Source organism: Paraburkholderia terricola (assembly GCF_003330825.1).
Classification (GTDB): Bacteria; Pseudomonadota; Gammaproteobacteria; order Burkholderiales; family Burkholderiaceae; genus Paraburkholderia; species Paraburkholderia terricola.
In genome coordinates, this window is record NZ_CP024942.1 from 342293 (window position 1) to 456569 (window position 114277).

Here is a 114277-nt window from a genome sequence, read left to right on the forward strand (position 1 = left end):
GAAAACACGATGGGCCGATTCTTCCGCCGCCGGGTCGTAAACGGCGAAGATCTCTGGTGGCTGGACGTGCTGGGCAAAGGCGGCAAGGGAGCCGCTGGCGCCAGCCACCTTGGAGATGATGGCGGACCTCTCGACATACCGTCGCGAACGGGGACTACCGGCACTTCCATCTCAGGACGAAGACACGCCCCTGTTACTGCCGATCGGGCAGTCGCTCAAACCGTTGACGCGCGCCGCACTGCACCGCATCGTCAAGCAGGTTTTCGGCGGCACAGCCGACGCACTGCGTGCCCGTGGCGAAACGCATGCGCCACGAGCCGATCAACTGGAGCAGGCGTCAGCGCATTAGCTGAGGCACAGCGCAGGGTCGCATATCGCGGGCCAACAGGTCGACTTGCGGCTCGTGCGTGACAATCTCGGCCATGCGTCGCTCACGACCACCGGTCAGTATCTTCACGTGGACGGCGATCGTCGTCATCGTGAAACCGATGAAAAGCACCGCTTTGACTAGTAGTCCAGACGGCTGAAGTTCGGCATTTGCCGACGTTCGTTGTTACCTGGATTGCGGATGAATGTCCGCTTGCGGCCTGTTCCGCGTCAGGCAACAACCGTTAAGACACTATGACTTTCCGTGAGGCAGAGGCTGGCCCGCCGTGAGGAATCAGACGCGGGTTAGCATTTCTGCCAGAGCCGCATGGTGTGGACAGCGCCACACCTGGCGATTTCCGGCACGGAGGCCAGCATGGAAAACGATAGCACGGTGTATGTGGGACTGGATGTTCACGTGCGACCTGAAAGTCGCTTGAGTTTCTGTTTCACTGGAGAAGGTATGACCTGATGAAACCGGTTGTTCCATCAACCGTTCCCTACCCGGACATGCTGAGCCGGCAACAGCTTGGTGTGAAGCTCTGGGGACAACGTAGCCGCCGGATAACCGGTACGTCGAACCGCGAGGTGAGGCGGAATCTGCCAGCACGAAGGCGGAGAGGAGCAAGGGATGAGCGGGTACGACCAACATATGTGAACTTCCGATAAACGTCGTCACCAGTAGCAAGCCAAACGTGCTGACAGGCTTGGACCAAAACGGTACGCGGTGTGGAGTGGTCCTCGTGAACTGGGCCACCATGGACGACAAGCCGCCGGCGAATAGGAAGGGTCCGCCCCGCTCGGAAATTTATGCGGAACAGGGTAAGCCCATCGCGCTGCCGGCAACGGCAGGCGAACCGCAAGGAACGCTGTTGGCGCGGTGGGTAGAGGAGCGCGGAGAAAGCGAACGCCCGGCTGTAATGGACGGGATACGGGCTGAGACATTGCCCGACGCGAAAGCGGGCAAACTTCCGCGTGGTCATTCATGGCGAGATAACCTTGACAAATCGTTATACGGGGGGAAGCAGATGACGGCAATGGACGCGAAAGCGTTTGACGCTGGTGCGCCCTCGCGCGCTGCGCAGATGTGGGACCATGCAAACTGGTCGCACATCGAAGCAGAGGTGAAACGACTTCAGTTGCGTATTGCCAAGGCAGTTCGGGACGGCAGATGGGGCAAGGTGAAAGCACTGCAGCGTCTGCTAACCCGCTCGCATGGCGGCAAGATGCTCGCTGTCAAGCGTGTGACGGAGAATCGCGGCAAGAGAACGCCGGGGGTGGACGGCAGGATCTGGTCATCACCGGCGGCCAGATGGAAAGGAATGTTGTCGCTACGACATCGAGGCTATCGAGCGATGCCGCTGCGGCGTGTCTACATTCCCAAGAGTAACGGAAAGAAGCGTCCGTTAGGAATCCCATGTATGCGGTGCCGGGCGATGCAGGCCTTATGGAAGCTCGCTCTGGAACCCATCGCGGAGACCTTGGCAGACGCCAATTCCTACGGCTTTCGGCCCGAACGTTCGACCGCCGATGCCATCGAACAGTGCTTCAACGTTCTGGCCAAGCGTGCTTCGCCAGAATGGATTCTGGAGGGTGACATTCGAGGCTGTTTCGACAACTTCAGTCACTCCTGGTTACTGGAGAACATACCGATGGATAAGGAGGTTCTGCGCAAGTGGCTTCAGGCCGGATATATCGATGAGGGAACCCTGTTCGAGTCGCAGGCGGGTACACCCCAAGGGGGTGTCATCTCGCCTGTGATCGCGAATATGGCGTTGGATGGACTTGAAGCAGCAGTTCATACAAGTGTGGGAACATCCACACTTGTCCGCAGAAAGGCTCAGCTCAACGTCGTCCGCTATGCCGATGACTTTGTGGTGACTGGCGTGTCGAAAGATGTGCTGGAATCCCGGGTGCTTCCGGCAGTCAGGCAGTTCATGGCGGCTCGGGGTCTGGAGCTCTCGGAAGAGAAAACCCGGATCACGGACATAGCGGCGGGTTTCGATTTCCTCGGCCAGAACGTGCGCAAGTACGACGGCAAGCTGCTGATCAAGCCAGCGAGCAAGAGCATCAAGTCGCTGCTTGATAAGGTCAGGGGAATCATCAAGGACAACGCGAGCGCCACGCAGGAGGCGTTGATACGCCAGCTAAACCCTGTGATCCGGGGATGGGCCCAGTATCACCGTCACGTCGTGTCGAAAGTGACCTTCTCCTCAATCGACTCACACATCTGGCAACGGCTCTGGAAATGGGCGAAGCGTCGACACCCCATGAAAGGAGCCCGGTGGGTCAGACAACGGTACTTCCAGCGTGATGGATACCGGTTCTGGGATTTTGCGACAAAGGGTTCAACCGAGGGTGACACCTGCGGTCTGCAACTCTTCCGCGCAGCGACGGTTGTGATTCAGCGGCACGTCAAAATCCGGGGGCTGGCCAATCCGTTTGATCCGGCATGGGATACCTACTTTGTCCGCCGTCGAACCGCAAAACGCTCCGCCAGATTGCCCGGTGCCACACCATGGTGCTGAAGCAATGGCTTGAGCCGGATGCGGGGCGACCTGCACGTCCGGTTCTAAGGGGGCGGCGGCGCAGTGATGCGTCGCTGCTACCCGACAAGGAGTCGATCACGGTCGCCTATGCGCTCGGCGCGGGCGAGGTCGAACTGCCCGGCAAGACCGGTACGACGAAGACGGATATCGATCGCCTGTGCAAGCGTCTTCAATCGAAAGCGCGACACGTACGCGTCGTCTATGAGGCAGGGCCATGTGGCTACGGGCTTTACCGCCAACTGGTCCAGAAGGGATTCGACTGCATGGTGTGCGCACCGTCACTGATTCCAAGGAAACCCGGCGAGCGCGTCAAGACGGACCGGCGCGATGCGGTCAAGCTTGTGCGCTGCCTGCGGGCTGGGGACCTGTCAGCGGTGTGCGTGCCGACCGTCGAGGACGAGGCATTTCGCGACCTCGCCCGTGCATGGATGACGGCCAAAGACGATCTGAGGCAGGCGCGGCAGCGGCTCAAGTCGTTCCTGCTAGCACACGGTGTGCGCTATGCCGGTCACGCCGACTGGGGACCTGCTCACCGACGCTGGGTAAGCCAGTATGCGTTCGGCAGCGAATGGCAACAATTCGCGTTTGAGGAACTTCGGCGCACGATTGACGACCGGCTCGCACAATGCCAGCGTGTTGAAGGTGCCTTGCGTGAGGCAGTGACAAACTGGCGGTTCTATCCGGCAGTCCTGGGCCTGCAGGCCATGCGCGGTGTGCAGTTCACCACGGCCGTTGGAATGCTTGCCGAACTCGGAGATCTGTCGCGCTTTGAACATCCGCGTCAATTGATGGCGTGGCTCGGCGTCACCCCGTCAGAGCACTCATCGGGTGACAAGCGACGGCAGGGAAGCATCACCAAGACCGGCAATGGCTATGCGAGAAAGTTGCTCGTCGAGGCTGCCTGGAGTTACCGGCACCCGGCACGCGTAAGTCCCGACATTCAGCGTCGGCATGAAGGCATTCCGAAGGCCATCATCGATCGTGCCTGGGACGCGCAGGTTCGACTGTGTCGCCGATACCGGAGGCTCGCCGCGCGTGGTAAGCATGCCAACACCACGGTCGTGGCCGTCGCCCGTGAACTGTCAGGTTTCATCTGGGACATCGGGCGCCTGGCGATGTCGCTCGCGTTACCCAGTAACAGACCGACAACCTGATTACACCATGGCGATCACCCCATAGATCCACGAGTTTCCTGAAGGCGGCGTAGCCCGGCTACTCGAGTAACCCGCGGCACAACCCCCGCAACGGATATCACCCGGACTTGCGACTTAAGAATGCGGCAGGCTCATGAGACGGTCCACTGTAATGCGGTAACCAACCCGCGGATATCAGCATGATCCACCGTCGAGATTTACTGCTACGCCGCCCTCAGGAAATTCATTCGGGTAGGAGAGCGCTGGACACCTTACATTCCGATTGACATGGAAAGTCATATCGGGTTATTCGATGCCTGCCATCGGCTACAGGAATGTGACGGCGCCTCCGTGCGTGTTGGCGGGCGTCGAATAAGCCTCGATGGAGGAAACCGCGGAGTGCCCCGATGCGGTTGGAGCTTGGCGGCTATGGCGATTGATCGGTCAGGATGCCCAGTGGTGTTGATGGGTGGGCGGCCAGGCGGGATGCTGGATGCGCGCTGACGCGGTGATGAAGCGGTGCAGTGGCGCAATTGTGGTGGCGAAGCGGAGGTGCGAGGGACTGCGCGAAGCGACACGCGCAAACGTCCGCTCGTGGGCCGCGTTGCCGCAGAGCCGACGTTCGACAGGCAGATCGAGCAAGTGTTGCGCTCATGTCTGACTCCGGCGCATCGGCGGAGCGTGGATCGGGGCGCTGCGCGCGAGGATGTCGATGACGATCATCGGTGCGCCGCAGTGCCGGCAGATGAAGACGGGCCGGGTCTGGATGACGGTGTCATCGGGTGGCGGGCTGACCTCGGGTGCGACGTGCAGGAGGTCCCGCACCTTCGCGAGACTGGCGCGGCGCACGGGGTTGGCGAGCAGTCCGTAGTGACGGATGCGATGGAAGCCACCGGGCAGCACGTGGAGCAGGAAGCGGCGCATGAATTCGCCGGTTTCGAGGATCATGGTCTTGTAGCGGGTGCGTCCCTTTGCACGGTAGTCCTTCCAGCGGAACGTCACGCCGCGCTCATCGAAGGCGACCAGGCGCTGGTTGGAGATGGCGACGCGGTGCGTGTAGCGTGAGAGGTACTCAAGCACCGCTTGCGGTCCGGCGAACGGGCGCTTGGCGTAGACCACCCATTCGCAGGTACGTAGCGGCGCAAGCCATTGGGCAAAGGTGGCGGGATCAGCGAGCCCGGTGTACTCGCCGAAGAACTGCAACTGGCCGCGCCGGTGTGCGTCTGCGAGTGCTTCGAGGAAGCGGCGCCGGAACAGGCGCGAGAGCACGCGCACCGGCAGGAAGAAGCCAGGCCGGCACGCAATCCATCGCTCGCCATCGGGTGAGAGTCCGCCGCCGGGCACGATGCCATGCACGTGCGGGTGATGCGTGAGCGCCGAGCCCCAGGTATGCAGTACAAGCGTGGCACCGATCTGGGCGCCGAGGTGTTTGCGATCTGCGGCGATCGTGCGCAGTGTGTCGACGGCGATGTCGAACAGCAGTCCGTAGACAAGCCGCTTGTTGTACCAGGCGATCGCGCTGATTGGCGCGGGCAGCGTGAAGACGACGTGGAAGTACTCGACGGGTAGCAGATCGGCCTGGCGTGCCTCCAGCCAGCGGTGCGCGGCACTGGCCTGGCACTTCGGGCAGTGCCGGTCGCGACAGGAGTTGAAGGACACCTCTGTCGTTGCGCAGCCTGAACAGCGCAGCACATGTCCGCCCAGTGCCGCCGTGCGGCACCGTTCGATGGCCGACATGACCTTCAGCTGCCCCAGGCTCAGGCGTGTCGTGGCCCGCCACGCTGGCCCGTGACTGCGGAAGAAGTCCGCAACCTCCAGCATGAGACGCTACAGCGCGCGGGCCTACGCGGAGGGCAGACGGTCCAGCGGACTCGTGACCTCGTGCAGCAGGTCGGTGGCCACCTGGACGTAGAGCGCGGTGTTCTCGAGCTTCGCATGGCCGAGCAGCACCTGGATTGCGTATTTCGGACGAACGTGACCGGCCGTTTCGGGATGGTGACCGGCGATTTCGGCAACGTGACCGGTCATTTCGGGAACGTGACCGAGCGGACTGGAAGGCAGGATTGGCGTTGCGCATGACATCAACTACGCGGGCTATGCTCGCCGGCTTTTGCCGGAGAGAGCATGCCCGCGCACCGGATGAACATGCGCATGATCAAGGACGTTTTACGACTTAAATTCGACGGCGGCTTCTCACACGATCGGATCGCCGCGTCACTGGGTATATCCAAGGGCGTGGTCACGAAGTACATAGGACTGGCCGGTGCCGCCGGGCTGGACTGGGCAAGCGCCTGCGATATGGATGAAGGCGACCTTGAGCGGCGGCTCCTCGGCAAGCCCACGGGGCCAGCAGGCTACGCCCAGCCCGACTACGGACGCATCCACCAGGAGCTGCGTCGCAAGGGCATGACGCTGACGTTGCTGTGGGAGGAGTACCAGGCCGAGTTCGCGGACCGGCAGACCTACCGCTATACGCAGTTCTGCGAGCACTACAAGGCGTTCACGAAACGCCTGAAGCGCTCGATGCGTCAGATTCACCGCGCCGGCGAGAAACTGTTTGTCGACTTCGCCGGCCCCACGTTGCCGCTGACGACTGGACGCCGCGCGCACATCTTCGTGGCAGCCATGGGCGCATCGAGTTACACGTTCGCATGCGCGACGCCAGCCGAAACGATGGAGGACTGGCTGGGCGGCATCGCACGTGCGCTGACCTTCTATGGCGGCGTGCCGCAGCTGATCGTGCCGGATAACCCGCGCGCGATGATTGCCGATCCCGATCGCTATGAACCTCGCGCCGGCGACACCGTGCTGGACTTTGCGCGTCACTACGGCACGTCATTCCTTCCTGCACGTGTATATCGTCCGCAGGACAAACCGAAGGTAGAGGTTGCGGTCCAGGTCGTCGAACGCTGGATCATGGCGCGCCTGCGTCATCACCGGTTTGAGTCGGTCCACTCGGTCAATGAGGCGATCCGCCCGCTGCTCAAGAACCTGAATGAGAGGCCGTTCCAGAAGCTGCCGGGATGTCGCGCCAGCGCATTCGCCCAGCTGGACGCGCCGGCACTGCAGCCGCTGCCGGCACAGCCCTATGAGCTCGCGCGCTTCAAGACAGTGACGGTTCACATCGACTATCACGTCGAGATCAACAAACACCGCTACAGCGTGCCGCACGCGCTGGTCGGTCTCAAGCTCGATGCGCGCATCACGGCGGGCGCTGTCGAACTGCTGCATCGCGGTCGCCGTGTCGCCAGCCACGCACGCAACGAGCGCGCAGGCGGCTACACCACCGTCGTCGAGCACATGCCGGCGGCGCACCGCGCTCATCTGGAATGGACGCCGCAGCGGCTGATTCATTGGGGACAGCAGGTCGGCGCGGCAACCGGCGTGCTTGTTACCCGGCTGCTGCAGGAGCAACGCCATCCGGAACACGGCTATCGGGCGTGCCTCGGATTGCTCTCGCTCTCACGTCGCTATGGCCGCGAACGTCTCGAAGCCGCCTGTGCGCTAGCACTGGAGCTGGGCGTGCACCGTTACCGCCACGTGCGCGACATCCTGATCAACAACCGCGACCGCGCAGCAGTGGCAACGCCTGCCGACTGGATCAGCCCGAACCACGCGCATGTACGCGGCCCCGGCTACTACCAATAAAGGATACCCACCATGATGATGCAACAGACACTGACGCAACTGCGCACCCTGAAGCTGGACGGCTTCGCTGACGGCCTGGAAGAACAACTGACGCAGCCCGGTGCGGCCAGCCTGAGCTTCGAGGAACGCCTGTCACTGCTGGTCGACCGGGAAGCCAGCTGGCGTGATGATCGCCGTCGTACCCGACTGCTCAAGCAGGCGCGCCTCAAGTATCCGCAAGCCGCCATTGAAGATCTCGACACGCGCGCTGGCCGTGGCGTTGATCCGCGCTCACTCACGAGTCTCGCGCTCGGTGACTGGGTCCAAGCCGGCTACAGCCTGCTCATCAGCGGTCCAACCGGCGCTGGGAAATCGTGGCTCGCTTGCGCCCTAGCCCAATACGCTTGCCGGCGCGGGCATTCGGCCTTGTATCTGCGCGTGCCGCGACTTGGCGAGGAGCTTCGCGTTCTGCACGGCAATGGGGGCTTCACAAAATGGCTGCTGCAGGTCGCCCGCGTTGACGTGCTTCTACTCGACGATTGGGGAATGGCGCCCCTCGATGCGATGGTTCGAAACGATCTGCTCGAGATGATCGATGACCGCTCGGCGGGAAAGGCGACCATCATCACCAGCCAGTTACCGATTGAGCACTGGCATGGATGGATCGGCGACGAGACCATCGCCGACGCAATGCTCGACCGTCTCATGCAGCGTCATCACCGGATCACGCTCACCGGTGAATCCCTCAGAAAGGCATCCCTAAAACCCAACGTCCTGGAGCCCGAACTCGACCAGAACTAACAAGAAAATCTACAATCAACACCGCGCAACGCCCAACCCCGCCGGATCGGTCACGTTCCCGAAATCGGCGGTCACGTTCGCCGAAATACGCATGGATCACGCGGATGTCCACCTTCTGTTCAAGGAGGTGTGTCGCGAAGCTATGCCGCCGCGTGTGCATGGACACGCGCTTGTCGATGTTCGCAGCCTCGGCGGCGGCATGAATGGCACGGTTCAACTGTCGCGTGCTTAACTGATCGAGCGGATCGAGCCCCGGAAACAGCCACCCACCATCGGGCATCCTGCCCTGCGCACGGGCCACGCGCCACCACACACGCAGACGCTCGAGCAGCACCGGCGAGAGCATCGCGTAGCGGTCACGGCGACCCTTGCTCTGCTCGATGCGCAGCGTCATGCGTTCGCTGTCGACGTCGGTGACCTTCAGCGCGACCACTTCGCGGCGCGTAGCCCCGCCCCGTACGCGACCGACAGCGCGGTCTGGTGCTTCAGGTTGGCGGCCGCCTCGATGAGTCGCCGCACTTCATCGGGACTGAGCACGACGGGCAATATGCGGGGCACACGCACCGGTTGCATCCTGACCATCAGCTCGGGCCGGTCGAGCGTGACCGTGAAGAAGAACTTCAGGCCGGTGATCGCGTGGTTCAGCGACACGGCCGATGTGCCGTGGTCCACCAGATAGAGCTGGTAGCGGCGCAGGTCCTCGACGGTGGCCGTGTCAGGTGAGCGCCCGAGAAACCGGGCGAACTCAGGCACGATGTGCAGATAAATGTCCTGCGTCTTGGGGGCAAGCTGGCGCATACGCATGTCGTCGATCATGCGCTGGCGCAGTGGGCTGGCGTTTGCCGGTAAGGAGGTCATGATCCGGCTCCTGCTGAAGAACGAGGCGGATTGCCTCATTCGCCAACATAAAGCCGCGTGACCGGCCTCTGCCTGACCTCCAGCGCCGGACCGTAGCCCCTACCGCGCGAGCGGTTTAGTCCAACGGCCATCTGCGGTCGTTCGCTTGCACGTTGATTTGGACATCCCAGCGGCGGTTTCGCGCAGAGAGCGGCCCTTGGAGCAACGTGCGGCTCGAAAAACTGACCGGAGCCCCGGCATGGTAAATTCCGGCCACTTCGTCCATCCGGGGATGATTAACGCCAACATCTCCCGGCCTGGGTGTTGAGCGCTGCAACTGCGGTGAGTTAGATGGCGAGCGACTCAGGCGGCCGGGAAGACCTACGAGCGCGCGCCGCAAGGCCGCCATTCGAGGGGCCCGCACTCGTCTACGACGAGGCGCGCGTATGTATATCCAGAAATCCGTTCTTATGGTTCATTCATTCTGCACCCAACGCCTCGTTCGCGCCATTTCGCCGATTACCCGTTGCAGATCAATACGTGACGGTTACCGCTAACACATCGCGATAGGTGTTGTAAGGGGTTTTCCCCGGATTGGCGTTACAGGCCGGGAGCGATTCCGCTGGCCGGCGGTCTATCTGCAACGGGCACTTCCGCGTTCCCCCTGGGCGCGCCGGCAGAATCGCCAGCAACATCAGACATACCGAATAAGCCTCCAGGTAACTACCTTTCCATCATGACGAGGCATGCTATTGCCTTCGACAATAGGGGTTTTAGTTGAAGGCATGTCGATTGATCTCCAGACACCGCTTTCCGGGCACTTCCCCCCCGTTTTTGCAGTGATTCCAATAGGTTTTTTACTCATTAGTGTTCCTTGGTACGTGGTCGAATGAACCAACTACATGGAAGCGACTCCGCGTTGTTGCTCGACATCCATCATTGCGGAAACAACACAACCTGGTTATGGAAATGACCGGTGTACCCTGAACGCCACCGATTAGGTCGCGTCTCATCCAGGGTCTGGACAGGGTCGATCTGCGGCCCTTCCCGCCTGTTCGTGTTTCTCAGCCACCATCGCGCTCATCAGCAACGCCCGGGGCAATGATCTGAAGCGCCAGGCGGCGCTGCTCTGCTTCTGCACCGGGAAATACCTCGCTCACCAGGCTGAGAAGATCGGTTGCGTTTTGTGACATGGTTTGCTCCCCCTGTTCGTGTTAGCCGCCGAATCCGGCTGGGCCGGGTTCCCGTCACGCGATCAGCCTTGAGCATTCCGTCGGCCAACACTACAGCGCGAAATAATGTTCCCTGCGGAAAGCCGCAGGGTATTGCTGCATAGAACCTCGCACACGGCACGGCTCTGCTCTGTGCGCGGCTGCACACTTGGGCTCTTTTAAACGAAGAAATTGATTTTCACGGCCGGAGGCATTCCGGCTGGCTACCGCCCGAATCCCGTTGTTGCCCTGACTCGCGGCTGGTCGTGCAAACCGCGGTTTTCACGACCAGCATGCTGCAGACCATTAGAACGCGTCGTGGTGCCCGACACCTTCGCGTTGCCGCCCCCCGGGCAGCGCGCGCTCGAACTTCTATGTCTCTAAGCGAACGGAAGAATCCGCTCCTATCATACGAGACGTCCATCGCGACCGGCTCAGTTCGTTCACCGGCCATGAGCAAGGCCGCCGTACCAGGCAAGTCAATGAAGACGCCAGTCTTGACTGGCAGCTTTCCGAGGTGAGACTGCCCTTGCGTCGTTAGTGGAACTGGTAGCAGCGCGGCACCTTGACGACCGTAAGCGAATTGCCGCAAAGCCTGGCGCCGTCAAAAATTGATGTTGCGCTGCAGCGAAAACCGGCCTATAACCATCCTATTGGATGGTCGTAGGATGGAGATATGGAAAAAACCGCCGCACGCAGCACGAGTCGTCCGAAAGGCGGCGAATCGGAAAAGATCACAATCAACCTCGGTCCCGTCGACCTTGGCCAAATCGATCTGCTCGTGGAAGAAGGCTTCTATTCGAACCGGACTGACCTGATCCGAACCGCTATTCGCAATCAACTTGCGCTTCACGCACAGGTCGTTCAGGAAACGGTGACGCGCCGTGCGCTTGTACTCGGGCTGCAGCATTTTTCGCGGCAGGATCTCGAGGCGGTTCGTGCCGCCCATCAGCGTCTCACCATTCAGGTGCTGGGACTGGCCAGCATTGCTGGCGACGTCACCCCGGAACTCGCGCTCGCGACCATCGAAAGCGTCGTGGTGCTGGGAGCCTTGCACGCATCGGCTGCCGTCAAGGCGGCGCTCGCTGACAGAATCCGCTAGCTGCGCGACGCCCGATACCCGACCTGCTAACGGACAAATACGATGAAACTCGATGAAGGTTTTCTGAACTCGATACGCGAAGCAATGAGGTTGTTGCGCACCCGCGGCCCCGCCGAAGCTACAGAAGCGATACAACGTACCCTGCGAGGGGAGACCGATGGCGTAGTCAACAGAACGACGTCCTGGGACGCAACGCCGGAAGCCGCCACCGTTCTATTCGAGGCGCCGACGATACGGGAAGCCGAAACGCTCGACGCGCGAGAAGCCCGCATTGACGTCGAGGACCGGGGACATTTCAGCACGCATGCGCATTCGAATGCCGCGGGTCGCCGCCAATATCGACTGTATGTGCCCGCAGGGGACCACGGCGAGCCGCTGCCATTAATCGTGATGCTGCACGGCTGCACACAGAACGCCGATGATTTCGCGGCAGGCACAAATATGAATGTACTGGCTGAGCGGCATCGATTTCTTATCGCATATCCGGAGCAGTCGCAGCAGGCCAATCCGTCGAAGTGCTGGAACTGGTTCAAACCAGACGATCAGCGTTGCGAACGCGGTGAGCCGTCATTGATCGCAGGCATAACACGCGAAATTGTCGCAGCCTATAACGTCGATCCCGCGCGCGTGTACGTTGCGGGCCTGTCCGCCGGTGGCGCAATGGCGGCGATCATGATCAGCTCGTATCCCGAACTCTATGCGGCGGCGGGTGTGCATTCTGGCATTCCGGCAGGATGCGCACACGATCTTCCCTCTGCGCTCGCGGCGATGAAGGGCGGCAGGCGTCCCAGACAGGCACGGTATGCCATGCACGATACCGCTTCATTACCGAAACGGCCCGTCATCGTCTTTCATGGCGACGCGGACGCCACAGTTCACATACGGAATGCCACGCAGCTTGTTCAGGGCTTCGACGCACGACCGCCTGAAGGCCGCGAACAGCGCCGGACCCATGAGGGCCGACGTGCCTATACCGTCTCCCGGCTGGTTTCCGCGGACGGTGTCGATGCCGAACTGTGGACTATTCACGGGGCACCGCACGCGTGGGCAGGCGGCAATCCGCGGGGCAGCTTCACCGACCCCACCGGTCCGGACGCGAGTGCCGAAATGCTGCGATTCTTTCTTGAGCATCCGCAGAGGCGATAACGCGGTCTGCGTGATGGCCCCGTCTGTGATTGCTACCGCCTGGAATGCCGGGCAAGCCTGTTCGTGAAAGGGTAACGTTGCAGCCTGATCGATGACTCACTGCGGGGACGCAGGTCAGCATGTGGGCGATGTCTCGCTTGGGCGCCCGTTCGCGGTTCGCGTTGAGACATTCAAGTCGGTCCGCTGAACGTCACAACGGGTCGGGTCGGGAAGTTCGAAGTTCGACCACGTCCACCGCCGTTCGGACTGACGGCGTTCTTCCGGGTTCGTCGATTAACGGCTCTTCCAAAATCCGGCGACGTGGCGTTTTACCCGCGCAGTACCGCGGCTGTGACAGATACAGGCGAAGACCTGCATAACCAATAGGACGCGACAGCCCCCTTTTTCGCTCGGACGCTGCCTTTAACGCGATACGCCCTGCAATCGGCTGGGTGATGCAGGCTCAGGGCATGACGCAGGAAGCCGTCAAGCTCGCGCCGGCACTCGGACGCCGGGTACCGCGGTACCCGACATTGCGTAGGTGATAGCGATGCGCGGCTCGCGCGCAAGCACGGAAACGATGCCCTGCATGAGCAGGTCGTCCCGGCGATGCCCGCACGACGCAAGCTTTCCCTTTCACCACGTCAAGATTTAGTTTGCTTTTCGACGGCCTTGAGCGCATGGTGAAAAGATCCAGATGTACCTGACCGCCCTTTTTCGCATCCGGACAGATATCGGTTCATGACGGTCAGTATCGCTTAGGGAGCGCGCCATCATGACCATCCCCACCATCGAATACAGAGGGTACGAGCTGCGTGCGTACTCTCACCAGGTATTCCCCCTGCATCGTGATCCGTATGCCAAAGGAGCAAGGCAGTTCTCATCGTTCGTACGGATCGACACCATTCCGTCCAGCGAAGTCAAGGCTCGGCGCTATGCAACGTTGTTCGACGCGGTAAGTCCCGCCACCGTGGGCGCCGCCATCGACCTCGCGATGCAATACGGCAAAGACATCGTCGATGGCAAGGTTGAGGCGACCGAACTATGACATACCGAATGCGAGTCAGCCCGGAACCGAGGGGAGCAGGTCATGCAATATCCGCTTTATGTGCACCGTGATGGAGTTGCCGGCTTCCGCGCCAGTTTTCCCGATCTTCCCCGAGCAGTTGCGCGCGGCCATTCGTTCGATGAACTGAAACGCAACGCGCAAGCCGTTGTCGAACTGATGTATGACCGCAGCGAGCAACTCATACCCGCTCCCACCTGCAGTACATCGGAATTGCAATCGCTCGACATGGACGATGGGCAAGGAATCTGGATGTTCATCGAGATCAATCTGACGCGGGTTACCTCGAAAGCCGTGAGCGTTCAATTCAGTCTGCCCGAGAGTCTGCTGCAGAGAGTAGATGCTGCAACAAAAGAGCGACACTCGACGCGCTCTACGTTCTTTACGCTGGCTGCTGTACACGAACTTGGAAACCGGGGTGAAGGGCAGTTGTCCTAGACGCCGGTTTTCCGGTGGGTGTTCGCGGACGGCTTACATCGCGCGCCACGACCGCGTCAGCATTCGAAACCCGACCTTACGATGTGTCGCGTCGTCCCGGTTATCGGGGGCGACGCCAACCGCCCGTTGGCGAACCAGTTTTTTCCATAGCAGGAGTGCATCATGATTGATGACCAGGTAAATGCCGAAGAACTGGCAGAAAGCAGGAAACAGAGAGAGGCCGCGGCGAATGCGACGGATGATGGCATGCCGGTGGCCCCCGAAGATGAAAAGCGGGTCGTCGACGGGACTCAATACAGAGGGCCGAAGCAATGGGTCAGGCACGCAAGGAAATTGCTGGATGCTGGAAGCGGCTTTATGCGACCTTGAACGTCGGCGACTCATTAGGAAAATACTGTTCCGCCGTGAGCGGCGGAAGTGGAAGAACCGGCGAAGCGTCGGTTTTTTTGCGGTGGCGCGGCATCGTCCCGGTAGGAGGACCATAACGGGGCTCTGACGTCAGATCTGCTGGCGCAGGGATGACAAGAACGGGTACGGTGCCATACCGCGATCCAGGCGAGGCAGCATGGATTTCGACGTGAAGCCGCGCGCGTGAAGCGATCAATGGCTCGTGTGACAAGGTCGGGTCGCCCCACACCCTGTACGGTAGCGCGCAGACATGTCTGCCCGGCCGATACAGAGCTGATCCGTGACACCGAATCACCTTTGCAAGGATCCTGATGGCGCGCTACCAATTCGAAGGAGATCTGACGCATCTCGAACGGATCATTCCGTTACTTGTGCACGGAAATCCCATCGCGCTAGCGTACTGGCGGCGTCGCGTTTCGTCGCTATCGCCGCAGCAGAGTCTGCTTCCCGACGGAACCAGGCGCGTAACCCGACTGCTTAACGTATTCGATGAAGTCGAGCGCGCATTGATATCAGGCAAGGCCACCGCGCGACGGTCACCGGGATGAACCGCGACGAGTTTACGTCTCAGTCACAGGGTCTTCAAATCCGGCAACAGGCGCTCGACTTCCCGCTTCATTACGGTGCAGCACACAGACATGCCTGGGGTAGCGGGAGGCTGCGGTGACGCCTCTCAAGACCGCGTAGACGGGTGGGTCCAATGGTGCCGGAGTGGCGGGAATGGGGCCTGCTCACGATGGCGGGCGAAGAGAATTTCCGCCTGCATCGCATCGACGAGGCCCTATCACTCCTTTCCCCCACCGTTGATCCCGCTTCCACTTCGCCATACCTGCTTTCCCCGCTCGGAGAGCTCGCCGCAACTATGCTCCGCGTCGGCCTCCGTTCCTTCTATCGCCATTTCACCGCCGGCCTGTTCCTGTGCCTTTTGCTTCTGCCTGTGCCGCGCTGCCATGGCTTCATCGTGCGACCTGCCTGCGTAATTCATGGTCATTTCGCCAACACCTCCAAAAAGTAGTCTTTGCAACCTGCCAATCTGCCCAGCGCGTGTCATTTCTGGAGCGACAATCCCAATTGCTTGCGTAGCCTGTCCAATACATGGTGTTCACCCATCCAACGGATCTCCCGCTTGCGCAGAAGGCTGCGCCTGTACCGCTGCAGCGACACGCCGAACATCAGCGCCAGCCCGACCGCGATTCCCCACATTGCGTACGTCATATCATCCTTTTCAATCTGTTCTCGCTTTACATCAGGCGACAGACCGCACGATAGAGAAATAGCACGCGCGCGCCCCAGCGTTTCCAAAAATAATGTTGAATCACTCAGTGCTTATGGCGCAGCCAGTCCTTGATCGGATGCGCGTCTAGCCAACGGGTAACCGGCTCGTCCTTGTGTTCTCGCCTGTATCGTGCCGCTGCGAATATCGCGACGCATAGCAGCACCACGATCCCCACTACAAAACTGATCATTGACTGACTCATGGCAACCCCCTTTGAGGTCAAACGCATGCTTATATTTTAGGTGACCAGAGAAATAGCAGGAGCCATCTTCATTCAACGCTCCTTGTTTCGCGCGAACCTCGCAGCTGCATAGTGCGAGACAGGCTTTCTCGACCGTCGCCGTCAGGCGAACTCGCCCGCATCTCTTGTGGCGGCCGCTGGCGCGAGATCCACGTCAGAAACAATCTGGAGACGGTGGCGAGCCGGCACATGCCCGGGCGCTGCACCATCCGGGCCAGCGCGGATCTTCGGTACGAGTCTTATTGCAGGCGGGACGTTGGCCAACTACGACGTCGAATCCATGCTCGCTTCGCAATCCCGCCGGAACGATGGCACGAACGACCGCTGCGCCTCGGACGCTGCCGTTGAGCTGGCGCCTGGACGAAAGGCCGTTCGGGCCACCTTGCTCTTAAATGCAGCACAGGCGATGGTGGCACCCCTGATCGCCGTCACAAGCCAAGCGGCGTCGCCCCCTTTAAAGGTGTATAGGGCGCTCCACGAAGCCGGGAATTGACAGATCAGGAAACATTCTCGCGACAGGGCTGTAGCTCATGAAATCAAATACCGGTTCTGTGGCCCGGCGACATACTGCTTGTTTGCGATTTCGAGAACCTTTTCACGAAGCTCGTCAAAGGCGCCAAGCACCGAGCGCTCGTCGGATCCAACGCCAGGCTGCAGATTTCTGAGCATCGCGTCGTCGACCATGAAGGTGATTTCCCGCGAATTGTCGTACCCCCAGAAACACACGCAATGTCGGGAGGCATCGTAGCTACGGCTGGGGTTGGGAAATTGAAGCAACGCGATCAGTTTTTCTCGTGCACGGCCGAGTAGCGCCACTTAGTGGCGTTGGAGTCGATCGTGGCGTAACTGGCGCGTCTTTTCTCTGCTCTCAGAGCATCCGCTGCGTCGAGTATATGAGCACGCGTCCTGCATTCGACGGCGTACTCGCTCTCCCTGCCAATTGCAGCCGAAGCGGGTTTGAGTTGCGATCGCATGTGGGGCCCCTAAGCTGGAGGTCGCTCATGGGTGACCCCCACTGTATACCCTTTGGCTGGCACCGACGTCTTTATTTACCTGAAATCCTTGCAGTTCAGTTTTCCGAAACGTTATTGGGCGGCGACAATGACTACGTCCGGTGTAGCGACATTCATCTTGGCCGGTAGTGAGGAGTCGGAGGCGGCGTAGCCGCCGGAGACGACGAACTGCCGGCGGCGCCGGATCGGCGAGGCTTAGGATGGCTGACTGAACCTAAATTGAGGCGGTCAGCCCATGTCTGGAAGCCGCATCACCGACCAGCAGGTCCGCCTCTACATGAACCATCGCAAACTCCATCCGCAGAAGCTCGCTGCCGCGAAGTCCGGCATGAGCGAGCGCACGGCGCGGCGTGTCGAACACGAAGCCGGACTACCGTCACAGCAGCCGCGGCGCTACTGGCGCTCGCGCCCAGATCCGTTCGCCGATGTCTGGGAGAGCGAAGTGGTCCCGTTGCTACGCGCTGCGCCAAAGCTGAAGGCGATCACTCTGCTGCGTAAATTGCAGGAGGACCATCCCGAGCGCTTCCCGGACAGCATGCGGCGCACGTTTGAGCGACATGTCAGCCAGTGGCGCGCGCTCGAAGGCCCGAACCAGGAAGTGTTCTTCCCTCAAACATATCAGCCCGGCGCACGAGGCCTGTCAGACTTCACGCACATGGACAAATTGTGCGTAACGATTGGCGGCGTCGCGTTTAGCCACCTGTTGTATCACTTCGTGCTGGCGTTCTCGCGCTGGGAGTACGCCAGCGTGGTCGATGGCGGGGAGAGCTTCCAGGCGCTCGCGACGGGATTGCAGAACGCGCTGTGGCAGGCTGGCGGCTGCCCACGCGAACATCGCTCCGACAGCCTGTCGGCGGCCTTCAGGAACCTGCAGGAAGAGGAAGACTTCACAGTTCGCTATGCGGCGCTACTCGAGCACTACGGGATGGAAGGCACACGCAACAACCGTGGCATGGATCACGAGAATGGCAGCGTCGAATCCTCGCTATCTGAAGGATCAGGTCGATCAGGCCCTGGAGTTGCGCGGTCACCGAGACTTCGCGGACCGGGCCGCTTACGACGAGTTCGTGCGCGGGGTGGTGATGCGCCGCAACCGGCGTAATGCTGCCGCGTTCCAGATCGAGCGCGAGCACCTGCTGGATTTGCCTGAGCACCGTACCAGCGACTTTGCCGAGGAAGAGGCACGCGTGACACGCTGCGGCACGTTCACCGTGCGGTGTGTCCTGTACAGCGCGCCCTCGCGGCTGATCGGTCATCGCCTGAAGGTACGCCTCTACAGTGACCGGCTCGATTGCTATCTGTCTGGCGCGCTCGTGCACAGCGCGGCGAGAGCCACGCACACGAGCAAGCGGCGCGGTCGCGGCATCGACTACCGGCACTTCATCGATTCGCTCAAACGCAAGCCGCAGGCCTTCAGGGGTCTCGCGTTCCGTGACGATCTGTTTCCGCGTGAAGCCTATCGTCGCACCTGGGAACGACTGGATCAGGCACTGACGCCGCGTAGCGCCTGCAAGGCCATGGTGGGCTTGCTTGAGCTCGCCGGGCACCACGGCGTCGAGGCGCAACTGGCCGAGCGGCTCGATGCATTGCTCGAACTCGGTGAACTGCCCGATCTGATGGCGTTGTTCGATGAGTTCGCGCCGCGCCAGGCCGAGTGTCCAGTGGTTGTCGTCGAGATGCCGTCCGCCGCGCTCTATGACACGTTGCTCGATGAGGAGGTGCTCGCATGAACGCCGCCTACGATTCTGGCCGTATCGCACTTATGCTCAACGAACTACGCCTGCCAACGATCGGCCGGTTGTGGCCGGACTTCGCTGAACGCTCGGACAAGGAAAGCTGGCAGGCGTCCCGGCTACTCGGTGCATTGCTTGAACATGAACTCGCCGAGCGCGCTAAACGAAGAATCGAACGTCATCGTGCCGAGTCGCATCTGGATCCGACCAAGACGCTTGCCACCTTCCACTTCGGTGTTGTGCCTATGGTCTCGAAGGCGCATGTGATGGCGCTGGCCACCGGCGATTCGTGGCTTGAGAAAGGCGCCACGATTCTCCTGTTCGGGCCGCCTGGAGGCGGCAAAAGTCATCTTGGAAGCGCAATCGGACATGCCCTGATCGATGCCGGGTATCGCGTGTTGTTCACCCGGACCGGTGAAATCGTGCAGAAGCTCCAGGTAGCACGTCAGAGTCTGCAACTGCCTTCGGCGCTTGCCAAACTCGACCGGTTCGACCTGATCATCCTGGACGATCTGTCGTACGTGAGGAAGGACCAGGCCGAAACCAGCGTGCTGTTCGAACTGATCGCCGAAAGATACGAGCGGAAAAGTCTTCTGATAACCGCCAACCAGCCATTCTCCGGCTGGAATGACGTCTTCCCGGACCCCGGCATGACGGTGGCCGCCATCGACCGGCTCGTCCATCACTCGACGATCTTCGAGCTGAATGTCGAAAGCTATCGGCGCCGCACAGCCAGCGACAAACAGAAAGAGCGCCGCCGTCAATTACCCACTGACAACCCGAACGGAGCGACAACCATGACCCCCTGACACAGCGACAATCACCTCGGCCGAGCGGCCAAGATGTTTGTCGGTAAACCGGCGCATTGACTCAGGTTTTTTGTTACCGAGCCAGGGTCGTTGCCTCATGTAATTTGCTACCCGTCAGAATGCTGGCGGGAGCGACTTATGGCGAGGCAGCTCAGCATGACAACACGACGGGAATTGACCGAGGCAGTCGGTGAGCGGTACCGCCGTTCGGACCGGAATGAGAAGCGCGAGATACTGGACGAGTTTGTTCAGGTAACCGGCTATCACCGCAAGCACGCGATCCGCGTTCTGTGCCGGGAGCCTCAACCTCCGAGCGCGAGGCCCGGCCCGCAACGGCGGTATGACGATGAGGTGCGGGATGCCCTGATCACGCTATGGGAAGCCGCCGACCGGATCTGCGGCAAGCGCCTGAAGGCGCTCATCCCTACGCTGATCGACTCGATGACCCGGCATGGTCACCTGACCCTATCGAAGCAACTGCGCCAACGCATGGACCAGATCAGCGCCGCGACCATTGACCGGCTGCTGCGTGACGTCCGCGAACAGGCCTTCGCCGGTCAGCGCCGGCGCGCTGGTGGAGTCGGCAACGCAATTCGCCGCGCGGTGCCGATCCGCACGTTCGCCGACTGGAGAGATCCGCTACCCGGCTATCTCGAGGTGGATTTCGTCGAGCATTGCGGTGGCACCAAGATCGACGGCGACTTCGTGCACAGCTTCGTGATGACAGACATCGCGACCGGATGGACCGAGTGCCTGGCCATGCCCTATCGCAGCGGTGCATTCGTTCTTGAGCACATCGAGCGCGTTAGCCGTGCCTTGCCGTTTCCGCTGCGCGGTATCGATTGCGATAACGATAGCGCCTTCATGAACGAGGCCATATTCGATTTCTGCAAAGCGACGGGTATCGAACTGACCCGCTCGCGACCCTACAAGAAGAACGACCAGGCCTGGGTTGAGCAGAAGAATGGCTCAATCGTGCGCCGCCTCGTGGGGTATGGCCAGTTGCGTGGACTTGATGCTACCGAAACCCTCGCTTCCCTCTATGAGGTGTCGCGGCTGTACATCAACTTCTTCCAGCCGTCATTCAAGCTGAAATCGAAAACACGCCATGGTGCACGGGTGACCAAGCGCTACGAAGCGCCTCTGACTCCCCTTGAGCGGGTCTTGCGATCGGCGTCGATACCCGAGTCAACCAAGCGCAGGTTGCGTACGCGGTTTCGGGCGCTAGATCCATTGGACTTATTGCGCCGCATGCGCGAAGCACAGCAGCGCGTCGCACGATGCAGCGCATCGGGTACGGCGCCGATGGAAACACAAACGGCCGATCAAATCCCCCTCGCTAACTTCCTGGCGAGTCTTGGAACAGCATGGCACGAAGGAGAGGTTCGAGCGACGCATCGCCGAAAGGCGCACGTCGCACACACCTGGCGCAGCCGTGAAGATCCGTTCGAGCATACGTGGCCGACCATACAGCAATGGCTTGAGAGCGAGCCCGGGATTACGGCGAAGAAGCTGCATGAACGCCTCGTCGCGATGGCTCCGGCGATGTATTCCAGTGCCCAGCTTCGGACCCTGCAGCGCCGTGTGAAGGCATGGCGATCGAACCGTGCGAGAGAACTGGTCACAAGGATACTTGGTCATGCGGATGCGGATGCGGATGCGGTGAAGGCTGGCGCCGCTACGCAGCGCCAGCCTTCACCGCAAAACAACGGGTCCGTGACAACTACCCGGGAGTAACATCATCCCGTGAGGCAACACGACCGGACGTCCTGCTTGACGCTATCCAGGCAGTGGCAGAAGATGCGGTCGCTCCTCGAGCAACACCTCGGCCGGAACCCGTTTGGTAGTGCCATGCACACGGACGTTGGCGACGTCGCGCAACCACAGCCTGCAGCGCTCATTGCACAGGCCGCAGTCGGCTGTGAGCCCGCCAGGCGCTCGGTGCACATGCAGCACAGGCAAGACGGACCCGCATTCACTGCCACGCGAGGCAGAACGTCGACGAGTTGACCGTCACTTTGGCGTCGATATCACTTTCGGAACTGACGGGCATGGCGAAGCGGCTGAACGGCCTGCCGTGGGTTGTCGCGGCCTCCTTTCATCTCGCCGATGTAAGGAGGCCCAGTGTGCATGGTGGAACAGTCGCACAGCGGAAATGACGGCCGAGCGCCGGTCGGCGTCTGCGCGATGCCACAGGCAAAACGGGGCACGCGCGACCGGACGGCACGCCTTCAGTGATTTTCTGACGGGCACTGCTGACAACCGTCCGAAGCGATACGCCTGGGAAAATGCTGGCGAAAAACAGTCGGGAAACGCCACAACTGCTTATATCTCTTGTCACTACGTCCGCCGATTAGCGCCTTTGCTGACCGGTGTACTGAAGTTAAACGTCGCCCGATGCGAGGGGCGGACAAGACCCTGCCTATCTGCCGCTCATTGACGGATTTCCTGGAGCGACAGTTGCAAATGTCACGACTTCGACCTCGGCTCGGGCCAGGGCCAACCTCTCTTTTCGCTGCGCACGTCCGCCGCCACGGGAGACACGGCCGTATCCGGCGCCTCGACCGGACTCGCCTTATCGGTGGCATCGTGCGACGGTTCGGCCAGAACGCCCTCTTTAATATTCGAAAGCCCGGTCCCAAACCACTTCACTTTTTTCTGGACGTGGCTGACATACGCCTTCCAGCCGTGAGGGTTACCGTCAAAAAGGTTGTGCTGGACCGTTGACGCCAGTGCGTCCCGGTTGAGCTCGGCCTCAAGCAGCTCCCTTGGCCACAGGAAGAATGCACTGGTCACGCGTTTGGTAAATTTGGCCACCGTCATTTCTGGCGCCAGCGCCCTGAGGAACTCTCAGTCCTGCAACGAATCCTCTTCCTGCGCAAGCTGCACCACCAGTGCGTCGGGGCGACCCGTCCGGGCTAAACAGTTCAATGCCTCAAGAATATCGCCAAGATGAAGCAGCAGTTCCCGTCTATCAAATCGGTCATCCATTGCAATTGTCCGTTCATTTCGTCGCTGGCGAGACACGCCGTGTTTCGGCGCGACGCCTCGTGCGCCAGCGCGTCAACGCCTGGGACCTGTCGCATCTCGGTCAATATGTGCTCGCGGAGCATGGCACTCCGCTACCGAAATCCTACCCAGCATTCGTCGCTTCGCGATACGCCTGTCGCAAAGCAGAAATGCGAACCGAAGTTCGCATTTATCGACGCAAAAGGTCCAGAAGAGACGAGGAGGCTTACTGAACGGCGGAAACTTTCGACACGAACTGCTTTGCCGCCTTGCTGGCCGATTCATAGACGGTATTAGCTGTGGAGAAGGCCGAGTTCCATGCTGCAACGGCCGGTTCACTTCCTGCCGGGGCATTCTTCGTGAGGTTTTCGACAAACCCTTGTGCGTCCCGTTGGAACTGCTGGCCCTGCGCTGTCGCGGCGGCCGAGATTTCGCTCTGAACTCCGGACACGATTTCGTGAACCCGACGACCGTATGCGACTGCCTTTTCCACCACAGGCTGGGAAAGGCTCGCTTGCAGTGCGAGCAGCTCACCCGGGTTGCCGCCCGAGAGAGCTTTAGTGAGATTTTCGTGGTTTTCGACGAGAGCCGCTTTGCTAACTTGCAGATTCAACGCGACCAGCTTTTCGAAACCTTCGAACACCTTGTTCGTCAGACCAAAAAGTGTTTCCAGGCTGGACTGCTGGGCGGCAACCAGTTGTTGGGGAATAAGAGTGCTCATCACTGCTCCGTAAGGGTAAGGCAGGCGGCAGGAAGGCGAGAGGCTCTGAATAGAAACTAGAAACAGAACCGCACGCCACGAGGAATAAAAGCAAATGCTGCGCCGCAACAAAATTCATTGTACGGGGCAATGCCGCGAAGTCAATGAATTTCGCGATACCGCGGGCCCGGAGGGCGCGCAGTCGGGCAAACGTCTGGGTCGCGGGAGCCAGGGGCGGGACGATAACGCAGAAGTCACCTCCCTTCTGACGGCGGGTAGCTGCGGGCGGTGGATGACTGCTGCGGCTTTCCGTGTGCTGGTTAACCGATAGGTCCTGTTGATTGCCGTGCCAACACGTGCGGTGACATCGAAACGGGAAAGTCGGCTACCGGGACTCGAGGGCATCGAGGCGCGCCTGCTCCGTCTCATTCGGGTACTGACGCTGATACGCTTCGAACAGGTGCGAGCAGAGTTGCGCCAGTGTCGCAAGGTTTACCGCCTGGTCCGCATGCTCTATCTCGCCTGCGTTCAGCACATCGTCGAGCACCGGAGCGAGATGGCGCAGTTCCCAAACACGAGCGCCGCTTTACAGGCTTCGATGAACGCATCATCGCGATGTACGCCCGGGGCATGAGCGTGCGCGAAATCCAGGCGTTCCTGGCCGAGAGCTACGGCACCGAGGTCTCCCCCGACTTCATCAGTTCGGTCACCGACAAGGTGATGGCCGAAACGCTCTCCGGTGAAGAACGCGGCTCGGGCGCAACGAGCGCTCGTTGCCGATGCTAATGCGCCGAGTCATGAAAGTGCCAAAGTCGTCTCGCTGGAGATGCGCGAGCCAGCAAAAGAGGCCGCCATGGCAACGCCGCGATCCGGTCGCTCGATGACCTCCGCGTTGCGGCGGAATCGGGGGATGAACGAGGTAAGCGCACCGGGTATCACCGGCACGCCGACGTTGTGCATCCAGAATTGTGCAAGGCGACGCGCCCTATGCTGACCGACGGGTAGGTCGTGGTGATCTGCCCGAACAAAGCGCCATCAAGACCAGCCCAGCAGGTTGATGTGGGCGTGCACCGGAATAGCGAATGGTCGCCCGAGGCGCCCATCAGCACGCTGAGAGTCATCCCGACGGCGAAATTGCCCATCTTAGGCGGTCTGCGGCGCGTTGAGCTGCTGCAGAATCGACGCGAAATCGAGCCACACGTTTTCGCGCCTGATCTGCCCGTCGGGCGCCATCTCGAACACGTGCAGCAGGCGGAAACTCAGGTTGCGCCCATGGCCGGGAATGCCAAACGGCGCACCGGGTGCGGTCCCTTCCCACAGGCTCTCATCGACCACGAAGTCCGGCCCGTAGTAACGACGCAGCGTGGTCACTTTCTCGCCCGACAGGTCGGCGAACAAGCTGTCGTAGAAGCCACGAGCGGCCGTCTTGCCGCGCAGCGGGCCGGGCGGATAGCCGACAACGTCGTGCTCGACATCGTCGACCATTGTGCTCAAAACGCCATCGACGTCGTCTTCGGCCTCGAAACGGAAGTGGCGGTCGATCATGCGATCGAAAGTCTGCTGCGATGTGGCGTCCATAGGTTCCCCTTGGGTGGACAAGCGTCTATAATGAGAATTAAGTTACGTCATAAGACACCTGTCTCATTATTTTTCATGCCCAACAGAAAGTCAAGCCGCCGCGCGGATGACGTCGAGAACGACGGCCGCGCGAACCAGAAGCGCCGCACACGCCAGGCACTGATCGACGCCGCGCTGGCGCTTCGTGACGAAGGGCGCAATCCTACGTTCGCCGAGGTCGCCGAGCGCGCGCTGGTGTCACGCGCCACCGCCTATCGCTACTTCTCGTCGGTCGAGGCGCTGGTTAGCGAGACAGCAACCGAACGTGGGATGCAGCCGTTGGAGCGCTTCTGGCGCTCTGGCGACAACCCGGCGGAAGGTATCTCGCGCGCCGCACGCGAAATGATGAAGCTGTTGCTCGATGACGAAGTCGGCCTGCACATGATGGAGCGCTCGTTCATGGCCGTATGGCTCGAAAACGACCCAGGCGCGCGGCCGGCGCGGCCCGGCCGGCGAATGAAATACATCGAGCCAATCGTCGAGTCGCTGAAAGACGAGCTGGCACCGTCGGCGCGCAGGCGCCTCGCGCACGCGCTGTCGATAGTGATGGGGACCGAGGCCGCGCTGGCGGTGCGCGACATCGGTGGCGCGAGCGTCGACGAGGCGCTCACCGCCACTGCGTGGGCAGCGCAGGCGCTGGTGAGCCAGGCACGCGCCGAAACTGCGGAGGCGCGTCGCAAGCGAGCCGCGGTGCGGACGGCGTGACCGACATGCACGAACTGCACCTCGCAGTCGACCTGGCCAGCCCAGCATACGGAACGGATGTCGACAATGATGCGGGCACGGTCGCTCGCGATCGCACCTGATACGCGTCGCTGTTGTGCACGCGGCAGGCGGGTCAGCTGACTCATGTTCTTCGCGTATGGGTCCCGACCAGCCTTGCAGGCTTCGCTACGACGCTTCTGCACCCTATCACTCCGACCTGCGTCCGTTCGCCAGCGCGCGCTGAAGCGCCCCAAGTCCTTTGCGTATGTCCTGAGCGCCGTCGAATAAAAGAGCTTCTAGATGGTCGCTCAAGGTTTGCGTCATATCACGATAGTTCGCGAGAGCCGGCGACGGGATCGTCTGGATCTGCCGGTCACTCGCGAGTCGATCGATGACTGCAATGACACGGTTGCGTTGCTTGACGTAACGGTCTTCCGCAACGCTTTGGCGGGCACTTCCCGCAGCACCGTGTAGCACGAAATATTTCGTGAGCTCGGACGAGGTCAGCGTCTCGATAGCACGCCATGCCCACCTCGCAGCTAGTTCCGGATTGCTCGCCGGAATCGCGAGCAATGCGCCGCCAAGCGGCGACAGGGGCATCATGTCAAGTGCGTAAGTCGGATGAAGCTGCAGTCCCACGCGCCCACCCTGTTGCAGCAACGCGTGGCTATCGAGCACGCCGTAGCGGTTCGACCAGTGGTAGCACATAGCCGCCTTCCCTGCACCGAACAGCCGTGCATTGCGCGCCCAGTCCAGACTGCTCACACGAGAAGGAGAAAATGGAACCAACGCGCGGAGGTATTCAATGACGTGCCGGCCCATCTCCGTATCGACCTGCAGGACGCCATCATCGAATTCTGCTGCGCCTTGCGCGCCGAGAATTTGCAGGAACGTTTCCGCGATCGGCAAACCCGGCGCGGCATTCCACGTAATGCCTGCACGCCCGAGGCGCGGCCGATGCATGCGCTCTGCAACACGAAGCACATCGTCGAAACAGCGAGGCGGGTCGAGTCCTTCCATCTCCAGCAAATCCTGCCTGTACCACAGGAAATCCACAGTGGGCTGTAGTGGAATGGCGTATAGCTTTCTGTCGAACCAGCTTGCCGCCCAACTAGCCTCGTAGAAATCCGCTCCCGAAAAATTGCTTTCGGCCTGCAGGTTCCCGAGTTCAAGCAGATGTCCGTCCCTCGACAATTCTGCGAGCCAGGGAAACGGAATCGCGATGAGCAAGGGCGACGTCTCATTCCGCGCGGATTTGCCCGTGAGCACCTGATCCAGCCTTGCGCGGTAGTCGATCTGCGGAAACGTCAGTATCCGCACGTGATGGCCGACGAAGCGTTCGATATCCGGCCGGTTGCGTTTGAGGATGTCGAACACGGGGTCTTCGTATGCGACGAGCGTCAACTCCACGATATCGTTGAACCCGGCACTCGCAGGATGCGGCCATGCAACGCCGGCGTCGCCTGCACGACTGAGGTTGACGGCGTCAAACCGGTCAAGCGTGCCATCGGCCGTCGCGCCAACGATCATCTGCACCGTCTGCTCGGTGATTCTGTCCACGCGATCGAGCAACCATGCAGACGGGACGATGGTCGCCCGGCTACCCGAGCCCGATGTCGCGCGAAACTCGAGCCAGCCTTTCGCTTTCAACGCATATATGATCCGACGCGCGCTGGTCCGCGGCAGTCCGGACTGATCGGCAAGTACGGTGATGCTCATGGGCTGATCGTGCAGATGGCTCTGCAAGAGCGCGGACAGAACGGGCCAGATGGCCTGCGCCTCATCGCCGAGTTCGATGTTCAATATCTCTCCAGCCCGGTCGAGCACAGCGATGGCTGCGAGCCGGTCATGGGCATGCATAAGACGTCCTCTGCTGTAGAAAATGGCCGTAAGCTCATGATAAACATAGAAATAACCATTTTGGCGATTTTATTGCGGCGTTCGCGTGCTGCTCCTGCCCTACGATTCATCACAGACCGAAACCAGCGATGGACGAATCAAACAGGAGACGAGCATGAAACGAACAGCAAAGCTGATCGCCGCGTTCGCGGCGGTGGCATTCAGTGCTAGCGCAGTCGCGGCGGGCGCGAGGTTTGTCGTCGTGTCCCACGCGCCCGATTCAGACCCGTTCTGGAACGTGGTCAAGAATGGCATTGCCGACGCCGGAAAGGATTTCGACGTTTCGGTCGACTATCGCAACCCGCCGAACGGCGACCTCGCCGACATGGTTCATCTGCTCGACCAGGCGGCCGCACGCAACTACGACGGCGTCGCCATCACAATCGCCGACTTCGATGTCGTGCGTGGCCCGGTGAAGACGATCGTGGCGAAAGGCATACCCGTCGTCACATTCAACTCCGGCACCGCGAAACAGAACGAGGAACTAGGCGGACTGCTGCACGTGGGCCAGCCGGAGTATCTCGCGGGAAAGGAGGCCGGGGAACGCGCGAAAGCCGCCGGTATCGAGCGCTTCCTGTGTGTCAATAACAACGCGACCAATCCCGATTCATTCGAGCGCTGCCGTGGTTTCGCAGAAGCAATCGGCGCCGATTTCCAAACGTCGACGCTCGACTCCGGGAACGATCCCATTGAAGTCGAAAACAAGGTATTTGCTGCGCTGCACAAGCGGCCAGATACGCAGGCGGTGTTGGCGCTCGGTCCGACATCGGCGGTGCCCGCGATGCGCGCCATTCAGAAGCTTGGTCTCACCGGCAAGATCTGGTTCGCCACGTTCGACATGACGTCGGAAGTCGATAAAGGGATCAAGGCGGGCGCGGTGAAATTCGCGATCGACCAGCAACCTTACCTTCAGGGCTACATCCCGATTGCCTTGCTCGCGCTGATGAAGCAGGACCATACGCGCGATGTCCATAAGGCAATCGCCACCCTGCGGGCCAATCCGAAATTCCAGCAACGTATCCGGACGTATGGACTCACTCCGCGCTTCCAGCCGGGCGGTATTGATACGGGACCCGGCTTCGTCACGCTAGACAACGTCGGTCTCGTCGACAGGTACGCGGGACAGTTCCGTTGAACACGTCAATGCCGTGCGGGTCGGCGTCTCACGGATAGATCCCGGTCCACAGCTTCAATCATCGAGAGGATCACCATGTTTCAACTGGCCGTATGCGCGGAAATGGTTTTTCGCGGTCTCCCCTTCGCTCAGCGTGTGAGAAAGATTGCGGAACTCGGGTTCCATGTGGAGATCTGGGACTGGACCCGACATGATCTTGCCGAATTACAGCAGACAGGCGCAACGTTCTCTTCGATGACGGGATATATCGAAGGCGACCTGATCACGGAAAGCGGGGCTCAGCGGCTAGTCGAAACGGCTGAGCAATCGATCGAGGCTGCGAGGCGCCTGCGTTGTCCTCGTTTGAATCTGCATGGTACGGGATTAGATAGTCAAGGGTTGCCCGTGAAGCCGGCTTCATCCGTGACGGGACCGATGTGGCTCGCCGCCGTGCATACGCTGACTCGCATGGCTGAACTCGGGCGCCGCGCAGAAGTGGTGTTCTGCCTTGAGAACCTTAATACGGCCGTCGATCATCCGGGCGTACCGTTCGCCAGAGCCGCCGATGCGCTCGCTCTCGTGAAGACAGTCGACAGTCCGCATCTTCGCCTTAACCTCGATCTTTATCACGCGCAGATTGGCGAGGGTAATCTCATCGAGCTCGTCCGAAGTGCACTGCCTTTTATTGGCGAAATCCAGGTCGCCGATGTTCCAGGACGGTGTGAGCCGGGCACGGGAGAAATCAATTACCCCGCAATTGCTCGCGCGCTGTCACAGGCCGGATATCGGGGCACGGTCGCGATGGAGGCGTGGGCCAGTGGTGACGATGAACTTGCATTGCAACGGTTCCGGGACGCCTTCTCGATCTGACATTGCGAAGTCAATAGACGTGAAACCGGATCTCCCGAAACATGGTGGTCCATCGCTAACCTTCCTTGAACGGAACGATCTCAAATGCTAAACGTTGCCCTCCTCGGCGCCGGCCGTATCGGCCAGGTGCATGCCAAATCCATCTTTGGGAATCGCGACTGCAAGCTCGTCGCGGTATCCGACGTCGTCGCCGACGCGGCACACACGCTTGCCAATCGATATGGCGCAGAAGCGCGTTCTGTCGACGCTATCCTTCGCGATTCAGCGATTGACGCCGTGCTCATTGCGACATCGACGGACACCCATTCCGACCTCATCGAGCGAGCCACGGCCGCGGGTAAGTGGGTCCTGTGTGAGAAACCCGTCGATCTCTCGCTTGAGCGCGCGCTCCAATGCGAGGTCAAGGTCGCGAACACAGGCAAGCGCGTCATGATCGGCTTCAATCGACGTTTCGATCCGAATTTCGCGGCGCTCAAAAATGCGCTCCATGCTGGTGAGATTGGTAAGGCCGAACTGCTGTCCATCACCTCTTTTGATCCGGCTCCGCCGCCCATTTCCTATTTCAAAGGATCAGGTGGGTTATTCCGCGACATGATGATTCACGATTTCGATATCGCCTGCTGGATGATGGGTGGAGCGCCGACGAAAGTCATGGCGGCAGGCTCATCGCTCGTGGATCCGGAAATCGGCGCGGCCGGCGATGTGGATACAGCCGTGGTTACACTGACGTGGAACGATGGCCGCATTGCCGTCATTAAAAACTCTCGCCGCGCCGGATACGGATACGATCAGCGCATTGAGCTGCTGGGCTCGCAGGGTCTGTTGTCTGCCGGGAACGTGCTCGAAAATACCGTCGAAAAAATCACGAGCGAAGGCGCGCTAACTGCGAAGCCGGTTTACTTCTTTCTGGAGCGGTACATGCGGGCTTACGAAGCGGAATGGGCCGCCTTTGTCCAGGCAGTCAAAGACGACTCCGCTATGCCCGTCACCCTTGCCGATGGCATCGCGTCACTCGCCTGCGCCGAGGCCGCGGCGCGCTCTGCGCAGACCGGGGAGACCGCGACGATCCCGCCGGACATGCTTTCGGCACGATGAACCCGTCTGGCAAGCTTGATGGACAGTGCCTGTCTCGCTGCAAAAAAGATCCGGAAGGAAACGGAACGCGTTCACAAACCTCACGACGTCGAGCTATCTGACAACTTGATCGCCCAGCGATGTTTGCTTGAATGGTCGACCTCGAACCCACGTTCGGCCATCATTTCCTCGAGGTCGCGCAGACTCAGCGAATACGCCACGTACCAGCGCACACACAGCAGGATCACGTCCAAGGAATAATGCAGCCGTTTCAGCACCCGGGCGATGCCCGGCGGCAGTGTCGTGCGTGGCGTCTTTGTCATCCGGGAAATCGTGTTCGTCAACCAAGTGCCTGTCCTGCGCCTTGATTGTTACGTCGGGCTGCAGCCGTGCGGACGAAAGCGGCGCGCCATTGACATATCCGATTTCACGGTCGAAAGGCTGCGGGCCGTCACTCGGAGAGATAGTCACTTTGGGCGTGGCAAACGTCAGGCGGACGCCCGGACAGGCAATGTCGTCCGCGCGGCGGGGTGGTTATCGTCGAGGAGAATCGTTGTGCTGTGGTGATCACCGCCTAGTGAGCATGCGGAGGATCTTCTGCACGATGATCTCGTGCTGCTCCAGCGCCTCATCGAGCGTACGTGCCCCGTAGCTCGTGTTGTCTCGCGCTTCCATTCCGGCGACGCGCGTCACGAACAGCGGACCCTCCCCGGTTTTCGGTTCGGGCACACCGCGGAAGCGGGTGGTGACCGTCACACGGATTCGTCCAGCAGCGTGCGGCGGAAGATCAGTTCGTTCGCTGTCATCCAGCGCGACCACTCGCCGCGGTCGAACACCTCGACAGGTCTGTTCTTCGCATCGAGGACATAGAAGCGTTCCCTGCTGGACGGGACGGAGCGTGATTTCATATTTCAATGCGAAGGCGTGAGCAGGAAGCCGATCACCTCCCGCCACCAGGTTTCGTCGACGCGGCCAATCCAGTCGTTATGTTCAACCGCCTTCACCACTATCAGTTGTCTCGGTTCGTCCAGCGAGTTGTAGAGCGCTTCGCCGAAGCGCGGGGGGACGATGCTGTCGCGCTCCGCAACCACGACGACAACAGGGCGCCCGAACGACGCCATATGGGTCACGCTGTCGTATCGGTCGCGCAGCAGCCATTTCACGGGCAGCCACGGATAGTGATAAGCGGCGACGTGCTCAAGCCGATCCCATGGCGTGATGAGCAGCAAGCCAGCGGTCTTGTCGCGTTCACGCGAGCCGGCCGCGGCCGCCACGCCGGCGCCGAGCGATTCGCCGATGAGCAGCAGCGGCGCACCATAGAGCCGATGCGCCAGCGCGATGGTCTGTTGGGCATCAGCGACCAGACTCTCTTCGCCCGGCGTGCCGTCGCGCGGCCCGTAGCCTGGATATTCGGCGAGGATCACGCGCAGTCCGAGCCGCGTGAGCGCTACGGCGTAGAACGAACGGTGTCCGGCATGCCCGGCATTGCCATGAAAGACGATGACGGTGGCGCGCATGGATCCGACGGGCTCGGCCACGAGGCCCCGGAACGCTTCAGGCGTCGGCCAGGCGAGAAGTACGCTGGAAACGACGTCCCCGGTTGCAGCCCTTTCAGGGAAGTAGATAAAACGATCCTGCAAGATGGCGACTCCTGCGAACACAATCAGGCACGCGACGGTGAGACGCAACATCAACCCGGTGAATTTCATCGCATTGAGCCCGATCCACCGATCGTTTCAGTAACGCACCCAGTTTAGCGTGCAGTGGCCACGCGTATGTCCATGCGCGTCGTCGCGAGCCAGGCGCTGACGGCGCCGGGAGGGACGGCTCCAAGGCAACGGGCAGTTGGCAACGCCGCCTAGCGCTTGCACAGTGAACCGTGGACCAGTCTAGTGCTGCATACTTCAGTGAATCACACTACCGAAAGCATCGACGGCGAGCGACCTTGTCGTTTCAATATTGGACCGGACCCGGCCGATTCTGTTTGCAAGGCTCTTCTTACGTCCCGCGGCGTCTCAGCCGGGCTGGGGCCGCTGGCACTCCGTTTGAAACCAGTAGTCGACGAGGTGCTGTGCCGCTTGCAGATCATCCGGGTAGTAAGGGTCGTACCAGGGTGACGGGTCGTAGCCGGCTTTTCTCAGCGCAGCCAGTTCGCTGTGGTGTTGCGCCATAGTGGGAGGCGCATTTGTCTTGAGCGCCGCGAGGTCGCGACACTCTGTCGGGGTGAGGTGGGGACCGGTATACGGCATGCCGCTGGCGACACAGCCGGCAAGCAGAAGAGTCGCAGCGGAAAGTGCCGCCCGGGCTGTGTGCAGTCTGCTCATAATACTGATCCTCGCTGGAACCGCCCACGGCGATCACATGCCTGCGCTGCTGGCGGCTTGCCCCGGCTGCGTCGTGCCTGGAGGCAAGTCTCCGACACCTTGAGAGCGGCTAGTTACCTGTCGCCGCTACCAAGCTAGCTGTGCTTGTGAGCGTGCGTCGCGCCGTGAACCAGGTCATAGTGCACGCCTTTGCCTGAACGGGTTGGGCGGGAAGTGCTCACCTTCAACGCACGTCAACTCGAATTCCGGGCCGCCACCGCTCTCCTTCACTACCTTGTAGATTCCGGACGTTTTGACCATCTCACCGGGTTTGTGTTGCTCTGTCATAGCGTCTCTTTTTTTTGGAAAAAACACCAGCAACGAAGCAATTCCCACGCCCGGCTCACCGAATCGCTGCGAGTACACGACCTGCCCGAAACTCTTGCCTCCAATGCGCACTGTGCGGCACATTTGCAGTGGCAATCCTGGAGTCCCGACATGAACCTGCAGACGCCGGCCGGAGCACCCATTTCATCTGCACCGGTCAATCGGAAGACACAAATGGCTGCCCGTTCAATTGCATCGCTGTCGCTCTCGTTTGGGCTGGTTTCCATCCCGGTGCGCCTCTACCCGCCGACAGAACCATCCAGGCCATCAGCTTTAATCTGCTTGGTCGCGACGGCTCGCGTGTCGAGCAGCAGTACGTTTCGAAGGCTACCAGGCAGCGCGTCGAACGAGCCGAGATGCAGAAAGGTTACGGGTTCGAGAAAGACCGGTCTGTCGTGTTTACAAAGGACGAGCTCAGGCACTAGCAGGCCGGTGAAATACCTCATGTAGCGGTCATCCGGGACGCAGGCGTAAACGTTGAACTGATGTCATCAATGAGAGCGAGATGGAACGGATGCGTGGGCCAGATGGTTTTACCGAGTCAATGTTCACGGTGTTGAAGCTGGACGATTTTGTGCCGAAGGACCATCCCTTGCGTCCGATTCGCATCTGGCTCAATGGCGCGCTTAAACGCATGGACGATGTGTTCGCGCGGATGTACGAGGCTGACGCGAAAGGAGGTCGGCCGAGCATCGCGCCGGAGAAGCTGGTGCGAGCTCTTTTGCTGCAGGTTCTGTATTCGATTCGTAGCGAGCGCATGCTGGTGGAACAGATTTCCTACAACATGCTGTTCCGCTGGTTCGTCGGCCTGCCGATGGACGGGACCGTGTGGGACCACTCGACGTTCAGCAAGAACCGCGACCGGTTGCTCGAACACGATGTGCTGGTGTTGCTGTTCAACGAGACAGTCGAGACCGCGCGCGAGCGCGGATATCTTTCTGGGGAGCACTTTAGCGTCGACGGCACGTTGATTCAGGCATGGGCCGGGCATAAGAGCTTCGTGCCGAAGGCAAGTCCAGACGAAGACGACACGCCTCCTGACGAACCGCCAGCGCCGAATGACAACTGGCACGGACAGAAACGCAGTAACGAGACGCACCAATCCACGACGGACGAGCAGGCACGCCTGTTTCGCAAGAGCAAAGGAACCGGAGCGATGCTCTGTTATATGGGCCACGTGCTGACAGACAACCGGCATGGCCTGGTGGTCAACGCGCAGGTGACGCTGGCGACGGGCACCGCCGAGCGCGACGCGGCCGAGCTGATGCTTGCCGATGCCGCAAGTGTTGCGCCGCTCGGCATCACAGTCGGCGCGGACAAGAACTACGACACCGCCGGTTTCGTGGCCAGTTGTCGAGCGAACCGTGTGACGCCGCATGTGGCGCAAAACGATGGGCGTCCAGGAGGTTCAGCAATTGACGAGCGAACTACGCGCTGGCCGGGCTACGCGGTCAGCCAGCAAAAACGTAAACGCATTGAACAGGTGTTCGGATGGGGCAAGACAGTCGGGCGAATTCGACAAGCGATGTATCGGGGACTTGAACGCGTAGACCAGCTCTTCGTGCTGACGCAGGTCGGCTACAACCTGACGCGTATGCGCACACTTGCCGGTTGAGGGGCTGGAAGCAATGGATAACACCGATATGGTGAACCCCCGAGTAACGCCGAATGCCCGCAATCGTGTTCCGCGTTTCAAAAGTGCAAACCCAGCATCCGTCGTAATGCATCTGAGCGCATCAACGACGGATATTTCAACGGCCTGCTAGAGGAAAGCCCGAGCCACATCGTTGAAATCATGGCCTTCCTGCCGGACAGATCCATCGACCCGGTCCATTACGACAAAGCGTATGTCATCGCACCGGACAAGCGCGGTGGAAAGCCGTACAGCCTGCTCAAGCAGGTGCTCCTCGGAAGCAGGCGGTGCGCACTGGCAAGCTGGAACTGTAATGGCAAAACCCACATGGTGCAGGTCCGGGCAACGGGCGACGGCCTCGTTTTCCAGCAACTGCTCTGGGGCGACGCCGTTCGCTCACTGAAAGACCTGAACATTGAGGACGTACCCGTAACGGAGAACGAATCGCAACTCGCGCTGAAGATCATCGAGCAGGGCGAGGCCGAGAACTACGACCCGACGCATACGAAGACAAGGAAAAGAAGATGATTTTGATCAATCAACTGACGTGTAGCGCGGCATTCACGGCGCCACTTGCGGCACAAGAGAATGGTAACGATGCGCCCTCCGTCATCATGTCCCAGCCGGGCTTCGTGCCGAGCATGCAATGGAGCGCCTGGCCAATGGGAACTCGTCGGGCATCACCGCTTTGCCGGCGCAGGACAGCATCTGCACTTCGGCATGCAAGCGATATGTAAACTGCCGGACGGCGCGCGGATGGCAGGTCAAAATGTCAAGATCGTGTAGATCAGATTTCATCAGGTGGTCCATGCGATCCTCAATGAACGGACTTCGATCTCATGCCTTGAGCAGATCGCTCCAGACGGTGGTCTCCCGGCGCCTGACGGACGCGGGGTTCCCGCTTAACACGTCGAACTGTGTCGCTCCATCAGCCAACCAGAACCGGATATCGAAAGTCTGCCTTCCGACGCGCAGGTCGCGCAGCGTCACATCGCTGAGCCAGGTCGGCAATACGGGGTCGACGTAGAGCATCGCGTCTGGCGCATCCGGCTGAAGGCCAAGGATTGCCTGCAGCAGCGAGAAGACCGCTCCCGCAGCCCACGCCTGCGGCACATTTGCGCCAAGATACTGAACGGGAAAATTCGCAGCGTCCCGATGCAGGCCCGCATAAAGCTCGGGAAACTGGTTGACGGAACTGGCTGCCCGGTTCGCAATCACGATCGTCCTCCACGCGTTTGACTCCCCTGTTCGAGCATGGCGCTCTTCGCAGCGATGCGGCCGATGACATCGTTCCATGACTTGTCGAACGATTCCGCGCCTTCGCGCTGGAGCTGGGCGGCGAGCGCCGGTTCGTCGATACCGGCCCCTGCGAATTCGGCGAGCACGTCCTCGGCGTCGCCGCCGTCAGCCGGCAACACTGCGCTTAGTTGGCCATGATCGGCGAAGGCACGCAGGGTCCTGTCGGGCATGGTGCTGATCGTGTCAGGCGCCGCCAGCGACTCGATATACAGTGTGTCGGAGACCTCCGGATCCTTGGTGCCGGTGTTGGCCCAGAGCAGGCGCTGCGGCCGCGCGCCAGCAACCGCAAGCAGTTGCCAGCGGCGCGATGCCAGCAATTCGCGATACGCCTGGTACGCGCGTTTGGCGATGGCGATCCCGAGACGGTTGCGAAGCTGCGAGGGAACCTTGTCCTTCACGGCAACATCCCATCGGCTGACGAAAATCGACGCGACGCAACCGACGCCCGGATCGAGTCCCGCGGCGATTCGCCGCTCGATGCCGCGCATGTATGCCTGCGCTGCCGCGACATATTGCTCACGGGAAAACAGCAGCGTGACATTCACCGGCACGCCGGCGAAGATCGACGCCTCGATCGCAGGAACGCCCTCGGGCGTGCCAGGAATCTTGATGAACAGATTGGGGCGCCGCGCGACTTCATGCAGATGCGTAGCCGCGACGATGGTGCCGGCCGTATCGTGGGCGAGCGCAGGGGATACCTCCAGCGACACCCAGCCATCAACCCCACCCGTGCTGCTGTGAACGGGACGGAACAGGTCGGCGGCCCGGGTCAGGTCATCGATCGCCAGTTCGAAAAGCAGCTCTTCGCCGGATTTCCCCTTAAGCCGTCAACTGACGGATGGGGGCATCGTAGGAGTCTGCTTCCGTAATGGCTTTATCAAAGATCGTAGGGTTGGACGTCAAGCCAGTTACTGAAAACTCCCTGATATAGCGCTGCAACGTACCGTCCGTCAACAGTGCGCGCGTGATGTTATCCAGCCAAAGGCTTTGGCCGAGGTCATGTAGTTGTCGGGTCGGTTTCATGATGCCTCCTGTTACGCGGTCGTCTGCCGCGCCCCTGCCCCGTAGCCTGGCCAGTCAGTATCGGCCCACACCGCCGATGCGCCCGATCGTGATACCGGTCGGCAGATACACAGCGAGATTCGCCGGTCCGTTCGCGTAATGTCCCTGGCGCGGAAAGATCATCGTCAGGCGATAGCGCTTCGCAACCCATCGGCCGCGCTTCTTAATAAATATAGATCACCGCGTGGCCATCTGACTGGGTCCTACAGCCCGCGGCGCCCGACCTTGTGCGGCGCGGACATCCTGTCGTCATGGGAAATCATGACGGCCCTTCGAGCCAATAATCGTTGCCACGCTGCCGGCTAGTATGCGTTCCAATTCGGCGCGCACCACTTCGAAGACTTCGCTTACCGGTGATGAGCCTGGAGCCGGTAAACGCGCATCCGCAAGCGGCCGCCGGGCGCGGCACACGCTTTTTCCGCTTCCTCCTGAGGCGGGGGTCCGTTCGCGACACGCGACGGGCGGTGTTCCTGTGAGGCCGCGACCGACCCGCTTTCCCGCGTACCTCTCTCAACGCGCCGAACAGGTCAGGCGGACATTGGGCAGTTGACCGGCCGAGTCAGTCAGCCTGTTTGTTTCAGGAAATCTGACGCAGGCATGCGTCAACGATGTTCGACCGGTGACTTCTTTGTGCCGACGAAGCAGGTTCACCCTGATGCTGCGCCTCCTGGTGCGCGTGAATCCACTTCCGGGTCCATGGTCGCGAGGACGCGGCGACTGATCCTCTCGAGCGGCAGGCCGTCCGTCCTGCCGCCCCACCACCGCGCGAGCCGGCTCGCGATGATGTCCCATATCGATCAGATCGACGTTCAGGTTCTCTGGCAAAGAATGGAATCTGATCCAGCGGATCGCCGATCGCAAAGTGCGCGATCGCGTCAATTCCCCGAACTGCGAGTTTCCTGAAGCGCGTTTTTCGCCGAGTCGCACACAATCTCATGCGGCAGCGCCGACGCAATATTCCGTCCCTCGCGTCCATGACAGCAACAGAAGCGCAGACAGTGAGGCTGAGCGGCCAGACGGCTGATCCGATGCAGAGGACGGGGTCCGGCACCCGCTGAAGACGGGACCGACAGCAGTGGACCCGGACTACGCGTTCGGCGCGAGTCTGGCATTGCCCCATACTGTGCTATCAAGGATGCCCCGATGGCAAATCCCTCGGGACTGATGTTTCTTTCGTGTCGTCCGATCCGTCATGGCGTCACCATCATTCCACCAGGATACTTGCACTGCACTTTGCCTGGTCACCAAGCGGATCCTCCGAATCCACCCGATGTGACATCGGCCTTTACTGGCACGACCGGTGGCACCACCGCGATCCAGCAAATAAATGGTTACGAACTTTATCGTCAAGCATCCGACCGAGTGCTGGGTGGAAATTGACGATCTGGTTGCTCGAAACCCCGTCGTGCATTTTACGGTCGCCCATCTCCTCTGGCGCATGACCATTTATATCATGGTGTGATATATAATCAAGCCAAAGCAGCACAACAGCATCACGGCGAAAGCGGCTGCAAGGCTGCCGCAAGAGGGTTCATTCGGGGCTGTGTTACATAGCTCACGTGTCGTAGGGGGCGAGATGGTCATCAATAATGACTTTGAAATCAGCTATCTGTTGATTGCATTTGCGCTTCTCGGCACCATTCTCGTGGGAGATCTGCTCACCACGCTGCGGTTGCAGCGCTGGCATCCCAAGCTGCTGGGTGCAGCAGTGGGTGCGTTGCTCGGCTTCGTGCTGATCGAAGCCGTACCAATGTTCACCTGAACAATTCTGCGGCGAAACCGTCCTCCCGTTCGAATGGACTGCACCGCGAAGCTGTCAAGGGAATCTATCGTGGCCCCGTTCAACCGGATCCTGCTCTGCTACGACGCCACGCCTGAGGGACGGCTCGCGTTGCGCTGCGGTGCGGCTCTCGCCCAGCAGTTGCAAGCGGAAACGCACCTGCTCTCCGTTCTGGACTGCACGTACTGGTCAAGCGGATTCGACACCGTGTCGTCGATGAAATTCGAGGTCGACGAACAGGCGGCAAGGGAGACGCTGCGCGAGGGCATTGACCGTCTGCGTGCATGGGGCGTGACTGCAACGGGACATTATTCAGTAGGAAATGCAGTTGACCAGATTTCCCGTCTTGCGGCTTCATTGAAGGTCGATCTGATCGTCATTGGACATCACCCAGACGGATTTTTTGCGCGCTGGTGGACAGGAAAAAATCATGCGTTGCTGCTGGACCGCGTGTCGTGCGGCGTCCTGTTCGAGGTTGCCGGCTGATGGCGGGCGCGTGAATCAGGACGAACGCGATGAACGAACATCCGTACGATAATTGCAGTGGTTTCCGCATCCACGCGTGCGCACAGCTTGATGTGGTGGCTGGCCATGGCCCGGAACCTGACGTGATGTATCAGCCGGTGGCCGTCATTCGGTGGCAGGATAGCACCGGGTCCCATCGACAAGTTCTGTGTGACCCAAAGCGATGGTTTGTTGCAGCTGCGCAGATGCCCTGAGAATCGCCACCGCGGTGGCGAAGCGCTATATCGACACGACGCTTGCGTGCGCCTGTCCCAGTCATACGCAGCCTGACTGACGTTCGACGGCATTGTCGGATCTGAGGCGCCGACGCGTCAGCACGCAATGCCTGCCCCGGTGAGCGTCCGCATGACGTCTGTGATGACAGGAGGCCGCTGTGAATACTGACTTTCACTGGGTGCTGTTCTTTCTCGTGTTGTTCGTCTTTGCAGCGATCGGCTTCGCCCTGTCGGCTCTTTTCCCGACAGAAGAGTCAACGCACCATTCGCATACGGAACACCGGGACAGTCACCACTAGCGCAGCAGCGGGCGCGTTCGGATCCGTGACCTCTGCACTGAACGCACAACCATGACGGAGATAATGATGATGGATCTTCTCGTACAGATAGTTGTTGCCGCCGCCGTGCTGGCGATGGTGGTGCTTTTTGTCGTCGCCCAGGACCTCCGTTCCAGTTCGCGTGAACGGGCTCTCAGGCGTGTGCCCGGCAGACACTGGTGGAACCGCACGCATAACGGACATTGATGCTGCTGGCGACGTCAGGCTGGCTATCTCCCTTCCGTGCCCGGAGGCATGGGCCGACGGTGCGGCAAGCGTCGGCGGCTGCGCAATGCATCATGCGGTCGTTCGTCCCGTCGACCGACAGGCTACACTGCTGGCCAGAGAAAAATCACGTGCTGTCGGTCGCCGGCATCGCTTTGGGACGGGCCGCCCATGCGCCATCGTCTGCTTCGGGGACAGCAGCCAGATGGCCACTTCACCAGCATGAATGGTCCGCTCAGTAGCATATCGAGCGTCGTATGTCCGTACACGCCGACCACCGACTGCGGGATATCAGCGAAATAAGGAGCAGCAGTTTCTCTGGATAAGGCCGTCCCTGGGGTACGGCCCGGCTGGCAGTCATTGCGCTTTTCGCAGGCCCCCGCGCCGACAGCATGCGCGGGGATGCCGGGATACGCGCCCGCCCACGCCGGCGAGCAGATGCCAGACGTAGCGAGCATCACTGCAAGCAGGCGCCGCAGAATACACCGTTCCATCGCTGTGTCCTTCAGTACGCGGTGCAACTCACAATCTGTGTTCATCGATGCTGCTGCGGCGGACCTCTACAGCCCCCAGATGATATCGGCCTTCTGCTGGCAGGCTTCACGCATCATGTCGAGAAACGGCCAGGCCCGCTGCGACAGTCCACCGCCACTTTCCTGGCGACGTTCGCGCGAGTACTGCAGCGATTCCAGCACAATCTCCGCTTTTTCGTCCTCCGAAATCGCCGCCTCGAGACGCCTGATTGCCCGCGGCAGTTCGTCGTGGAGAATGACCCCACGCGTATCCAGCCGCTTACCCACCAGACCCAGCAGATACTGGGCGAGATCCCTGAGCATGACGACCTCCGGCGTAGCGGGGGATTGAAACGTGACCAGCATGATGGCCTCCTTGCTTCTGTCAGTATTGAACTACGGCGGAACGCGCTCTGCCAGCGTCCTCCCGACCTGAGGCACTACGCTTTTCGCACCGCGAGTGACATGCCACCCGGAGCAGCGGGGGGACCTTCCGCGGTGACGAGAGCGGGCGCTCTCCTGATGATCAGTCGTGCGCATTCGGGCGGAGCATGGCCCCGTAAACACGTGCAATCTGGGCGAGTCATTTCATCCGGATTGCTCCTGCTGCGAATCAGTCATCTGCAGAAGTCATCTGCAGACCTGCATTTATTTTATATCACAATGTGACATATTTAGGCAAAGACGGCCGTACATTGACCGATCAGCCGGCGGACGCAGGAACGGCAGCTTCGTAAGCCACCCGGTCCGCATCACGGCACAGTGGCGCAGACTTTCATGTCACGGCGAGATACAACCATCATGAGATGTTTTGCGGGGGACTGCCCGAGAGTATCGTCCCGGCCTATGTGACACCGTCCAGCCACTCTCCCGGTCCAATCTCCAATCCCGCGTCTCCGCCGTATTCCAGATTTGCCCCGGTGGCTCGCTGTCCGACGGCCAGAGCGCCGGAGCCCGTGCTTTGGCGCATTACCTGGAATTGCTTTGGCCGACGGCGACAATGCGCGTCTTTCCCCGGCAGCAAACGTTCCCCGCCCGAGGGCCAATGGTATTTCAGCCCCGCTGCCGTTCGCGGTGCCAGCCATTGCGAGTGCAGAGCCATGGTCCAAAACTTCCGGCGTTTTTCGGCGACGACACGCTGTCCTCCGCTAGCCGCAAATTACATGGCAGACAGGATCTGTCCGCGTTCTGACAGGGCGATCCGCCCTGGCCACGTACCCGGCGTTTTCCACAATTTGGTGGTGAGCGAGCAACTGGCAGGGAAGTTCGAGCACTGTCGGCCTGCCGTCTTCCCTTTCATAATGCCTGCACCGCACGGAACGGAATTTGCGGCAGTCGATAGGCTCATTTGCGTATTCGCCAAGGAGAGACATTCATGGCTCAAACCGTCAGCGACTTCATCGTCGAGCGACTGCACGCCTGGGGCGTGCGCCGGATTTACGGCTATCCGGGCGACGGCATCAACGGCATGTTCGGCGCGCTCAACCGGTTTCAATCGAAACAGAAGCACGACAGGAACGACAGGACCGGTGATTCGGATCACGGCATCGAATTCATCCAGGTCCGCCACGAGGAAATGGCCGCGTTCATGGCGGCTGCGCACGCCAAATTCACCGGCGAACTCGGGGTCTGCATCGCCACCTCCGGCCCCGGCGCGTCGCATCTGATCACCGGTCTCTACGACGCCAGAATGGACCACATGCCCGTGCTCGCGATAGCCGGACAGCAGGCGCGCGCCGCGCTCGGCGGCCACTATCAGCAGGAACTGGACCTCGTCTCGATGTTCAAGGACGTCGCGGGCGCTTTCGTCGAACAGGCCAGCGTCCCCGCGCAGGTCCGCCATCTCGTCGATCGCGCGGTGCGCACCGCGCTCGCCGAACGCAAGGTCACCGCGATCGTGCTGCCCAACGATCTGCAGGACCTGCCGTATGAAGCGCCGGGCCGCAAGCACGGCACGCTGCATTCGGGCGTGGGCTTTCGCGCGCCGCGACTCGTGCCCTATCCCGACGATCTTCAGCAGGCGGCCGACGTACTCAACGCCGGCAAGAAAGTGGCGATTCTCGTCGGCGCGGGCGCGCTGCATGCGACCGACGAAGTCATCGCCGTCGCCGAAAAACTCGGCGCGGGCGTCGCCAAGGCGTTGCTCGGCAAGGCCGCGCTGCCGGACGATTTGCCGTGGGTCACCGGCGCGATCGGCCTGCTCGGCACCAAGCCGAGCTACGACCTGATGACGGAATGCGACACCCTGCTGATGATCGGCTCCGGCTTCCCCTATTCGGAGTTTCTGCCGAAGGAAGGCGCCGCCCGCGGCGTGCAGATCGACATCAAGGCGGACATGCTGAGCCTGCGTTATCCGATGGAAGTGAATCTGGTGGGCGATAGCGTGGAGACCTTGCGCGCACTGCTGCCGCTGCTCGAACACAAGCAGGACCGCGCGTGGCGCAAGACGATCGAAGGCTGGACCGAGGACTGGTGGCGAACGCTCGAGCGGCGCGCGCACGAAGCCGGCAACAACGCGGTCAATCCGCAGCGCACCGTGTGGGAGTTGTCGAAGCGCATTCCCGCCGACTCGATCGTGACGAGCGATTCCGGTTCCTGCGCGAACTGGTATGCGCGCGACCTGAAGGTGCGGCGCGGCATGATGTGCTCGCTCTCGGGCGGGCTCGCGTCGATGGGCGCGGCCGTGCCGTATGCGATCGCCGGCAAGTTCGCGTTTCCCGAGCGGCCCGTGATCGCGCTGGTGGGCGACGGCGCGATGCAGATGAACAACATGGCCGAACTGATCACCGTCTCGAAGTACTGGCAAGACTGGGCCGATCCGCGCTGGATCTGCATGGTGCTGAACAACGAGGATCTGAACCAGGTGACGTGGGAGCAGCGCGTGATGAATGGCGACCCGAAGTTCGAGGCGTCGCAGAACATTCCTTCCGTGCCGTATCACCGGTTCGCGGAATTGATCGGCCTGAAAGGGATTTACGTCGACGACGCCGAACAGATGGGCGCGGCCTGGGATGAGGCGCTCGCGGCGGACCGCCCGGTCGTCATCGAGGTGAAGGCCGATCCCAACATTGCGCCGTTGCCGCCGCATGTCACGCTCGCCCAGGCCAAGGCATTCGCCACGACGCTGATGAAGGGCGACCCGGAGCAAGGCAACGTGATTGTCGAGACCGCCAGGCAGGTGCTCGGCGCGGTGCTGCCGGGGCATCGCGACAAACCGCACAACACCTGACGCACGGACACATCGCATGGGATATCGCAAGCAATGAAGGCTACAAATTCCCCCTCACCTACGTGGCAGGCAAGAGTTGACGCGTTGCGCGCCAATGCCTATCGCATTCCGACCGACGCCCCAGAGGCCGATGGCACATTTGCGTGGAGCGCCACGACGCTCATAACCGTGGAAGTGAATGCCGGCGGCCAGACCGGTCTCGGCTATACCTACAGCGATGCGAGCATCGTGGCGCTGATCCGCGGGACTCTGAGTGCAGCCGTGCTAACGCATGACGTGCTCGACATTCGCGCGATCTCGCAACGCATGCAGCGTCAGGTCCGCAATCTCGGACGTGCGGGCATCGCGGCCACCGCCATTTCAGCAATCGACTGCGCGTTGTGGGACGTCAAGGCAAAACTGCTCGGCGTGCCGCTCGCCGCCCTGCTCGGCATGCAGCGCGAGGCCGTGCCGGTTTATGGCAGCGGCGGCTTCACGACCTATGACGATCAGCGCATGCGCGAGCAGCTCGCCGGCTGGGTGGAGCAGGATGGTTGCCGCTGGGTGAAGATCAAGATCGGCAGCGACCCTGCCAAAGATCGCGCACGTGTGCAAGGCGCTCGCGATGCGATCGGCGATGCCGGTCTTTTTGTCGATGCCAACGGCGCCTTCACGCCGCAACTGGCGCTGCACTACGCCCGGCAGTTCGCCGACCACCAGGTCGCGTGGTTCGAAGAGCCCGTTTTATCGGACGACCTCGGCGGCCTGCGCTTCGTGCGCGAACACGCGCCCGCCGGCATGGAGATCGCGGCGGGAGAATACGGCTACACGCTCGACGACTTCCGGCATCTGCTGTGCGCAGGCGCAGTCGACGTGCTGCAAGCGGACCTGACCCGCTGCGGCGGCGTGACCGACTTCTTGCAGGCAGCCGATCTGTGCGGCGCCTTTCATGTGCCGCTCTCCGCGCACTGCGCGCCGGCGCTACATCTGCATGCCGCATGCGCCGTCCCGCGCCTGCGTCATCAGGAATGGTTCCACGACCACGTACGCATCGAATCGATGCTGTTCGATGGTGCGCCTCGTCCGTGCAACGGCATGATTTCACCGGACCTCTCGCGCACCGGATGCGGACTCGAGCTCAGGGAGCGCGACGCCGCGCGCTATCTCGTCGGCTAGTTCGACGCATTGAAGAGGGAACCGGCGTCCATGAATTCGCAATGTATCTTCGGTCTTGTGGGCGGCGCAGCCGGCGCGATGGCTGTCGCCGCGCTGGCTGCCCGCGCGAAGGCAAATGGATCGACCGATGGCATCGGTGGAAAGACGGGCGCCGGCAGCATGCAAGGAGCCCATCATAGCGGCGCGCCTGCACCGATGGTGAAACGGCGCAATGAAGCCGGTTCGCTCACGCGAGCACCCGTCGTCCAGACGCATATTGAAGCCGCCCGCACGTTCAATCGCGGCTGCGCCCTCCTCGCGCTATCGGTGCTCGCGGACAGTGCGATGGAACACTATCGCGGCTCGTTCGCCAACCCCGCGATGTTCGCGCCGCTGGTTTCGTCCAGCGGTGCCCTGCTCGCGGGACTGCACGGTAGCCGGGATCATCGGCAGCAGATGCATCGCATGCGTCATGCGGCCTATCTGACGGCCGCCGCGACGGGCGTTGCCGGGGCCGCGTTTCACTTCTACAACGTCACGAAACGGCCCGGTGGATTCAGCTGGAACAACCTCTTTCATGCGGCGCCCCTCGGCGCTCCGCTCGCGCTGCTGCTATCGGGCGCCCTGGGCACAGTGGCCGAACAGCTTCGCGACGAACCCGTGCATGAGCCGCAATTATCCGGCATGCCCGCGGGCCGCGCGCTTACCCTGCTTGTGAGCGCCGGATTGCTCGGTACGGCTGGCGAAGCCGCGCTGCTGCACTTTCGCGGCGCCTTTCAGCATCGCGCGATGTATGCGCCCGTATGCGTGCCGCCCGTCGCAGCCGTACTGCTCGTTCACGCGGCGCTCGGCAGGCCGCGTGAGCGCTGGCTGACGCAGCTATGGCTACGCCTGACCACGGCATTTGGCTTCGCCGGCGCTGCTTTCCATGCTCGCGGCATTGCACGCCGCCAGGGCGGCTGGCGCAACTGGAGCCAGAACCTGTTCGCGGGCCCGCCGCTATCGGCACCGCCGAGCTTTTCGGCGCTGGCGCTAGCCGGTCTCGCCGCATTACGTTTGAGAGAAACCGAAAAATGAATCACGTAAAGAACAGGCCACGCGCGACGCGCTATCCCGGCTACGATGTGCTCGATAAACGCGATACGCCGTCGTGGGACGAAGTAACTCGCCGCGTGATCGCCCAACGTCTCGCGACGCCTCGCGAACCGCACTTCTTCAATGCTGTTGAATGGCTCGCGGCGCAAGCGCTAGGCGCCTGCATCGTGCCGCAGGCAGACGCGCAGCCGGCGGTGCCGCTTGCCGCGATGCTCGACGGGAAGCTGGCGACAAATGCGTGCGACGGCTATCGCCACACCGGCATGCCGCCGATGCGCGACGCGTGGCGCACCGGCCTCGCGGCGCTCGACGCCGAAAGCCGCGCCGCTCGTGAACTGCCCTTCGCGAGCCTCGATCCGCCTGAACGGACCGCGCTCCTCGAACGGATGCAGCGGGGCGAACTGAGGCATCCGGCGTGGCACGGCATGCCGTCGGAACGCTTCTTCAGCGAGCGTGTGCTGCACGATATGTGCGGCCTCTATTACTCCCATCCGCATGCGTGGAGCGAAATAGGTTTCGGCGGCCCGGCCAATCCACGCGGATATGTGCGCCTGTACCTCGATCGCCGCGATCCATGGGAAGCCGTGGAAGCGCAGCCGGGCAATGAGGATACCGTTCGCAAGGAGAACCGCCGTGTTCGATGACGCTCAGCGTCGTCCGCGCGGCAGTAACGGTCGCGCGCCCGACGTGTTTAATCCCGGCGGGTGGGTTCCGATGCGCGAATACCGAAACGACGAGGAAGTCGATTTCGCCATTGTCGGTACTGGCGCGGGCGGCGGCACGCTCGCCTGCCGTCTCGCGGAACGCGGCTTCAAGGTAGTCGCATTCGATGCGGGCGCGTGGTGGCGTCCGCTCGAAGAATTCGCCTCGGACGAGGCGCATCAGCAAAAACTCTTCTGGACCGACGAGCGCATCTGCGACGGCGAGAATCCGCTCAGGCTCGGGCGCAACAACAGTGGCAAGGCGGTCGGCGGCAGCACCGTGCACTTCGCGATGGTCTCGCTGCGTTTTCGTCCCGAGTGGTTCAGCTCACGCAGCCTGCTCGGCTACGGCGCGGACTGGCCGCTCGACTGACGCGAGATGTGGCGCTACTACGCGCAGGTCGAAGAGGCACTGAAGATTTCAGGACCGGTCAGCTATCCGTGGGGACCGAAGCGGCCGCGTTATCCGTACCGGGCACATGAACTGAACGCGGCCGCGCTGGTGCTCGCACGCGGCGCCGAGGCACTCGGCATCGGCTGGAGCCCGACGCCGCTCGCCACGCTCTCCGCGCCGCGCGGCAAGGCGCACCCGTGCGTGTACCGCGGCTTTTGCGTCTCGGGGTGCGCGACCAATGCGAAGCAGAGCGCCCTCGTGACGTGGATACCTCGCGCGCTGAATGCCGGCGCCGAAGTGCGGGATCTGGCGATGGTCGGGCGCGTCGCCACCAACGAAGCCGGGCTCGCCACGGGCGTCGAGTATCTGCGTGAAGGAGAGGGAGAACATTGGCAGTTTCAGCGCGCGAAGCACGTGGTGGTGGCCGGTTATGCGATCGAAACGCCGCGGCTGCTGGTGATGTCGGCGAACGGCCGGTTTCCGCATGGCCTCGCCAACAGTTCGGGCCTGCTGGGCCGGAATCTGATGGTGCAGTCGAACCAGGCGGTGTACGGCACCTTCGACGAAGAAATCCGCTGGTATAAGGGGCCCCCCTCACTTGCCATCACTGAACACTGGAATTACACCGACAAAGGCAAGGACTTCTTCGGCGGTTACTGCTACATGAGCCAGGGACCCTTGCCCAATGAGTGGGCGGCGGCGCAGAACGGCCGTGGACTATGGGGCGCGGCGCTCGCCGATGAGATGCAGCACTACAACCATCAGGCGGGACTGAAGATCGTGGGCGAAACGCTGCCGCAGGAGCGTAACCGCGTCATACTCGCGGACGAAACCGATCGGTACGGATTGCCGGTGGCTCATGTCACCTATTCGTTCTGCGACAACGACAGGCGGCTCATCGCCCATTCGCTCGACTTCATGGAACAGGCGCTCGCGGCGGCCGGCGGCAAGCATATATGGCGTGAGATGGACGACACCTGCCATCTGAACGGCACGGCGCGCATGGGCGACGATCCGTCGACCAGTGTTGTCAATGCGGACTGCCGTAGCTGGGACATACCAATCTGTGGATCTGCGACGGCTCGGTGTTTCCGACCGTCGGCGGCGTCAATCCATCACTGACGATCCAGGCGATTGCGTGCCGCACTGCGGACCGCATTGCAGCGCTCGCGGCTCGTGGTGAACTAGGCGACCAGCATCTCGTTCGCGGCTGCGGGCACCGCCGTTTCGTCTGACGCTTCCGGCATAACCGATGGCCTTGTGTGTTCCCCCGTTCGTCCGGACGGGAGAATGACCATGTCGGCCGTCGTACCGCGGCTATCGGACCAGCGTACGGGTTACGGCAAGCGACACAATGGCTTTTAATGGATTGCAACGCCGCTATACGGCCTTCTGGTCGATCATTTCGGATGACAGCGTCGCTGCGCCAATCGTCAGGTTTCCGGAGAGGATTCACTGCGGGTCCGAAGGTGCAGCGCTGAAGTATGGCGAAACGCGCGCACACGTATTCATCGACTGTGCGCTCGCCTGCCGCAAGCCGCCGTTCGGTCGTGCTGCAGTCGCGCCGCAAAATCGATCATCGAGAAAACCGTGCACTCGCCTGCCGGCCCGAAGGTGCGCCGATGGCCCGGCTTCACGCCGTTTTTTTTAGACGCAACAGGCTAATTCGTGACGCGTTCTTTGTCACGGAACCCGGCCGGCTGCGGGGAACCGCTTATCGCGAAAATGGCCTAAATAGGACATCGCCCATTTTGGAGGTCTCAAATGGCTGCCATGCAATCAGGGGCGGTGCCCCTCTCCGATCAGGATGCCCGGCGCCAGTTACGCCGCGCCGTCATCGCCAGCACGATCGGTACCACGATCGAATGGTACGATTTTTTCCTCTACAGCACGGTCACGGGCCTGGTTTTCGCGAAGCTGTACTTCCCGGAGTCCGATCCCCTCGTGGGCACCCTACAGGCTTTTCTGATCTATGCCGTTGGCTTTATAGCGAGGCCGGTTGGCGCGGCCATTTTCGGCCATTACGGAGATCGCATCGGACGCAAGGCCACGCTGATCGTGACGCTGTTACTGATGGGACTCGCCACGTTTGCCGTGGCCTTCGTTCCGACCTATGCGGCGATCGGCATCTGGGGCGCCGTCGCGCTGACGGTGCTGCGTTTCATCCAGGGTGTAGGCGTAGGCGGGGAATGGGGTGGCTCGGTCCTGATGTCGATGGAATGGGCGCGTACCAACGCGCATCGAGGCTTTGTCGCCTCCTGGCCGCAGTTCGGCGTGCCGGCCGGCCTGTTCCTGGCCAATCTGGCAGTGCTCGCGATGAGCCAGATCTCCGGCAGCGGTTTCCTCACATGGGGCTGGCGCGTGCCTTTCTTCCTCAGTATTGTACTGGTCGCGATCGGCCTCTATATCCGCTTGAATATTCTCGAGACGCCAGTCTTTGCGCGGCTCCTGGCCGACCGCAAGATCGAGAAGACGCCGATGCTGGAGGTCTTGCACCGTCAGCCGAAAGACATCCTTCTCTCGGCCTTCGCACGCATGGCCGAACAGGCACCTTTTTATATTTTCACGGCCTTCGTCTTCACCTATGGCGTCACAACACTGGGCGTGACGCGCGACCTGCTGCTGACGGCGGTGCTGGTGGCTTCCGTGCTGGAATTCTTCACTATCCCGTTCTTTGGTCACGTGTCGGATCTGATCGGGCGGCGGCGGATGTACATGATCGGTGCCGCTGCTGTCGGCGCATTCGGTTTCCTCTATTTTGCGATGGTTGACACCAGGTACCCGATCTGGATCTTCACGGCCATCGTGCTCTCGCTGGTACCGCATTCGATGATGTACGGTCCCCAGGCCGCTTTGATCGCTGAATCGTTCACCGGGCGGCTGCGTTACAGCGGGGCGTCCATGGGCTACCAGCTGGCTTCCGTTATTGCCGGCGGCCCGGCGCCGCTGATTGCGACCGCGCTCTTCGCTTACTACCATTCGGGCTATGCGGTCGCAGTCTACGTGCTGGCGTGCGCGGTGCTCAGCCTGATCGCCGCTTCACGGCTGGGGGATTACACAAACAGGGACATCTCGCAGGAATACGACGAAGCTCGGACGATGGGCGATAAAGGACACACCACCCCGGCCGCATGAATGATCGGCTTGCCGCGCCTTGCCCGTCAATACGACCAGGTACTGGATCAGGGCGGGTTCAGCAGCCGTGTAGTGGCCTCGATGCGGCGGCCCGCAAGCACGGCACTGATGCACGCTGGCGAGATCGGCCTCCGTCACGCTGTTGTGCAGTCGGATAGTTCGGGGCAAACGGTGGGACGTTCGCGCGCGATCTGGAAACGCCAACACATTTTGCTTTTCGGCCGCGCCCCTTTGACCACGGACAATATTGCAGGAGTCGCTAACAGAACGACAGGACAAGCCCGCCGCGAGCAAGACAACGAAATCGCAGCGCTGATATCGTTCCGTTCTTTGCCGGCCTGGTATCGGAAACCCGGTTCCTCGAAAGCACGAAAAGCGCGTTGGCCAGCGCTGCCGATTATTGCGACTGGTTGGGGAACGCTTGTCAGTCGGGTTGCTGATAGCCCGCAGGAGATGAATGAACAGAGCGAATGGTTTGGCCCGGTATGCGAGCCTCGGTCCTGTCAGTTGGCCGGGCCGCGTCAGGCTCCGTCGTACTCGCCCAGTTCTGGATGCAAGTGAACGTACAGGAGTGCAAGCCAGCGGCCGGGAAAGGTCGGACAAATCCAGGTTATGTGGGGCGGGCTACCCTCCAGAACCAGATGGCGCTTTCTGACCGCTGCGCCAAATGCCCTGCGCGCGTCGAAAACAATCCATCCGTAGACAAGTAATACCGCCGCCGCGCCATACAGAACCAGCGCGGTCGGAGAAACGGCGCCCGCGTTCAGGTCGGCAGTGACTGAAAGCAGCAGCGCGCTGGTCTGTGCGATGGCGCCTGCAATGAGGGCTACCGTCAACTGAGCCTTGAGTTTGACTATGAGAGATGATTTCAAATCGAGCCTCGCTGCCGCTTAACGAATTCACCGTTTGCGGTGTGCCCCCAACGCCAGAACGATTCGCAGCCTCAAAGCCGGTGAGAACACTGACATTTTTCTTCAGACGCGCATCGGCTAGACAGGCCGACGACGAGCGGCCATGCGTCTGCCGGCATCGCGCGCCTTTTTAAGATTGTCCCCTCAAAATGCTCGCTACACAGGCGTTATTTTGCATTTGACGGCAACGTCAAATCTGACCGTGAAGTTTCGAACGCGGACGAAATTGAACGACTCACTCGCGATGAGTCTTGCCTCCGGCTGCATCGCAAGAGCCGGCATGCGCCGCTGAACCGATACCGAGCGCGCGCGAGTTCATTTTGCCTGGGGCAACTTGCGCGATTCAGCGCTGGATGTTGGGAACAGTGCTGGGTCCGTCTACCTTGAAATATTCCGTTTCAGAAGTCTGAAACCTTGGGTCAACATTGCGGGCGTCTGGGGCGTTAAGGAGATGAGCGGTGAGAAGCCGTCCCGTTAGCTGAACGGGAACCTGATGGAGCGGAGCATGAAACACTCGAACGGGCAGTCCCTGCGCTGTCAGGTCGAAAAGTGGCTGGCCCCGACGACCACGACGGTCGTACACGTAACCAGGTTCAGTCGCACCGGGAAGCATGGGCGCCGCTACGTATGCGTCGAGGCGCGGTCACCGGCCGGAGCGCGCGCATTGTTCTTCTTCAGGCACGACGACGGCAACTGGTGCGTGTTCCCGCCGACTGCCAGCGAGCGCAAGTCAACCGCACGGGACCCGCTCGCGCAGACGACCGTCGCCACCTGTTGAGGGCAGTCGCAGTCCTCTGCGCTGAATCACCGCCCTCACGATTCAACCTGGCAGGTGGGCTCCTCAGGTGGCTGGCCAATGAGTCACGTTCATCTCATCGCTTTACAGTTTGAAGGTCACCGCGCGAACTTCCACGTCCGCATGGTATGGCGCCGCGATTTCTTCAACGGTCTGGGTCACATGCACTCAGGTGTCGGCTCCGGAGGTGACACACAAGCCCAAACGTTTGCCTGAAACCAACATCGAGCCGTCCTTTCGTCTGCTCGCGCCGGGCATCATCAAGGCAGGTGCCCGTTTGGATAGCGTCAAGCAGGACGTCCGGTTTACCGACAAACATCTTGGCCGCTCGGCCGAGGTGATTGTCGCTGTGTCAGGGGGTCATGGTTGTCGCTCCGTTCGGGTTGTCAGTGGGTAATTGACGGCGGCGCTCTTTCTGTTTGTCGCTGGCTGTGCGGCGCCGATAGCTTTCGACATTCAGCTCGAAGATCGTCGAGTGATGGACGAGCCGGTCGATGGCGGCCACCGTCATGCCGGGGTCCGGGAAGACGTCATTCCAGCCGGAGAATGGCTGGTTGGCGGTTATCAGAAGACTTTTCCGCTCGTATCTTTCGGCGATCAGTTCGAACAGCACGCTTGTTTCGGCCTGGTCCTTCCTCACGTACGACAGATCGTCCAGGATGATCAGGTCGAACCGGTCGAGTTTGGCAAGCGCCGAAGGCAGTTGCAGACTCTGACGTGCTACCTGGAGCTTCTGCACGATTTCACCGGTCCGGGTGAACAACACGCGATACCCGGCATCGATCAGGGCATGTCCGATTGCGCTTCCAAGATGACTTTTGCCGCCTCCAGGCGGCCCGAACAGGAGAATCGTGGCGCCTTTCTCAAGCCACGAATCGCCGGTGGCCAGCGCCATCACATGCGCCTTCGAGACCATAGGCACAACACCGAAGTGGAAGGTGGCAAGCGTCTTGGTCGGATCCAGATGCGACTCGGCACGATGACGTTCGATTCTTCGTTTAGCGCGCTCGGCGAGTTCATGTTCAAGCAATGCACCGAGTAGCCGGGACGCCTGCCAGCTTTCCTTGTCCGAGCGTTCAGCGAAGTCCGGCCACAACCGGCCGATCGTTGGCAGGCGTAGTTCGTTGAGCATACGTGCGATACGGCCAGAATCGTAGGCGGCGTTCATGCGAGCACCTCCTCATCGAGCAACGTGTCATAGAGCGCGGCGGACGGCATCTCGACGACAACCACTGGACACTCGGCCTGGCGCGGCGCGAACTCATCGAACAACGCCATCAGATCGGGCAGTTCACCGAGTTCGAGCAATGCATCGAGCCGCTCGGCCAGTTGCGCCTCGACGCCGTGGTGCCCGGCGAGCTCAAGCAAGCCCACCATGGCCTTGCAGGCGCTACGCGGCGTCAGTGCCTGATCCAGTCGTTCCCAGGTGCGACGATAGGCTTCACGCGGAAACAGATCGTCACGGAACGCGAGACCCCTGAAGGCCTGCGGCTTGCGTTTGAGCGAATCGATGAAGTGCCGGTAGTCGATGCCGCGACCGCGCCGCTTGCTCGTGTGCGTGGCTCTCGCCGCGCTGTGCACGAGCGCGCCAGACAGATAGCAATCGAGCCGGTCACTGTAGAGGCGTACCTTCAGGCGATGACCGATCAGCCGCGAGGGCGCGCTGTACAGGACACACCGCACGGTGAACGTGCCGCAGCGTGTCACGCGTGCCTCTTCCTCGGCAAAGTCGCTGGTACGGTGCTCAGGCAAATCCAGCAGGTGCTCGCGCTCGATCTGGAACGCGGCAGCATTACGCCGGTTGCGGCGCATCACCACCCCGCGCACGAACTCGTCGTAAGCGGCCCGGTCCGCGAAGTCTCGGTGACCGCGCAACTCCAGGGCCTGATCGACCTGATCCTTCAGATAGCGAGGATTCGACGCTGCCATTCTCGTGATTATGGCCTCGAGGCCATAATCGTGAGTATGGCGCGGTAAAAAATATGTGCTGCTCGATAACGAACTAGGCCAAGGCAGTACCTTTGTGGAAAGCGAACAGCACATATTATTCGGTTACAAGGTGCGGAGGAAGGTCATCAGGTCGGGCTGATCCCGCCATTGCTTTTGTCCTTCGGCACCGCCTTCCACTTCGCATGTCGCCAGCGCCCGCGCCTTTGTTTCCAGATTGATCTCGGCGTAGATATTGGTCGTCTCCAACGAAACGTGCCCAAGCCAGCCGCGTATCGTATTGATGTCGACACCGGCCTGGAGCAGTAGCGAGGCGGTCGTATGCCGAATCACATGTGGGTGCACATTCTTGCCGGCAAGCGACGGCGCGTTGGCTGCAGCACGGATAGCGCAGCGCTTGACCAATGCATGAATGCCGGAGCGCGTCATCGTCTGGTGGAATCGATTGAGGAACACCGGCGCGTCTGCGGCCCTCCCCTCGGACTGTGAGCGCAACGCATCGAGCGTGGATTTCCAGAGCGGGCAGCGGCGATGTCTGTTCCCCTTGCCGACGATGCTGACCGAGCGCGTGTGCCAGTCAACGTCGCCAATCTTGAGCTGCGCAGCTTCGCTTGCACGCGCTCCTGAGTTAAACATGAAGAGCAGTAACGCATGTTCGCGCTGCCCCTGCGCTGTATTGACGTCAGAGGCAGCGAGCAGGGCGTCCATTTCCTGCCTGCTAAGGTAGCTGATCTCCGGCCGACTGGCTCTCTTAACAGGAATCAGATGAATCTGTGCCCACCAGTCGACGTATTCAGGCGCATGTTCGCCGATGAAACGAGCCAGCGCATGGATGCCGCCAAGCCGCTGATTTCGTGTGCTGACCGTACAGTGGCGTTGTTCTTCCATGTGCGTCAGGAACAGACGGACCATTTGCGCGGAGAGATCATCAACGGTCAGGCGATCGATCCGCTTGTCGACCTTGGCGGCCAAATACGGAAGCAACAGCATGAGCATGTCGCGGTAACTTCTTTGCGTATTGACGGCAAGGTTACGTTCGCCCACCAGATACTCAATCAGGAAACGTCGGATCCACGGACCCAGCAGGGATGAGTTATTCATGTTGCACCTCAAGGACGTACGTTTCAAAGCGCGTGCTCGCTGCATTCAGCAACTCGGGCGTCAAGGTAAGGTAGCGTTGGGTGCCCGCGAGATCGATGTGGCCGAGATAGGTCGCGAGCTGCGGCAACAACAGTTGCAAATCCGCGCCGCAGCGATACCAGGCGATTAGCCGGTGCACTGCGCCTGAGTGTCGCAAATCATGCAGCCTCGGCTGGCAGGACGCACCGCCTTCGCGTTGGATATTTGCCAGAGTACGCTGTCGCTGAAAGGCCTTGCGCACAGCTTTCTGGCTCAGGGGGCGACCATCGCGTAAGCAGAAGAACGGCGCATCCGGTGCCTGCCCAAATCTCTGGTTGCGTAGCCGGGCATAAGTTTGCATCGCTCTATTCAGATCTGCGCCTAGCGGAACCAGCCTCGATCTATAGAATTTGCTCTCGCTCACGTGCAGGACGGCTTCGTCGAGATCGACGTCCTGCATGGTTAGCCGCAAGGCTTCGCCATGGCGGAGGCAACCGCCGTACAGAATCAGAATGAGTGCACGCAAAACATATGCATCCAGCAGACCGCGTGGACTGCATGCCGCCGACGCCACGTCGAGCAGGCGCTTTAATTCCTGCTGCGAATAAATATAGGGTGTCAGCGGTGGCGGCAATCTCGGACTGTAGCGAGGAAGCGGCGAGGCCTTGACATATCCACGCGAGAGGGCAAAACGAAACAGGCAGTCAAGTACAGACCTTCTCTTCCGGCAATGGTTAGTCAGCGGCCTGTTGCCAGTCAGAAAGTCCTGTACCTGCTCGACCGTGACCGATTCCACATCAATGTTGCCATCAACCCGGTGGCAGAATGAGGCAAGCGTGGCCGCCTCGGAATTGAAGCGCATGCCCAACGCCCGTTTGTGGCTCACGTATTGGGCGACGAGTTCGGAGAGCTTCATAGCAGACTCCCCAGATCGATTTCGGCCACACACCGCAGTCCGGTCAGGTCGACCTTTGCATAGATTCTCGTCGACGACGCGCTGCGATGGCCGAGGTGATCACCGATCTCCTTCAGCGCAAAACCAGCGTCGAGTAAATGCCGGGCGTTGGCGTGCCTCAGGCAATGTGCGCCACGCCGCGGAATGTCGATGCCAAGCGTCGCGAGACGCGAGCGGACAATGCCGCTTACGCGTCCGGGTGACAGCGGTCGGATCGGCGCCTCGACCGACAGGAAGAGCTCTCGATGGGCGCTTCGTGGACGCGCTTCCTTCAGGTAGCGCAGAATGGCGTTTCCAACGGTTGCCACCAGCGGGTATTGCTGTGTGCAGCGTTGCTTCGGACGATTGACATGAAGGATCTCGCCGCACCAGTCGATGTCCTCCAGACGGAGCCGTACCACCTCGCCGCGCCTCAGTCCGTAAACAACCAGCAGCATGATCATCGCACGGTTGCGTAGATCGATCGTGCTCTCGCCGACAAAGCTGGCGACAAACCTTTGCACGTCATCCCAGTTCAGCCCGAGCGGCAACCCCTCCTCTCTATACACCACAGGTGCTTCAATGCCCGACGCAACGTTGGTAGCCCACCCTTGTCCTTCTGCGTACCGGAAGAAATTGCGCAGCGTGCTCGCAAGCGCGTGCAATGAGAGTCTGCTCCAGCCGCGGTTGCCTTGATAGGCGAGGTAGGTGTCGACATCGTGGATAGTGAGAGCATCGAGTGCCTTGTCAGGGCGACAGACCATTGCCAGAAAATGGCCGATCTCATCACGACAGGTTGAAATAGTGGCAGAGGAAAGTCCTCGCTGGTCGCGCATGAAATCGACGTAGTGCTCGACATAGCGAACAAATGGTTCTTCTATAGGATGCCGTTCCTCCAGACGCCCCAGGAAGCGCAGCCAGGCCGTGGCGGTATGGATGAACAGAAGCCGCGAGCTGCGGGACTCGTTCGTGCGCTCACTTCGGAGAAGTCGAATCCGATGGTCAACCGCAAACGCGATTTCCTCGTGCGTTATTAACCGCGGGCGGGACAGATCAATGCTCTGTGAAAAAACCAGCAGGATCCACGCGATCTTCCGAATCGACCTGAGCGGATAACCCTGTTCCTGACAATGTACGAGGAAGCGCTTCCTGGATTCCACGCAGGGCGCGAGATTGTGGGCAGCAAGAACATGCGGACGCGTAAAGAGAGTCTCGAACATGATATTCCCCCATCATTGATCAGTGGAATATCAGTATCAGCCTGAAAATTATGTCGTCGTGGAAACGTCAACGCGATAGACGATGCGGGGTTGTTGAGAACCACTGTGACATATTTTTTACCGCGCCATACTCGTGATCCATGCCACGGTTGTTGCGTGTGCCTTCCATCCCGTAGTGCTCGAGTAGCGCCGCATAGCGAACTGTGAAGTCTTCCTCTTCCTGCAGGTTCCTGAAGGCCGCCGACAGGCTGTCGGAGCGATGTTCGCGTGGGCAGCCGCCAGCCTGCCACAGCGCGTTCTGCAATCCCGTCGCGAGCGCCTGGAAGCTCTCCCCGCCATCGACCACGCTGGCGTACTCCCAGCGCGAGAACGCCAGCACGAAGTGATACAACAGGTGGCTAAACGCGACGCCGCCAATCGTTACGCACAATTTGTCCATGTGCGTGAAGTCTGACAGGCCTCGTGCGCCGGGCTGATATGTTTGAGGGAAGAACACTTCCTGGTTCGGGCCTTCGAGCGCGCGCCACTGGCTGACATGTCGCTCAAACGTGCGCCGCATGCTGTCCGGGAAGCGCTCGGGATGGTCCTCCTGCAATTTACGCAGCAGAGTGATCGCCTTCAGCTTTGGCGCAGCGCGTAGCAACGGGACCACTTCGCTCTCCCAGACATCGGCGAACGGATCTGGGCGCGAGCGCCAGTAGCGCCGCGGCTGCTGTGACGGTAGTCCGGCTTCGTGTTCGACACGCCGCGCCGTGCGCTCGCTCATGCCGGACTTCGCGGCAGCGAGCTTCTGCGGATGGAGTTTGCGATGGTTCATGTAGAGGCGGACCTGCTGGTCGGTGATGCGGCTTCCAGACATGGGCTGACCGCCTCAATTTAGGTTCAGTCAGCCATCCTAAGCCTCGCCGATCCGGCGCCGCCGGCAGTTCGTCGTCTCCGGCGGCTACGCCGCCTCCGACTCCTCACTACCGGCCAAGATGAATGTCGCTACACCGGCGCATTGACTCAGGTTTTTTGTTACCGAGCCAGGGTCGTTGCCTCATGTAATTTGCTACCCGTCAGAATGCTGGCGGGAGCGACTTATGGCGAGGCAGCTCAGCATGACAACACGACGGGAATTGACCGAGGCAGTCGGTGAGCGGTACCGCCGTTCGGACCGGAATGAGAAGCGCGAGATACTGGACGAGTTTGTTCAGGTAACCGGCTATCACCGCAAGCACGCGATCCGCGTTCTGTGCCGGGAGCCTCAACCTCCGAGCGCGAGGCCCGGCCCGCAACGGCGGTATGACGATGAGGTGCGGGATGCCCTGATCACGCTATGGGAAGCCGCCGACCGGATCTGCGGCAAGCGCCTGAAGGCGCTCATCCCTACGCTGATCGACTCGATGACCCGGCATGGTCACCTGACCCTATCGAAGCAACTGCGCCAACGCATGGACCAGATCAGCGCCGCGACCATTGACCGGCTGCTGCGTGACGTCCGCGAACAGGCCTTCGCCGGTCAGCGCCGGCGCGCTGGTGGAGTCGGCAACGCAATTCGCCGCGCGGTGCCGATCCGCACGTTCGCCGACTGGAGAGATCCGCTACCCGGCTATCTCGAGGTGGATTTCGTCGAGCATTGCGGTGGCACCAAGATCGACGGCGACTTCGTGCACAGCTTCGTGATGACAGACATCGCGACCGGATGGACCGAGTGCCTGGCCATGCCCTATCGCAGCGGTGCATTCGTTCTTGAGCACATCGAGCGCGTTAGCCGTGCCTTGCCGTTTCCGCTGCGCGGTATCGATTGCGATAACGATAGCGCCTTCATGAACGAGGCCATATTCGATTTCTGCAAAGCGACGGGTATCGAACTGACCCGCTCGCGACCCTACAAGAAGAACGACCAGGCCTGGGTTGAGCAGAAGAATGGCTCAATCGTGCGCCGCCTCGTGGGGTATGGCCAGTTGCGTGGACTTGATGCTACCGAAACCCTCGCTTCCCTCTATGAGGTGTCGCGGCTGTACATCAACTTCTTCCAGCCGTCATTCAAGCTGAAATCGAAAACACGCCATGGTGCACGGGTGACCAAGCGCTACGAAGCGCCTCTGACTCCCCTTGAGCGGGTCTTGCGATCGGCGTCGATACCCGAGTCAACCAAGCGCAGGTTGCGTACGCGGTTTCGGGCGCTAGATCCATTGGACTTATTGCGCCGCATGCGCGAAGCACAGCAGCGCGTCGCACGATGCAGCGCATCGGGTACGGCGCCGATGGAAACACAAACGGCCGATCAAATCCCCCTCGCTAACTTCCTGGCGAGTCTTGGAACAGCATGGCACGAAGGAGAGGTTCGAGCGACGCATCGCCGAAAGGCGCACGTCGCACACACCTGGCGCAGCCGTGAAGATCCGTTCGAGCATACGTGGCCGACCATACAGCAATGGCTTGAGAGCGAGCCCGGGATTACGGCGAAGAAGCTGCATGAACGCCTCGTCGCGATGGCTCCGGCGATGTATTCCAGTGCCCAGCTTCGGACCCTGCAGCGCCGTGTGAAGGCATGGCGATCGAACCGTGCGAGAGAACTGGTCACAAGGATACTTGGTCATGCGGATGCGGATGCGGATGCGGTGAAGGCTGGCGCCGCTACGCAGCGCCAGCCTTCACCGCAAAACAACGGGTCCGTGACAACTACCCGGGAGTAACATCATCCCGTGAGGCAACACGACCGGACGTAGTCATTGTCGCCGCCCACCCGTTCATGGCCGCCGAGGGAACACTGACTCCATTGGCACGGTCGTTGCAACTGATGGCTGGGCCAACCGGAGTTGCCATCAAGAACCTCTTGCACGGTATCCGTGGTTCCAGTCCGAAACGTGCGTTTTCACTTGTCGCCTTCGCTGCTATGCCTGTCGCAGTGGTCTGCGGAACCGGCATCGCTGCATTTGCCGGTTTGCTGCCCGCGTCGGGACATGTAGCCGACGCAGTGACGGCGACACCGTTGATTGACGTGCAGGTTCGCGGCCGGAACCTTGACCCGCATCGAGCTGCAGAACGACGCGAGGCGACCAGGACGGTTGAGCCTGACACGGCTATTGCCGGTAGACGGTGATGCAGCGACCTTGACCTCGTGAACCACAATCTGCACCGCCGACGGATTTCAACCAGGAGGGCGTGCGATGAGCGAGCCGCTGCCAGGTGGCCGGCGAAGCGGCGTTCTTCCACGATGAAATAGCCGCGACCAGACGAGACCGGCCCGCATGTGAGTTTTCTCTCTTGTGCCCAACCGCGCCGGCTGTCCGTCCCGAATCATGGCAACCCGGGCTGCCGCCACCCGATTGCATACCGAACTTCTGCACGCCGATTCACCCGGTTGCCGGGATCCACACCCACTTGATGTCTTTATCGATGTTGCCGGGCGCCGGCAGACTACTTTCGACAGCATCTCTGTAACCACATACGCGACAGGCATATGGAGTGTGACCCACTCAACAAAAAACTCTTCGCCGTCAGTTGGGGCGCCGGTGGGCTTCGTGGTTGCGGCCCTAACTCACGGGCCGGGCACTGACGTCTTTCCTCCTTGACTTGGCCGGCGAGCGGGCTATCACTGAATACCGCGCCGGACAGGAGATCGAGATGCAGCAGGCGGCCGCCGCATCGGTTTCACTCGCTGGCACGAACGCCGCGCAGTATGTGCGCATGTCCACGGACCACCAGCAATACTCAATCGGGAACCAGAAACAGGCTATCGCTGACTTCGCAGCGGCGCGAAACATTGCGGTCATTGCGACCTATGAAGACGCCGGCAAAAGTGGCGTGACAATCAGGGGCCGGCCGGCTCTGCTCCGGTTGCTGCAGGACGTGCAGTCGGGCACTCACGCCTTCAGCGCGGTGCTCGTCTACGATGTAAGCCGTTGGGGGCGTTTCCAGGACGTGGATGAAAGTGCCCACTACGAGTACATGTGCCGCCAGGCGGGTGTGCAGGTCGTGTATTGCGCTGAGGAGTTTGCATCGGACCGCGGCGCCGCAGCCAGTGTGATGAAGGCGCTCAAGCGCGCAATGGCCGGTGAATACAGCCGTGAACTCTCGCGCAAGGTGTTCGTCGGCCAATGCAGGCTTGCCCGACTGGGCTTCTGGCAGGGGGCGGCGCCGGGCTATGGGCTGCAGCGGGTACTGGTCGACCCAGCCGGGACCGTGAAAGGTCTCCTACGCGAACGTGAACACAAGAGCATCCAGACAGACCGGATCATCATTGCGCCTGGCGGTGAACACGAGGTCGCGCTCATTCGGCGCATTTACGACTGGTACATTCATCATGGGGTCGGCTGCCGGAGGATTGCAGACAGGCTCAATGCATTCGGTATCCTTAATTCGCATGGCCGCCCATGGAACCCGCGAGCAGCACGATTCTCCGACGCGCCGTGTTGCCGGCTTGCCTCTTTTCCTTGTCCGCGTCCTATTTCGACGCCGCCTGATGAGCCGCGAGCACGGCACCCAGTTCTTCGTCGGACATCGCGGGAGCGGAAGTGAACGAGAACAGATCCCCCCATTGAAGTATCCATTCCGCGAGCCCACTAGCATCTGTCGCTTCAACGATGGCAACGCCACTCAATTCACCGATCGCATGCCAGCGTCCCAGCAGCTCGACGTTGTCCGGCGGACGGCCGCCGGTTTTCATGAAGCGCTCGATTGCAAGCTCTTGTGTCGGCGGCAGGCCCTTCCATTGAACAATGAACTTCATTGCAGTCCCCATTCGCAGATTGGCGACGCCGGCTCGTGGCGGGCCGTCGACACCCCACACGCCGCAGCGTCGCGGCGCGTCGACGCCCGGGATCGGGGCTTGGAGTGTTTCCTCATCCACACGATCGGTATGAGGCCACGAGGCGCATAGTTCATCATAGATTGGCCCGCGCAATAGAAACCCTCTGAATACAGCAGCGAATGGCCAACTTTCATAGCAATGCCGCCACATCTACTGCCTGACAATATATAGCAACTACGATTGTCGATTGGGTCTCATTGCGCAGTGACACGTTGCGCCAGACGTATAGCGTCGTCGGTGCCAGGCCGCATGCTCGCCTGAGCAGTTTTCCACTTCTTCGAATGCGGGAGAGCCCGTTTCCGTCGAGGGGCCGGTCGCGGGCCAGCTCCGGCCTTTCGTCATGCTGAGCCGACGGGCATTCAAACGGCGGCTTCAACCTCTGAAGCCGCCGTTCGTCTGTTTCGGGTCCAATCTCCTAACACGCGGACCAAACGCACAACTCGCGCAAGGCACAGGAATCGTTTAGCGCCAGCCAGGCACCACTCAGCTGTCGCCTCCTATTTATGCGTAAATCGCCTCACGGTACCGGTAACGAGGTCTACGTAAAAGAGGTCCCCGGCCGGACCGGATTTCAAATCCACCGGTCCTCCCTGCAGGTCTCTTGCAAAGGACTGTGGCGTATTATTCGGCGGCTGCATTGTCCAGATGCATTTCCGAAGAAGATCGCCAAAGTACAGGGCGTTCCTGAACTCAGGAGGGTAGGTTGTGCTGGTGCCGTCAGTGAATCCAATCGCGGAGATCACACTACCGTTTTGATCAGCCCCACCGCCGGACGGCTTGCCACCGCAGGTCCTTCCCTTGCTGTCTTGGGCCGTAACGTAACTCGCATGAGCGTACGCAAAGAACGGTGCAGTGACGCCGCCAACGCTTCCGCAGTATGCGGTGTTCTGGTAGTCGGGTTGAGGAGCCGCACTGAAGTTGTTGTTGGGGGCCCATCCTTCGAAACACGGCCACCCAAAGTTCTGGCCGGCGACGGTGAAGTGATCGATGGATTCCCAGAGGGTCCAACCCACATTACCGATATACAGTTCATCCGTCATACCGGGCAGTCTGGCGAAGCGGAACGGATTGCGCAGGCCGTTTGTGACAACGGAAACGCTTTGGGTTGTCGCGCCCGGGTTCGTTACCCTGAGAATAACGCCATCGTTGTAGGGCGACACGCTCTGACTGCGAAACGCCCCCTGCGGCAAGTTTGTACCATCGCCGCAAGCGGTATCCAACTGGCCGTAGTCGACCCGGTCGAAGCTTGCGCCATCGCCGGCACTGACATATAGCGTTTTATTATCGGCTGCGAAGACCAAGCCCCCGATGCTGTGAGACGTATAGTAAAAACACCACGGCTGGCTGGTGGATCCTGCGCGGGGCAGAATCTTCGTTTCGCCTGACCCCGTTAAAAGCGAAAGTTGGCCGCCGGTAAGGACGTTCCCATTACACGCTCCTGTGGTAGGACGCGTCGTGTAAAGCACGTAGACGTTCCCATCATTCTGCGGGTCGACTGCAAGTCCGAGGAGCCCCCGGTCGGCATCATTGCAAACTTCGCTCCCCAAGTCGGCGAGCAACGTACAGGTAGGGGCCGCCAAATCGCAATTCCAAACCTTGCCCCCTTTTTCGGTGACGAAAACCCTGGTCTTGCTTCCGTTAAAGCTTATCGCGGTCGGCTGAGTGAGACAGCCTGCGTATAAGATCTGCTCGGTAAAACCAATGGGAAGCTTCGGTTGCGGCCTGGTCGTGGACGCGGGCTGGCATGTAACCGACTGCCCGACAGCAACATTGGGTACAGCAGCGGCCTGAGCGCGCGCCACATCGGTGAAAGCCAACAATATGAGCAACGCTGCCAGCGTGGCGATCACGGGGCTTCGGCTTGGCCAGCCTTCTACGGAGTGCGGCATCTTATCCTCCCACTCACGGATAGATTCATCGCGAAACCATTTAACGATAGGCCGTTTGCCCACAGGTCGGCGGACAAAGTAGCGACGTCGCACGCCGGCAAGCAAGCTGAATGGGAGGATGAGCTGCGGCCGGCACGCGCTTCGCTGACATATGAGACAGGCGCTAAGACGCCGACCGATATCTCGCTGTAAGCTGCCGTTCGAACTGTTGAATAGCGGACGGCCCTTCCGGGCCCGCATTTTGGCATCACCTGTTACGACATCAGCCGCCCGGACCGAGCGAGCGCTCCTGACTGGCTCCTCCTTCAACCGCAGGCCTCGCAGCGTGTCTTCGGGAAAGTACGCAGTCGATGAAGGTATGGGCCCGGTTTTCAGCGTATCTGAACGCCTCATGCTCGGACATGAATTCGAGCCGCTCAGGAAAACCTGCGATCTCCTCGCCGGGATGTCCAGACTTTTTGATGAACCAGGACACCTTGTATCGACGCCCAACGCCATGGAAAGACAACGTCCTGGCTGGAGTGACCTGAACATTGATGCTATACCCGCGGTATGAAGCAAAGATCTGGAAAGACATTGGCGCCCCCTCGTCCCGCTATTGCGCGAACCGACAACGAGTAGCGCGCAACCCGCATGCCGCCCGGAATGTGGCCAGGGAAAGTACCTTGGCAGGCCTCGACGCGCAGATCCACGCTGGCGACCTGATCAATAATCCGCCCGACGGAAGCATTTTGCGGATCATCGCTGTAGCTTTGAAATCGCCGTTGACACCTGCCGAGCAGCTTCGGCCGGGCCTGTTGATGCTAACCAGATCAACGTACGCTTCCTCGTTCCGATGTTCAGGAAGGTGTTCGCGTTGTCGCAATAGTCATCACTGGTCACGCTTCTGTCGCCCTACGCGCTGGCCTACCGAACGTGATACAGATCGCCCCACATGCACGATGCCGCGCATCGCAGCATAGTCTGCTCTCGCCCGCTCGACTTCGAGCCGCGGAACCAGGGTTCCTCCGAAACCGCTGAGGAACTTGAGAATGCCGACATTGGAAATGCCGTCGAAGTCGAAAGTGAGATTTTTTTCCCTGGCATTGCGCATGGCGTGCCATAACAACAGGCCGATGGCACCGCCATGGGCATCGTCTTTTCTCGACGACAGCAGGTAATACATCGTTTGCTTATCCCATATCACCGCGATCGCTGAGCACAGGCTGCCGTCCGCCTGGTAGGCGCCAAGCACCATACCCGAGCCCCTCGAGACGAAGGCATCGACGAGTTGCCTCATGACGTGAGTGCCGTACACATTGTCCCGATTCCGGCGCGTCAGATTGGCATCGTAGAACCTGACGAACAGGCTCGCGTCGGGTATCTGACGAACGGTGTGCTGTTCGCCGGCACGGCGAATCAGATTGCGGGTATTCGGACGAAGTCCGGTCCATACGTCCGGCTCCGCCCTGCCGGGCCCGATCCGCATCGTATAGCTCACCGCGACCCCGAAGCCCAGCAACGCAAATCCAACGGCATCCGAAACGCGCGGATCGAACCGCTGGTGAAACAGCGCGCACTCGGGCAACTGCTCGACCAGGGCTTGCGTCGCGCTGAAGCAATGACGCCAGTCATCGTCGCTCGTGCCTCTTGCTGCCGGAATCACGGGACCGAGCGTGCGCGTCAGCGGGGGCAAGGTCGAGAGGCGCCAGATGCCCTTGCGTGTCATGGTGTACGGCATTTCAGCGACCAGGTGACCACGGTCATGAACCGACGCGAGCCTCCAGTTGCCCCCGGTCGCAATATCCAGCCACCACGGTTCGTGAAAAATCGAGCGCTCGCTCAGACCGGCGCGTGCGGCGTGGATGATAGTTGTCCTGGCGTTGCTCACATCGGTGCGCACTCGGTCGAGTTCGATTCGTGGTGCAGGCATCAGCTTCACGGAGACGTCTTCGTTAACCATGTTCACGGTACCGGCGTAACTGTCGCAAGCAGCCACATAAGGATTCAATCGGCTGGAGCGTTTACAGATAACGGGTTTAAATATCGACACGGCCGCCGAGGCTTCATTCATGAAACCCGTTATATAGTCGCTGCCCCGTCGCGCTTTGGCGCCAAACACCGCTGTTGCGGCGTCACGTCAAATTGTGGTCACCGTCCTGAAACGAACCCGGAAAGTGCGGCAGACCAAGCGTAGCGGCAGTTCGGATGCACCACTGTGGGCGATCAGACATTCGAAAATTGAAACCGCCGCCCTACCTTCAGGACATCACCCCGTTGCCGCGCGAGCCCAAGCAACCAGCAGTGTTGTAAAAAATTTATCGGTTTGTAAATTTATCGATTGTCGCCCGCGATCCGGGCGCTGCACCGTCGCCTCCTTGCCTGCGGCGCATCCAGTTTTAATGCTGCATAAAATACCTTGGGCTCTGTTACAAACGGAAATTCTGCATCTTGAACCGAGGACCGATGAACGATACCTTCAGGTCACTCCTGCGGACTACCCTGTCCACGCGGGAGGTGTTTTCAGCGGCGTCCTGGTTCTCAGCCGGTGACGCCGCTTTTTGCTCAAGCTTTTCGGTTGCAGCGTTTCAGATGCGGACCGTCGATGTGCGTCACGCCAGCCAGTGCTCAGCCGTAATCGTTTCGTATTACATATCAGGTGTGAGCGTGGACCGCCAACCCTGCTTTTCTGGCGCTGCGCAGGCCATAGCTCTTATGTATTAGTCCGGCGGCGCCACACCGTGAAATACACGTCTTGAACAGACGTTGCAAAGGGGGATTCATTCGCTTCCCCAGGACTGAGGAGGAGACAGTGCGAGACCATATCTGCCAGCCATACCGGGATCTCGGAGTACACGTACGTGTCGACGAGACCACAGCACTTTCCTTCAATGGTGCCGAGCCACGCTATACCGTCACCTGGTATGTGCATAAGAAAGCTCACTTCATTCCGGAAAACGTGGTTGCAAGTCATGCAGAGTCACTTGAGTTTGCGTGTCCCGAGGAGGCCGTCGCCTACGGTCAGCGTCGTGCGCATACCTTTGTTGATTGCGCATTCCTCGTGTTGAGGAACTGACGTCATCACGTGCGAGTCAGGAGTGCGACCTCCCCAGATCGCATCGGCGGCCTCTTGAGGCAGGTCGTGAATCAGGCCGACCGGCGGCCGCCACTAACGACTGCATCCAGGCGAGTGACGAGTGGCACCCTCGAGAATTACGTGAATGCTAATGTTGAAGCTTCGGACCGGTGTCAGGCGACATCGTGCTTGGGCATCGGCAGCTCTTCAGCCGCCCAGCGTCGGTCACGTATGTATAACACCGGCGCCACATAGGGTGGCTTGCGTTGCGGGTTTTACCACGCTCGCGGTTCATTTCAGAGCGCCTATAACCGTGCGCCACCGCACGCGTGGCGCTCCCATGCGAGGAGTAATCTTCCCCCGAGACGTGATGTCAAACAGGCTGCTTCATGCGGCTCTGGCGAGGCAGCGATGACGGTCCCGGATTTCCACTACGAAATCATCACCGACGAACATGCATTGGCCGGATTGCAACCCGAATGGGACGCGTTGTGGAAACGCGCAGGGGGGCGGCACTACCTGTCGTTCGCGTTCTGCTGGACTGCGTGGCAGCAGGTAGCGAAGCCGAAGGGCAGGTCATTGCGCTGCATTATCCGGCGCGACGAAGGCAGGCTTGCCATGGTATGGCCGCTTGTCCTGCGTCACCGGTTCATGTGGGCCTGCCTGGCACCGCTGTCCCCGGAGGCCGCCGATTACTCGGACATACTCATGGAAGCGCGTGCCGGGACCCTCTCCTGGATCGAAGGCGCCTGGCGCATCGCGACTGGGCACTGTGGCGCCGACTTCGTGCACCTGCCATACCTGCATGAGTCGGCGGACCTATACCGCGTCGCCGGGCAGGACCAGTCGCTCGTAACCAGGCACCGCAACGTTTCATATGTCGCAAAGCTCAGCCTCGAATGCAGGCAGCGCGACTGGACATCGTTCTGCGATTCGCTGACCGTGCTTGAGGAAAGTAAAAAGCCTGGTTCCATCGCGCGTCGCCTGGCGAAAAAAGGGCAACTGGATGCATCGCTGGTAGACCTGTCAGACAAGGGCGCCGTCGCTTCTGCCATCGACCTGATGCTCGAATGGAAGCGCGACTGGGGCGATCGTGTCGGCAAGCATGGGCAGTGGGTGACAGAGGTGGCCTCACTCGTTCGGACAGTCTTCTGAGATTTTTAAGTGGAACGTCCGGGGCGGTCATGCTGCCAATTTAATCGCAGGCAGCGTCGCGAAGTATGCCTCATCCGGCGTGCGGTCTTCCAGGCTCGAATGAGGTCGTCTCTGGTTATATAGATTGATGTAATCGCCGATCGAGCGCCGGGCGTGGCCGACCGATTCATAGGCTTTCAGATACACCTCTTCATATTTCACGCTTCGCCACACGCGCTCGACGAACACGTTGTCTCGCCAGGCACCTTTGCCGTCCATGGACAAGTTGATACCCCGGCTGAGCACGGCCTCGGTGAACACTGTCGAGGTGAACTGGCTGCCTTGGTCGGTATTGACGATCTCCGGTTGCCCGTACTTCGCGAACGCTTCTTCCAACGCCTCGACAGCGTGCATCGCCTCCATCGAGATCGCTACGCGGTGGGCCAGTACCTTCCGGCTGGCCCAGTCCACCACGGCGGTCAGATACACAAAGCCGCGTGCCATCGGGATATAACTCGTATCCAGTGCCCAGACCTGGTTTGCCCGATTGATCGTCATGCCCCGCAGCAGATACGGCCAGATCTTGTGCCGCGCATTGCGTCGGCTCGTGTTCGGCTTGCAGTACAGCGCCTCAATACCCATGCGCTTCATCAGCGTGCGTACGCGCCTGCGGCCAATCTCGTGTCCCTCGCGACGCAGCAGGCGCGCCAGCATCCGCGCTCCCGCAAACGGAAACTCCATGTGCAGTTCATCGATCCGGCGCATCAGCAACTGGTCTGCCTCGCTCACCGGTTGCGCTTGGTAGTACACGCTCGATCTTGCGATACCAACGAGTCGCGCCTGCTGCGAGACCGGCAATGCGTGCGTACGATCGATCATCGCTTTGCGCTCAGCAATCCCGCCTTGTTGAGCGCGCCGCTTAAAAAATCGTTCTCCAGCGTGAGTTGGCCGATCTTCGCATGTAGCTCCTTCAAATCGACTTGCGGCTCGCTCGACGCCGCGCCACCTGCGCCAAACACTTCGACGGCACGTTCCTGCAACTGCCGCTTCCATTCGGTGATCTGGTTCGGGTGCACATCGAACTGCTGCGCCAATTCGGCTAGCGTCCGCTCGCCCTTGACCGCCGCCATCGCCACTTTCGCTTTGAACGCGGCTGAGTGCGTCCGTCGGGTTCTCTTCGTCATCTTCAAGGTTCCTTTGTCGGCATTATCGCCGGCCCAGGCCCCAAACGTTCCACTTACCCGACTGTCCGAATTTGCGCGGCCACCTCTGACGTCCGTTCACTACCGGAACTTCCTCGTCGAGTGGCTATCGTCGCCGTTGGCAACGGAAGCCCATCTGCTCGTCGTCGCGCTTGATGGCGAACCGCTCGCGGCGCTGGTGTTCTGCGTTGACAACTGCTGCGCGAGCACAATCATTTCAGGCTTCGACCAGGCGCAGCGCAAGCTCTCGCCCGGTTTGCTGGCGTACGAATATGTCGTGCAATGGGCATTCGACCTGGGGCTGGATCTCGACTTCGGCGCAGGCGACGAGCAGTACAAGCAATTCTGGGCCCGCGGCAACAAGGGGGGCGTCTGGACGTTGCGGACTGTCAGTTCTCCGTGGGGGCGCCTGGGAATGCGTGCTCTACGTCTGCAACAGGGGATCATGTCCCATGCGAAGGGAACGCTGCAGACCCTGCGTAGAACGTGAACACGTCACAGATCCCGGCGCGACGGCGGACATCCTTCATCGATCACACGATCTGTATATTTTCCGATCACGACGCCTCGCTTATTAGGTGCTCCTGCACAACGAGCTCGATTCACTCTTCCCGTTTCGCCAATCGCTTAAGTTTCCGCTCAGGTGCGCGTGCTAGATTGGCTAAGGTGGCAGGTTCCGTTCATCAACGGCAGGAGCCACCGCCCGGACGGAGCAAGGCAGCTACAAAAGAGAGGTGAACCTCATGCCCAAAGGAAAATCTCGCGGCGGCGCCATGATCTCTCCTACTGCTGCTCGAGCAATCTACTTCCTCGAACTGGCCCGGGGCTGTTCACACGTCAGCAGTATGCTTACACCCGATACCCGTACCCGGGCGATCACCGAGGTCATCGGTGAGTTTCGCAACCTGTATGGGGATGAGGAAGTAGCACTGTTTAAAGAGCTACTTGCCGAGGATCTGGAACGACGAGGTAAAGGCGACGCTGCATTGGAAGTACGTGGCTTCACTTGTGCCTAGGAGACACACTTTGCTGATGCAGCAGTACCTGCGCCTTTTCTGACCGGCTTTTTAAGGCCGACCTACGCCAGAAACCACGCCATCTAGTGATGGTTCACCCAGTTGGATGGATGGAATGCGTCGCCGAGTGAGGCGCGCGAGCCGTGATGTCGGCTCGTGGTCTGCGAGGGGAAGTTTTATCCGATAGGGCCGTCGAATATTGATCCGCTCCATTCAGACAAATATTCTTTCAGATCAATCACCCGGCGTCAGAATCCCCGTGCATGGCTCCTCCATGGCACCGCCCCCTTGACGCGGATCGCGGTGACTCTTGCGACGACAGGCAGCGACCGGCCCAGTTTCGGACATCGGCTGGCGTCCCGACTCCGCCATTCGTACGTCTCAAGCTTCCAGATATCGGACATTCAAAGATCGGCGCCGGTCGCCGTTTGAGATCTGAGCGGCCGTCAATGAGCATCGCACATCCGGCACCTTGACGTTTCTCAGTAGGGCTCATCTTCCTTGCGTTCTCTGTCCTTTGAACAACTCGGATGCATCATCAGCATTACAACTTCCTTAGCGATCGACGAACAATCCAAGAGTTTTTATTGGTCTATACCCGTTAATGAATTGGATCAACAATTCGCGATCAGCGTCGTAAACTTCCTGGGAACCTATGACCGGAACGGCAACACCCTCATATCTTACGGTAACCGGAGGCGGCCGGCTGATTCCATACCTTCGGGTCGCCAACTGCTCTGAGTCGTCGGCTACGCGAACATACGTCGTGGCAGAAGCGGTGTCGTCAGTTGGCTGAAGCAGCCAAACATCGCCGATCTTTCTGAGCGGTACGCTGAACCTATCCAGATTTCGTCCCGTTTTGATTCCAGCCCGGTCAAACGGGAAGAAATTATGGGCGCCGTCACGACCGGCAACGCTTGTCTCAATACGTGCAGGCGTATCAGCGACGACGATGCCTTTCTTGTCCGAGAAAAATTGCATTGCAGCTTCAGAATTGCCCCACATCGATTTTGGTTCCATTCTTGCCTGCACGGATTGGAAGTATATATTCCCTTTCGATACAGTCTCCCGGAAACTCAGTTCCTCCTTCGAGAATTCATAGTCCTTGGTTGCGGAGTCGATGCGCCGCATCGATTCAGACTTTATTAAGACTTCGTATCCCACCCCGCGATAATAGTTTTCTGTAAATACTTGGATCGTGAAGGGATCGGTAACCGAATCGACAATCATGACAGGCGATGAGTATGGGATGGGATCGTTTTCCGGCGCTTCCTGGGCACCCGTCGCACAGTAATTCGGAGCCGTAACGAGAACTGCGGCTTCGGCTCCCAACATCTTCAGTACAGGACCGGGCCGAGGAAAAATCGTCCACGGCGAATTTTGACTTGCATTCGCGGTATCCCGGATACGTGTGCACCGCCAGTTGTATGAGATTTCGCGCGGCTCCCGGTTTATGAGGAGTACCACGTTGAGTTCGAACTGGCGAGTTTCGTTAATCGCTGTGGGCGAAGGACAATGAAGATAGCCAGTCAAAGCCTCGTGCCATGCGCTTGATGAATTGAATCCCGCTGGCGTCGACCCGCTTTGCTCGGATCCGACAATCGCACCGAGGCCATGGCCTGTCATGTAAGTAGGAATGTATCGAGGTGGCCCGATTTTCTCGACGTCTTTGCAGATTTTAGACCGCGCCTCATTGTCCTCGGTTCTGCTCAACACTTCGTTCTTGAATCTTGCCTTTTCTTCATCGCTCAGTGAAGACATCGCCCACGTCCGCAACACTGTAACGGCTTGATGCGCAGTTCGATCGGGGACCCTCAAGATATCGTATCGGCCATAAACACCCGATAACGCATATAGAAACGTGGCGTCCTCGAATTTCCCTTGTTTGACACACGCGACCATTGCGGCGTCCAGATCTAGAAGAGTCAGACCTGCAAGCAGATCAGTCCGTTTCAAACACGTGTTTTTTTGGTGCGAGTTTGCACCGATGTCGACACGTGCTTGTCGAGAACTAAGGTCAACCTGAGCGCACGCGAATACCGTAGCGCAAAGACTCGAGATTGCAATCAGGAGCGTGATAGAAAATTTGACAAGGCAGCGTTTTTCTTTATTTGAGCTCATGCCGCGATATGTCCTTTACTCTAATAGAAGTCCCAGGTGCCGCGCTGGGTTACTCCCATTTTGGAGAGAAACGTTGATTCATATAGACCGGTGAATTCTTTGCTCACGTGCTTGAGAACTATCGGCGCAACCTTCCAAGGTTACTGTTGCCCGGCCAACACTCTGCGGGCTATGGTGCCGACACCGAACGACCGCTGTACCTTTGGAAGCTGCCCTTGACGTGACGTCGTATCGAACGACGGGGATGGGTCGTACTGAGCCGTTCAAGTTACTTTTGCTGGGTATTTTGCCGGCCGGCGATAGGTCAGGGGTGGAATGACAGGCGTAAGGCCTGGTCAGATAGGGATTCTCGCCGGCGACGGCGTGCGTACAGAAGCCCTCGCGACGCTCGCCGGCGAGGCCGCCGACTATGTCATCTGCTCCAAAGCAGGTCGCTCGCTTGAGAGGATGGGCCCCAGGTACGCGAGGCGTTTCGGCGTACCGATCCAGATCTACGCGCCCTTCACGTATGACGGTGCTTGGCCCATCTCTTTCAACCTCCTAATTTGATTCCCTCAAGGTGAACACCATCGTGGGATTGTCTCCGTTATATGAGCCAGGATTAGGCGGTGTACAGACGTAAATACCGCTATCATTCACATCAGATGTTGCCCTATTTTCCCCCAAAGATGGGACGGCCCAAAATAGTTCGACCTGGGCATCAGATCCGTCTTGAATAATGTAATTGCAGCGTCCGTGCGTCCCACCCTGCTCGTCTTCTGACTCTGATTCCCACTCGCCAGTAGATTGAGCCGGAATGGACTCCGGTGGACTGGTCACCCACTCTCCAGCTCCAAGAGAACAGTCATTGGGATCAAGCGACAGATCGTGGTTTGTCTTATTGACCAATTGAACAACGGCGCTTATTTGGGCCATCTTTGCCTCCACTTGGTTGAAAGTGGGTTCCGGTAAGGACGGAAGGTTCCGTAAGTGCAGGATGCACTCTCACATAGGGCTTTTAATTTGTCTAGAGAAACTCGCCCGCAGCGAACTTTTCAACCGTTAACAATCTGCAGCATCAAAAAGCATAATTCCAATCCCGATCGCCGTCGCCGCAGCCAGCACGGTGCTGAGCATGCGCCCTGAATAGCCAAGCACTAAACTGCCTTTCTCGAATCGCCAGCAAATTTAACAATTTAGCTATTCAAGTTATCCCGGAGAGGTGCGTGCGAAGGAGCTTTGATGTCGAAATGGTGTTGTGAGATTCGCACGAGCCTTGCATTGTTTGGCATCCAATCGGATTGATTCTTATATGAGGAGGCCGGACTCGAATCACCGGAAAGGTTACACCCGAGCCCTCGACAAGGACTCCGGCAATCGCTCCAAGCTAGAAGAGTCCCGCCGGCTGTGCCGCATCATCCCAGCTGAAAATAATCACCTCCTTTCGCGCAGCCTCCCGCCCTCCACCGCCCACGGTGTACCTGATATCCACCGTCTCGATGTGAAACCCCTCGAACGCCCGACGGATGTCCGGATGGTCGTTGAGGCTCACGATCGCCCTGCCCTTCAGCGATCGCAGACGGGCTGCCATCTCAAGGTATTCGGAGTATGGAAACGGCACGCCGTAGCCTTCAGTCTCCCAGTACGGCGGATCCAGATAGAACAGCGTGTGCGGCCGGTCGTACTTGTCGATACACGCCTTCCAGTCGAGCCGCTCGACGAACGTGTTGGACAGGCGAAGGTGTGCGGCTGACAGTGTCTCCTCGAGCCGCAGCAGGTTTAGCCCCGGTGGTGTGGTCGTCGCCGTGCCGAACGACTGCCCTTCGATCTTCCCGCCAAAGCAGTTCTGCTGCAGATAGTAGAAGCGGGCCGCCCGCTGGATATCGGTGAGCGTTTCCGGGATCGTGTCCTGCAACCATCTGAACACCTGCCGGCTGGTGAGCGCCCACTTGAATGTATGGTCAGCCCTATTTTTGCAACTGCAAATTTCGATGAAGGCAAAGGCTTGCGCTAACGTATCCGGACTCTCGATGGGGACGTTACTCCCCGGTCCACGATGAAAATTCGCGCCCCACGATCCTCAAAACTGTCGCAGCTACGAGAGCTGATTCAAATGTCAGGTTCTTCGCGGGGCCGATTGCCGTTGTCGTCATCTACATTTGTCGTCGCAAAAGCAGGAAGAATGAATTGGGTTGCTATGCAGCTCGCTGCGGGTGCGGAACGTAGGCAGCGTTACCGCCCAGTACTGCCCATGCGATCCGGGCAAGCTTGGCAGCCAACGCGCAGGCGACGATACTCGAATTTCGCCGCTCCAGCAGCTGGCGTACCCAGATCGCCATGGCGTCGGTGCGTTTGTGAATGTGCATCATGATCGATCGGGCACACTGGACCAGCAAGGTTCGCAAATGCTTGTCGCCGCGTTTCGAAATACCGAGGAGCGTTGTCTTTCCCCCGGTACTGTATTGGCGTGGCACAAGTCCCAGAGACGCTGCAAAATCACGGCTCGTCCGGTATTGACGCGCGTCACCGGCCTGCGCAGCGAGCACGCTCGCGGTAATCGGCCCGATACCTGGGACTGTCAGCAAGCGTTGGGCGACATCATCTTCTTTCATCAGCGCGTTCAGTTCGCGCTCGATGACTGCGATTTGCTCGTTGAGGTGAAAAACGTAATCCCGGAGCTGCTCCAGCAACGCCACAAGCCGCGGCGGCAATTCATTTGCCTCAAGCACCGCAGGCAGTTTCCGGATCGCGGCTGGGCCGGTGCTAATGGCGATCCCGAACTCGACCAGATATGCATGAATCTGATTGTGAGCTGACCCGCGACTGCGAATCAGCATATCCCGTGTCCGGTGCAGCGCCGAGATCGTCTGCTGTTGCTCGTTTCTCACAGCCGCGAACCGCATCGTCGGGCGGGATGCCGCCTCACAGATTGCTTCCGCGTCGACGAAGTCGCTCTTGTTTCCCTTCACGAACGGTTTCACGTACTGTGGGGCGATCAACTTCACGTCGTGCCCGAACTGCAAAAATCTTCTCGCGAAATGATGTGCGCCAGAACATGACTCCATCACGATTCGGCAAACCGGCGTGTTGGCGACAAGCTCTACAAGCTCCTTGCGATTCAGTTTCCTGCGCCATAGCTGATGCCCTGCCTTGTCTTGGGCGTGAACGTGGAAGGTGTGCTTACCGAGATCGATGCCTAAAAGCGCGATGTTCTCCATGACAGTCCCCGACGTGAGTGAACGGACCAGCATACCCCGGAGGGCGGGCTGACCATATCATTACTGGCGCACGAACTCCTCGAGGTGATGCTGCACGACGCGGTACAGGTTCACCAGCTCGCCGTTGATGTCGTTGATCACCTCGACTTTCGCTGGCGGCCTCATGAAGTACAGCGCAGCCCCGCCCGCGAAGACCTCGACATAACACTCATGCTCAGGGAACCGCGGGATGAGATGGTCCGCAAGGCGGCGCTTGCCGCCGATCCATGGAACGATGGGAGTTGCCATATCTGGAATTGCCTTTTCTTTTTCGGTTAGAATTCGGCCCGCCTACCGGTAGGTAGCAGGGCCCTGGCTAATTCACTGGCGTGTTCAGTGGAAAGGTGACCGGGAGAAATGCGCGAACATCATCCCGGTCGCCCTGTCTTTTCCCGCGCCACGAAGCGCGATCAAAGTAACTTTATGCTGCGCGCATCGGGCGGCCGATTGCCCGTGATACGCGCGTGTGGCATGCTGGATCTCCCGTTTCGGACGAGGAACAGCCTGGTCATGGCGCAACCGTCGACACACCATCATGCCGCGACGCGGCACCAGCCGAAGCCCCACGTGGCGCCGGCGTACGTGCAGCAATTCATCGATACCCATCTGGCCGCCGCGCAGGAAGTGCAGCGCAGGTACCAGGTGCCCGCAGGCGTCGTCATCGCCCAGTCTGCACTTGAGAGCAACTGGGGAAGGTCGGTCGTCGGCAACGCCTATTTCGGCGTCAAGGGCCGCGCGCCCAGCGGCGACAGCACCACGTTCACCACTCACGAAGTGATCAACGGCCAGGCGATCAGGATCGACGATGCGTTCCGCGCCTACGGCAGCTATGAAGAGGCCGCCGACGACTACGCGCAGATGCTCCGCAACAACCCGCGTTTCCGGTCGTGCTTTCTCTATACCCGCAGTTCGCAGTTCGCCAACGCACTCGCCCGCAATGGCTATGCGAGGGATCCGTCTTACGCGGTCAAGCTCAACGCCATCATCCGTGCGCATAAGCTCGATCAATACGACGCGCGCAGGACCGCGCCATGATGCGCCGCGCAATCATTACCGCAGCGCTGATCGTCTGCACGCAGCTGTGCGCCGCGCAGCAACCGTTGACAGATGACAATGACGCAGCCGCCCGTGCGGCCGACATCACGCACACCTACGGTCTGTCGGAAGACAGGACCGAGTGCCTGCTCTTCGATACCGCCGACAAGGGCGAATACTTTCTGGTGCGGGTGCGCGAAAACCACACCGAAGCGTGCGGCGGTGCCGCCGGCGTCTCGCCTACCCTGTTCTTCCTGAAGATCCGCAAACGCGACGGCTATACGCTCACCACCGCGTACGACAGCGAGCAGTACCTGCCGCTCAGAACATCCGCAAAGAATTGAGGCGCGTACTGCTCCACGGCGTTCAATATCTTCAATGCAGGCGGCACCTGCGATCATCTGACCCTGACGGGCCCGAGCCGCTCAGTTCGTTGTGCGCACCACGAGTCCCCCTTTCTTTTTCAGAATTGGTGACCTAGATTCATATCCTGCCCAGGAGGGAATCATGCTGCACGCATACAAGGTCTACACGATCGACGCGACGCCTGATTTTTCGATTGGAAAGTTCTTCGCGCACGTCCGCATCAGCCGTCCGCCCCTCGAGGGAGAAAAGCACGGCCAAACGTTCGAAGCCATCGACCTCGGCCAGTTTGACAAGGAATGGTCTGCCGAAGCATTCGGCCGTGCCTGGGCGGTCGCCTGGATCGACGAGCACTGGGATGGAAACACCGCCACTGCAAGCGGCGAGCTCAGCCCGCTGGCCTATCCGGCCGGCTCGTGACCGCATCCGAGCGCGCCACCACGGTATCCGGCGACACCGCGAACTGCGTGATCGCCGCAGCCTGTTTGTCCGCACGCGACGACGAGCCGAAGAAGTACTCCTTCGAGCCAAGCACCATCGCGATCAGAATGCCGAACAGCGTATCGAGCGCCCGCATCACGCCGTCGTCGAGCCGGATCTGTCTGGCCGCCAGCAGGAACTCGAGGCCAATCACCGCGAAGAGCGCGACCGTATACATATAGGCGAGGTTGCGCGCCGTATGGTCGTGCTCCGCCGCCGCAAAATTACGTGCGCTCGCGCGATCGTCAGCCGCCACCCTGTCGGCCTGCACCTGGATGCCGGCCATGTTCTCCGCGTGCGTGAAACCCGCCTGCCGCATCTTCAATGCGAAATCGTCGTCGGCCTGCCTGAGCGCGAGCAGCTGCTCGGGCGTCATCTGCTGGCCGGTCAGTGCGGCCCTGACCGCGTCAACCGAACCATCGGCCAGACCGAGCCTGCCGGCGATCGCCGAGGCAGCCATCGCAGCGATACCGGGTACGCCGCCCGTCAATGCCGTGACGAGCCACGGCGCGACCGTTTTCAGGACATCCATCATGCGCTCACCCCCAGTGCACGATTGAGCTGCCAGCCGTATTCGAACGTCTCGTTCTCCACACGCTTTTCGGCACACTCGATGTAATAGACAGACTGCTGGGCGGTCACCATGCCCAGCAGCACCCGATGGCCGTCCGCACCCCGCGCGGCGAGAAACGCCTTCAGCGCCGCGATCGTCATCGCACCGATGCCGCCGTCGACGGCGAGATCGGCGAACGCACGCTGGTTCTGGTTCAGCACGTTCAGCGCACGCTGCAGGAAGCGCACGCCCGTCGCCGGCCCGGCGTTCACGCCAATGTCGAACAGCTTCTCCGCGAGCGCCGGCGAGACCGCGTCGACGAGATCGAACTTCGGCTGCTGCCAGTAGCGGCTGCGATAGATCTGCGCGGCGGTCGCGCGCGGCATGTCGCGCATCGCGCCGGTATAGCCGAACGCGCGGGCAACCGCGGCGGTGACGCCCCACATCGTTTCGCCGCCGGCGTCAAGCGCATTGTTCGCGTAGCCGCCCTCGCGGCCGATCAGCGCATCGATTTTTTCGTCAAGTGTCATTGCTTCGTTCCCTGTCTGGTTTCCCGCGTCATGGTCTGTTCCAGCACCTCGAGGCGCTGCTGCTGCAACCGGTTGAGGATGTCGCCTTCGTTGATGTGGGTGAAAGCATGCGAAGTTTGCCCCGCTGACGGACGTCGGTCACCGCTTTCTCATGACCGCGCAAGGCGTATTCATCGAAGTGCGCCGCCCCTGGCTGCACGTGATACAGCAACTTGCCAAACATAACGATGCGGGCCCGCGACCGCCCTACGGCGACATCGAACCGAAGATCGAACTCGCGTTCGGCCGTCTCGGCGCCGCGTTGCCATTCCTGCAGGCGTTTGCCGAGGAGGCGCGCGAGTCTCTGCCAAATGAGCATGCCGCCTGGATTGTGTGGGACCAGCAGAAGCAGCAACTCGCATACAAGGCGCTGCACGTGTCGAGCGCAACGCCCGGGTCGATCACCTTCGACCGGCCGCTGCTCGAGGCGCACGAGAGCCTCGCGATCGATATCCACAGTCACGGCGACGGCGCGGCGTTTTTCAGCGCGCAGGACGATGCCGACGATGCCGGCGAAGTGAAGATTTCGGGCGTGCTCGGTGGCCTCGGCGAAGGCGGAACCCCAAGCGTTGCATTCCGTCTCTGCGTGCTCGGCATGTTCGTGCCGCTGAAGGTTCCGGCCGACGCCATTTTCAAGGTCCCGGAGCCGGCGTGAACGAACTGGACATTGCTCAATACGCGGCACGCGCCGTGAACTGGGAATCACGCCGCTACTTCGTGCGCGAGCTCGAGGTCGTGCACGTGCGCCCGCGCCACGTCGCCGACGCACCGTGGAGACTGTTCGCTCCGCTGCAGAGCGACTCGGACGCGGCAGAACTGGCAGCCGCGGCACGCATCGACGTCAGCCATCACGACGCGTATGTCGCCGCGATAGCGGGCGTTGGCTCGATGCGGATCTTCACGCATGACGACATCGACGTCGACAGGCTGCCCGACTGGGATTGCGCTGAACGACGCCGAGCGATGCGCCGCGCGATTTCCGAATGCGCCGCGTTCATCGGGCGCGATCTCGGTCCCCTGTGGTGGAGAAAAGCATGACACACATTACCCCCGCCCACTTTCTCGATCGCCGCGTGAATGTCGCACTGATCGGCTGCGGCGGCAACGGCTCCCAGATGCTCACTGGCCTCGCGAGATTGAACCACGCGCTCACTGCACTCGGACATCCGGGCTTGCACGTGACCGCGTTCGACGGCGATACGGTTAGCGACGCAAACATCGGCCGGCAGATGTTCAGCCCGGCCGATGTCGGGCAGTACAAGAGCGCAGTGCTCGTTCATCGGCTGAACGCGTTCTTTGGCCTCGACTGGCACGCGCGACCGAAACATGCCGGCGCCGACGAACTGGTTCATGTCGGGCCCGGCATCGCGATCGTGTGCGTCGACAGCGCGGCGGCTCGCGCGAAGCTGGCCAAAACTTTGCAGAGCACAGCGGCTTACGTGATGGATCTCGGCAACCGCGCGAGCGACGGTCAGGTGATCTTCGGGTCAAGCCGGCCGGCCCAACGCGAAGGCAGCGCATCGCTGCGCTGGCCGTACGACGTGCTGCCGGAATTGGTCGATACGACGGTACCGGAAGACGACACGCCGAGTTGCGGCCTCGCCGAAGCGCTCGAACGACAGGAGCTTTTCATCAATCAGGCGATCGTGACGCCGGCGCTCGGGATCCTGTGGGAGTTTTTCCGTCATGGGCGGCTCAGCTGGTGCGGCGCGTTCGTCAATCTGAAGACCGGGCACGTTAGACCGCTGCCTGTTGATACTTGCGCGGAACGCCGAGGTGACAAATACCGGTTGATCTGATCGGCGGCGATCATGCCGGCCCACTAACCGCAGCAGCACAGCAAATTCTCGAAACCATACGCAAACATTAGGAGGTGAAATGAAAATCAGGTTGGATGAGTGGCTGAAACGCGAGTTCGATCCTCCGCCGGCGATCCGTACAGCGCGCCTTTGGATCAACGCGGGAAAAATCTTTCCCACGCCGATCAAGGTCGGGCGCTCTTACTACGTCGAACAGAACGCGGTCTTTCAGGACGGCACGGTTCGCCCACGTCTTGCACAACGAATTCCACAATAACTATGGCAGCACGACCACGCATTCGGCGCCGTGCCAACTGGCCGGCCAACATGCACGAACCACGCCCTGGCTATTACACCTGGCGCGACCCGCGTGACGGGAAGACGTATGTCCTCGGGCGCATCGACCTCGCACTCGCGATCTTTGAAGCGCAGGAGGCGAACGCCAAGGTAGTGGCTGGCAAAGTAACAACGAGCCTTGCTGAACGGCTGGACACGCCGCGCGAGACTATCGGCGATCTATTGGACAAGATGCCCGTTGGCAAGGCAAAGCCCGAGACGGTGCGCCACAGGAAGTACGTGGATTCCGCGATTCGCGACGAGATCGGGAAGGTCCCGTGCGCGGCCCTGACGACGAAACACGTCGCCGACATGCTGGAGAAGGTGGAAGCGCGCGGCAAAATGCAATGGGCTGTTCACATCCGCAGTCGCATGCGCGCCGTGTGTCGCCGAGGGATGGCACTTGGCTGGATGGACAGGAACCCTGCCGACGCCACCGACAAGGCAAAAGTTACGGTGAAGCGCCGACGACTGACGTTCGAGGAGTTCCAGGCGATCTACGAGAAGGCGCCGCAGGTGGCTCTATGGCTGCAAAATGCGATGCTGCTGGCACTTGTTTCCGGGCAGGACCGTTCCACGATAGCGCGCTGGGAGCGCAGCTTCCAACAGGACGGCCATGCAGTGCTGACGCGTGGCAAGACCGGCGTACGCATCGCGATCCCGCTTGAATTGCGCATGGACGTGCTCGGGATGTCGCTCGCCGACGTAATCGCGCGCTGCAGGTCCACGGGGATCGTCAGCAAATACCTGGTCCACCACATCAGGCCAAACGTAAACGCGCCCAAAGGCGCTGCGATCAAGATCAAGACCTTCACGTCGAAATTCAAGGAAGCACGCGACCTCGCCGGCATCACGGGCGACGACGCGCCGACCTTCCACGAAATGCGCAGTCTGACGAAACGACTTTACATGGAACAGGGCGGCGTCGACACCAAAGCGCTACTCGGGCATATGACAGACGCGATTGCTGACCTGTATGCAAATTCACGTGGCCTTGAACCTCTGAAGGTGAAGATCAGCAAAAGGTGACCGGGGTAAGGGCGCTGGTATCAGACGCATATCGATCGTCACACAGGTGAACCATGATTGTGCCGCATCTAGGGTCCCACTTCGACCCACAAGGGACGGCCAAATCTTCAAAAAACGGACACCCCGCAAGCGCGCGCAACCGCGCACCGTTACTCAATGGGGCACATGAACAGAAGCAAAGACGCACCCTTAAAGGGTCCAAAGGTTTGACTGGGGCAATGCAGGGCGATCCGACGTTGAACAGAAGGCGTGCAATCTAACCCAGCTTCCCAAAAAATCGTTCAACCAGATCGGGCTTGTCTAGTTGTGCTATCCACCATTCCAAAGCATGCCCTATTTTGTCTTCGCGCCAGGCCAGGTAGCAATTTGTGTATTCGCGCACGCCCACAACGCGTCGCACCACGAGTTTCCCTTCGCGTATCGGCCCTTCCGCTACGCGATCGGGCAGCATTCCGACAGCGATACCTTCGCACAATGCTTCAACCTTGGCCCCCAGTGTCGGGACGACAATTACGATCTGTCCGTTATGTTTGGCCACGGATTGAGGTCGCAATTGGCGAGATGTGTCACTTATAACAACACCCCGGTATCTTGCGATCACCCCGCTATCCAACGGCTCTGGGAAATCGGCGAGTGGGTGGTCTGGTGCAACGACGAACACGTGACGGAGCGTGCCGATTGGCCGGGCTGCGATATTGGACGCATGCGGCGGCTCGCCAAATGCGCCCACGGCCAGGTCGGCGCGCTGGGTAACCAGCGCGTCCCATACCCCCCCAAGCACCTCGGTGGAAAGGCGCAACTGGGTAACCATCTCTAGATCATAGAAAGCGCGGACATGTGACCACAACGCTGCGGAGGGCAAGATAGCATCCAGGCATATTCGCAGCTCAGATTCCCAGCCGTCCTGTATCCCCTTCGTTTTGACTTCCAGATCCCGGGCGGTCCGCAGAAGCTGACGCCCCTCATTGACAAGAAAACGACCAGCCTGCGTGAGTTTTGCTCGTCTGCCGCTGCGATCAAAAAGCTCGACATCGATCTCGCCCTCCAATTTCTGCACGAGATACGTGAGGGACGAAGGAACGCGATGCAACGATTCGGCCGCTTCAGCAAATGTGCCGGTGCGGTCGATCGCGTCCAAAACCTCAAGAACTTCAAACGAAAGGCTTATCGCCATAGGAGCTTACGTCCTCAAGGTATTGCTAACAATTTGCAGCAGCGCTTTCGCGCTCTTATGCATGGGTTCACTCGGGGGCGGTTCAGGACAGGATTGATGCAGTCTTGCAAGCAAATTCTCTCGGCTGCACAGCCGCGGCCAATTGAATCGACAGGGCCCGCAACGGTGCGCGAGTCTAAGCTATTTGACACCGTTGGCATACTGTTGCGTGACTGCCGCGCATAACGGGAGTCACACCCGTCGAATTGTCAACGACCTAGCAGGCTGCTGAAGTATCGGCGGTAATGTCATCGCTGAAGGCCCCTGAAGCGTTGATGGAAGACCCCCACTTGCCCCTTGGAGATCATGCGCGGCGCCGACACATTCACCGAGAGTTTGTTTTCCATGCGCAAGCTGGACGACTTCGTTCCGAAGTCGCATCCGTTGCGTTCGATCCGGGTGATGGCGAACGAAGCACTGGTGAAGATGGATCGGTTGTTTGCCGGGATGTACGAGGCCGACCTCAAGGGTGGGCGGCCGAGCATCGCGCCGGAGAAGTTGCTGCGAGCCATGCTGATCCAGGTGCTCTACAGCATCCGCTCGGAGCGCCAATTGATGGATCAGGTGCAATACAACCTGCTGTTTCGCTGGTTCATCGGCCTGGCGATGGATGACGAGGTTTGGGTACCGACGGTCTTCACGAAGAACCGCGAACGCCTGATCAAGCATGATGCGGTGATCGAATTCTTCAACGAAGTGGTGGCGATCGCTGAGAAGAAGTGCCTGCTCTCGGGAGAGCACTTCAGCGTGGACGGCACGCTGATCCAGGCGTGGGCGGGGCACAAGAGCTTCGTGCCCAAGGACAGTGACGATCAGGACAGCGACGGCGGCAACGCAGGCGACTTTAAAGGCGAGAAGCGCAGCAACGAGACGCATGAGTCCCGGACCGATCCCGATGCACGGCTCTATCGCAAAGGCAATACGGCCAGCGAATTGCGTTACATGGGCCACACGCTGACCGACAATCGACATGGTCTGGTGGTCAACGCGTGCGTGACGCGCGCTGACGGGCACGCCGAGCGCGAAGCGGCCAAGGTCATGATCAACGACGCGCGGCAAGCGGCAGAAGATGCGAGCGCAGAAATCACGCTGGGCGCAGACAAGGGTTACGACGCACAGGAATTCATCGAGGCGTGCCAGCAGATGAAGGTCACACCGCACGTTGCGCAAAACACCTCGGGGCGGCGTTCATCCGTGCCCGATACCATTGCCTCGAGCGTGGGCTACGCCATTTCGCAGCAAAAGCGCAAGTTGATCGAACAAGGCTTCGGGTGGGCCAAGACCGTGGGGCGCATGCGCCAGGTGGTGGTGCGCGGGTTGAAGAAAGTGGACCAGATGTTCGTGTTGAACATGGCTGCCTACAACCTCGTGCGCATGCGCTCACTGACACAAGTCCGTCTGTAGCAGCGAAAAACGCGGCAATGAAGCCAGAAATTGGCCTCAAACTGCCGAACAAGCGTGGAATTCACGTTGAAATTGCACAATGCGATAAACCTTGTGGCGAGAGCCGCGTAAGTGCAGAAAGACTGCTTCTGTCGGACTGTATTTCAGCAGCCTGCTAGGTGACCGTGTCGAATGTCTCAAACTGGCCGATTCCCGTCTTATGCAATTGGCATACGTCGCCCGCCTCGAAGGCCTCGGGCGGCCGGCGGCACGCGACCCATCGCGGCCCTTCGGGCCGAGCGTGGTGAATGACCGGTCCCAAGGTGTAGACACGTTCGAGTGATGCCAGAAGTCGCTTGAAATAGTCGGTTCGCGCGGCCTCAAGCGCGGCGGTGCTAGGCCCAGTACTTGAGAGCTTCCGCAGGCCACCTGCATAGCGGCGCGGCCCCGCAATGCGACCGAATCGAGTTATTCCCCAGGCGCTTTGTCACGAGAGAATCGACCGTCGCGGCGAGCGTTTCGATATCTACGGGCTTGCGGAGAAAAAAATTCCATAGTCCAGTTCTATCTAACGGCGGCGACCGCGCCGACGTCATGACGATCGGAATCAAGGCCAGTGCCGGATAACACTTCAGCTGCTCACATAAGACGTCCCCGTCCATGCGCGGCATGTTCCAGTCGGTGACAATTACATCAGGAAGGCAATGACCTGCCATTTCCAGCGCCGATTGCCCATCGCCCGCGAGCACAACGTGATGGCCCCGTCCCTCCAAGGCAACCTGAAGAAGCCACAACGAATCGGGGTCATCGTCAACAATCAGGATGATAGACATAGCGAGAGCCCAGTGAGGCTCCCTTTTTTCAGCAACTGCTATGCCGCCCCGAACGTCGCTTCGGTTCTTTGAAATCCCGAGAGTCAGCACAGAATCTCCCCCTGAACCTCGAATGGCGTCCATCCGGTCGCTATGTGGGGTTTGTGAGGCCGCGCGGCTGCGATTAAATAGGCCTAGCTCCGCTGCAACTCGTCTTCGCAGGCTGCATAGATCTTGCAGACAACTGGTGACCAGTAGTCCAACCGCCAGCCATCGGTGAACAGTTGCGCGAGAAAATACGAATCTGCAAACATGGGGAACCCTGCAAAACCCAGTGCTACCTTTTCCGATAGGGCGCCGAGGTGAACGCAGTCCGTCCAGTCGGCTCGGGCTCCGTTGCCGTTTAGCCAGATGCTCAGCAACTCCTCAACATGAACGGTTCGCATCCAACCGCTTGTGCGCGCTCGCGCGACCAGCTGCCCCACCACCAGGTAGCAGAGCAGTTCAGCGCGGGCCTGGTCGTCAAGGTTGCTCAAATAGATCATCCGTGTTCGGTGTCGCGCCGGTTGAGTCCGTGCCTCGTAGTCTACGTCACCAGGTCGGTCGCAATGCGACCAAGGGTCCTACCAAAATGCCCGGCCCGACCTTGTCAACAGCGTCGGCTTGCTCGGGACCCACCACATTATCCTCCGCCAATGATGTCGTTACCTTGTCAAGGTGCGACTGTCAGGTAGCTCGGCGGAAGCTGACGTTCACTCGCCGATCCACGAAACTTGGCAAACGGCAGTAAATGGCCGGACGGCGACGCACACCAATCAGATTCGCAGAGCAGGCCTCCGCAACGCCCACAAACCACTCCCGAGCGCAGCGAATCGGAACTGGGAGTTTTGAACGAATTTTGAACAAATATTAAACAGCCCCTGCTGGGTAAGGCTTTGCGGGCGACGGGAAATGTCGAAATGGTACGGCCCCACGTCGAAACTCGCCACGCTGGAGCGATCGGGATACGCGCGCCGCAGCAGCGCTCCGACGCGCTCCCGGAACTCGGCTGGGCGCAGCGGCAACGCGACGTAATCGTCCGCGCCGCCGGAGAGGGCTCGCACCATGCTTTCCTCCGACGTCTCCCGCGAGGCGAAGATGACCGGCAACCGGTCGCCGCCGACCGCCCGCACCGACCTCAGCACCTCCGCACCGGACAGGCGCGTGCCGTGCCAGTCCAGCACCAGCAGATCCACGGTGGAACGGGCGAGCGCTTTCGACATGGCAAGGCCGTCATCGTAGGCCATGCACGTATGGCCCGCGCTGAGAAGAACTGTTTCGATGGACTGACGCATGACCGGGTCACGCTGAAGAATGGCAATGCGCATGGGGGATGACTCTTAACTGATAGCTCGGACGCGATTCTCAGAGGCAGGCCCGTTCCATCCCATAGGAACAATCCTAATTTACATATCTATCGACGCCGCCCGACAACTCCATCCCGCAACTCCTACAAGCTGCCGCAACGTTTCCCAGTGCGCAGAGCCGGAACTCCGTGGCGAAAACGCCCGTCCCCGCGGAACTTTTCTCAATCGAATTAAGCACTTCCCGAGGCGAGCGACTTTCATCCTGTAAAATCCCCGCCTGGCCAAAGTCGTCATCGCGCCCCCTATCCGGGCCGGCGCGCCGGTGTCCCGTGCTCTACCCAGCGCCTACCACACTTCTCGCCCGACGACCGCCGTATTTCCACGCGCCACGTGTGGCTCACCATTCAAGACAACGACATAGCAATGCAAGCGACAAATCTGGGTGGAGCGCAGGCTGCCACCCCACGCCCTCTTGGGCGCAGCGATTACAAGACGCTCGGCCTCGCCGCCCTCGGCGGAGCGCTCGAGTTCTACGACTTCATCATCTTCGTGTTTTTCGCGCCGGCGATCGGTCAGCTATTCTTCCCGGCCGCGATGCCGGAGTGGCTGCGCCAGGTGCAAACCTTCGGGATCTTCGCGGCGGGCTATCTGGCGCGGCCGCTCGGCGGCATCATCATGGCGCACTTCGGCGACCTGTTCGGCCGCAAGCGCATGTTCACGCTGAGCGTGCTGCTGATGTCGGTGCCCACGCTGATGATGGGCCTCCTGCCCACCTACGCGAGCATCGGCGTGCTGGCGCCGGTGCTGCTGCTGTTGTTCCGCGTGATGCAAGGCGCGGCGGTAGGCGGCGAAGTGCCGGGCGCCTGGGTGTTCGTCTCCGAGCACGTGCCGCAGCGGCATATCGGCTATGCATGCGGCACGCTGACGGCCGGTCTTACGGCAGGCATCCTGCTCGGCTCGCTGATCGCCTCGGCGGTGAACCGCAACTTCGCGCCGGCGGAGATCTCCGCGTATGCGTGGCGCCTGCCGTTCCTCGTGGGCGGCGTGTTCGGCATGTTCTCCGTCTACCTGCGCCGCTGGCTGCATGAAACGCCGGTCTTCGCCGAACTCAAGCAGCGCAAGGCGATCGCCGCCGAAGTGCCGCTCAAGGCCGTGCTGCGCGACCACGGCCGCGCCGTGATCGTCTCGATGCTGCTCACGTGGATGCTGTCGGCCGCGATCGTCGTGGTAATTCTGATGACGCCGACGCTGCTGCAAAAGCAGTTTCATGTCGCGCCGGCCACCGCGCTGCTGGCGAATTGCGTGGCGACGCTGTGCCTGACGATCGGCTGCGTGATGGCGGGTTCGATCGCCGGCCGCATCGGCGCGGGGCGCACGATTTTCATCGGCGGACTCGCGCTGGCGGTCACGTACTACGTGATGTTCCAGCAACTCGCCGTCGATACGTCTGCGCTGGTGCCGCTCTACGCCGCGGCCGGCCTGTTTGTCGGCGTGATCGGCGCGATTCCGTTCGTGATGGTCAAGGCGTTTCCGCCCGTCGTGCGGTTTTCGGGCATCTCGTTCTCGTATAACGTCGCCTATGCGGTGTTCGGCGGCCTCACGCCGATCGCCGTCTCGCTGATGATGAAGTCCAACCCGATGGCCGCGCCGCTGTATGTGGGAGCGATCTGCATTCTCGGCGCATTGACCACGCTGTTTATCAAGGACGCAGCGCCGCAAGCTCGCTGAGCGGGGCTGGCGGTCGACGCGACTCGATCCGTGAAAAAAACGACCCCCGCGATGCGCGCGCATCGCGGGGGTCGTTTTTCAATGGCAAGGCTGCGGCAACACGACGGAGCGGCCAAAGAACCGCTGCGCCGCCCCGCGGCTTACAGCGACGCTTCCTGAATCGTGCCGGTATCGATCGCGCGTTCGATCAGCCCTTCGTTTTGCGCCTTCGTGATCGCATCGGCGATCAGCTTGTCGGGCTCCTCGATCTCCGCCTTGAGCGTGCCGATGAGGCCGGACGCATCCAGCACGACGAGTGTTTTCGCCGAATCAGCCAGGCTGATGATGACCCGATGAGGCGTGGGCCCTTCGCCGAGGCTCGCGCACAACTGCATCACCTTGCCGCCAATGGTTTGCTCGAAACTCTGAATCATTGTTTGCTCCCTTGGTTGCAGCCAGAATCGATGGCGTCGGGCGCCCGCCGCCCGGGCTCCCGTATCAGAGCCCCAGCCCGCCGCGCGGCGCACGTGCGCCGTCGATGCTGATACGGCCCGCGCCGGTCACGAACAGCAGCAGGAAGCCGCCGGCGATTCCGATGTTCTTCCAGAAATGGATCACCATGTCGCGCTGCAAGGCCGGATCGGTGACGTTCCAGAAATCGTGGCCCAACACCGCCGTCGCCACGGTATAGACGGCCATGATCACGGCAAGCGGACGCACCTTGAAGCCGACGATCAGCAAGAGGCCGCCGAGCGCCTCGACCACGGTCGCGATCGGCGCGGCGATCTGCACGAACGGCACGCCCTTCGAATGCAGGTAGCCGACGAAGCCCGCATAGCCCAGCAGTTTCATCACACCGCCCCACAGAAACAGCACGGCAAGGGCGATACGTGCGATGAGGATAACGCCGGAATCGACGGGACGCGCCATGAGAAGCTCCTATAAATGAATAAGCAGCAGACCCGGTCAGGTTGCCGCAGTTCCCCGCCTTGCACCTGAGGATATGTGCATTACCCGCCTTTTCCAAGCTCGGGCGGGGCCGAGCGGCGCGGCGCCCGCTGTATTGGAGCGCAGGCGATTACCGAGGCGCATCCGGCGCAAGCAGCACGCCCTTGGTGAACACGAAGCAACCATAACCGCGCTCCTCGCCCGTGGCGATCACGCAATAGGCTTTGCGCGCCCGCTCGTAAAAAGCGAACCGTTCAATCGACGCAAACGGCACCTCCCGCCCTTCCGCGGCATTGACCTCGGTCTGCGCCTCGCGCTGCACCGCCGGAATCGTCTGCGGCTCGCCGACCACTTCCATCCGCGAGGCGGGATGTTCGATGAACGTATCCAGCGGCATCACCGACAGCACCGCGCGAATCGCGCGCGGCGCGCTCACGCCGTCGAGGCGAAGCAGGTTGCCGAGCACACTCTCGCGGGCGACCGAATCGCCCGGAAAGTTCGCGTCGCAAATCACCAGTTCGTCGCCATGGCCCATCGAGCGCAACGCATGCAGCACATCGGCATTCAGCAGCGGGTCGAGATTCTTCAGCACGGTGTCTCCTTGTAGTTCGATTGGCGGCTGGCCGCCCGGTTTTAAACAACAGTCGATTCTTTATGCAGCGACCGCTTCACGCCCGCGTTCGGGTCTCGCCGATACGACCGGCGCTCGACGAGAACGGAACAGCGCCGCGGATTGCATTCGGGCGATCGATTGTAGCAAGCAACTTTGCGTCCATCCGCGCAAAGCCGCGCGAGACGCCGCACCGCCACCGCAGCCAGCCGACCAGCGCCAGCAGCACGAGGCCCGCGCCGCCCAGCACCGGCTCGCGCCACGCGAGCAAGGCGGTGAACGTGAACGCGCGCGCGCCGGCGAGCAAGGCGAAACCGGCGATGGCGCTGCACAACGCGTCGACGGCGCACGACAGGCGCGCGAACGCGACGACGGTTCGGACGGCCGTGGCGGCAGCGGGCTCAAGCATGATCGTCTCCGTGAAAAGATGACGCCGGTCAGGCCGCGGCCGGCGCCTGGTCGAGGAAACCGGTGACCGCCTGCAGGCGGCCATGCGCATCGACCACGCCGAAATCGGAACCCTTGACGATCGCCTCGCCCGCGGGCGTGGTCAGTTCCCAGGAAAAACGCAGCCGGTTCGCGAAGCCGTCGACCTCGGTCGTGCGGCGAAACGTGTGATGCGGGAAGCGTTCATGCACCGCGCGGATCATCGCGTCGATGCCGTCGTGGCCCGCGCCCGCCAGCAGCGGATCACGATAGTCGGCATCCGCGGCCCACGTCGCGGCGATCAACTCGCGACGGCGCGCGCCATCGGTTTCATTCCATGCGTCGAAATAACGGTCGATCAGATCGGTATGCGCATTCATCTCAGACTCCTTCATGGGTAGCGACTGAGCACTACGCTCGGCAAACACGTTGTATGCGGCGGGCTCGGAGTGAAGATTGGCGGCTCGCGCGCGGCGCGTCGATTACGTGCGAGGTAATGGATTGCCAGCGCGGTTTGGCTATCATCGTTGGCATGAATACGCTCTCTCTTGCGCAAACCGCCCCGTCGACTCCGCCGACGGCCAGCCGCACGGTCGGCGATCTGCTGCGCGAATGGCGGCAGCGGCGAAGAATGAGCCAGTTGCTGCTCGCGGCCGAGGCCGATATTTCGACGCGGCATCTGAGCTTCGTCGAATCAGGCCGCGCGGTGCCGAGCCGGGAGATGGTCATGCATCTGGCGGAACGGCTCGACGTGCCGCTGCGTGCACGCAATGCGCTGCTGATCGCGGCGGGTTATGCGCCGTTGTTCCGTGAGCGTCCGCTCACCGATCCCCAGTTGGCCGCCGCGCGCGAGGCCGTCGAACTGGTGCTCAAGGGGCACGAGCCGTATCCGGCGCTCGCCATCGACCGTCACTGGACCATCCTTGCCGCCAACAGCGCGCTCGCGCCTCTGGTGGCGGGCGCAAGCGCGGAGCTGCTGAAGCCGCCGGTCAATGCGCTGCGCCTGAGCTTGCATCCGGAGGGGATCGCGGCTTCCATCGTCAACTGGCATGCCTGGCTGGAACATGTGCTGGCCCGGCTGCAACGTCAGATCGACGTAAGCGGCGACGACACGCTGAGCGCGTTGCGCGACGAGTTGGCGGGCTATCCCGCGCCGCCTGGCGCGCAGGCGATCGACCCCGACCCGGCCATCAATCAGATTGCCGTGCCGCTGCGGCTACGCACGCCGCTTGGGCTGCTGTCGTTTTTCAGCACCACCACCGTATTCGGTACGCCGGTGGACGTGACGCTATCGGAGCTGGCGATCGAAGCGTTTTTTCCAGCCGACCAGCAAACCGCGGCGGCGTTGCGCGAGTTTGCCGAAAGCCAGCGCGCCCAGGCGGCGCCTTAGTCGTGGTTTGATCCCGCAACACCGCCGAAACCGGGCAATGCGCGCCGGTCACGACCACCCGATTCGAACAACCGTTCACGGAGATGCACTTGAACAATCACGCCGTGCTGATACGCCAACTCGCACTGGCCGACCGCGACGCCTACTTCGAACTTCGCCTGCGCGGACTGAAGGCGCATCCGGAATCATTCGGCCAAAGCTACGCGGACGCGCTGGCAAGAGGCGCGGCGCAACACGACGCCATGTTGGAAGGTTCGCGCGCGGCCGACGGTGATTTTCTGCTGGGCGCTTACGCATCGGCCGGCGCACCGCTCGTCGGCGTGGTCGGAATGCGGCGCAACCCGCGCGACAAGGAGCGGCACAAAGCCGCCGTGGTCGGCATGTACGTCGCGCCGGAAGCCGCTGGGCGTGGCGTTGGGCGCGCGTTGCTCGACGAGTTGCTGGCGCGTGCGGCGCGAATAGAAGCTTTGCGGCAAGTCCAACTCATGGTCGGCAGCCGCAACGAGACGGCGCGCAAGCTCTATGAGTCGCTCGGCTTTCGGAAATACGGATGCGAAGTCGCCGCGCTGAATGTCGACGGCGTATTTCACGACGCCGATTTGATGGCGCGGTTCATGTGAGCCGTCGCTGTCTCGAACCGGCGGCGCGTGATCTGACCTCCTCTTGCCCTAACAGACCGGCTACGGCTGACATCCAGGCCAGGGCGAATGGCCCGTCATGGACGGCCGACGCGGCCGCTGTTCCCGGCCCCGCAGTCGAGCAGGTTCGACCGGCCGGCCCCAGGATGTTACGAAAAAAGTTACAAACTCGGCCTGGTTTGTAACCAGGGCCGCGACGATCTGTTACATCTGTGATTTGTCCCCCACCTCCGAAAACGTGCGGTATTTATTACATCTCAGCAGCTCGCCCTTCTGCTTTTTCTTTTCCAGGCGCGCTTAAATCGGCGAGATCGCCCCACACTTATCGTGTGCTCAGACGAAAGCTTACAAGTCCTGTTCTATAAGGGTTTTCAGGGACCAGACGAAGGTCGCCCCACCCCAAAAATGTGCATAACGGCTTCTATTACGAGCCCGTGAAAAAATTACCTGAAATTGATGTATCTTTTTAGCGATATTTTTTCGAGAAGGGATTGATTTCTTGTTTTGCCCTTCATACAATTCGTCCCAAGCTGTTACGAAATGTAACGCGATGTATCAAAAAGTCGCCATCTGTATCAAGACATGTAGCCGGAGGTCATCGTTTCCGGCGAGGCATAAAAGAGAAAACGGCAAAAAGCCGGCATGGTAATTCGGGGCTTCGGAAACAGAGAAAATGGACCGTAGCAGCGAGACGCTGGATTCAATCCGCGAGATCAACTTGTCGTACATCATGCTTGCGCAGCGCATGTTGCGCGAGGACAAAGCAGTCGGGATGTTCCGGCTGGGACTGTCATCGGAACTGGCCGATCTGCTTGGCGGGCTGTCGCTCGCGCAGGTCGTCAAGCTGGCCGCTTCCGATCAGCTTTTGTGCTTCTTCCGCTTCAACGACCACGCCATGTTGTCGGCGTTGACGCAAACCACGAAGCACGCAGCAGTTGCTCCGACTCACGCGGCAATCCTGCTTGCGGGCCAGCCCGCCGAGCAGTTCGCTTAATCGAGGTGACTGCGATGCTCAAGCGTAGCCTGACGGAAGACGCACAAGAAGTATTCCGCGCCATCGCGCTGATCGAACTCGGCGCCCGCATGCAGGTGCTGGAGAGCGAACTGACGCTCTCGCGCGACCGCATGATTCGCCTGTACCGCGAGGTCAAGGGCGTATCGCCGCCCAAGGGCATGCTGCCGTTCTCGGCGGACTGGTATATGACGTGGCTGGCGAACATCCACGCATCGTTGTTCTACAACACGTACCTGTTCCTGAAGAACGAAGCGCGTTGCTCGCATCTGGATGCGCTGACCAAGGGCTACCGGCTGTATCTCGAACACTGCAAGCACAGCGAAACCGAACCGGTGCTGGATTTGACGCGCGCCTGGACGCTGGTGCGTTTCTTCGACGCCGACATTCTGCAGTTGACCAAATGCTGCCGTTGCACCGGCAAGTTCGTCGCGCACAAGCACGACCTGCAACACAACGTGGTGTGCGGCGCGTGCCAGCCGCCGTCGCGCGCCGGGAAGACGAAGAAAGCCGCAGCGGCCCGCCAGGAAGCGCTCGACGCAGCGCAGATCGCGCAAGCCGCCTGAGCCGAACTGAATCGACGAGGGCTGGTCCGCCCGACTCGAAGCGAAGCCTGAGAAAAAAGTCCGCCGTTACGAGCGGACTTTTTTTGTCACAGCCACCGCCACCGGCACCACCACGGCTACCACCTCAAGCCGCCCCGGCACCGCCTCAATCCACCAGCCCAACCGTCTGCACCACCAGCCACAAGTTCGCCGCGCTGATCGCCACGAACAGCATCCACGCCAGTAGCCGCGTCGGCAGCTTGTTGGCGAATTCGCCCATCAGCGAACGGTCGCTGGTCATGCGGATCAGCGGATAAAGCGCGAACGGCAATTGCAGGCTCAACACCACCTGGCTTGCGACCAGCAGTTTGCCGACCGCGCCGTTGCCCATCATCTGCACGCCGATCAGCGCGGGGATCAAGGCGAGCGCCCGCGTAATGAAGCGCCGTTGCCAGCACGGAATTTTCAGGTTCAGAAAGCCTTCCATGATGACCTGCCCGGCCACCGTGCCCGTAAAGGTCGAGCTTTGTCCCGAGGCGAGCAAGGTGACGGCGAACAACACCGCCGCCAAACCGGTGCCGACGATCGGCGCGAGCAGTGTGTAAGCGTCTTCGATCTCGGTGACCTGATCGTGGCCGGTCGCATGAAACGCCGCCCCGGCGAGAATCAGGATCGCCATGTTGATCAGCAGCGCGAGCACCAGCGACACGATCGTATCGATGCGCGACATGCCGATCGCCGATCCGATGCTCGCGGCGTCGCGCTTCACCGCGCGCGTCTGCACGATCGACGAATGCAGGTAGAGGTTATGCGGCATCACGGTCGCGCCGAGAATGCCGATCGCGAGATACATCGGCTCGCGGCTGCTGAGCGCCTCCCACGACGGAATCAACCCTTGCGCGACCGACGGCCAGTGCGGCTGCACCAGCGCCAATTCGATGACGTACCCCACGCCGATGGTCGCGATCAGGCCGAGCATGATCGCTTCGAGGTCGCGGAAGTTCTTGCCCTTCAGGCCGAGCACGATCAGCGTATCGAACGCGGTCAGCAAGACGCCGGTGGTCAGCGAGCATTTGAACAGCAGATGGAAGGCGAGCGCGCCGCCGAGCACTTCGGCCAGATCGCAGGCCACGATCGACACCTCGGCGAGCAGCCATTGAACGCGCGCCACGGCCGGCGAATAACGCGCTCGCGACAACTGCGCAAGATCGCGCCCGGTGACGATGCCGAGTCGCATGCTCAGGCATTGCAGCACCATCGCCGCGAGGCTCGACAACATGACGACGAACAGCAGACTGTAGCCGTAGCGCGATCCGGCTTCGATATCGGTGGCCCAATTGCCCGGGTCCATGTAGCCGATCGAGATGAGCAGGCCGGGGCCGGCGAATTGCAGGATTTTTTTCCAGAAAGGCGCGCCTTGCGAGACGGCGACCGAGCCTTGCACCTCGGATGGGCAAAACGGCGCCGTTGCGGTAGTCGGGAGTTTGAACTGCAAGTCGGCAATCTCTTGAAGGGGGATAAACCGCGGCGCGTCATAACGGGGACGGCCGCCGCGAACCGCCTCAAGTGTACAAAGAAACCTCCGGCAATGTCCCGCTCAGTGCATAACGGCCGACGTCACGCACACGATAGTCGAGCGGATCGTGCAGCGTATGCACGCGAGCGTTGCGCCAGAACCGGTCGAGCGCGAGCGGAGCATGCGTGGCGCGAGCGCCGCAGGCGTCGAACAGTTTTTCGCTGACGTCGAGCGCGGCGCGATGCGCCAGGATTTTCGCCTCCGACGTGGCGAGCGCGACGTGCGCGCGGGCTTCCGCGGAAAGCGCCGGACCTTGTTGCCACGCGTCCTCGAGTGCATAAGCGGCGCGGGTCGCCAGCGCTTCCGCGCTCACCGCTTGCAGGCGCATCTCGCCGAAACGCTGGATCAGGTAAGGATCGTCGGTGGCCTTGTCGACGCCGGAGCTGATCCACGGCTTGCCATGCTGATTGACGTAGCCGCGCGCTTCCTCGAGCGCACCTTGCGCGATGCCCACGAACAGATTGATCAACACCTGCTGCGAAACCAGCGTGCGCAAACTCGCATACGGCGTATCGGCGCGCACGAGCACCTCATGCGGCTCGACCCTGACCTGCGCGAAGGACACGCTGCCGCTGTCGGTCTGCCGCTGACCGATCGGATTCCAGTCTTCGTGGACGGCGATGCCCTCGCGCGTGGTCGGCACCACGGCGAACACCGGTTTGCCGCTGGCCGGATCGTGCGCGGAGACGGTCATCATCCGCGAGCCGCGCGTGCCCGAGCAAAAGCCCTTCTGGCCGTTGAGAAGAAAGCCGCCGTCGCCGCTCGCGCTCGCGACGAGCCGCGTGTCGAGCGGATTGACCGCATTGCCCCACCACCAGCGCCCTTCCACGGTGCCGCCCAGATAGCGTGCGCGTTGTTCGGGGTTGCCCCATACATTGACGCTGACCACCTGCAAGCAGGTAAAGCCCAACAGATGCGCCAGCGCACTATCGACCGCCGCGATCTTGCGAATCGTCTCGTAGATGTCGGGCCAGCGCGCGCCGAGCCCGCCGAATTCGCGCGGCACGGCAAGCGTGAGCAGTCCCGCGTCCGCGATCCATTGTTTTTCCCGGGCTGCGTGACCGCCGTCGCGATCGCGCTGCGCGGCGCTGGCGCGCAATGCGTCGAGCAAGCCGGCGAGATCGCGCACCACGGGCGCGGCGCACGCCTGCTGCGTTTGCAGCGCCTCGGGATGACGGGGTTCGTTCATGCAATGTCCACGTGAAAAGGTTTGACGAGCGACGCGAGCATCATAAGCGCAGTCCGGCCGTCACGCGCGCTGCGCCAACCGTCGCACGAAGCGGTCGCCAACGAACTGCACGGCCGTCACGATGACGATCAGCAATACGATCACCGTCACCATCACCGTGGTATCGAAACGCTGATAGCCGTAACGGATCGCCAGATCGCCGAGGCCGCCTGCGCCGACCGCGCCCGCCATTGCCGACGAGCCGATCATCGCCACCACCGTGATCGTGAAGCCGCCGAGAATGCCGGGAAGCGCTTCAGGCAGCAGCACGTGCCAGATGATGTGACGCCGTTGCGCGCCCATCGCCTGCGCGGCTTCAATCAAACCGCGGTCCACTTCGCGCAGACTCACTTCGGCCACGCGCGCAAAAAACGGAATCGCGGCGATGCTGAGCGGCACGATCGCGGCCCATACGCCGATCGTCGTGCCGATCAGCAAGCGCGTCAGCGGCAGCAGCGCGACCAGCAGAATGATGAACGGCGTGGAGCGGAACACGTTGACGAGCGCGCCGAGCGTGCTGTTCACCGCGCGCTTTTCGAAGATGCCGCCGCGTGTCGTGGTCACCAGCACCAGCGCCAGAGGAATGCCGGCCAACGCCGCGACGAACGCGGAGACGCCGACCATCACGACGGTGTCGCGAATCGCGTCCGCGAGTTCCGAGAGCCAGAGATCAGACATAGCCGAGCACCTCGACGTGATTGGCGTAGCCGCGCGCGCGCTCGACGAGCGTCGCGATCTGCTTTTGAATCGTGCCGTGCGCATTCGCGCGCACTTGCGCCGACACGACCAGACGCCCTTGCGCATGCCCCTGAATCCTGTCGATGCCGCCATGCACGAAGCTCACGCGCCCACCTTCGACGCTCAGCGCCGAAGTCAGCCCGCCGAGATCCGGCTCGCGCGCATCGGCTCCGGTGAAACGCACGTCGAGCAGAATCCGCGCATCGGTCTGCGCGATGTCGTGCAAAGGCTTGATGCGTTCAGCGAGATCCGCGGGCAAGTCGTGCACGAGCGTGCGCAGCAACGCGCGCGTCGCATCGTGCCGCGGATCGCCGAACACGCGCCACACCGGTCCGCTTTCCACCACTTCGCCGCGCTCGATCACGGCAACCGTATCGCAGACTTCGCGAATCACCTGCATTTCGTGGGTGATCAAAACGATGGTGAGGTCGAGCCGCCGATTGATATCGCGCAGCAACGCGAGAATCGCCTGCGTCGTTTCGGGATCGAGTGCGGACGTGGCTTCGTCGCAAAGCAGAATCTGCGGATCGGTGACGAGAGCCCGCGCGATGCCGACGCGCTGTTTCTGACCACCGGAGAGGCTCGCCGGATAAGCGTCGCGTTTGGCGGACAGGCCGACCAGTTCGAGCAGCGCGTCGACTTTGGTCTCGATCACCGCTTTCGGCGTGCCTGCGATTTTCAGCGGCAACGCAATGTTCTCGCGCACTGTTTTCGCGGAAAGCAGATTGAAGTGCTGAAACACCATGCCGATGCGCCGCCGCAATGTAACAAGGCCACGTTCGTCGAGTTCGCCGACGCTCACGCCGTTCACGCGCACGCTGCCTGAACTCGGCTTCTCCAACCCGTTCACGAGCCGCAGCAGCGTCGACTTGCCCGCGCCGCTGCGGCCGATAATGCCGAACACTTCGCCGTGCGCCACGTTCAGCGTAACGTTCGACAGCGCCGCAGTCGGCACGCCGCGTGCATGAGTGAAGGTCTTGCCTACGTCGTCGAATACGACGGCGGCTCGCGTCGCCTGATGCGAACCGTGATTCGATGCGAGGGACGGCGCGTCTTCAATGAACTGCGGCACGTCGAATAGATTAGCCATTGCTTCGCTCCTCTCAGGCATTCACTGCGCTCGGCAGGTGGTGTCGCGCATGACGCCGATGCCTGGCGCCGGCATGCACGTCGGGCAGCCGCGCTCGGCCGGCGCCGAACAGCTTTTCGCGCAGCGTCGGCGCGGCATCGTAATCTTCCTTATAGACGCCGCGGTTCTGCAACTCCGGCACGACCAGATTCACGAAGTCCTCGAACGATTCCGGCATCACCGTGCGTGTCAGATTGAAACCGTCGACACCCGCTTCCTCGATCCACGACACCAGTTCGTCCGCGATCTGCTGCGGCGAGCCGACCACCGGTTTCGCGCGGCCGCCGAGCGTCATCTGTTCGAGTACCTTGCGCTTGGTCCACACGCCGCTCACGCTCTTTTTCGAAATAGCTTCGACGGCGGATTGCATCGACTCGGTCTTCACATACGAGATCGGCTCGTCCAGCTCGTATTGCGAGAAGTCGATGCCGGTCGAACTGGAGAAATGCGCGAGGCCGCCTTCGGCACTCGCATAACGCCGGTACTCGTCGAACTTCTCCCGCGCCGCGCGTTCCGTTTCGCCGACGACAACCGTGATGCCCGCGAAGATTTTTATATCGTCCGCGGCACGCCCGTAGCTCACCGCGCGCGCGCGGATGTCGTCGACAATGGAGCGCGTGAGCGGCTTGTTCTGCCCGCCGACGAACACGCATTCCGCGTGACGTGCCGCGAAATCGACACCCCGGCTCGACGAACCCGCCTGGTAAAGCACCGGCGTGCGTTGCGGCGACGGCTCGCTCAAATGAATGGCGTCGATCGAATAATACGGACCGTCGTGCTTCACGCGATGCACCTTGTCGGGATGCGAGAAGATGCGCGCCGCGCGGTCGCGCACCACCGCATCGTCTTCCCAGCTTTGCTCCCACAGCTTGTAGACCACGTCCATGTAATCGTCGGCGCGATCGTAGCGGTCGTCGTGGCTGATCTGCTGCGCGAGCCCCATGCCGCGCGCCGCGCTGTCCAGATAGCCGGTGACGATGTTCCAGCCCACCCGGCCCCTGGTCAGATGATCGAGCGTCGACATGCGGCGTGCGAACAGATACGGCGGCTCGTAGGTCAGATTCGACGTGACGCCGAAACCGATATGCCGGGTCACGTGCGCCATCGCGGGCACGATCAGGGACGGATCGTTGATCGGAATCTGCACCGATTCGCGCAACGGCGTGTCCGGGCCGCCTTGATAAACGTCGTAGACGCCGACGATATCCGCGAGAAAGATGCCGTCGAACTTGCCGCGCTCCAGTGTTTGCGCAAGACTCGTCCAATAGTCGAGATCGGTGTAATGCGCGGAGCGGTCGCGCGGATGCGTCCACAAGCCATGATTGATATGACCGACGGCATTCATGTTGAACGCGTTCAGCAGAATCTTTTTCTTCGCCATCGTGCGGCTCCTTTCTGTTCCGGCCACGCCTAACCGCTTTCGTTACCAGGCGACGGCGTAAAGCGTGCCGAAGGCTTTGTCGAGCGCGGCGCGCACGGCCGGCGAATGCTGATAGATCGCGATGAACTTGCGGATACGCGGATCATTCGCGCTTTCCGGACGCACGACCCACTGGATCGCGTAGTTCTTGTTCTCCAGCCCGTCGAACAGCAGCGCGCTATTCGGATCGGTGGTGCCCGCGAGCTTGATGAAGCTCGGGTAGCCTTGCGCGAGGTCGACGTCGTCGAGCGAACGAGCCAGTTGCGAAGCTTCGAGCTGCACGATCTTCAGGTGCTTCGGGTTGTCGATGATGTCGAGCGTCGTGGCGCGATAGTCGATACCCGGCGTCAGCTTGATGAGGCCGGCGCGTTGCAGCAACAACAGCCCGCGGCCGCCATTGACCGGATCGTTGGCGATCGCGACGGTGGCGCCGTTCTTCAATTCGTCGAAGCGCTTGATCTTCTTCGAGTACAGGCCGATCTTCATGATCGTGCCCGGCGCGATCGCGACGAAGTTATAGCCGCCCTGCTTTTTCGCGTTCTCCAGAAACGGAATGTGCTGGAAGTAGTTGACGTCGATATCCTTGTTGGCGAGCGCCGCGTTCGGCGTATTCCAGTCGGTGAACTCGATGATCTTGACGTCGAGTCCCTGCTCCCTGGCTTCGCGCGCGGCAACTTTGAGCGCCTCGATTTGCGGGCTGGTGGCGGTGCCGATCTTCAGCGTGGGCACATCCGCCGCGAATGCCGACATGGCGGACAACGTCAGCGCGAGACCGAATGCGCCGAAAAGCGTGCGAGCCGGCGCATTGAAAGAGCGCAGCAATGTGGATAGAGAAATGCGCATGGTGAACTCGTAAAGTCGTGACGTATCGGTTTTGAGGCGAGCCGGTCCAACGGCACGCGGCGACGCATGCCGGAGAACATCGGGCAACGGAAATCCGCGACGCGCGGCTTAGCCCGCGCGTGGCAGTGACAGGAAGCGCCAGTCGGTCAGCGCGAACAGCGGAAAGTCGGACAGGTCATCGCCTCTCTCCAGATGAGGTGCGGCCCATGATAGAGGCGGCGAAACCAGTGGTCTACGAAGGGATTTTCGGAAGGAAAGCGGGAAAAATGATTTGGCGGGACGTTGTGGGGAATAGAACCGCTAAAAAGCGCCGTCGCGCTGCTACCCAAACAAAAACGCCGGGCCGCGCAACCGCGCGCCCCGGCGTCCACCACTAACAACTGATCTAACAGGCCGGTGAAATACCTCATGTAGCGGTCATCCGGGACGCAGGCGTAAACGTTGAACTGATGTCATCAATGAGAGCGAGATGGAACGGATGCGTGGGCCAGATGGTTTTACCGAGTCAATGTTCACGGTGTTGAAGCTGGACGATTTTGTGCCGAAGGACCATCCCTTGCGTCCGATTCGCATCTGGCTCAATGGCGCGCTTAAACGCATGGACGATGTGTTCGCGCGGATGTACGAGGCTGACGCGAAAGGAGGTCGGCCGAGCATCGCGCCGGAGAAGCTGGTGCGAGCTCTTTTGCTGCAGGTTCTGTATTCGATTCGTAGCGAGCGCATGCTGGTGGAACAGATTTCCTACAACATGCTGTTCCGCTGGTTCGTCGGCCTGCCGATGGACGGGACCGTGTGGGACCACTCGACGTTCAGCAAGAACCGCGACCGGTTGCTCGAACACGATGTGCTGGTGTTGCTGTTCAACGAGACAGTCGAGACCGCGCGCGAGCGCGGATATCTTTCTGGGGAGCACTTTAGCGTCGACGGCACGTTGATTCAGGCATGGGCCGGGCATAAGAGCTTCGTGCCGAAGGCAAGTCCAGACGAAGACGACACGCCTCCTGACGAACCGCCAGCGCCGAATGACAACTGGCACGGACAGAAACGCAGTAACGAGACGCACCAATCCACGACGGACGAGCAGGCACGCCTGTTTCGCAAGAGCAAAGGAACCGGAGCGATGCTCTGTTATATGGGCCACGTGCTGACAGACAACCGGCATGGCCTGGTGGTCAACGCGCAGGTGACGCTGGCGACGGGCACCGCCGAGCGCGACGCGGCCGAGCTGATGCTTGCCGATGCCGCAAGTGTTGCGCCGCTCGGCATCACAGTCGGCGCGGACAAGAACTACGACACCGCCGGTTTCGTGGCCAGTTGTCGAGCGAACCGTGTGACGCCGCATGTGGCGCAAAACGATGGGCGTCCAGGAGGTTCAGCAATTGACGAGCGAACTACGCGCTGGCCGGGCTACGCGGTCAGCCAGCAAAAACGTAAACGCATTGAACAGGTGTTCGGATGGGGCAAGACAGTCGGGCGAATTCGACAAGCGATGTATCGGGGACTTGAACGCGTAGACCAGCTCTTCGTGCTGACGCAGGTCGGCTACAACCTGACGCGTATGCGCACACTTGCCGGTTGAGGGGCTGGAAGCAATGGATAACACCGATATGGTGAACCCCCGAGTAACGCCGAATGCCCGCAATCGTGTTCCGCGTTTCAAAAGTGCAAACCCAGCATCCGTCGTAATGCATCTGAGCGCATCAACGACGGATATTTCAACGGCCTGCTAAACACCTACCGCTTCGCTACCTGTTCCGTCACCGCGGGAGCAGAAGCAGAAGCAGAAGTAGCAGCAGCAACCGCACCCGAAGCCGGCGCAACCGATCCCACCGCGGCATCCGGCGCCTTCACATCGCTCCATCCACCACCCAATGCGCGAATCAGATTAACCGTCGCCACCGCCTGCGTGCCCGACAAATGACTCGCCTGTAGTTGCGTTTGGAGCACCTGCCGCTCGCCGTCGATCACGTCCAGATAGCTGACCGCGCCCTCGGTGTACTGCGTGCGCGACAGATGCGCCGCGCGCTGCGATGCTTGCACCGCATTGTTCTGCTCGCGCATCTGATCGTCGAGCAAACGCAGATCGGCCAGGTTGTCCTCCACCTCGCGGAACGCCACCAGTACCTGCTGACGATATTGCGCGACGTCCTCGTCGTACTTCGAGCGAGCTTGCGCGAGGTTCGCCTTGCGGCGGCCGCCGTCGAACAGAGGCAAGGTCAGCGCCGTGCCGGCGAACGGCCCGAGAATGAACGCACGGCTCGACCACATGAACAGATCGCCCAAGGTCGCCGACTCATAACCGAATGCGCCCGTGATATCGAGCTTCGGGAAGAACGCCGACTTCGCGAGACCCACCCGCGCGTTCGCCGCCGCCATCGCCCGCTCCGCCGCCGAAATATCCGGCCGGCGTTCGAGCAGGGCCGAAGGCAAACCAGGCGGCACGCGCACCGTGACCGGCGCAAGCGGCGCTTCCGCGAACGAGAAATCCGCCGGCGGCTTGCCGAGCAGAATCGCGAGGCTATGCTCGGACGCCGCCCGCTGACGCGCCACGCCCACCGCATCGGCGCGCGCGCTGGCCAGTTCATTGCGGGCGCGCGACACGTCCAGTTCGCTGATATCGCCTTCCTTGAAACGCCGTTCGACCAGCTTCAGCGTGTCCTCGCGCAGCGCCACGGTGCGGCGGTATAGATCCTGATCCGTGTCGAGTTCACGCAGTTGAAAATAGTTCTGCGCGACGTCGGCCTGCAACGACAACTGCACTGAACGGAACAGCGCTTCGCTTTGCTGCTCGTCCGCTTGCGACGCGTTCACGTTGGAACCGACGCGCCCGAATAGATCGGCTTCATACGACGCGCCCACCTGCGCGCGCCAGATCGTGCCCGTCGTACCGCCCGCGCTGGCCGGCTGGAATTGCGAGGCCGCCGAAACGCGCTCACGCGTCGGGCCGAAGCCCGCGTCGAGCTTCGGGAACCAGTCCGAGCGCGCTGCCCGCGTCACCGCGCGCGCCTGTTGCACGCGCGCCGCCGCTGCCTTCAGATCCTGATTCGCGGCGGCCGCCTGCTCTTCCAGCGCGTTCAACTGCGGGTCACCGAAAATCGTCCACCATTGGCCGCGATGCGCGTCGTCGGCGGGCTGGGCCTGCTTCCACGTGCCCGTGTCCTGTGCCGAAGCGGCAGGCGTTTCCTTGAACGCGGCCGGCGTATCCACCTCCGCCCGCTTATACGTGGGCTCCACCGAGCAGGCGGCGAGCAGCGCGACCAGCAAACCGCTGGTAGCAGCCCGACCCCACCCGCCCAAAGATTCAAAACGTTTCATTATTGTTTTCTCCTCAAGCGTCCGTCACCGGCGCGCCATAGTGCGGCGCATCCTTCTGCGCGACGTGAATCGTTCCGCCGGCCAGCGTGCGCAGCACCACATAGAACACCGGGGTCAGCATCAAGCCGAACAGCGTCACGCCGAGCATGCCGAAGAACACCGCGATACCCATCGCGTGACGCATTTCCGAACCCGCCCCGCTCGACAGCACCAACGGCACCACACCCATGATGAACGCGATCGACGTCATCAGAATCGGGCGCAGACGCAAGCGGCTCGCTTCGATCGCCGCCGAGAGCGGCGTGTGTCCGTCATGCTCCAGTTCGCGTGCGAACTCGACGATCAGAATCGCGTTCTTCGCGGACAAGCCCACCAGCACCATCAAACCGATCTGCGTGAAGATGTTGTTGTCGCCCTGCGTGAGCCACACGCCGGTCAGCGCGGACAGCACGCTCATCGGCACGATCAGGATCACCGCGAGCGGCAGCGTCAGGCTTTCATACAGCGCGGCGAGCACGAGGAACACGAGCAGCACGCTGATCGGGAACACCCACAAGCCCGCATTGCCGGCGAGAATCTGCTGATACGTCAGGTCGGTCCATTCGAGCTTCACGCCATGCGGCAGGACTTGCGCCGCGACGCGTTCGGCCGCCGCTTGCGCCTGGCCCGACGAGAAGCCCGGCGCGGGTCCGCCGTTGATGTCGGCCGCCGTATAGCCGTTGTAACGCACCACCATTTCCGGACCATACGTCGGCGTCACCGCCACCAACGACGACAACGGCACCATGTCGCCCGCCGTGTTACGCGTCTTCAGTTGCAGGATGTCGTCGGCGCGTTGACGGAACGGCGCGTCCGCCTGCACCCGCACCTGATACACGCGGCCAAAGCGGTTGAAGTCGTTCACATACAGCGAGCCCAGATAGATCTGCATCGTGTTGAACACGTCCGTGACCGGCACGCCGAGTTGCTTGGCCTTCACGCGATCCAGGTCGACGTTCAATTGCGGCACGTTGATCTGATAGCTGGAGAAGGTCGGGCCGAGTTCAGGTGTTTGCGCCGCCTTCTTCACGAAGGCCTCCGCGGCCTTGTTCAACTCCGCGTACCCGAGCGCGCCGTGGTCCTCCAACTGCATCTTGAAGCCGCCGAGCGTACCGAGACCGAGCACCGGCGGCGGCGGGAACACCGCCACGAACGAGTCCTTGATCGCGCCATATTGCTGATTCAACGCACCGGCAATCGCACCGGCCGAGAGCTTCTTGTCGCCACGCTCCTTGAAGGGCTTGAGCGTCACGAACACGATGCCCGCGCTCGAACTATTGGTGAAGCCGTTCACCGACAAACCAGGGAACGCCACCGCGCTTTCCACGCCGGGTTGCTTCAGCGCGATAGCACTCATGTCGCGGATCACTTTTTCCGTGCGATCCAGCGATGCGCCGTTCGGCAATTGCGCAAAGGCGATCAGGTACTCCTTGTCCTGCGCCGGCACGAAACCGCCCGGCACGACACGCGAGACCAGCACCGTCAGGCCCACCAGGACCGCGTAGACCGCGAGCATGGCGCCCTTACGGCGCAGCACGCCGGTCACGCCGCGGCCATAGGCCGTCGAGCCGCGATGAAAGACCTTGTTGAAGCGCTTGAAGAAGCCGCCCAGCAAGCGATTCATCACACGCGTAAGGACGTCTTCCTTCGCGCCGTGGCTACGCAGCAACATCGCGGAGAGCGCCGGCGACAACGTGAGCGAATTGAATGCCGAGATCACCGTCGAGATCGCGATGGTCATCGCGAACTGCTTGTAGAACTGGCCCGTCAAGCCGGTCATGAAGGCGAGCGGCACGAACACGGCGACCAGCGTCAGCGCAATGGCGATAATCGGCCCGCTCACTTCCTGCATCGCCTTGTACGTCGCGTCGCGCGCACTCAGCCCGTTTTCGATGTTCCGCTCGACGTTCTCCACCACCACGATCGCATCGTCCACCACGATCCCGATGGCGAGCACCATGCCGAACAACGACAACGCGTTGATCGAGAAGCCGAATGCGAGCAGCAGTGAAAACGTGCCCACGATCGAGACCGGCACCGCGATCAACGGAATGATCGACGCACGCCATGTCTGCAGGAACACGATCACGACGATCACCACCAGCGCGATGGCTTCGAGCAGCGTATGCACGACCGCCTCGATGCTCGAACGCACGAACTGCGTCGGGTCGTAGACGATCTTGTATTCGACGCCCGCCGGCATGTCTTCCGCGAGTTCCTTCATCGCGGAGCGCACTTCATCGGAAATCGCGAGCGAGTTCGCGCCCGGCGCCTGGTTGATGGCGAGCGCCACCGCCGGCTTGTTGTCGAGCAGCGAACGCAGACCGTATTCGGAAGCCGCAAGCTCGACCCGCGCGATGTCGCGCAGGTACGTCACGCCGCCATCCGGCGCGGTCTTGACGATGATGTCGCCGAATTCGCCCTCGGTCTTTAGCCGACCGCGCGCATTCACCGACAACTGCAACTGCGTGCCCGGCACCGAAGGCGATGCGCCGATCACACCGGCCGCCACCTGAACGTTCTGCTCGCGGATCGCATTGACCACTTCGGTCGCCGTCAAACCACGCTGCGCGACTTTCTGCGGATCGAGCCACACGCGCATCGCGTAGTCGCCCGAACCCCACAACTGCACCTGGCCCACGCCCTGAATCCGCGCCAACCGATCCTTGACGTTGAGCAGCGCGTAGTTGCGCAGATACGTCATGTCGTAGCGATTGTTCGGCGAGATCAGGTGGACCACCATCGTCAGCGTCGGCGAACTCTTGATGGTCGTGATGCCGAGGCGTTGCACGTCTTCCGGCAGACGCGGCAGCGCCTGATTGACGCGGTTCTGCACCAGTTGCGTCGCGAGGTCGGGATTGGTGCCGAGCTTGAAGGTGACCGTGAGCGTGAGATTGCCGTCGCTATTCGCTTGCGACTGCATGTACAGCATGTTCTCGACACCGTTGATCTGCTCTTCGAGCGGCGCGGCGACGGCCTCCGCGATCACTTTCGGATTCGCGCCCGGATACTGCGCGTGCACCACCACCGACGGCGGCACCACTTCCGGGTACTCCGAGATCGGCAGCTTGAAGAGCGCGATGATGCCGCCCAGCAGAATCAATACCGACAGCACGCCGGCAAAGATCGGCCGATCGATGAAGAATTTGGATATGTTCATGGGAAGCTCTTAACGTTGGAGCACGCGCCGCGCGTGTCTAGCCGCGGCGCGCGAGGCTCACGAATTCTTGTCCGCCTTGGCGCGCGCCTGCGCGAGCGGCGCGCTGTTCGGGTCCTGATCGGTCGTCATCGGCACCATATGCGCGCGCACCGAATCGCCCGGACGCACCCGCTGAACGCCGTTCACCACGATGCGATCGCCGGCCTTCAGTCCGCCCTTGACGACACGCAGGTTGCCCTGCATGCCGCCCACCGCGATCTCGCGATACACGACGTGATTGCCCTGGTCGACCACCAGCACGAACTTCTTGTCCTGATCGGTGCCCACCGCGGCATCGTCGATCAGCAGGGCCGGATGCGGCTCGCTGCCGCCGACCTTCACGCGTGCATAGAGACCCGGAATCAACGCACCGTCCTGGTTGTCGAAACGCGCGCGCACCCGGATCGTGCCCGACGACGTGTCGAGCCGGTTGTCCACCGACTCGATCGTGCCGCTGCGCGAATAGCCGCTTTCGTCCGCGAGCCCGAGTTCCACCGGCACTTTGCCGCCGTCTTTCGCGCGGCTCAGGTATTGCAGGTAGGTTTGTTCGTCCGCGTCGAACGATGCGTAGATCGGCGACACCGACACGAGCGTGGTGAGCGGCGTGGAGCTCGCGCCCGCCGACACCACGTTGCCCACCGTGATTTCCGCACGCGACACGCGGCCCGACACGGGCGCCACGATCTTCGTGTAGCCGAGATTGATGCGGGCGGTTTCGAGCGCGGCTTGCGCGGCCTTCAGGTTGGCGCTCGCCTCGCGTGCGGCGTTCTGCTTCTCGTCGTAATCACGCTTGGCGATCGCGTTGTCGGCGATCAGGCGCTGCGCGCGCTCCCAGTCGCTTTGCGTGTAACCGGTGCGCGCCTGCGCGGCCGCAAGCTGCGCGGCCGCGCGATCGACTTCCGCCGCGTAGGGGCGCGGGTCGATCACGAACAGCGTGTCGCCTTTCTTCACGAGCGCGCCGTCCTTGAAGTTGACGGACACGATCGTGCCCGGCACCTGCGAACGCACGTCCACCTTTTCGACGGCTTCGAGGCGGCCCGAATAGGTCTGCCAGTCGGTAATCGTCTTTTGCACCACGGTGGCGACATCGACTTCCGGCACGATCGTCGGCGCGGCCGGCGAACTGGCGTCGACACGAATCGCGCCGAACGTGCCCAGCCCGGCCAGCACGACCACGACAAGCGCGGCAACCGCCACGCGGCGGCGGGAAAGAGGAAGGATAGTCATGAAAAGCTCCCGGTATCGTTGATTAAAGTTTTTGCTTGTTTCTGTTTCAGCGATGGGCGCGCGCATCGAAGCGCCACTGAAAAAATCGCACCGCTTCCTGCAAGGCGGGCGGATGATCGGCCAACGCGGCATGCGAGACGCTCGGATAACGGACCACCTGAGTCAGCACACCCGCGTCGATCAGACTGCTCGCGTATTTCTCCGCCTCCACATGCAGCACGTCGTTTTGCGCCGTCGCGATCAGCGTGGCCGGCAGGCCCGCGAGCCGCGACGACTCCAGCGGCGCCGCATACGGATGCATGCGCTGCGACGCTTGCGGCAAGTACGCGCGATAACAGGCGGCGCACTCTTTCGCGGTGATGTCCGAGCCGAGGCGCTTTTCGTCGCCGAGGCGCGTGAGGCTCGGGTCGAGCATCGGCCCGAACAACGCCTGAGCGGCAATCTGCACATCCCCGCGATCGCGCGCGATGAACGCGAGGCAATTGGCCAACTGCCCGCCCGCGTCATGCCCGGCCACGCCGACCTTCTTGCTGTTGCCGCCGAACGCGCGCGCCCGGGTCTGCACCCACAGCGCCGCGCGGTGCGCGTCTTCAGGCGCCGCCGGAAACGGAAACCGCGGCGCGAGCGAATAACCCACCGACACGACCAATGCCGGTAAGTGTTCCGCGAAATAACGCGCGGCGAAATCGGCCTGATCGATCGAGCCCTTGGTAAAGCCGCCGCCGTGAAAATAAAGCAATACCGGCAGTGCGGTCTTCTGGCCTTGCCGGTACAAACGCAGGGTAATGTCCTGCGCGTGCCCTTCTATCTGCACGTCGGTCACGCCGAGTGCCGTGCTGCTGGCCTCTGCCGGGCCGTTGCCGGCGGGCGCGAGGGAGTACGGCGGTTTCAATAAATCCATGTCGAGCCGCGCAATGCGCACAAAACTGCAATGGTGCGAATTGTGGGTTCGGCAGACTCGTAAATAAATGCCTATAATCCGGCAACACAATTCGGCGACTCTGAACAATCGAATGCGATTGCTCCGCGGATTCGATTTCCGCTCAGTGCGCCCGCCCTTTCCGGAGGTTTGCAATGGACCGGCTTCAGGCCATGCAAGTGTTCACGCGCGTCGTCGACACCAACAGCTTTACCCGTGCAGCGGAAACGCTCGACCTGCCGCGTGCATCGGTTACCACCATCATTCAGAATCTCGAAGCGTTCCTCGGCACGCGGCTCATGCACCGAACCACGCGGCGTTTGTCGCTCACGCCGGACGGCGCGGCGTACTACGAGCGCTGCGTGCGCATTCTCGCGGACGTCGAGGAAACCGAGGCCAGTTTTCAAAGCGGCAATAAGAAGCCGCACGGCAAGCTGCGCATCGACATGCCGGGATCGATCGGCCGCTTGCTGGTGATTCCTTCACTATGTGAGTTCCACACGCGCTACCCGGACATCGACCTGCAACTCGGATTGACGGATCGCCCCGTCGATCTGTTGCAGGAAGGCGTGGATTGCGTGGTGCGGGTGGGCGCGCTCCAGGATTCCTCGCTGGTGGCGCGCCGTATCGGTTTGTTCGAGGGCGTGAGTTGCGCGTCCCCCGACTATATCGAGCGCGCGGGCATGCCGACCTCGCTCGACGACTTGCAAAATCACAAAGCAGTGAACTACTTTTCGAGCCGCACGGGACGCACGCTCGATTGGGCTTTCATGGTGGACGGCAAGGAAATCGAAGTGAAGATGAAGAGCATCGTCTCGGTGAACGACGCCGATGCCTACGTGACCTGCGGGCTTGAAGGCTTCGGCCTGATTCAGCCGGCGCTCTTCATGGTGCTGCCGCATCTGCGTTCGGGCCAACTGGTGGAAGTACTGCCAGAGTTGAAGCCCTTGCCGATGCCGATTTCCGCAGTCTATCCGCACAGTCGGCATCTGTCGCCTAAAGTCCGTGTTTTCGTAGACTGGATTGCCGAACTGTTCGACCGTTGCCCATTGCTGAGCGGACGCGGCAGTCTCGACGCCACCTGCACGAAGCGTACTCTGGAGGAACGTGAATCCGCCCCGACACTCGACACGCCCGTGATATCCGAGTGGGTCGCCTGATTCGTTTGATCTGAAGTACGGATTCTGGAATAGTGAATTTCAACCGCGGCTCCAATGCCGCGGTTTTCTTTTTGTACTCACGGCGAGCCCAATGCCAGGGCGCTCGCGCCGCCTTTGCGGACTGATCCTCGCGGCGATTGTTCTTGAATCGCGACAATTCATTTCGTGAAAGTGCGATTTATCCGCACTCCGCCGAAGCCTACATTTCACCCTGTCGCAGCACACCGCGTTGCTGCAAATGAATCGACAGGAGTGAATCATGAAACGCAATCTCTTCGCAGGTCTGGCTCTTTCGCTGCTCGCAAGCGCACCGGTGTTTGCACAAAGCAGCAGTGGCGGTATTGGTCATGCCGGCAGCTATCAAACACAACCGGCCCCGAGCACGAGCACTAAAACACGCGCCGAGGTGAAGGCCGAACTGGTCGCCGCTTATCGCGACGGTTCACTGCCGGCACTGAATCGCACCACGTATCCGAACAAAGGCTTGATCGGTCAAACGCAGGCCGCGCGCATTGCATTGCAGGAAGGCACGAATGGCGAGGTCACGCGCGTTGCTAACGGGCAGTGAAGCGGGCAGTGAAGCACGCAGTAAAAATGAAAACGCCGCGATGATTCAGTTCGAACAAATAGTCATTGCGGCGCCATTCATGCAGTCTTCAAAAAGGAGAACATCATGGCACCATCCGAACTCGATCATTGGAATACCGACGCTCCGGTCTGGACGCCGTTTCGCGCACCGCAACGTTAAGTACGGTTGGCAATTCCGCGTTACGCCGCGTTAGCAATGAGTGATGGGCGTGCCCGCGGCTTCGTTCCGCGGGCACGCCACGTAGAGAGAGAGTTAGCGTTTCGGCACGCCGTCGCGCCACTCGCCCCAGTGAGTAGCAATATCCTGCACGAGCGGATTCCCCGAGCGGTACAGGTTTTCGAGGGCGATCGTAAAGCCGCCTTGCGCGGCGTAGTTGATCAGATTGTCCGCGCTGGTTTGTCCATCGTAGGGCCGGTCGAAATCGGAACCCGAGCGCACCACGGCAACGCGATTCAAGTCGACCTTATGCACCGCGGCCGCGCGCTTGAGCGCCTCGTAGGTCGCGTTATCTTCCTGCTGCGTGGTGCAATAGACGCCTTTGCCATCCGTCAAGGTCTTGGTCCAGTCGCGGGCCCGCTGACCAAGCAGCGTACCCGACCACCACGTATCGCCCGCCAGCGTGTCGCATTGAATGACGGTAGGCGGACGGTTAGCCGGCGCATACGAGTACTTCGCGCGCGCCGCCTGAGCCTGCGCGTTATCGGCGAGCGCAACGTTACGCGACAAGGCAAACGCCGTATCGGCGAGTTGCGTGTTCAACTGGAATACTTCCGTCCGATAGTCGAGCGGCGGCTTTTCCGATGGGCTCTTCGTATTGATGCCGAGGTAGCCCGTATTCCAGCCCGACGGAATTTCACGCCCGTCGATCTCCCATTGAATGCCGAAGTCGACCAGGTACTTCGCCCAGGCGGCGGACCCGACCGTGCCCTGTTGCGGGTCGATACCGGCGATGCCGGCCACCATGAAATACGTGCGCCGCAAATCGAAGCGCGGCGAGAACGTCAACGCCATGATCGACGCTGCGGCATTGGTATGTCCCATGCCGGTGGTCATCACGCACACGTCCTGCCGGTTGCAATGAACCGCCGGGTAATCGGGCGACAATCCGTCCACCGGAATATCACGCCACGGTCCGAGCCGGTCGAGCCACACCTGACCCTCGGGACCGAACATCGAAATGATCATCACCTTGACGGGCCGCCCATGCGAGCCGCCCTCGCCTTGCGAGAAACCGTCCTCGTCGGCGCTGGCGGGGCCCGACGAAAACGCGGCGCACGCCGCGAGCGTAATGGCGCAGACAGCGCCGAATGTGCGAGTCAGCATCGTGATTCTTCCTTTTGCTTGTGATGCAGTTTGGGAGAGTGCTGCTTTCAAGCCGAAAGAAGTATAAGTGCGAAGAAATTATTTTCCTTACTTTCCATTATGCAAAGCACCATTTCCCGCCCGGCGGCTGAACCTTACTGCTGAAAGCCGGCGCGGCGGCTCTGCACGCGCTTCTCCCGGCTTCCCTATAATCGACGATCCGCGGCAAGTCCGAAGGAAAGTCCCTTGGGGCACGCACCGCCTTTGTGCAGTTCTCAACAGGAGCACCACGATGGAGTATGTGAAACTCGGCCGCACCGGCCTCGATGTATCGCGTCTTTGCCTCGGTTGCATGAGCTACGGCGTGCCCTCGCGCGGCACTCATCCCTGGTCGCTCGACGAACAGGCGTCCCGTCCATTCATCAAGCAGGCGCTCGATAAAGGCATCAACTTCTTCGATACCGCGAACGTCTATTCGGACGGCACGAGCGAGGAAATCGTCGGCCGCGCGCTGAAGGACTTTGCCAAGCGCGACGAGATCGTGCTGGCCACCAAGGTCAATAGCCGCATGCATGCGGGCCCGAACGGCGCCGGTCTGTCGCGCAAGGCCATCATGGCGGAGATCGACAACAGCCTGCGGCGTCTCGGCACCGATTACGTCGATCTCTATCAGATCCACCGCTGGGACTACGACACGCCGATAGAAGAAACGATGGAAGCGCTGCACGATGTCGTGAAGGCGGGCAAGGCGCGCTATATCGGCGCATCGTCGATGTATGCGTGGCAGTTCGCCAAGGCGCTGCACGTGGCGGAACGCAACGGCTGGACGCGCTTCGTAACGATGCAGAACTACGTGAACCTGCTGTACCGCGAGGAAGAACGCGAGATGCTGCCGCTGTGCGAAAGCGAGGGCATCGGCGTGATTCCGTGGAGCCCGCTCGCGCGCGGACGTTTGACGCGCGACTGGAACACCGAAAGCGCGCGCTCCGAGACCGACGAATTCGGCCGCACGCTGTACGCGCAAACCGAGGACGCGGATCGCCAGATCGTCGAGCGGGTGAGCCGGATCGCCGCCGAGCGGGGCGTGCCGCGGGCGCAAGTCGCGCTAGCGTGGGTCTTGCAGAAGAAGCCGATTACCGCGCCGATCGTGGGTGCGACGAAGCTGCATCATCTGGACGACGCGGTGGCCGCTCTCTCGCTGAATCTGAGCGACGATGAAATTCGCCTGCTCGAAGAACTGTATGTGCCGCACGCGGTGACGGGCTTCAAATAAGCGGTATGTTGGAAAGCGCCGCCCCGGCGGCGCAAACCCTGTCTCAACCGCGCGGCACGTCTGGTTCGAAAAACACCCA

The 114277-nt window shown here is 61.0% G+C and carries 98 protein-coding genes and 17 pseudogenes (2 of these 115 cut by a window edge); 54 read left to right on the top strand and 61 right to left on the bottom strand.

The window, feature by feature from the left end; genetic code table 11:
* From CUJ90_RS19960 to CUJ90_RS19975, 3 genes and pseudogenes are all read left to right on the top strand, one after another.
* Window positions 1-511: pseudogene (locus CUJ90_RS19960) on the top strand (tyrosine-type recombinase/integrase); its annotated part reaches 173 nt to the left of the window's first position; the annotation flags it as partial.
* Between the two features lie 598 nt (window positions 512-1109).
* On the top strand, window positions 1110-2894 hold the full coding sequence (ltrA, locus tag CUJ90_RS19970; RefSeq protein ID WP_227470939.1) for a group II intron reverse transcriptase/maturase: 1785 nt from the start codon (window positions 1110-1112) through the stop codon (window positions 2892-2894).
* Window positions 2885-4069, top strand: coding sequence for an IS110 family RNA-guided transposase (locus CUJ90_RS19975; RefSeq protein ID WP_244220097.1), 1185 nt, complete (start codon window positions 2885-2887; stop codon window positions 4067-4069). Before ltrA ends, CUJ90_RS19975 begins: the two co-directional genes overlap by 10 nt.
* A gap of 630 nt (window positions 4070-4699) precedes the next feature.
* Here CUJ90_RS19975 and CUJ90_RS19980 read toward each other — a convergent pair.
* The gene (locus CUJ90_RS19980; protein ID WP_114163762.1) at window positions 4700-5869 is read right to left on the bottom strand and encodes an IS91 family transposase; all 1170 of its coding nucleotides are present in this window, start codon (window positions 5867-5869) and stop codon (window positions 4700-4702) included.
* Between the two features lie 21 nt (window positions 5870-5890).
* A complete protein-coding gene (locus tag CUJ90_RS33830; protein WP_479724650.1) occupies window positions 5891-6076 on the bottom strand; it encodes a hypothetical protein in 186 nt (61 codons plus the stop codon).
* A gap of 96 nt (window positions 6077-6172) precedes the next feature.
* On the opposite strand from CUJ90_RS33830, the gene istA (CUJ90_RS19990) reads away from it, so the two are divergent.
* Both istA (CUJ90_RS19990) and istB (CUJ90_RS19995) read left to right on the top strand, forming a co-directional pair.
* Complete coding sequence (istA, locus tag CUJ90_RS19990; RefSeq protein WP_114162721.1) at window positions 6173-7696, top strand: IS21 family transposase; 1524 nt, start codon at window positions 6173-6175, stop codon at window positions 7694-7696.
* Between the two features lie 12 nt (window positions 7697-7708).
* Window positions 7709-8476, top strand: coding sequence for an IS21-like element helper ATPase IstB (gene istB / locus CUJ90_RS19995; RefSeq protein WP_114162720.1), 768 nt, complete (start codon window positions 7709-7711; stop codon window positions 8474-8476).
* On the opposite strand, the pseudogene CUJ90_RS20000 reads toward istB (CUJ90_RS19995), so the two are convergent.
* A pseudogene (locus tag CUJ90_RS20000) lies at window positions 8421-9334 on the bottom strand (site-specific integrase). The gene istB (CUJ90_RS19995) and the pseudogene CUJ90_RS20000 sit on opposite strands and share 56 nt — an antisense overlap.
* Window positions 9335-10377: 1043 nt before the next feature.
* Window positions 10378-10506 (bottom strand): hypothetical protein, encoded by a 129-nt coding sequence (locus CUJ90_RS33610; RefSeq protein WP_257020638.1) that lies wholly within the window; start codon window positions 10504-10506, stop codon window positions 10378-10380.
* A 694-nt stretch (window positions 10507-11200) separates the two neighbouring features.
* Here CUJ90_RS33610 and CUJ90_RS20005 point away from each other — a divergent pair.
* From CUJ90_RS20005 to CUJ90_RS20025, 5 genes are all read left to right on the top strand, one after another.
* Window positions 11201-11626 (top strand): CopG family transcriptional regulator, encoded by a 426-nt coding sequence (locus tag CUJ90_RS20005; protein ID WP_114163764.1) that lies wholly within the window; start codon window positions 11201-11203, stop codon window positions 11624-11626.
* Between the two features lie 42 nt (window positions 11627-11668).
* Window positions 11669-12772: an extracellular catalytic domain type 1 short-chain-length polyhydroxyalkanoate depolymerase gene (locus tag CUJ90_RS20010; protein WP_114163765.1), complete on the top strand. Its 1104-nt coding sequence runs from the start codon at window positions 11669-11671 to the stop codon at window positions 12770-12772.
* Between the two features lie 754 nt (window positions 12773-13526).
* Complete coding sequence (locus CUJ90_RS20015; RefSeq protein WP_114163766.1) at window positions 13527-13799, top strand: hypothetical protein; 273 nt, start codon at window positions 13527-13529, stop codon at window positions 13797-13799.
* 42 nt (window positions 13800-13841) lie between these two features.
* Window positions 13842-14255 carry a type II toxin-antitoxin system HicB family antitoxin gene (locus CUJ90_RS20020; RefSeq protein ID WP_114163767.1) on the top strand — a complete coding sequence of 138 codons (414 nt, stop codon included), beginning with the start codon at window positions 13842-13844 and terminating at the stop codon, window positions 14253-14255.
* Window positions 14256-14417: 162 nt separating this feature from the next.
* Window positions 14418-14624 (top strand): hypothetical protein, encoded by a 207-nt coding sequence (locus CUJ90_RS20025; protein WP_114163768.1) that lies wholly within the window; start codon window positions 14418-14420, stop codon window positions 14622-14624.
* 823 nt (window positions 14625-15447) lie between these two features.
* Here the strand turns inward: CUJ90_RS20025 and CUJ90_RS33305 are convergent.
* The 3 genes from CUJ90_RS33305 to CUJ90_RS20045 all read right to left on the bottom strand — a co-directional run bounded on the left by CUJ90_RS33305 (window position 15448) and on the right by CUJ90_RS20045 (window position 16996).
* Window positions 15448-15654: a hypothetical protein gene (locus tag CUJ90_RS33305; protein WP_114163770.1), complete on the bottom strand. Its 207-nt coding sequence runs from the start codon at window positions 15652-15654 to the stop codon at window positions 15448-15450.
* Window positions 15655-15710: 56 nt separating this feature from the next.
* Window positions 15711-15878 (bottom strand): hypothetical protein, encoded by a 168-nt coding sequence (locus tag CUJ90_RS32875; RefSeq protein ID WP_167363317.1) that lies wholly within the window; start codon window positions 15876-15878, stop codon window positions 15711-15713.
* A gap of 830 nt (window positions 15879-16708) precedes the next feature.
* Window positions 16709-16996 (bottom strand): DUF1488 family protein, encoded by a 288-nt coding sequence (locus CUJ90_RS20045; RefSeq protein ID WP_114163771.1) that lies wholly within the window; start codon window positions 16994-16996, stop codon window positions 16709-16711.
* Window positions 16997-17428: 432 nt separating this feature from the next.
* Here CUJ90_RS20045 and istA (CUJ90_RS20055) point away from each other — a divergent pair.
* The 3 genes and pseudogenes from istA (CUJ90_RS20055) (at window position 17429) to CUJ90_RS20065 (ending at window position 21472) form a co-directional block, all read left to right on the top strand.
* Window positions 17429-18923: pseudogene (istA, locus tag CUJ90_RS20055) on the top strand (IS21 family transposase).
* Window positions 18920-19735, top strand: coding sequence for an IS21-like element helper ATPase IstB (gene istB, locus CUJ90_RS20060; RefSeq protein WP_114163773.1), 816 nt, complete (start codon window positions 18920-18922; stop codon window positions 19733-19735). The pseudogene istA (CUJ90_RS20055) and the gene istB (CUJ90_RS20060) overlap by 4 nt, the downstream one beginning before the upstream one ends.
* Window positions 19736-19873: 138 nt before the next feature.
* Window positions 19874-21472 carry an integrase catalytic domain-containing protein gene (locus tag CUJ90_RS20065; protein WP_114162142.1) on the top strand — a complete coding sequence of 533 codons (1599 nt, stop codon included), beginning with the start codon at window positions 19874-19876 and terminating at the stop codon, window positions 21470-21472.
* Between the two features lie 48 nt (window positions 21473-21520).
* Here CUJ90_RS20065 and CUJ90_RS20070 read toward each other — a convergent pair.
* The 3 genes and pseudogenes from CUJ90_RS20070 to phaP all read right to left on the bottom strand — a co-directional run.
* Window positions 21521-21664 (bottom strand): annotated as a pseudogene (locus CUJ90_RS20070) (IS21 family transposase); the annotation flags it as partial.
* 540 nt (window positions 21665-22204) lie between these two features.
* A pseudogene (locus CUJ90_RS20075) lies at window positions 22205-22726 on the bottom strand (hypothetical protein).
* A 244-nt stretch (window positions 22727-22970) separates the two neighbouring features.
* Window positions 22971-23465, bottom strand: a complete 495-nt coding sequence (phaP, locus tag CUJ90_RS20080) for a TIGR01841 family phasin (protein WP_114163774.1) — start codon at window positions 23463-23465, stop codon at window positions 22971-22973.
* Window positions 23466-24008: 543 nt separating this feature from the next.
* Here phaP and CUJ90_RS20090 point away from each other — a divergent pair.
* Window positions 24009-24194 (top strand): annotated as a pseudogene (locus tag CUJ90_RS20090) (transposase); the annotation flags it as partial.
* A 393-nt stretch (window positions 24195-24587) separates the two neighbouring features.
* Here CUJ90_RS20090 and CUJ90_RS20095 read toward each other — a convergent pair.
* Window positions 24588-24929 carry an ester cyclase gene (locus tag CUJ90_RS20095; protein WP_244220098.1) on the bottom strand — a complete coding sequence of 114 codons (342 nt, stop codon included), beginning with the start codon at window positions 24927-24929 and terminating at the stop codon, window positions 24588-24590.
* Between CUJ90_RS20095 and CUJ90_RS20100 the strand changes: the two genes are divergently transcribed.
* Window positions 24909-25766, top strand: coding sequence for a TetR/AcrR family transcriptional regulator (locus CUJ90_RS20100; protein WP_244220099.1), 858 nt, complete (start codon window positions 24909-24911; stop codon window positions 25764-25766). The genes CUJ90_RS20095 and CUJ90_RS20100 overlap by 21 nt on opposite strands.
* Before the next feature lie 207 nt (window positions 25767-25973).
* Here the strand turns inward: CUJ90_RS20100 and CUJ90_RS20105 are convergent, their stop codons facing one another.
* The gene (locus tag CUJ90_RS20105) at window positions 25974-27626 is read right to left on the bottom strand and encodes an extracellular solute-binding protein (protein ID WP_114163778.1); all 1653 of its coding nucleotides are present in this window, start codon (window positions 27624-27626) and stop codon (window positions 25974-25976) included.
* Window positions 27627-27780: 154 nt separating this feature from the next.
* Between CUJ90_RS20105 and CUJ90_RS20110 the strand changes: the two genes are divergently transcribed.
* From CUJ90_RS20110 to iolG, 3 genes are all read left to right on the top strand, one after another.
* Window positions 27781-28800 carry a sugar ABC transporter substrate-binding protein gene (locus CUJ90_RS20110; RefSeq protein WP_114163779.1) on the top strand — a complete coding sequence of 340 codons (1020 nt, stop codon included), beginning with the start codon at window positions 27781-27783 and terminating at the stop codon, window positions 28798-28800.
* Window positions 28801-28875: 75 nt separating this feature from the next.
* A complete protein-coding gene (locus tag CUJ90_RS20115; protein WP_114163780.1) occupies window positions 28876-29649 on the top strand; it encodes a TIM barrel protein in 774 nt (257 codons plus the stop codon).
* 84 nt (window positions 29650-29733) lie between these two features.
* On the top strand, window positions 29734-30744 hold the full coding sequence (iolG, locus tag CUJ90_RS20120; protein WP_114163781.1) for an inositol 2-dehydrogenase: 1011 nt from the start codon (window positions 29734-29736) through the stop codon (window positions 30742-30744).
* Window positions 30745-30845: 101 nt separating this feature from the next.
* Here iolG and CUJ90_RS20125 read toward each other — a convergent pair.
* The 5 genes and pseudogenes from CUJ90_RS20125 to CUJ90_RS33310 all read right to left on the bottom strand — a co-directional run.
* Window positions 30846-31046, bottom strand: a pseudogene (locus CUJ90_RS20125) (IS6 family transposase); the annotation flags it as partial.
* Between the two features lie 244 nt (window positions 31047-31290).
* Window positions 31291-31631: pseudogene (locus CUJ90_RS20130) on the bottom strand (hypothetical protein).
* Between the two features lie 3 nt (window positions 31632-31634).
* Window positions 31635-32432 carry an alpha/beta hydrolase gene (locus tag CUJ90_RS20135; protein ID WP_114163782.1) on the bottom strand — a complete coding sequence of 266 codons (798 nt, stop codon included), beginning with the start codon at window positions 32430-32432 and terminating at the stop codon, window positions 31635-31637.
* Between the two features lie 306 nt (window positions 32433-32738).
* On the bottom strand, window positions 32739-33047 hold the full coding sequence (locus CUJ90_RS20140; protein ID WP_114163783.1) for a DUF4148 domain-containing protein: 309 nt from the start codon (window positions 33045-33047) through the stop codon (window positions 32739-32741).
* Window positions 33048-33181: 134 nt separating this feature from the next.
* Window positions 33182-33374 (bottom strand): annotated as a pseudogene (locus tag CUJ90_RS33310) (hypothetical protein).
* Window positions 33375-33587: 213 nt separating this feature from the next.
* On the opposite strand from CUJ90_RS33310, the pseudogene CUJ90_RS33315 reads away from it, so the two are divergent.
* The 3 genes and pseudogenes from CUJ90_RS33315 to CUJ90_RS33320 all read left to right on the top strand — a co-directional run.
* Window positions 33588-33832: pseudogene (locus CUJ90_RS33315) on the top strand (Ku protein); the annotation flags it as partial.
* A 95-nt stretch (window positions 33833-33927) separates the two neighbouring features.
* On the top strand, window positions 33928-35028 hold the full coding sequence (locus CUJ90_RS20155) for an IS5 family transposase (RefSeq protein ID WP_073432307.1): 1101 nt from the start codon (window positions 33928-33930) through the stop codon (window positions 35026-35028).
* 180 nt (window positions 35029-35208) lie between these two features.
* Complete coding sequence (locus tag CUJ90_RS33320) at window positions 35209-35574, top strand: Ku protein (RefSeq protein WP_340638540.1); 366 nt, start codon at window positions 35209-35211, stop codon at window positions 35572-35574.
* Window positions 35575-35658: 84 nt separating this feature from the next.
* Here the strand turns inward: CUJ90_RS33320 and CUJ90_RS33325 are convergent, their stop codons facing one another.
* Genes CUJ90_RS33325 through CUJ90_RS33615 form a run of 4 tightly spaced genes read right to left on the bottom strand, consistent with a single transcriptional unit; the run spans window position 35659 to window position 37368 of the window.
* Window positions 35659-35856: a hypothetical protein gene (locus CUJ90_RS33325; protein WP_244220139.1), complete on the bottom strand. Its 198-nt coding sequence runs from the start codon at window positions 35854-35856 to the stop codon at window positions 35659-35661.
* 27 nt (window positions 35857-35883) lie between these two features.
* On the bottom strand, window positions 35884-36264 hold the full coding sequence (locus tag CUJ90_RS20165) for a glycogen-debranching protein (protein WP_244220100.1): 381 nt from the start codon (window positions 36262-36264) through the stop codon (window positions 35884-35886).
* Window positions 36261-37145: a transaldolase family protein gene (locus CUJ90_RS20170; RefSeq protein WP_340638543.1), complete on the bottom strand. Its 885-nt coding sequence runs from the start codon at window positions 37143-37145 to the stop codon at window positions 36261-36263. Before CUJ90_RS20170 ends, CUJ90_RS20165 begins: the two co-directional genes overlap by 4 nt.
* Before the next feature lie 19 nt (window positions 37146-37164).
* A complete protein-coding gene (locus CUJ90_RS33615; RefSeq protein WP_277998137.1) occupies window positions 37165-37368 on the bottom strand; it encodes a transaldolase family protein in 204 nt (67 codons plus the stop codon).
* A 1182-nt stretch (window positions 37369-38550) separates the two neighbouring features.
* Between CUJ90_RS33615 and CUJ90_RS33025 the strand changes: the two genes are divergently transcribed.
* The 3 genes from CUJ90_RS33025 to CUJ90_RS20180 all read left to right on the top strand — a co-directional run bounded on the left by CUJ90_RS33025 (window position 38551) and on the right by CUJ90_RS20180 (window position 39673).
* Window positions 38551-38787, top strand: a complete 237-nt coding sequence (locus CUJ90_RS33025) for a hypothetical protein (RefSeq protein WP_152035367.1) — start codon at window positions 38551-38553, stop codon at window positions 38785-38787.
* A gap of 196 nt (window positions 38788-38983) precedes the next feature.
* Window positions 38984-39169, top strand: a complete 186-nt coding sequence (locus CUJ90_RS20175; RefSeq protein ID WP_114163784.1) for a hypothetical protein — start codon at window positions 38984-38986, stop codon at window positions 39167-39169.
* Window positions 39170-39238: 69 nt separating this feature from the next.
* Window positions 39239-39673, top strand: coding sequence for a universal stress protein (locus CUJ90_RS20180; RefSeq protein WP_114164665.1), 435 nt, complete (start codon window positions 39239-39241; stop codon window positions 39671-39673).
* A 1356-nt stretch (window positions 39674-41029) separates the two neighbouring features.
* Here CUJ90_RS20180 and CUJ90_RS20190 read toward each other — a convergent pair.
* Window positions 41030-41347, bottom strand: coding sequence for a DUF1840 domain-containing protein (locus CUJ90_RS20190; RefSeq protein ID WP_114163785.1), 318 nt, complete (start codon window positions 41345-41347; stop codon window positions 41030-41032).
* A 1009-nt stretch (window positions 41348-42356) separates the two neighbouring features.
* Here CUJ90_RS20190 and CUJ90_RS20195 point away from each other — a divergent pair.
* The 6 genes and pseudogenes from CUJ90_RS20195 to CUJ90_RS20220 all read left to right on the top strand — a co-directional run bounded on the left by CUJ90_RS20195 (window position 42357) and on the right by CUJ90_RS20220 (window position 50669).
* Window positions 42357-44210 carry a thiamine pyrophosphate-requiring protein gene (locus CUJ90_RS20195; protein ID WP_114163786.1) on the top strand — a complete coding sequence of 618 codons (1854 nt, stop codon included), beginning with the start codon at window positions 42357-42359 and terminating at the stop codon, window positions 44208-44210.
* A gap of 33 nt (window positions 44211-44243) precedes the next feature.
* On the top strand, window positions 44244-45365 hold the full coding sequence (locus tag CUJ90_RS20200; RefSeq protein WP_114163787.1) for an enolase C-terminal domain-like protein: 1122 nt from the start codon (window positions 44244-44246) through the stop codon (window positions 45363-45365).
* Between the two features lie 195 nt (window positions 45366-45560).
* Window positions 45561-46421, top strand: a complete 861-nt coding sequence (locus CUJ90_RS20205; RefSeq protein WP_422879725.1) for a hypothetical protein — start codon at window positions 45561-45563, stop codon at window positions 46419-46421.
* The gene (locus tag CUJ90_RS20210) at window positions 46418-47083 is read left to right on the top strand and encodes a gluconate 2-dehydrogenase subunit 3 family protein (RefSeq protein ID WP_114163789.1); all 666 of its coding nucleotides are present in this window, start codon (window positions 46418-46420) and stop codon (window positions 47081-47083) included. Before CUJ90_RS20205 ends, CUJ90_RS20210 begins: the two co-directional genes overlap by 4 nt.
* A pseudogene (locus tag CUJ90_RS20215) lies at window positions 47043-48769 on the top strand (GMC family oxidoreductase). Before CUJ90_RS20210 ends, CUJ90_RS20215 begins: the two are co-directional and overlap by 41 nt.
* Window positions 48770-49298: 529 nt before the next feature.
* Window positions 49299-50669, top strand: a complete 1371-nt coding sequence (locus CUJ90_RS20220) for an MFS transporter (protein ID WP_114163790.1) — start codon at window positions 49299-49301, stop codon at window positions 50667-50669.
* A gap of 521 nt (window positions 50670-51190) precedes the next feature.
* On the opposite strand, the gene CUJ90_RS20225 is transcribed toward CUJ90_RS20220, so the two are convergent.
* On the bottom strand, window positions 51191-51541 hold the full coding sequence (locus CUJ90_RS20225; protein ID WP_114163791.1) for a hypothetical protein: 351 nt from the start codon (window positions 51539-51541) through the stop codon (window positions 51191-51193).
* 544 nt (window positions 51542-52085) lie between these two features.
* On the opposite strand from CUJ90_RS20225, the gene CUJ90_RS20230 reads away from it, so the two are divergent.
* Window positions 52086-52358 (top strand): hypothetical protein, encoded by a 273-nt coding sequence (locus CUJ90_RS20230; RefSeq protein ID WP_073431601.1) that lies wholly within the window; start codon window positions 52086-52088, stop codon window positions 52356-52358.
* A gap of 370 nt (window positions 52359-52728) precedes the next feature.
* Here CUJ90_RS20230 and istB (CUJ90_RS20235) read toward each other — a convergent pair whose 3' ends face one another.
* The 6 genes and pseudogenes from istB (CUJ90_RS20235) to istA (CUJ90_RS20260) all read right to left on the bottom strand — a co-directional run.
* Entirely contained in the window at window positions 52729-53544 is an 816-nt protein-coding gene (istB, locus tag CUJ90_RS20235; protein WP_114163792.1) for an IS21-like element helper ATPase IstB, read from the bottom strand.
* Window positions 53541-54324 (bottom strand): annotated as a pseudogene (locus tag CUJ90_RS20240) (Mu transposase domain-containing protein); the annotation flags it as partial. The gene istB (CUJ90_RS20235) and the pseudogene CUJ90_RS20240, both read right to left, overlap by 4 nt.
* A 104-nt stretch (window positions 54325-54428) precedes the next feature.
* Entirely contained in the window at window positions 54429-55424 is a 996-nt protein-coding gene (locus tag CUJ90_RS20245) for a tyrosine-type recombinase/integrase (protein ID WP_114163793.1), read from the bottom strand.
* Window positions 55417-56358, bottom strand: coding sequence for a tyrosine-type recombinase/integrase (locus CUJ90_RS20250; protein ID WP_114163794.1), 942 nt, complete (start codon window positions 56356-56358; stop codon window positions 55417-55419). The genes CUJ90_RS20245 and CUJ90_RS20250 overlap by 8 nt, the downstream gene beginning before the upstream one ends.
* Window positions 56355-57596: a tyrosine-type recombinase/integrase gene (locus CUJ90_RS20255; protein WP_208645277.1), complete on the bottom strand. Its 1242-nt coding sequence runs from the start codon at window positions 57594-57596 to the stop codon at window positions 56355-56357. The genes CUJ90_RS20250 and CUJ90_RS20255 overlap by 4 nt, the downstream gene beginning before the upstream one ends.
* Window positions 57597-57696: 100 nt before the next feature.
* Window positions 57697-58455: pseudogene (gene istA, locus CUJ90_RS20260) on the bottom strand (IS21 family transposase); the annotation flags it as partial.
* A 223-nt stretch (window positions 58456-58678) separates the two neighbouring features.
* Between istA (CUJ90_RS20260) and CUJ90_RS20265 the strand changes: the two are divergent.
* Both CUJ90_RS20265 and CUJ90_RS20275 read left to right on the top strand, forming a co-directional pair.
* Entirely contained in the window at window positions 58679-60277 is a 1599-nt protein-coding gene (locus tag CUJ90_RS20265) for an integrase catalytic domain-containing protein (protein ID WP_114162142.1), read from the top strand.
* 931 nt (window positions 60278-61208) lie between these two features.
* Window positions 61209-62102: a recombinase family protein gene (locus CUJ90_RS20275; RefSeq protein ID WP_114163795.1), complete on the top strand. Its 894-nt coding sequence runs from the start codon at window positions 61209-61211 to the stop codon at window positions 62100-62102.
* Here the strand turns inward: CUJ90_RS20275 and CUJ90_RS20280 are convergent.
* The 4 genes from CUJ90_RS20280 to CUJ90_RS20295 form a co-directional block, all read right to left on the bottom strand.
* A complete protein-coding gene (locus CUJ90_RS20280; protein WP_244220101.1) occupies window positions 62029-62433 on the bottom strand; it encodes a DUF3303 domain-containing protein in 405 nt (134 codons plus the stop codon). The two genes, CUJ90_RS20275 and CUJ90_RS20280, sit on opposite strands and share 74 nt — an antisense overlap.
* 458 nt (window positions 62434-62891) lie before the next feature.
* Window positions 62892-64283: a PQQ-dependent sugar dehydrogenase gene (locus CUJ90_RS20285; protein ID WP_114163796.1), complete on the bottom strand. Its 1392-nt coding sequence runs from the start codon at window positions 64281-64283 to the stop codon at window positions 62892-62894.
* A 262-nt stretch (window positions 64284-64545) separates the two neighbouring features.
* Complete coding sequence (locus tag CUJ90_RS20290) at window positions 64546-64860, bottom strand: hypothetical protein (protein ID WP_083086386.1); 315 nt, start codon at window positions 64858-64860, stop codon at window positions 64546-64548.
* A 294-nt stretch (window positions 64861-65154) separates the two neighbouring features.
* Window positions 65155-66336: a GNAT family N-acetyltransferase gene (locus CUJ90_RS20295; protein WP_114163797.1), complete on the bottom strand. Its 1182-nt coding sequence runs from the start codon at window positions 66334-66336 to the stop codon at window positions 65155-65157.
* Window positions 66337-67749: 1413 nt separating this feature from the next.
* Here CUJ90_RS20295 and CUJ90_RS20300 point away from each other — a divergent pair.
* The gene (locus tag CUJ90_RS20300) at window positions 67750-68493 is read left to right on the top strand and encodes a GNAT family N-acetyltransferase (RefSeq protein ID WP_114163798.1); all 744 of its coding nucleotides are present in this window, start codon (window positions 67750-67752) and stop codon (window positions 68491-68493) included.
* Window positions 68494-68520: 27 nt separating this feature from the next.
* Here CUJ90_RS20300 and CUJ90_RS20305 read toward each other — a convergent pair.
* Window positions 68521-69656, bottom strand: a protein-coding gene (locus CUJ90_RS20305; protein ID WP_114163799.1) for an IS3 family transposase whose coding sequence is annotated in 2 segments (ribosomal slippage) — window positions 68521-69392 and window positions 69392-69656 — 1137 coding nt in all. Because the reading frame shifts where the segments join, the coding sequence is not laid out codon by codon here.
* On the opposite strand from CUJ90_RS20305, the gene CUJ90_RS20310 reads away from it, so the two are divergent.
* Together CUJ90_RS20310 and CUJ90_RS20315 are read left to right on the top strand one after the other, a co-directional pair.
* The gene (locus CUJ90_RS20310) at window positions 69589-70164 is read left to right on the top strand and encodes a GNAT family N-acetyltransferase (protein ID WP_114163800.1); all 576 of its coding nucleotides are present in this window, start codon (window positions 69589-69591) and stop codon (window positions 70162-70164) included. The genes CUJ90_RS20305 and CUJ90_RS20310 overlap by 68 nt on opposite strands.
* A gap of 253 nt (window positions 70165-70417) precedes the next feature.
* Window positions 70418-70690, top strand: a complete 273-nt coding sequence (locus tag CUJ90_RS20315; protein WP_083086380.1) for a hypothetical protein — start codon at window positions 70418-70420, stop codon at window positions 70688-70690.
* 555 nt (window positions 70691-71245) lie between these two features.
* Here the strand turns inward: CUJ90_RS20315 and CUJ90_RS32440 are convergent.
* The 4 genes and pseudogenes from CUJ90_RS32440 to CUJ90_RS20340 all read right to left on the bottom strand — a co-directional run.
* A complete protein-coding gene (locus CUJ90_RS32440) occupies window positions 71246-72451 on the bottom strand; it encodes a hypothetical protein (protein WP_152035368.1) in 1206 nt (401 codons plus the stop codon).
* Window positions 72452-74177: 1726 nt separating this feature from the next.
* Window positions 74178-74744: pseudogene (locus CUJ90_RS20330) on the bottom strand (DNA adenine methylase); the annotation flags it as partial.
* Between the two features lie 241 nt (window positions 74745-74985).
* Window positions 74986-76008: an IS110 family RNA-guided transposase gene (locus CUJ90_RS20335; protein ID WP_114164667.1), complete on the bottom strand. Its 1023-nt coding sequence runs from the start codon at window positions 76006-76008 to the stop codon at window positions 74986-74988.
* A 63-nt stretch (window positions 76009-76071) separates the two neighbouring features.
* Window positions 76072-76296 (bottom strand): annotated as a pseudogene (locus tag CUJ90_RS20340) (DNA adenine methylase); the annotation flags it as partial.
* A gap of 261 nt (window positions 76297-76557) precedes the next feature.
* Between CUJ90_RS20340 and CUJ90_RS20345 the strand changes: the two are divergent.
* The 3 genes from CUJ90_RS20345 (at window position 76558) to CUJ90_RS20355 (ending at window position 77865) form a co-directional block, all read left to right on the top strand.
* Window positions 76558-77082, top strand: a complete 525-nt coding sequence (locus CUJ90_RS20345) for a glycoside hydrolase family 73 protein (RefSeq protein ID WP_161553712.1) — start codon at window positions 76558-76560, stop codon at window positions 77080-77082.
* Window positions 77082-77426 carry a hypothetical protein gene (locus CUJ90_RS20350; protein WP_114163803.1) on the top strand — a complete coding sequence of 115 codons (345 nt, stop codon included), beginning with the start codon at window positions 77082-77084 and terminating at the stop codon, window positions 77424-77426. Before CUJ90_RS20345 ends, CUJ90_RS20350 begins: the two co-directional genes overlap by 1 nt.
* 163 nt (window positions 77427-77589) lie before the next feature.
* Window positions 77590-77865, top strand: a complete 276-nt coding sequence (locus CUJ90_RS20355; protein WP_114163804.1) for a hypothetical protein — start codon at window positions 77590-77592, stop codon at window positions 77863-77865.
* Here the strand turns inward: CUJ90_RS20355 and CUJ90_RS20360 are convergent.
* Together CUJ90_RS20360 and CUJ90_RS20365 are read right to left on the bottom strand one after the other, a co-directional pair.
* Window positions 77834-78460: a hypothetical protein gene (locus CUJ90_RS20360; protein WP_114163805.1), complete on the bottom strand. Its 627-nt coding sequence runs from the start codon at window positions 78458-78460 to the stop codon at window positions 77834-77836. The genes CUJ90_RS20355 and CUJ90_RS20360 overlap by 32 nt on opposite strands.
* Window positions 78457-79008 (bottom strand): glycoside hydrolase family 108 protein, encoded by a 552-nt coding sequence (locus CUJ90_RS20365; protein WP_114163806.1) that lies wholly within the window; start codon window positions 79006-79008, stop codon window positions 78457-78459. Before CUJ90_RS20365 ends, CUJ90_RS20360 begins: the two co-directional genes overlap by 4 nt.
* Before the next feature lie 118 nt (window positions 79009-79126).
* Between CUJ90_RS20365 and CUJ90_RS20370 the strand changes: the two are divergent.
* The 5 genes and pseudogenes from CUJ90_RS20370 to CUJ90_RS20390 form a co-directional block, all read left to right on the top strand.
* Window positions 79127-79702, top strand: a pseudogene (locus CUJ90_RS20370) (PRTRC system protein A); the annotation flags it as partial.
* Window positions 79699-80085, top strand: a complete 387-nt coding sequence (locus CUJ90_RS20375) for a hypothetical protein (protein ID WP_114163808.1) — start codon at window positions 79699-79701, stop codon at window positions 80083-80085. The pseudogene CUJ90_RS20370 and the gene CUJ90_RS20375, both read left to right, overlap by 4 nt.
* Complete coding sequence (locus CUJ90_RS20380; RefSeq protein ID WP_167449683.1) at window positions 80082-80846, top strand: PRTRC system ThiF family protein; 765 nt, start codon at window positions 80082-80084, stop codon at window positions 80844-80846. The genes CUJ90_RS20375 and CUJ90_RS20380 overlap by 4 nt, the downstream gene beginning before the upstream one ends.
* Window positions 80847-80925: 79 nt before the next feature.
* Window positions 80926-81123 carry an excisionase gene (locus CUJ90_RS20385; protein WP_114163809.1) on the top strand — a complete coding sequence of 66 codons (198 nt, stop codon included), beginning with the start codon at window positions 80926-80928 and terminating at the stop codon, window positions 81121-81123.
* Between the two features lie 50 nt (window positions 81124-81173).
* Window positions 81174-82211: a phage integrase central domain-containing protein gene (locus CUJ90_RS20390; protein ID WP_244220103.1), complete on the top strand. Its 1038-nt coding sequence runs from the start codon at window positions 81174-81176 to the stop codon at window positions 82209-82211.
* Between the two features lie 256 nt (window positions 82212-82467).
* Here CUJ90_RS20390 and CUJ90_RS20395 read toward each other — a convergent pair whose 3' ends face one another.
* Window positions 82468-83385: a LysR family transcriptional regulator gene (locus CUJ90_RS20395; RefSeq protein WP_083086813.1), complete on the bottom strand. Its 918-nt coding sequence runs from the start codon at window positions 83383-83385 to the stop codon at window positions 82468-82470.
* A gap of 345 nt (window positions 83386-83730) precedes the next feature.
* Here CUJ90_RS20395 and CUJ90_RS20400 point away from each other — a divergent pair, with 345 nt between their 5' ends.
* Window positions 83731-84828, top strand: a complete 1098-nt coding sequence (locus CUJ90_RS20400) for an IS5 family transposase (protein ID WP_073432981.1) — start codon at window positions 83731-83733, stop codon at window positions 84826-84828.
* 374 nt (window positions 84829-85202) lie between these two features.
* Here CUJ90_RS20400 and CUJ90_RS20405 read toward each other — a convergent pair whose 3' ends face one another.
* The 3 genes and pseudogenes from CUJ90_RS20405 to CUJ90_RS20415 all read right to left on the bottom strand — a co-directional run.
* Window positions 85203-85640, bottom strand: a complete 438-nt coding sequence (locus tag CUJ90_RS20405) for a response regulator (protein ID WP_114163811.1) — start codon at window positions 85638-85640, stop codon at window positions 85203-85205.
* Window positions 85641-85813: 173 nt separating this feature from the next.
* Window positions 85814-86164 (bottom strand): hypothetical protein, encoded by a 351-nt coding sequence (locus CUJ90_RS20410; protein ID WP_083082456.1) that lies wholly within the window; start codon window positions 86162-86164, stop codon window positions 85814-85816.
* A 398-nt stretch (window positions 86165-86562) separates the two neighbouring features.
* Window positions 86563-86986: pseudogene (locus CUJ90_RS20415) on the bottom strand (response regulator transcription factor); the annotation flags it as partial.
* 402 nt (window positions 86987-87388) lie between these two features.
* Here CUJ90_RS20415 and CUJ90_RS20420 point away from each other — a divergent pair.
* On the top strand, window positions 87389-88693 hold the full coding sequence (locus CUJ90_RS20420; protein WP_073430140.1) for an MFS transporter: 1305 nt from the start codon (window positions 87389-87391) through the stop codon (window positions 88691-88693).
* A 140-nt stretch (window positions 88694-88833) separates the two neighbouring features.
* On the opposite strand, the gene CUJ90_RS20425 is transcribed toward CUJ90_RS20420, so the two are convergent.
* The 5 genes from CUJ90_RS20425 to CUJ90_RS20445 all read right to left on the bottom strand — a co-directional run bounded on the left by CUJ90_RS20425 (window position 88834) and on the right by CUJ90_RS20445 (window position 91036).
* Complete coding sequence (locus CUJ90_RS20425) at window positions 88834-89106, bottom strand: hypothetical protein (RefSeq protein WP_114163812.1); 273 nt, start codon at window positions 89104-89106, stop codon at window positions 88834-88836.
* Window positions 89107-89170: 64 nt separating this feature from the next.
* Window positions 89171-89602: a DoxX family protein gene (locus CUJ90_RS20430; protein WP_073430142.1), complete on the bottom strand. Its 432-nt coding sequence runs from the start codon at window positions 89600-89602 to the stop codon at window positions 89171-89173.
* Between the two features lie 148 nt (window positions 89603-89750).
* Window positions 89751-90212 carry an RbsD/FucU family protein gene (locus tag CUJ90_RS20435; protein ID WP_073430143.1) on the bottom strand — a complete coding sequence of 154 codons (462 nt, stop codon included), beginning with the start codon at window positions 90210-90212 and terminating at the stop codon, window positions 89751-89753.
* 76 nt (window positions 90213-90288) lie between these two features.
* Window positions 90289-90639 (bottom strand): hypothetical protein, encoded by a 351-nt coding sequence (locus CUJ90_RS20440; protein ID WP_235004897.1) that lies wholly within the window; start codon window positions 90637-90639, stop codon window positions 90289-90291.
* Between the two features lie 28 nt (window positions 90640-90667).
* Window positions 90668-91036, bottom strand: coding sequence for a nuclear transport factor 2 family protein (locus CUJ90_RS20445; RefSeq protein ID WP_114163813.1), 369 nt, complete (start codon window positions 91034-91036; stop codon window positions 90668-90670).
* Window positions 91037-91188: 152 nt separating this feature from the next.
* Between CUJ90_RS20445 and CUJ90_RS20450 the strand changes: the two genes are divergently transcribed.
* From CUJ90_RS20450 to flhC, 4 genes are all read left to right on the top strand, one after another.
* The gene (locus tag CUJ90_RS20450) at window positions 91189-92046 is read left to right on the top strand and encodes a helix-turn-helix domain-containing protein (protein WP_244143178.1); all 858 of its coding nucleotides are present in this window, start codon (window positions 91189-91191) and stop codon (window positions 92044-92046) included.
* Window positions 92047-92129: 83 nt separating this feature from the next.
* Window positions 92130-92666 carry a GNAT family N-acetyltransferase gene (locus CUJ90_RS20455; RefSeq protein ID WP_073430146.1) on the top strand — a complete coding sequence of 179 codons (537 nt, stop codon included), beginning with the start codon at window positions 92130-92132 and terminating at the stop codon, window positions 92664-92666.
* A gap of 691 nt (window positions 92667-93357) precedes the next feature.
* Window positions 93358-93678 (top strand): flagellar transcriptional regulator FlhD, encoded by a 321-nt coding sequence (gene flhD / locus CUJ90_RS20460; protein ID WP_073430147.1) that lies wholly within the window; start codon window positions 93358-93360, stop codon window positions 93676-93678.
* Between the two features lie 14 nt (window positions 93679-93692).
* Window positions 93693-94262, top strand: a complete 570-nt coding sequence (gene flhC, locus CUJ90_RS20465; RefSeq protein WP_073430148.1) for a flagellar transcriptional regulator FlhC — start codon at window positions 93693-93695, stop codon at window positions 94260-94262.
* Between the two features lie 145 nt (window positions 94263-94407).
* Here the strand turns inward: flhC and CUJ90_RS20470 are convergent, their stop codons facing one another.
* The 6 genes from CUJ90_RS20470 to CUJ90_RS20495 all read right to left on the bottom strand — a co-directional run bounded on the left by CUJ90_RS20470 (window position 94408) and on the right by CUJ90_RS20495 (window position 101175).
* On the bottom strand, window positions 94408-95736 hold the full coding sequence (locus CUJ90_RS20470; protein ID WP_114163814.1) for an Nramp family divalent metal transporter: 1329 nt from the start codon (window positions 95734-95736) through the stop codon (window positions 94408-94410).
* 67 nt (window positions 95737-95803) lie between these two features.
* Entirely contained in the window at window positions 95804-97006 is a 1203-nt protein-coding gene (locus tag CUJ90_RS20475) for an acyl-CoA dehydrogenase family protein (protein WP_114163815.1), read from the bottom strand.
* A 60-nt stretch (window positions 97007-97066) separates the two neighbouring features.
* Complete coding sequence (locus CUJ90_RS20480) at window positions 97067-97723, bottom strand: methionine ABC transporter permease (RefSeq protein ID WP_073430151.1); 657 nt, start codon at window positions 97721-97723, stop codon at window positions 97067-97069.
* Entirely contained in the window at window positions 97716-98873 is a 1158-nt protein-coding gene (locus tag CUJ90_RS20485) for a methionine ABC transporter ATP-binding protein (protein ID WP_114163816.1), read from the bottom strand. Before CUJ90_RS20485 ends, CUJ90_RS20480 begins: the two co-directional genes overlap by 8 nt.
* Before the next feature lie 13 nt (window positions 98874-98886).
* Window positions 98887-100293, bottom strand: a complete 1407-nt coding sequence (locus CUJ90_RS20490; protein ID WP_114163817.1) for an LLM class flavin-dependent oxidoreductase — start codon at window positions 100291-100293, stop codon at window positions 98887-98889.
* Between the two features lie 42 nt (window positions 100294-100335).
* The gene (locus CUJ90_RS20495; protein ID WP_114163818.1) at window positions 100336-101175 is read right to left on the bottom strand and encodes a MetQ/NlpA family ABC transporter substrate-binding protein; all 840 of its coding nucleotides are present in this window, start codon (window positions 101173-101175) and stop codon (window positions 100336-100338) included.
* Between the two features lie 478 nt (window positions 101176-101653).
* On the opposite strand from CUJ90_RS20495, the gene CUJ90_RS20500 reads away from it, so the two are divergent.
* The gene (locus CUJ90_RS20500; RefSeq protein WP_073432307.1) at window positions 101654-102754 is read left to right on the top strand and encodes an IS5 family transposase; all 1101 of its coding nucleotides are present in this window, start codon (window positions 101654-101656) and stop codon (window positions 102752-102754) included.
* A 155-nt stretch (window positions 102755-102909) separates the two neighbouring features.
* Here the strand turns inward: CUJ90_RS20500 and CUJ90_RS20505 are convergent, their stop codons facing one another.
* The 4 genes from CUJ90_RS20505 to CUJ90_RS20520 are packed head-to-tail and all read right to left on the bottom strand — an operon-like array spanning window position 102910 to window position 109856.
* A complete protein-coding gene (locus tag CUJ90_RS20505) occupies window positions 102910-104490 on the bottom strand; it encodes an efflux transporter outer membrane subunit (protein ID WP_114163819.1) in 1581 nt (526 codons plus the stop codon).
* 13 nt (window positions 104491-104503) lie between these two features.
* Entirely contained in the window at window positions 104504-107689 is a 3186-nt protein-coding gene (locus CUJ90_RS20510) for an efflux RND transporter permease subunit (RefSeq protein ID WP_073430156.1), read from the bottom strand.
* A gap of 57 nt (window positions 107690-107746) precedes the next feature.
* A complete protein-coding gene (locus tag CUJ90_RS20515) occupies window positions 107747-108955 on the bottom strand; it encodes an efflux RND transporter periplasmic adaptor subunit (RefSeq protein ID WP_073430157.1) in 1209 nt (402 codons plus the stop codon).
* 46 nt (window positions 108956-109001) lie between these two features.
* Window positions 109002-109856 (bottom strand): alpha/beta hydrolase, encoded by an 855-nt coding sequence (locus CUJ90_RS20520; RefSeq protein WP_073430220.1) that lies wholly within the window; start codon window positions 109854-109856, stop codon window positions 109002-109004.
* Between the two features lie 173 nt (window positions 109857-110029).
* Between CUJ90_RS20520 and CUJ90_RS20525 the strand changes: the two genes are divergently transcribed.
* Both CUJ90_RS20525 and CUJ90_RS20530 read left to right on the top strand, forming a co-directional pair.
* The gene (locus tag CUJ90_RS20525; RefSeq protein WP_073430158.1) at window positions 110030-111034 is read left to right on the top strand and encodes a LysR family transcriptional regulator; all 1005 of its coding nucleotides are present in this window, start codon (window positions 110030-110032) and stop codon (window positions 111032-111034) included.
* A 259-nt stretch (window positions 111035-111293) separates the two neighbouring features.
* Window positions 111294-111602, top strand: coding sequence for a DUF4148 domain-containing protein (locus CUJ90_RS20530; RefSeq protein WP_073430159.1), 309 nt, complete (start codon window positions 111294-111296; stop codon window positions 111600-111602).
* Between the two features lie 273 nt (window positions 111603-111875).
* Here the strand turns inward: CUJ90_RS20530 and CUJ90_RS20535 are convergent, their stop codons facing one another.
* On the bottom strand, window positions 111876-112946 hold the full coding sequence (locus CUJ90_RS20535; RefSeq protein ID WP_073430160.1) for a purine-nucleoside phosphorylase: 1071 nt from the start codon (window positions 112944-112946) through the stop codon (window positions 111876-111878).
* 271 nt (window positions 112947-113217) lie between these two features.
* Between CUJ90_RS20535 and CUJ90_RS20540 the strand changes: the two genes are divergently transcribed.
* Entirely contained in the window at window positions 113218-114198 is a 981-nt protein-coding gene (locus CUJ90_RS20540) for an aldo/keto reductase (RefSeq protein ID WP_073430161.1), read from the top strand.
* Between the two features lie 43 nt (window positions 114199-114241).
* On the opposite strand, the gene CUJ90_RS20545 is transcribed toward CUJ90_RS20540, so the two are convergent.
* Window positions 114242-114277, bottom strand: the 3' end of a protein-coding gene (locus CUJ90_RS20545; RefSeq protein ID WP_073430162.1) for a cation diffusion facilitator family transporter. Its footprint extends 870 nt past the window's final position; only the last 36 of its 906 coding nucleotides appear in the window; its start codon lies beyond the right edge, outside the window — the gene reads right to left on this strand; it ends in the stop codon at window positions 114242-114244.

Excerpts from the sequence above, each read along its gene's own strand:
- CUJ90_RS19975 (WP_244220097.1), top strand. The coding sequence starts at position 2,885 with ATGGTGCTGAAGCAATGGCTTGAGCCGGATGCGGGGCGACCTGCACGT.
- CUJ90_RS19980 (WP_114163762.1), bottom strand. The coding sequence starts at position 5,869 with ATGCTGGAGGTTGCGGACTTCTTCCGCAGTCACGGGCCAGCGTGGCGG.
- CUJ90_RS33830 (WP_479724650.1), bottom strand. The coding sequence starts at position 6,076 with ATGACCGGTCACGTTGCCGAAATCGCCGGTCACCATCCCGAAACGGCC.
- istA (WP_114162721.1), top strand. The coding sequence starts at position 6,173 with ATGCCCGCGCACCGGATGAACATGCGCATGATCAAGGACGTTTTACGA.
- istB (WP_114162720.1), top strand. The coding sequence starts at position 7,709 with ATGATGATGCAACAGACACTGACGCAACTGCGCACCCTGAAGCTGGAC.
- CUJ90_RS33610 (WP_257020638.1), bottom strand. The coding sequence starts at position 10,506 with ATGTCACAAAACGCAACCGATCTTCTCAGCCTGGTGAGCGAGGTATTT.
- CUJ90_RS20005 (WP_114163764.1), top strand. The coding sequence starts at position 11,201 with ATGGAAAAAACCGCCGCACGCAGCACGAGTCGTCCGAAAGGCGGCGAA.
- CUJ90_RS20010 (WP_114163765.1), top strand. The coding sequence starts at position 11,669 with ATGAAACTCGATGAAGGTTTTCTGAACTCGATACGCGAAGCAATGAGG.
- CUJ90_RS20015 (WP_114163766.1), top strand. The coding sequence starts at position 13,527 with ATGACCATCCCCACCATCGAATACAGAGGGTACGAGCTGCGTGCGTAC.
- CUJ90_RS20020 (WP_114163767.1), top strand. The coding sequence starts at position 13,842 with ATGCAATATCCGCTTTATGTGCACCGTGATGGAGTTGCCGGCTTCCGC.
- CUJ90_RS20025 (WP_114163768.1), top strand. The coding sequence starts at position 14,418 with ATGATTGATGACCAGGTAAATGCCGAAGAACTGGCAGAAAGCAGGAAA.
- CUJ90_RS33305 (WP_114163770.1), bottom strand. The coding sequence starts at position 15,654 with ATGACCATGAATTACGCAGGCAGGTCGCACGATGAAGCCATGGCAGCG.
- CUJ90_RS32875 (WP_167363317.1), bottom strand. The coding sequence starts at position 15,878 with ATGACGTACGCAATGTGGGGAATCGCGGTCGGGCTGGCGCTGATGTTC.
- istB (WP_114163773.1), top strand. The coding sequence starts at position 18,920 with ATGAACGCCGCCTACGATTCTGGCCGTATCGCACTTATGCTCAACGAA.
- CUJ90_RS20065 (WP_114162142.1), top strand. The coding sequence starts at position 19,874 with ATGGCGAGGCAGCTCAGCATGACAACACGACGGGAATTGACCGAGGCA.
- phaP (WP_114163774.1), bottom strand. The coding sequence starts at position 23,465 with ATGAGCACTCTTATTCCCCAACAACTGGTTGCCGCCCAGCAGTCCAGC.
- CUJ90_RS20095 (WP_244220098.1), bottom strand. The coding sequence starts at position 24,929 with ATGGTCGACGATGTCGAGCACGACGTTGTCGGCTATCCGCCCGGCCCG.
- CUJ90_RS20105 (WP_114163778.1), bottom strand. The coding sequence starts at position 27,626 with ATGCATGCCCATGACCGGCTCGCAGCCATCGCTGTGCTCGACCGGGCT.
- CUJ90_RS20110 (WP_114163779.1), top strand. The coding sequence starts at position 27,781 with ATGAAACGAACAGCAAAGCTGATCGCCGCGTTCGCGGCGGTGGCATTC.
- CUJ90_RS20115 (WP_114163780.1), top strand. The coding sequence starts at position 28,876 with ATGTTTCAACTGGCCGTATGCGCGGAAATGGTTTTTCGCGGTCTCCCC.
- iolG (WP_114163781.1), top strand. The coding sequence starts at position 29,734 with ATGCTAAACGTTGCCCTCCTCGGCGCCGGCCGTATCGGCCAGGTGCAT.
- CUJ90_RS20135 (WP_114163782.1), bottom strand. The coding sequence starts at position 32,432 with ATGAAATTCACCGGGTTGATGTTGCGTCTCACCGTCGCGTGCCTGATT.
- CUJ90_RS20140 (WP_114163783.1), bottom strand. The coding sequence starts at position 33,047 with ATGAGCAGACTGCACACAGCCCGGGCGGCACTTTCCGCTGCGACTCTT.
- CUJ90_RS20155 (WP_073432307.1), top strand. The coding sequence starts at position 33,928 with ATGCGTGGGCCAGATGGTTTTACCGAGTCAATGTTCACGGTGTTGAAG.
- CUJ90_RS33320 (WP_340638540.1), top strand. The coding sequence starts at position 35,209 with ATGGCCTTCCTGCCGGACAGATCCATCGACCCGGTCCATTACGACAAA.
- CUJ90_RS33325 (WP_244220139.1), bottom strand. The coding sequence starts at position 35,856 with ATGGACCACCTGATGAAATCTGATCTACACGATCTTGACATTTTGACC.
- CUJ90_RS33615 (WP_277998137.1), bottom strand. The coding sequence starts at position 37,368 with ATGAAACCGACCCGACAACTACATGACCTCGGCCAAAGCCTTTGGCTG.
- CUJ90_RS33025 (WP_152035367.1), top strand. The coding sequence starts at position 38,551 with ATGGCAAATCCCTCGGGACTGATGTTTCTTTCGTGTCGTCCGATCCGT.
- CUJ90_RS20175 (WP_114163784.1), top strand. The coding sequence starts at position 38,984 with ATGGTCATCAATAATGACTTTGAAATCAGCTATCTGTTGATTGCATTT.
- CUJ90_RS20190 (WP_114163785.1), bottom strand. The coding sequence starts at position 41,347 with ATGCTGGTCACGTTTCAATCCCCCGCTACGCCGGAGGTCGTCATGCTC.
- CUJ90_RS20195 (WP_114163786.1), top strand. The coding sequence starts at position 42,357 with ATGGCTCAAACCGTCAGCGACTTCATCGTCGAGCGACTGCACGCCTGG.
- CUJ90_RS20200 (WP_114163787.1), top strand. The coding sequence starts at position 44,244 with ATGAAGGCTACAAATTCCCCCTCACCTACGTGGCAGGCAAGAGTTGAC.
- CUJ90_RS20205 (WP_422879725.1), top strand. The coding sequence starts at position 45,561 with ATGGTGAAACGGCGCAATGAAGCCGGTTCGCTCACGCGAGCACCCGTC.
- CUJ90_RS20210 (WP_114163789.1), top strand. The coding sequence starts at position 46,418 with ATGAATCACGTAAAGAACAGGCCACGCGCGACGCGCTATCCCGGCTAC.
- CUJ90_RS20220 (WP_114163790.1), top strand. The coding sequence starts at position 49,299 with ATGGCTGCCATGCAATCAGGGGCGGTGCCCCTCTCCGATCAGGATGCC.
- CUJ90_RS20230 (WP_073431601.1), top strand. The coding sequence starts at position 52,086 with ATGAAACACTCGAACGGGCAGTCCCTGCGCTGTCAGGTCGAAAAGTGG.
- istB (WP_114163792.1), bottom strand. The coding sequence starts at position 53,544 with ATGAACGCCGCCTACGATTCTGGCCGTATCGCACGTATGCTCAACGAA.
- CUJ90_RS20245 (WP_114163793.1), bottom strand. The coding sequence starts at position 55,424 with ATGAATAACTCATCCCTGCTGGGTCCGTGGATCCGACGTTTCCTGATT.
- CUJ90_RS20250 (WP_114163794.1), bottom strand. The coding sequence starts at position 56,358 with ATGAAGCTCTCCGAACTCGTCGCCCAATACGTGAGCCACAAACGGGCG.
- CUJ90_RS20255 (WP_208645277.1), bottom strand. The coding sequence starts at position 57,596 with ATGTTCGAGACTCTCTTTACGCGTCCGCATGTTCTTGCTGCCCACAAT.
- CUJ90_RS20265 (WP_114162142.1), top strand. The coding sequence starts at position 58,679 with ATGGCGAGGCAGCTCAGCATGACAACACGACGGGAATTGACCGAGGCA.
- CUJ90_RS20275 (WP_114163795.1), top strand. The coding sequence starts at position 61,209 with ATGCAGCAGGCGGCCGCCGCATCGGTTTCACTCGCTGGCACGAACGCC.
- CUJ90_RS20285 (WP_114163796.1), bottom strand. The coding sequence starts at position 64,283 with ATGCCGCACTCCGTAGAAGGCTGGCCAAGCCGAAGCCCCGTGATCGCC.
- CUJ90_RS20290 (WP_083086386.1), bottom strand. The coding sequence starts at position 64,860 with ATGTCTTTCCAGATCTTTGCTTCATACCGCGGGTATAGCATCAATGTT.
- CUJ90_RS20295 (WP_114163797.1), bottom strand. The coding sequence starts at position 66,336 with ATGAATGAAGCCTCGGCGGCCGTGTCGATATTTAAACCCGTTATCTGT.
- CUJ90_RS20300 (WP_114163798.1), top strand. The coding sequence starts at position 67,750 with ATGACGGTCCCGGATTTCCACTACGAAATCATCACCGACGAACATGCA.
- CUJ90_RS20315 (WP_083086380.1), top strand. The coding sequence starts at position 70,418 with ATGCCCAAAGGAAAATCTCGCGGCGGCGCCATGATCTCTCCTACTGCT.
- CUJ90_RS32440 (WP_152035368.1), bottom strand. The coding sequence starts at position 72,451 with ATGTCTTCACTGAGCGATGAAGAAAAGGCAAGATTCAAGAACGAAGTG.
- CUJ90_RS20335 (WP_114164667.1), bottom strand. The coding sequence starts at position 76,008 with ATGGAGAACATCGCGCTTTTAGGCATCGATCTCGGTAAGCACACCTTC.
- CUJ90_RS20345 (WP_161553712.1), top strand. The coding sequence starts at position 76,558 with ATGGCGCAACCGTCGACACACCATCATGCCGCGACGCGGCACCAGCCG.
- CUJ90_RS20350 (WP_114163803.1), top strand. The coding sequence starts at position 77,082 with ATGCGCCGCGCAATCATTACCGCAGCGCTGATCGTCTGCACGCAGCTG.
- CUJ90_RS20355 (WP_114163804.1), top strand. The coding sequence starts at position 77,590 with ATGCTGCACGCATACAAGGTCTACACGATCGACGCGACGCCTGATTTT.
- CUJ90_RS20360 (WP_114163805.1), bottom strand. The coding sequence starts at position 78,460 with ATGATGGATGTCCTGAAAACGGTCGCGCCGTGGCTCGTCACGGCATTG.
- CUJ90_RS20365 (WP_114163806.1), bottom strand. The coding sequence starts at position 79,008 with ATGACACTTGACGAAAAAATCGATGCGCTGATCGGCCGCGAGGGCGGC.
- CUJ90_RS20380 (WP_167449683.1), top strand. The coding sequence starts at position 80,082 with ATGACACACATTACCCCCGCCCACTTTCTCGATCGCCGCGTGAATGTC.
- CUJ90_RS20385 (WP_114163809.1), top strand. The coding sequence starts at position 80,926 with ATGAAAATCAGGTTGGATGAGTGGCTGAAACGCGAGTTCGATCCTCCG.
- CUJ90_RS20390 (WP_244220103.1), top strand. The coding sequence starts at position 81,174 with ATGCACGAACCACGCCCTGGCTATTACACCTGGCGCGACCCGCGTGAC.
- CUJ90_RS20395 (WP_083086813.1), bottom strand. The coding sequence starts at position 83,385 with ATGGCGATAAGCCTTTCGTTTGAAGTTCTTGAGGTTTTGGACGCGATC.
- CUJ90_RS20400 (WP_073432981.1), top strand. The coding sequence starts at position 83,731 with ATGCGCGGCGCCGACACATTCACCGAGAGTTTGTTTTCCATGCGCAAG.
- CUJ90_RS20405 (WP_114163811.1), bottom strand. The coding sequence starts at position 85,640 with ATGTCTATCATCCTGATTGTTGACGATGACCCCGATTCGTTGTGGCTT.
- CUJ90_RS20410 (WP_083082456.1), bottom strand. The coding sequence starts at position 86,164 with ATGATCTATTTGAGCAACCTTGACGACCAGGCCCGCGCTGAACTGCTC.
- CUJ90_RS20420 (WP_073430140.1), top strand. The coding sequence starts at position 87,389 with ATGCAAGCGACAAATCTGGGTGGAGCGCAGGCTGCCACCCCACGCCCT.
- CUJ90_RS20425 (WP_114163812.1), bottom strand. The coding sequence starts at position 89,106 with ATGATTCAGAGTTTCGAGCAAACCATTGGCGGCAAGGTGATGCAGTTG.
- CUJ90_RS20430 (WP_073430142.1), bottom strand. The coding sequence starts at position 89,602 with ATGGCGCGTCCCGTCGATTCCGGCGTTATCCTCATCGCACGTATCGCC.
- CUJ90_RS20440 (WP_235004897.1), bottom strand. The coding sequence starts at position 90,639 with ATGCTTGAGCCCGCTGCCGCCACGGCCGTCCGAACCGTCGTCGCGTTC.
- CUJ90_RS20445 (WP_114163813.1), bottom strand. The coding sequence starts at position 91,036 with ATGAATGCGCATACCGATCTGATCGACCGTTATTTCGACGCATGGAAT.
- CUJ90_RS20450 (WP_244143178.1), top strand. The coding sequence starts at position 91,189 with ATGAATACGCTCTCTCTTGCGCAAACCGCCCCGTCGACTCCGCCGACG.
- CUJ90_RS20455 (WP_073430146.1), top strand. The coding sequence starts at position 92,130 with ATGCACTTGAACAATCACGCCGTGCTGATACGCCAACTCGCACTGGCC.
- flhD (WP_073430147.1), top strand. The coding sequence starts at position 93,358 with ATGGACCGTAGCAGCGAGACGCTGGATTCAATCCGCGAGATCAACTTG.
- flhC (WP_073430148.1), top strand. The coding sequence starts at position 93,693 with ATGCTCAAGCGTAGCCTGACGGAAGACGCACAAGAAGTATTCCGCGCC.
- CUJ90_RS20475 (WP_114163815.1), bottom strand. The coding sequence starts at position 97,006 with ATGAACGAACCCCGTCATCCCGAGGCGCTGCAAACGCAGCAGGCGTGC.
- CUJ90_RS20480 (WP_073430151.1), bottom strand. The coding sequence starts at position 97,723 with ATGTCTGATCTCTGGCTCTCGGAACTCGCGGACGCGATTCGCGACACC.
- CUJ90_RS20485 (WP_114163816.1), bottom strand. The coding sequence starts at position 98,873 with ATGGCTAATCTATTCGACGTGCCGCAGTTCATTGAAGACGCGCCGTCC.
- CUJ90_RS20490 (WP_114163817.1), bottom strand. The coding sequence starts at position 100,293 with ATGGCGAAGAAAAAGATTCTGCTGAACGCGTTCAACATGAATGCCGTC.
- CUJ90_RS20495 (WP_114163818.1), bottom strand. The coding sequence starts at position 101,175 with ATGCGCATTTCTCTATCCACATTGCTGCGCTCTTTCAATGCGCCGGCT.
- CUJ90_RS20500 (WP_073432307.1), top strand. The coding sequence starts at position 101,654 with ATGCGTGGGCCAGATGGTTTTACCGAGTCAATGTTCACGGTGTTGAAG.
- CUJ90_RS20505 (WP_114163819.1), bottom strand. The coding sequence starts at position 104,490 with ATGAAACGTTTTGAATCTTTGGGCGGGTGGGGTCGGGCTGCTACCAGC.
- CUJ90_RS20510 (WP_073430156.1), bottom strand. The coding sequence starts at position 107,689 with ATGAACATATCCAAATTCTTCATCGATCGGCCGATCTTTGCCGGCGTG.
- CUJ90_RS20515 (WP_073430157.1), bottom strand. The coding sequence starts at position 108,955 with ATGACTATCCTTCCTCTTTCCCGCCGCCGCGTGGCGGTTGCCGCGCTT.
- CUJ90_RS20520 (WP_073430220.1), bottom strand. The coding sequence starts at position 109,856 with ATGGATTTATTGAAACCGCCGTACTCCCTCGCGCCCGCCGGCAACGGC.
- CUJ90_RS20525 (WP_073430158.1), top strand. The coding sequence starts at position 110,030 with ATGGACCGGCTTCAGGCCATGCAAGTGTTCACGCGCGTCGTCGACACC.
- CUJ90_RS20530 (WP_073430159.1), top strand. The coding sequence starts at position 111,294 with ATGAAACGCAATCTCTTCGCAGGTCTGGCTCTTTCGCTGCTCGCAAGC.
- CUJ90_RS20535 (WP_073430160.1), bottom strand. The coding sequence starts at position 112,946 with ATGCTGACTCGCACATTCGGCGCTGTCTGCGCCATTACGCTCGCGGCG.
- CUJ90_RS20540 (WP_073430161.1), top strand. The coding sequence starts at position 113,218 with ATGGAGTATGTGAAACTCGGCCGCACCGGCCTCGATGTATCGCGTCTT.